Origin of the sequence: Idiomarina abyssalis (assembly GCF_019797805.1) — a bacterium.
GTDB classification, from domain to species: domain Bacteria; phylum Pseudomonadota; class Gammaproteobacteria; order Enterobacterales; family Alteromonadaceae; genus Idiomarina; species Idiomarina abyssalis.
The window spans coordinates 1,323,916-1,439,258 of the sequence record NZ_CP081832.1 but is presented as its reverse complement, the minus strand read 5'-3'; the positions used below and the strand labels follow the sequence as shown (position 1 = coordinate 1,439,258).

Sequence of the window (115,343 nt, the reverse complement as noted above, 5' to 3'; positions counted from 1 at the left end):
GCAGCGGCTGGCGATATTAATGACTTTACCGACGAGATCAGAGTTCACTCGTTGAGTGAAATCCGTCAGGTTTAAATCCAAATCATCAATACGACTGGTTAATTTTGCGGCGAAGTAATAACGCAGATATTCCGGGTCAAGATGCTCTAGGTAAGTACGAGCCTTAATAAAAGTGCCCTTAGACTTGGACATCTTAGTGCCGTTAACTGTGATAAAACCATGCGCCCACACATTGGTTGGCTGGCGGAAGTTTGCGCCTTTAAGCATGGCAGGCCAGAATAAGCTGTGGAAGTAGATAATATCCTTACCAATAAAATGATAAAGCTCTGCTTCACTGTCAGCTTGCCAATAGGTATCCCAGTCGGCTTTGCCTGTGGTTGTGCAGTAGTTTTTAAAGCTGCTCATGTAACCTATTGGAGCGTCTAGCCAGACGTAGAAGTATTTGTTTTCTGTGCCCGGAATTTTGAAACCGAAGTAGGGAGCATCGCGGGAAATATCCCAGCGCTGTAAGCCTTGCTCGAACCACTCGTTCAGCTTGTTCGCCATTTCATTTTGCAGTGAGCCTGAACGGGTCCAGCTTTTTAACATGTCACCAAATGCCGGCAGGTCAAAAAAGTAGTGTTCTGATTCACGCAGTTGCGGCTCAGCACCAGAGACGACTGACTTTGGATTCTTCAGGTCGGTCGGCGCATAAGTTGCTCCACAGACATCACAGTTGTCTCCGTATTGGTCTTCGGCACCACAGTCGGGACATTCACCTTTAACGAAACGATCGGGAAGAAACATTTCTTTTTGCGGGTCATACAGCTGTTCAATGACTTCTGTTTTGATATGACCGGCTTTATCAAGGCGCGTATAAATGGTTTCAGCCAGCTCACGGTTCTCATCACTGTGTGTGCTGTAATAGTGATCGAAGCCGACCAAAAAGTCGCTAAAGTCTGATTCATGCGAGCGTTGCATGTCGCCAATCATTTGCTCCGGCGTTATTCCAAGCTGTTGAGCTTTCAGCATTATTGGGGTGCCGTGTGCATCGTCTGCACAGACGAAGTGGCACTCGTTACCGCGTAGCTTTTGAAAGCGTACCCAGATATCGGCCTGAATATAACCTAACATGTGACCAATATGGATAGGTCCGTTAGCGTATGGTAGTGCGTTAGTAACCAGTATTTTACGTGCGGATTGGCTCATGCGAAAATCTGCTTCCGTTTCGTTGATTAATCGAATCTAAACCCAAAGTTTTATGCCGCTCATGTTAGCATAGCTCTTGCCTGATACACAGATCCTTGAGGTTGATGATGACAGATTTTACTCACCCCTTATTGCCGAATGGTATTCCTGAGAACTGGGTGACCGGTTCAGGTAAAGAGCGGGTCCTGAACTTACCTTTTGTTGCCGGCGAAAGTTTACTTCAGGCTATTCAGAATGATGCCGAGTTGGGGGAGTTTGAATGGCAACTTAACTGTCACATCAAAAAGTTAAAAAATTCTCAACCAGAGTTACCGCTAACGACTGGAAATGTCATTGTCGTCTCTTCCGGTAAGGGCGGCGTTGGTAAGTCATCGGTAAGTGTTAACCTGGCTTTGGCCTTATCTGAGCTTGGTGCTAGTGTTGGCCTGCTTGATGCCGACATTTATGGCCCGTCGATTCCTACCATGTTAGGTGGAAGGCACGGCGATATGGAGCTGACAAAAAACAATAAAATGCAGCCACTGCAACGACACGGCCTCCATGTGCATTCGCTGGGTTACTTAGTCGATGATAAAGACGCGACAATTTGGCGTGGGCCAATGGCCAGTGGTGCGTTGCAGCAACTCTACAAAGATACTGCCTGGCCGGCATTGGACTATCTTATTGTCGATATGCCACCCGGCACTGGCGATATTCAACTGACCATGGCTCAGAAACTGCCGGTTACCGGGGCGGTTGTGGTGACAACACCGCAAACGGTAGCGTTGAAAGACGCAGAAAAAGGTGTGGCCATGTTTAAAAAACTGAATATTCCATTAGTGGGTATATTGGAAAACATGAGCTATTACCAATGTCCGGCCTGCGGGCATGAAGATCCGGTTTTTGGCAAAAATGGGGGAGCGGACATGGCAACAGAGCATCACTTGCCGCTACTCGGCCAGTGGCCTTTAAATAGTGAGCTAAGAGAAAGTCTTGATGGTGATACACCCTTGTTAATAGCACAGCCACAACACCCGTTAAGTCAGTTAATTTTTAATTCTGCACAACAAGTTGCGGCAAACCTCTATTATCAACAGGAAAATTCGTTATAGTACTGGCCTTAAGGTCTTAAACGACAACACGGAGATAGATCAACCATGCGCCTAAACGACACTGAAATAGAACAACATTTGAAAGACGGAATTATAGGTGTCGAACCTGCACCCCAAGCCAGTAATATTTCAGGCGTGACACTGGATATTCATTTAGGCAACGATTTTCGTGTATTGCAGGATCATGCCGCACCTTTTATCGATATCAGTGGCTCACGTGAAGCCATTGAAGCGGCGATTCGTGAAGTCATGAGTGATGAAATTGTGCTAAAAGATGATCAGGCTTTCTTCATTCACCCGGGCGAGTTTGCCCTGGCCGTAACGCATGAATCAATTACATTACCCGCAGATATGGTTGGCTGGCTGGACGGACGTTCGTCGTTAGCACGCTTAGGTTTAATGGTTCACGTAACGGCGCACCGTATTGACCCGGGTTGGTCAGGGCAAATAGTGCTGGAATTTTACAATAGTGGAAAGTTACCTCTGGCTCTGAGAGCCGGTATGAAAATTGGTGCCATCAGCTTTGAGAAATTGAGCAGTCCCTGCGCAAGACCTTATAACAAACGAGACGATGCTAAATATAAAGACCAGCATGGAGCGGTGGCTTCGCGGATTTCAGCTGACGGCGGTTAAGCACTTTCTGTTAAAAGCTGCTTGCTGGCCTCTTGCAGTTTAGCCAATAAATTACTGGTGTTATGGCGGTAATGGACATCTTTATCACTTTCCAGGCCGCCAATAACCGGTAACTTCAGGTCTTTCTCTTTTTTATTGCTTAGCGCTAAATCGATAATTTGCTGACCGAGCTGTTTTTCAATAAATGAAACTTTATCGGCGAGACTCATTGCGCCAGCGGGTCCGCTCTCATCCGCCAGGTTATCAATAAAGACGACTTTCGCATTTGTTGTCAGCAGCGCGTCGCGTATACCAGAAACCAATAGCGGAGGCATAACTGACGTCATGAAGCTGCCTGGTCCCAGCAATATTAACTGGCTATTCTGTATATGGCGAATGGCTTCAGGAGTGGCTTTAACTGTGCCTGATAGAGACAGCTTTCGAGGCATGGCAGGAAGCTTATCAATACGAATTTCGCCATGGCACTGAATGCCGTCCGCCGTTGTCGCTATAAGATCTGTCGGGCATTCCGACATAGGTAAAATTCGGTTGTCGATATTCAATAGACGACTTAAAAGCTGAATACCGTCTAAAGGGCGGGCACTGAGCTGATCCAGTGTATAGAGCAGCAAATTGCCGAAGTTATGACCATGAAGAGAGGAGGTACAGTCAAAACGGTAATTGAGTACTTCAGCCGCAAGGGGTTGCTCTACCAGTTGGGACAGGCAATTACGAATATCACCCCAGGCAATGCAATGCTGCGATTCACGCAATAAACCAGTAGCTCCGCCGTTGTCTGTAGTCGCGACAATACCTACGAGTTTATGTTTCATAAAGGACAGAGTCGATAAAACTCGACCGAGTCCATGACCACCACCTATTGCGGTAATACGTCTTAATGAGTGCAGTTGCATCCGGCTTCCTTTGCTGCCTTTGGTCGAACGCTGCGACCTTAGCTGATTTATTATGAATTATGCAAGCCTCGCTGACTGTGTAACAATCTAATGAGCAGGAGGATGTATGCCAATAGTTTTTGATAACCGTTATGCTCGTAAGTTCCCCGAAATAACAACAAGTCAACCGATAAAGCCAGATGGTAAGGCTAACTTATTGTGGTTGAACGAACCGTTATGGGCTGAACTATCAGCAGGGGATAAGCCGCCGGCTAAACTTGCCGATTGGCTGGGCGGCCTTGAGCCATGGCCGGGCGTAGAGCCTGTGGCTCAGAAGTATGCCGGGCATCAGTTTGGCCATTTTAATCCTTATTTAGGAGACGGGCGGGGGCTACTGTTGGGTCAGGTTGTTGTTGGTGAAAAGCTGCAGGACATTCATGTAAAAGGAGCAGGACCAACGCCATACAGCAGAGGGGCGGACGGCAGAGCTGTTTTACGCTCTTCTGTGCGTGAGTTATTGGCAAGTGAGGCCTTTTACGCACTGGGCGTGCCGACAACTCGGGCACTGGCGTTAGTATCAACTGAAGGAAAGATACAGCGGGAACGTCTGGAGCCAGGCGCGATTTTGGCCCGCACTGCGGCAACTCACGTGCGTTTCGGGCATTTTGAGCACTGTTTTCATCGTAACCTTGAAGATACTATGAAACGCCTGTGGCAGGACACTATTGAAACGGTCTGGCCACAGTTAGCCAATGCCAGCGTTGCTGAAGGTTTTGCTCAGGTGGTCAAAAGAACAGCGGAGATGATAGCAGGGTGGCAGGCCTATGGGTTTATTCATGGTGTAATGAACACCGACAATATGAGTATAGCCGGGGAAACCTTTGACTTTGGCCCTTATGCATTTTTAGATACTTATAAACCTGAAAAGATTTTCAATCATACCGATGCCGGCGGGCGCTACGGATTCTTTCAGCAACCGGGCATTGGGTTATGGAATTTAAAGCGGCTGGCTCAGGCATTGAGTACCATGGTAGAGCCTGACGAGTTACAGAGCGCACTTGATAATTATGAAACTCAGTTGCGCCAGGCGTATCTTAATCTTATGACCAAGCGGCTGGGCTTATCCGCTGTTCCGGATGAACAGAAAATGGCGTTAATAGGGGGGTGGTTGAGTTTGCTTGAAGTCAATAACGCGGATTACCAGCTCTCGTTCAGAGATTTAATTGATTCGCTTGAATCCGGCGCACCGAAAGGACTGCTTAAGCAAAGTGGAGAAAGCTGGTGGAAGGAGTATCAATCAGCAATTAATGGTTATACTGACATTGATGTCATGAAGCAGGTAAACCCCTGGGTTATTGTCAGAACGCATCATGCTCAGCGTGTAATAGAGGCGTCAGAGGCTGGTGATAATTCATTATTGGAAGAGTATACGCAGGCGTTAATGAATCCGTTTGACGATGCTTTAAGTGACAGTGTCTGGGCCAGGCCCCCGAAGCCCAATGAACAGGTATCTCAATTGTCGTGTTCCAGCTGAGGTTTGAATTGCGATCTCCCGTTGGATAGGACAGAATCGAAGGAATGAATAATGACAGGGGTAATGGAATGAATTACCGAGTGTTTTTCGCTTTAATTTTTATGCTGCCATTTTGCGTTCAGGCGCAGCAGTGGCAAGTTCCTGAGCCTCAGGAATTTGATACGACTCAAGTTTGCCTGGGTGACTTGTCTCAACCTTTAACGGTAGAGCTTGCCGATACTCAAGAGCAGCATGCTCGTGGATTGATGCAACGGGAGTCGCTGGGCAAATATAATGGCATGTGGTTTCGTTATGGGCAGGAGAGGCCTGGTTATAGCGGTTTCTGGATGTACCAGACTTTGATTCCACTGGATATCGCATACCTTGATAAAAATCGTCGTATTGTAAAAACTTTTACGATGCGACCTTGTGGCAGTAACGATCCGAATAACTGTCGAAGCTATTCTCCGGGTAAACGTTACTGGAGTGTGCTTGAAGTGAATGCGGGATTTTTTGCTGAGCACGATATACGTACGGGTGATCAATTAAATAAAAGCCCGGACGGTAATTGCGAGTCGGCAAAAGAAAATAACAATAACGAAAAGTAAATAATAGGAGAGACCATGAAGTACGTCATAATGGGGGCGCTGAGTTTGACTGTATTAGCAGCCTGTGGACCGGCCACTCAGTCAGATAATGACACCGATAAAGCTGTTGCAGATATTCAGGACTCAGCCTTTAACCCTAACTACAGAGATTATTTGAAAACCTTATCTTCTGATGAGTTCGAAGGGCGTGCTCCTGCATCTGCTGGCGGCGAAAAAACGGTGAGTTTTATCGAAAGCCACTTTCGTGAATGGGGACTGAAACCTTATGACGAAGAAAATGATAGCTACCGTCAGCCGGTTCCACTTGTAAAGCTTATGCCGTACAAAGTCACTTCTTTAAACTTCAGTGGTGAGTCAGCTCCTGAGTCTATGGAATACCGCACCGAGATGATGGCCTGGACGCCTCGCGTTGTGGATGAAGTGAAAGTTGAAGACAGCGATGTTGTTTTTGTCGGATACGGTATTGTTGCTCCTGAATATGACTGGAACGACTATGAGGGACTGGACGTTGAAGGTAAGACCGTTGTCATGTTGGTTAATGACCCGGGCTACGCAACCGGTGACCCAGAGCTATTTAATGGTAACGCAATGACCTACTATGGCCGTTGGACCTATAAGTTTGAAGAAGCGGCTCGGCAGGGGGCTGAAGCCGCCTTTGTAATACACGAAACAGGACCTGCTGGTTATGGTTGGGGCGTTGTGGCTGGTGGCTCACCAGTGCGTTTTGACTTAAAACGTGAAAACAAAAATATGGATCGTTCGGCGATTGAAGGCTGGGTAACTGAGGAAAGCGCAAATGCACTTTTTGCCAGCGTCGGTAAAGATCTGGAACAAATGCGGGAGCTGGCGCTGAGTGGTGAATTTAAGCCAGAACCACTGGATATTGAAGCATCGCTAACCGTTAATAATAAATTTGAGTACTTAGATACCAACAATGTGATTGGTTATATTGAGGGCTCTGAATACCCGGAAGAGCACGTTATTTATATGGCTCACCACGATCACCTGGGAACGGATCCTGTCCGTGAAGATGATCCTATCTATAACGGAGCGCAGGATAATGCTTCAGGTACTGCCGCGCTAATGGCCATGGCCGAGCAGTTTGCAAAAGGACCTCAGCCTGAACGCTCAATTGTTTTTGCTGCTGTTGGTGCTGAAGAAAGCGGTTTGCTAGGTTCTGATTGGTATGCGACTCACCCAATGATGCCTCTGGGCAAAGCGGTTGGTGGTATTAACATGGACGTTATGAACGTCTATGGCCCGATGAAAGACATGGTTGTGGTGGGTTATGGTAATTCTTCTATGGAAGACTACTTGAAACGCTACGTAAAGGCCCAAGATCGTTATGTAGCACCTGAACCAACTCCGGAAGTTGGCTCTTTCTATCGTTCAGATCATTTCAATTTGGCGAAACGAGGTGTGCCTATGCTGTATGCGAAAGGCGGAAACGATCACGTCGAGAAAGGCCGTGAATGGACCGAAGAGCAACGTGCTATCTTTAATCGCGACGCTTATCACAAACCAGCAGATGAGTATAATGAAGATTGGGACCTGCGCGGTGTTCAACAGGATATGTCTATCTTCTACTCAATAGGTAACGAACTGGCAAATTCACGCGAGTGGCCTCAGTGGGCACCCGGAAATGAATTTGAGGCAGCGCGTAAAGCAACAGAAGATATGCGAAAATAAGCGTTAAGATAACCTTGTAGGAACGGTCACTGCCGTAAGTTGTCTTAACTTTGCAGTCATTTTTTAGGAGCAGTTATGACTCATAAACGAGATAAAGTTTATGTCCGTTTCAACCAAGGTTCACGTACCGGAGGAAGTTCCTCCGGCAACTGGCTCAGTCGTTTGCTGGGCCTTTTTTTATTGCTGGTTTTAGTGGGTCTTGGGCTGGCGTTTGGTATGGTCATTGCGGTAGTTTTATTGCTGCTAGCGATTCCTGTAATGTGGCGTCAGCGCCACACAATTAAACAGGTTTGGCGAATGCGTAAACAAGCCAAAGAGCACTACCAGGAACAACAACGCCAACATCAAAAACAACAAGAACATTATGAGAATAGGCGAGAGGATGGCGGATCGGTTATCGACGGGGAATACGAAGTTAAAGACGATCAGGACAAAAAATCTTAAAAAACAGGGTCCAGTGCTCGAATGAAAAAACCTTATATAGTTATTCCTGCGCTGGACCCTGACCATCACTTGCTGACGCTTGTTGATGAGGTCACAGCGAAAGACCCGGACTGGAGCCACTTTCTGGGAATTGTCATTGTTGATGATGGTAGTCAGTCCAAATCCGTTTTCCAGGAACTTGCCAACCGACACCGCATTCACATTTTAGAGCATGAGGAAAACCAGGGAAAAGGTGCTGCATTACGGACCGCTTTTCGATGGATTTTGTCGCAGCAAGAGGAACGTTGTTCAGGAGCGGTTACTGCTGACGCTGACGGACAACATCTTGCTGAAGACATACTTGCTGTTTGCACACGCCTAAAGGGGTATCCGGATAAGTTATGGCTGGGTAGCCGAACTTTTGATGAAAATGACATTCCTTTGCGTTCTAAAGTGGGTAATAAGTTAACCCGTGTTATTTTCAGGCTTGTAACAGGGCAGGATATTAAAGACACACAAACTGGACTGCGGGGAGTTCCTGTCGGCTTTTTGGAAAAGCTTGTTGACTTCAACAGCTGCGGTTATGAGTTTGAATTAGAGATGCTTTTATCCGCTAAACGTTATGGTTACCGGATAAAGTCTCAGGAAATTACCACGGTCTATGAGGAAGGCAATGAAACCAGTCATTATCGGCCCATTGTCGACTCCATAAAAATTTATCGAAAGTTTTTAAAATTTGCCAGTATTGGTATTTTGTCTGCCGGACTTGATTACTCGGTTTTTGCGACGGCTTACTTTTTTTCAGGACAAGTGCTTGAGTCGATTATTTTAGCCAGAGTGATTTCCGGAGTGTTTAATTTTTCTTTAAACCGTCAGTGGGTATTCAAGCAAGGTTCTCATATTGCGTGGGATGCGACAAAATACGGATGTTTAGCGGTAGTTCTGGTCGCTGCTAACTATGGGCTAACAGAGGCGTTTAGATACATAGGGCTGACACCATTTATTGGCAAACCGCTAGCGGAAGGGTTGGTCTTTTTATTGAGTTACAGAGGTCAAAAGTTGTTGGTCTTTAAAAAGGCTGTTTAAAAATAGCTTTCAGCTTTCAAAAAAAAACCGGAGTTCAAACTCCGGTTTTTTTGTTTCTGTTACTCTTCAGGTTGTTTGGGCGGGAAAATTCGTCGTACCACATAAAAGAACAGTGGAACAAAGAAGATTGCCAGCACAGTACCGCCTATCATACCGCCGATAACACTGGTTCCGATGGCATTACGGCTTGCAGCACCGGCACCATCACTTAGTGCCAGAGGCATAACACCGAATACGAAGGCCAGAGATGTCATAAGAATAGGGCGCAGACGTAAACGCACGGCTTCAAGAGTAGCTTCTAACAGCTCCTTGCCCTGTTCCTGTAAGTCTTTGGCAAACTCCACGATGAGTATCGCGTTCCGTGCCGATACACCAACAGTGGTTAGCAGACCAACCTGGAAATAGACATCGTTAGAAATACCCCGCAGCATGACGGCGATAACAGCGCCTAAAATTCCCAAAGGTACAACGAGCATGACAGAGAAAGGTATCGACCAACTCTCGTAAAGCGCCGCAAGGAAAAGGAATACGACAATCAGGGATACGCTATAAAGAATTGGGGCGAAATCACCGGATTGACGTTCTTGCAGTGAAATACCTGTCCACTCAAAGCCTATTCCCGGCGGCAGTTGCTCGATCATTCGCTCCATTTCAAGCATCGCTTCACCGGTGCTAACGCCCGGAGCAGCTTGCCCCTGGATCTCCATTGCAGAAACGCCGTTATAGCTCTCCACTCGCTGTGGACCATAAGTCCATTCCCAACTGGAGAAGGAGCTGAATGGCACCATGTCGCCCTGGTTATTTCGTACGTACCAGTCGTTAATATCCTGCGGCAGCATACGAGATTCAGCTTCGCCCTGAAGGTACACTTTTTTGACCCTTCCCCGGTCAATAAAGTCATTCACATAGGATGAGCCCCAGGCAGTGCTCAAGGTGTCGTTGATACTTGCGATAGTTAGCCCCTGTGCCTGAGCTTTTTCAAAATCGATATCAATTCTCAGCTGTGGAGCGTCTTCAAGTCCGTTCGGGCGTACCTGAACCAGTTTATCGTTTTGTCCGGCCATACCCAGTAATTGGTTACGGGCTTCGAGCAAACCGGCATGACCCAGGTTCCCCCGGTCTTGCAAGAACAAGTTAAAACCGCTGGAAACGCCGAGTTCCGGAATTGGTGGCAGGTTAAAGGCAAAGACCATGGCTTCTTTAATGGTCGCAAAGAAACCAAAAGCTCGTCCAATAACAGCTTCAACGCTCTGGCTTTCGTCACGCTCATCCCAGTCTTTTAAGCGAACAAAAGCGATACCGTTAGCCTGACTGCGTCCTGAGAAACTAAACCCAACAACGGAGAAGACGGACTGCACTGCATCTTCCTGGTTCAGGTAGTAGTCTTCAATTTTGTCCATAGTGTTGACCGATTGTTCTATGGTAGAACCAACCGGTAACTGCATTTGGGTCAGAAATACGCCACGGTCTTCGTCTGGTAAGAAAGATGATGGCAGTTGAGTAAAGAGGTAGGCAAGCACGCCAATAATACCCAAATACAGCAAGCCAAAGCGAATGGTGCGGCGTAAAATTGAATGAATGGAGTTTGTATACTTGACGGTCCATTTCTCAAGGGTACGGTTGAACCATCCAAGCGGTCCCCAGCCACTGTTTTTGTCATGCTTAACCGGTTTAAGCAAAGTAGCGCACAGTGCCGGTGAGAAAATTATCGCCACAAGAACCGATAGACCCATAGAGGTAATAATGGTCAATGAGAACTGTCGGTAAACAGCACCCGTGGATCCCGGGAAGAAGGCCATGGGGGCGAATACCGCTGCCATTACCACACCGATGGCAACCAGTGCGCCGGTAATTTGCCCCATCGATTTTATTGTTGCCTGTTTGGGTGATAAACCTTCTTCAGACATTAAACGTTCAACGTTTTCAACAACGACGATGGCATCATCAACCAATAAACCGATGGAAAGTACCATACCGAACATGGTCAGGGTGTTAATTGAGAAGCCAGCCAAAGACATGACACCCATAGTGCCCAGAATAACAACTGGAATTGCCAGCGTCGGAATTAGGGTTGCCCGTAAATTCTGCAGGAAAACGAACATTAACAGGAAGACCAGAATGATCGCTTCTATTAGTACCTGCGCAACTTCTGAAATTGAAATCTTAATAAAGGGTGTAGTGTCATAAGCCGTGACTAATTCCATTCCATCCGGGAAAAACTGTTCAAGTTCGTCCATGCGGGCTTTAACAGCATCGGCAGTTTCTAACGCGTTAGCACCAGTCTGCAAGTTTATAGCGAGACCCGTGGCAGGCTTTCCGTTGTAATTTGCTTTAATGGAGTAGTTTTCAGCACCTTTTTCGACCTCTGCAACATCTTTTAGACGTACCTGAGAACCGTCAGGTAAAACCTTTAAGGTGATGTTTTCAAATTGATCTGCGTCAGACATTCTGGTTTGGGCAATAATTGTCGAATTAAGACGTTGGCCGTCAACAGCCGGGGTTCCGCCTAATTCACCTGCCGCAACCTGAGCATTTTGTGCTCGGATAGCGTCTTTTATATCGGCCATGGTCATGCCGTAATTAACTAACGCAGAAGGGTCGACCCAAATACGCATAGCATAAGGCGCACCAAATAACTGAACATTGCCAACGCCGGTTGTACGGGCTATAGGGTCCTGAATATTCGAGGCAATATAGTCACTTAAGTCGGTTTGTGTGTAGCGGTCATCGGTCGCAACAAGCGCCGCAACCATCAGGAACGAACTGCTGGATTTACTGACAGTAATGCCCTGAGCTTGTACTTCCTGAGGTAGTTGTGGAGTTGCCTGTGACAGCTTATTCTGAACCTGAACCTGAGCAATATCCGGATCTGTTCCTGACGCAAAAGTCAGGCTGATACTTGCATTACCAAAGTTGCTTTGTGAAGAGAAGTAAAGCAGGTTATCGATACCTGTCATGTTCTGTTCGATCACTTTGGTAACTGTGTTAGACACCGTTTCAGCGTTAGCACCAGGGTAGCTCACCTGAATCTCGACAGCAGGCGGAGCAATGGTTGGATACTGAGCTATAGGCAGCTGTATCATAGCGATGGCACCGGCCATCATTGTCAGCAGTGCGATAACCCATGCAAATATCGGGCGATTAATAAAAAACTTGGCCATTACTGACTTCCCTTACTGCTGCTGTTCAGAGTTGGACGAATCGATAGTGACTTCATCGCCAGGACGAATCTTTTGTAAGCCTGAGATGACCACAGTGTCTCCTTCTTTCAGGCCATCAGAGATCAGCCATTTGTTGTCGATGGCACGTTCCGTTGTAATCATTCGCTGTTCGACAGTATTGTCGTCATTAACCAGCATGACATAAGGGCGTCCACGTGGGTCTCGGGTAACGGCTTTTTGCGGTACCTGAATGGCGTCACTTATGCTGCCTTCGCTGACTTCAGCGCGCACGAACATACCAGGGTAGAGCGTCTTATCCGGGTTAGGGAATACCGCACGAAGTAAAATGGCACCGGTGTCTTCGTCAACGCTAACTTCTGAGAAGAGTAATTCGCCTTTTTGGTCGTAATCGAGACCATTCAATTTTAACCGAACTGGAGCGTTTCCTTTGTCGTTGGCCTGAATACGACCCGACTTAATGTCAGCCTGTAATTTCATAAACTGTTTACTGGACTGATTAATATCGACGTAGATTGGGTCTAGTTGGTTAATAGTAACCAGAGGGTCGGCTTGTGAGGCGGTTAACAATGCCCCTTCAGTAAAGTTTGAACGACCGATAATCCCACTGATAGGGGCGTTTACTTTCGTGTATTCAAGATTAATACGGGCATTCTTCAACTGAGCTTCAGCTAAAGAAACCGCCGCTTTATTTTGATAGAAAGTGGCTTCTGCACTATCAAATTCATCTCTGCTAACGGCGTTTTCATTGAGGAGTTCCTGAAAACGTTTATAACGTAGCTCAGAGCTGCGTAATACGGCTTTAGCACTCTCAATCTCGGCTTCAGCACTGGCTAATTCTGCTTCGTAAACGGCGGGATCAATTTGATAGAGCTGTTGTCCTTTTTCGACAAAAGTACCTTCCTCAAAGGTTCGATCAAGCAAGACACCACTGACCTGAGGCCGAACCTGTGCTACGCGGTAGGCGGCAGTCCTACCCGGTAGATCAACGCTTAGATTCAATGATTCAGGGGTTATTGTAACCACTTCTACTTGGGCCGCTTGCTGTTGGCCTTGTTGCTGTTGCTGCTGTTGGTCACTGCAAGCGGCTAGTGCTCCTGTTAACAGGATACCCGTTGCTAAAACTGGGACAAACCTAAAACGCGTGTTCATTAAACCTACCTCTGGCCTATAAATTTATTAGCATTCCGGAATTATACATACATTCATGTATGTTTGTAAAACTATTCGGCAACAGTTAATGCAATTTTTCCTATGGTTTTCTGACTTTCAACTGCTTCATGTGCTTTGCGAAGGTTCTCTGCATTCATTTCGCCAAAGGTTTTACCAAGTGTTGATCGTATTTGACCTTTTTCGACCATTTCAGAAATACGGTTAAGTAACTCCTGTTGCTTTATCATGTCGTCAGTATTGAACATAGACCGGGTAAACATAAACTCCCAGTGAAGACTGATGCTCTTTTGCTTCATTAATGTAATATCAATATTTTCAGCAGGATCATCTATTAAGCAAAAGCGTCCTTGAGGCGCCATAAACTTCATGCACTGAGTAAAATATTGCTCGCTATGCGTCAGGCAGGCAACATCCGTTACCGGATCTGAACCCGTGCTTTCAATTTGTTCGGCTAAATCGTCGTAATGATTAATAACATGGTCTGCGCCTAAGGCTTTCACCCATTGCTGAGACTCGGCGCGTGAGGCTGTGGCAATAATCGTAGCATCGGTCAATTGAGCGGCCAGTTGAATTAAGATGGAGCCAACACCACCTGCACCGCCAATGACCAATAAAGTCCTCTTTGCGTGAGTAGAGGGTTTATCAATTTGCAACCGATCGAAAAGTACTTCCCAAGCGGTAATGCTGGTTAAAGGCAGGGCTGCTGCCTGACAGTCGTCGAGGTTTTCAGGTGCCTTTCCGACAATTCTGTGATCAACAACCTGCATTTGAGCATTGCAACCTGGACGGGTTAAATCACCTGCGTACCAGACTCTGTCTCCTGGTTCAAAACCTGTCACTTTATTACCCATTGATATAACTTCACCAACAGCGTCCCAGCCTATAATTTTATGGCCGGATTCAGGTGCCATTCGCATTCGAATTTTTGTATCGACGGGGTTAACTGCAATAGCTTTTACTTTAACGAGTAAGTCGTTTTCCTCTGGCTTTGGGTCATCAACCGTAATGTCCAGTAATGAGTTTGAGTCTTCTACAGGAAGTGATTTTTTATATCCTACAGCGCGCATAGTGCTCTCCTTAGTAACAATGATGACACTGTATACGTATTATAAGAGAAAGCGATGACAAAAAAGTGGCAGTTAAGAAGAAAAGCCGGCTTGTTCCAGGTTATCTGCAAACGCTTCCAGAGCAGCGACTCCCTGAATGTCTTCCTCTAATAAATAAAGAGAGTAACTTGGCCAGGCGTTAAAACGCTTTGCTATGTCTTCTAAATAAGACTTTTCTTGTGTGCGTCGTTTTGCAAGAAAGCTTCCGTCAGCTTGTTCAGGCAAAATGCGGTTAATGATAACGCCGCCAACAGGCAACTTCTCAGTGGTTAGAGACTGCAGCGCCCGGTCCGTTTCCTGAATAGGAAGCCGCTCGGGAGTTAAAACAAAGAAAATAGAGGTGTAATTTTCATCTTGTAATAATCGGCGGGTTCGCTGGAACAAGCGTTGCCGATTTAACAACTGTTCGGTAATTGCACGAGTGCGGTCGGTCATACCATCGCTGGCGTTGTCTTTAGGATCGGACATGGGGTTATTAATGTCTTTACCCGCTTTAGGGGATAAATGATCCAATACCGAATCTAAGTTTTCAGAGCGCTTTTGTGAACGCAGCATGCCCTGAGTCCAGGCTGCCATTGCTTCGGGTAAAGTTAGCAAGCGTAATGTATGGCCAGTGGGGGCTGTGTCGAAAATGAGTAAGTCGTAATCTTTTTCTGCCTCATCAATAACGGCACAAATTCTCTCCAGCAAAGCGGCTTCCTGTGCTCCGGGCGACTGCTGTGTTAAGCGCATCTGCCGTTCAATTTCAGGAAAAAGATCAGGGTTAGTAAAGCGCTTCATCTGTGAACTGACACGCTCGATATGTGCCTTTACTTCGTGGTCAGGATCGATTTCTAATGCGGTTAAATTTTCGCGTACAACCGTTTTGTGATCACCGATTTGCTGATCAAAAACATCAGCCAGACTGTGGGCGGGGTCAGTTGAGACCAGCAAAACCTTTTTGCCATGACGAGCCGCCAGCACCGCCAGCGCAGAAGAAACCGTTGTTTTACCAACGCCGCCTTTACCGCCAATCAACAAAACTTTTTTATCGCTTAACAACATGAGAAATGAACCCTGTATCTGGTCGGGTTATAAATTAGCAGCAACGGAAGTGATCAAGAGGTGAGTGTTCCATCCCCATGCGTTGATGCCACTCGTGGAAGCGTTCCAACATTAGTGGTTGTAGCTCCAGCGTATAATAGGCGGCCGGGTTCGGCACGCCCATCATTTCAGAAAAAACCAGTAGCATGAACAAGTCGTCTTCATCACGCTTTGCACGGGCAATAGCAGAGCGATAGGGCGCATTATAAAACTCGTTTGCTAAGTCGCTTGCACGACTAAACCAACGGCGCACGGACTGAATGTTCATGCTACTTACTCCTGTTTATTCTTGTTTCTGAGCCTTTTGTTCTTTACGGATTTTAGATAATCCGGCACTGGCCTCAAGGGCAATCCAGATAGCCGCAACCAGTACCACTAAATCCAGACCCATTAAGAACCAGTCGCCACTATCGTAGAAGCCTTTAAGCTGAACGATAAGCGCGAATACGGTCATGATCAGTAAGAAAATTAAGGGTAACAGGGTGTAGTACATAGGACGACCCAAGCGTACCAGCATGACAGTAATGACCAATAAAGTTAAACCGGCCAGTAACTGGTTTGTGGTACCGAACAGAGGCCAGATGACTAACCCCCCTGTACCGTCCGCTCCACCGGCACCAAATGCCAGTAATAAGCAGCTACCTGCAGCTAACAGAGTTGCCGGAAGGGCTTTCTGCATCCAGTTGATGTTATACAGGTTGCCCCATTCCTGAAAAATATAACGTTGTAAGCGCAGACCGGTATCCATGGTCGTACCGGCGAACAGCACCGCCATGACAGTCAGTAAAGTCTCGGAAATACCTACGTCCAGACCCAGACCCTGACTAATGATATTGGCACCACCTTCAACGAAAGCTGCTACACCGCCCTGACCGAAGGAAGAATAGACGGCTTCCCAGTCGGCTAACGTAGCAAAACCTGCTGTCGCAGCAATAATGGTTGCCAACGAAAGAGAACCCTCACCAATAGCACCAAAGTAACCAACAAAGCGGGCATCGGTTTCTTTATCGAGCTGTTTGGACGTTGTTCCTGAAGCTACCAGCCCGTGGAAACCAGAAATAGCACCACAGGCTATGGTGACGAACAACAATGGCACCATGGAAGGAGTGCCTTCCGGGGTGTTGCTGTTAAAGGCCGGAGCTGATATTTCCGGGGCGAGCAGTAAAGTTGCACCGTAAAGCAGAATAAGACCAATAAATAACTGCAGGCCATTAATATAATCACGAGGCTGCAATAATACCCAAACAGGTAACAATGAGGCGATAGCAGCGTAACCAAACAGGATAAGTACCCATTGGGCGTTATCACTGATTCCCATAACGGTTTCAGGTAACTGAAGTGGGAAAGATGGACCGGCCCAAATAAGTGCATATAGTGCCAAAACACCAATGATCGATATGGCACCAAGACCCATCCATTTACGGAAGATTATCTGACCGATAATAAGTGCAACGAAAATCGCTCCCCAAACAGGAACTACAGAACTCGAGAACTTGATGAGCAGACCTGATATTGCTGTGGCGAAAACGGCATTAACCATCAACAACACGAGGAATATCACGATCATAAATAAGGTTTGAGAGCGTTTTCCGACAACGTCGCCGGTTAAATTACCAATAGACTTTGCTTTATTACGGTTGCTTGCCCAAATAGCACCTGCATCATGTACGCCAGCAAAAAATATGGTTCCGAAAATGACCCATAGGAAGGCGGGAACCCAGCCCCAAATAACGGCGATAGCAGGGCCGATAATAGGCGCTGCGCCGGCTACAGATGTAAAGTGGTGACCCCAAAGAACATATTTATTGGTAGGGACGAAGTCAACGCCGTCTTCTAATTCATGAGCTGGTGTTCTGAAGTTTGGATCAAGCTTAAAGATTTTCTCAGCAATGAATTTTGAGTAAAAAACATAACCGAGAAACATAGCGCCTAAACCCAGAACCATCATTACGATTGCGTTCATGGCAAAGCCTCATTGTTGTGGTGTTAGACAGATAACGTAAAGTACCATCGGTTATTGTAGCGTAGATTCAATAACCGATGGCATACGACCAATGTCTAATATCTATAGAAGCTTAAAGCGTTTAGAGCCTTTTGTTCCCCTGAAGCAGGCGCACAACCAATGAAATTACGAATAGAACGACGAAGATAAAGAAGATAATTTTAGCGATTTCAGCGGCTGCTCCAGCAATACCACCGAATCCTAAAATGGCTGCGATAACTGCAACGACGAAAAAGATAAGAACCCAACGTAACATAGTGACCTCACTAATTATTTGAGAAGTTTCAATTAGTAAGGTAGACCATGATTATGAGAATAACTAGTATTCAGAAATGTAAAAAACTGCTAAGGCGTATAAACCTTAGCAGTTTTCAGTTTTTCAGGAGTGATGATTAGTGAGCTTCTGCTGCTGCGTCCGCTGCTGCTTTATCATCTAGCTTATCGGCGTAAACCTGAATGCGGGGCGCTAAGTAAATAGCGTTACTCAGCAATTTCGCTGTTCCCCAGAAGTAGGCGCGGAAATTGATGTTGTCGGCAAAACCAATAACCTGTCCACTACCATAGCGATGAGCGGCAATGTTGGTTTTTCCTTTCAGAATTTCCCGGTTCCGTTCATCAGTGTAGCCACTCATTAATGGTTGTTCTGAATAACGAGCTACTGAGACAAAAGGAGACTCAGGCTCTTCCATGGCAGCAACCGAGTTCTTAAATACCGGCATTTGCTCACGTGGGAAGCCAAAGAAGAGTGGGTGAGACGTGTCGACTTCCATGGAGAATATCGCACCGGCAATTCGTTGTTCCGAATAGAAGCTATCGCGATCGTCATAACTCATACGATCTTTAGCGAAGGCATCCTGAAAGACGGAGTCTTCGATGAAGCGTGTATGCAGAAGGTTATTTTCTGCCAGCCATTCAGCACCACCACGTTGACCAATTATTGTGCCGCCCTGACTAACCCATTGCTTGAGCTTTTTGCGTAACGCTTTGTCGAGGTTACCGTAGCGCCCATCAACCATAATGATATGGCTATAGCGAGTTAGGTCGGCGCGTGAAAGTCGCTCTGTATCGATCATAGAAAGCGGAATGCCCACATGACGGTCCAGGTAGTACCAGGTTTCGCCAGCTTCGTAGAGGTTTACACCAGCACCAGTCAGCATCATGACGCTGGGCTCTTCTACTGGCTGAATATTGCGGCTACCTAAATCAATACCTTCTGGGGTCAACCCGGTTTCTATAGAAGTGACGTGAACGCCTTTTTCTTTTGCTGCAGTTGCCAGGCGACGCTGAACATCTCGCCAGTCACGCTCCTGGTAAGCCTTAGGCACAATGACAGAGCCGGGAGAAAACTCCTGACGACCTTGTTGAGCCTCGACAGTAAATGGCTTGGTGCTTTGACGTACGTGAATATTCTGCTCTAACAACTCCTGGAGCAAACCCGGAGCGTGGTAGTCATCCCAGTTAAACGCGTAGGCGTAAGCGTCGGTAAGCGCCGAGGACTTACGCTCAGGAGCATCCCAGGCTGCGTCAGCAATTTGGATGCGACCACGGTGTGTTTCAAATGGCACATTAAAGGCTAACGGAAGCGTCCAGCCAGATACATCATAGAAGGTATTGTCAGGGAAGCTCTTACGAGTGCTGAAAATACCCTGAATTAAACCGTACTGCGCTTGTGCCAGTGGTATGTAGTAACTGCTTCCGGCTTTAAACTCTTTACCGTTTTGTTCAATGTCTTTTTCGACACGGTAAGCTTTAATATCGTGTTGCTTAAAAATTTCCAGCAAGCCTTCAACGCGTGAAGGGTCACTTGAGTCACCAATTAAGTAACCATCAAAGTTCGCTTTTTTAGCGGCTTCAAGGCCTTCATCGTAAGCCCGTTCCTGAAACTCTATAAAACGACTTTTGTTCTTGTGCGTGCCATAAATGGTGCTAAGCGAAGCTACGAACTGGTTTCGGATAGTAAACGGGAAGCTGACTTCACCGTTAACCGAATCCTGCAAATGACCTCGGCTGGAGGCCTGCTCAAATAAAATGCCGACTGATCCCTGAATGTCCGGATAGGTTGAACCTTTGCCGTAATAAAAGTCGTCGAACGATTCTTCGGTGTAATAAAGGCTGCCAATATCGTCTAAAGAGTCAGCGTGTTCTGCGGCTAGAATCTCTGTTAAACGAACGTTTTCATCCGGCGTTAGCGGGTTTTTGCGCGACGGAATACCAGGCTGGAAGAAATAGGTGCTGTTGGTGCCCATTTCGTGGTAATCGGTCAGAACGTTCGGTTTCCACTTTTGAAAGTTAGCCACTCGTGCACGTGACTCTGGGTGTTGTAATAACAACCAGTCACGGTTCATATCAAACCAATAGTGGTTAACCCGGCCACGAGTGAACGGCTGTACGTGTTCACGGTGCTGTGGATCGGCAACCAGGTTTTGGCTACGGTGCTGGTTTGCCCACTGTGCAAAACGCGCCAATCCATCAGGATTGAATGCGGGGTCAAGCAGAATCACAGAATCATTCAGAAGCTCGTCAACGGCTTCTCCTTCAGCAGCGGCAAGGTAGTAGGCGAATAATATCGCTGCGTTACTGCCACTGGATTCATCGCCGTGAATACTGTAACCCATATACATGACTACTGGTGTATTGTCCGGATCAGCATCACGGTCAGGGTCGGCTGCCGCTAAATGGCGTTCGCGAACATTGTCAATATTGGCGTGGTTGTCTTCTGAGGTGACCGTAAGCAGCAATAACGGACGTTGCTCATGCGTACGACCGGTAACTTCCAGTGTAATACGGTCTGACTCTTCGGCCAGAACTTCCATATACTTAACGATTTGTTCGGGACGTGCATGCCACTCACCAACCTGGTAACCAAGAACATCTTTTGGCTTAGTAATTTCCGGGTTGTAACTGACATCCTGTGGTAGGTAATACGAAAGGTCTTTTGTTGCTGCCATAGAGGGCAGGGCAACGATGACCAATGCGGCCGCTGTTAAACGGCTTAACATTCGCTTCAACATAGATAGATCCCCTTGGTGTTATTATTTTTCCACCATAACAAAAGCGTTGGAGATTAACTGCTGTTTTCGGTAGGTCGCAGATTTTTAGCGATGCTTATCTCTTTTTCATTTGATAGTCGTACATGGGATCGTAATAGTCGACCAGTAGTCCTTTTATCCATTGCTTGTGCAGCTCTTTACTGTTGCTGCCCAGAGCCTGCTGCAACGTATCGCTAAGTTGACGAAACCTGAGATCGCCCAATCGCTTGCGAGTGCGGGCCAAACTGTCCAGCAGGTAGTTTTCAAACTGCGCTCTTGCTGAGTAACGTTTTTCCGCCTCAACAACGTATTCCTGGTAAATAACTTCCACACGTTGCTCAACGGTGGATTCAATACGATAGCGCTCTGCTTTTTGAGTTGCCAGACGCAGGCACTCGGGAACAGAAACCGAGCCTATATGGCTGCCTTCGTCTTCAATGAAAAGGGTCGTTGCACCTTGTGCTTTTAACTTAATAAGCTCAATAGCTAACTGGTTCTCAAAGTCTATCTGGGTCGGCTGAGGTTCAGGAAAACGGCCGAACGCTGAACCTCGGTGATGCGCTAAACCTTCTAAGTCAATGGAGTGGGCTTTTTCTTTAATAAACTCGGTTTTCTGGCACCCGGTGCGACCACTGACTACAATCCAGTGAAACTGCGAGACAAGCTCCTCGGTACGTTGTATCAAATGCTGTCTTAAAGCTTTGTAACCACCTTTTACACGAGGGCGTTGTATGTTTTCATCAATTAGCCATTGTTGCACTATTTCAGAGCGCAAACCGCCGCGAAAGCAATAGATAACACCCTTAGGTTGAGCACTGAAAAAATCTTTCCAGACATTCACTCTACGTTTTTTAGTCTCGCCGCTGACCAGCGCATGGCCGAGTTCAATTGCTGCTTTCTGGCCATGGTGTTTATAACAAGTGCCAACTTTCGCCCGTTCGTCATCCGTCATCAGCGGGTAATTAACGGCTTTGCTAAAAGCGCCTTTTTTAAATTCTGAAGGCGCCCTTAAATCAAGCAACGGCGTATCGTTAATAAACAGCTCGTCGAATTGTGAGTGAGTTATCCATTTACCGGTCATTTATTCGACGACCACCCGGTATGTTTTTGACTGCGCAGAATAAAGCTCACCAATAACCTGTATTAGCTGATTATGCTCGCGACAAGTTTGATAAACGACTTCAACGTCTTCCTTTGCCACGCTGATGAGTAAGCCACCAGACGTTTGTGGGTCACATAAGAGGTTACGCTGGTGCTCCGGCACCGGGCTTATATGTTGACCGTAGCTATCAAAATTTCGCGAGCTACCGCCGGGGACACATCCCTGACTCAGGTAGTCGTGTACGTGAGGCAGTGTCGGGATCTTGTCGAACTGAATTTTTGCATAGAGGTCTGCACCTTCGGACATCTCGATTAAATGTCCGGCCAAACCAAAGCCGGTAACATCAGTGATTGCGTTCACGCCCTTAATATCGGCCAAAACAGGACCAATTTTGTTCATTTGGCACATGGTTTCAATCGCAATTCCGCTATGTTCGGGTAACAGTTTTTTCTGTTTTTGCGCGGTCGTCAAAATGCCAACCCCTAAAGGCTTAGTCAGCATTAATACATCTCCCTCGCGAGCCGTATCGTTTTGCTTGAGTTTCGGTTTCTCAACCTGACCCGTTACCGCTAACCCAAAAATGGGTTCTGGCGCATCAATGCTGTGACCGCCGGCCAGCATAATACCCGCGTCAGCGCAGGCTTGTCTCCCACCGTCAATAACCTGTTGAGCGACTTCCGCTGACAGTTTGTTGATTGGCCAGCCGAAAATAGCGATAGCCATCAAGGGCTGACCGCCCATGGCATAGATGTCGCTAATGGCATTGGTGGCAGCTATGCGGCCGAAGTCGAAAGGGTCATCACAGATAGGCATAAAGAAGTCGGTGGTACTTAATACAACCTGGCCATTGCCCATGTCATAAGCTGCGGCATCGTCACGGGTGCTGTTTCCCACCAACAGTTTAGGGTCGGGTGCTATATCGAGCTTACTTTGTAATATGGTCGATAGCACTTGTGGGGATATTTTGCAGCCACAACCGGCGCCGTGACTGTACTCAGTTAATTTAACGTCCTGACTCATGGCTGTATGTCTCTGTTGATAGGTTGCTGTAACGATATGAGCGTTTCTGTTGATTGTATTTCATCAATAGCCTGAATTCGATTGATAAGCGTGTGCTGCAGCTGGTTAATTGACGGTGTCATGATCTTAATAAAAACATTGTACTGTCCGGTGGTGTAGTAAGCCTCAATAACTTCTTCGAGTTTTTCCAGTTTCTCTATTGCTGCCGGGTAGTCACCTGCGCTTTTTAAGGTTATACCGATGAAACAACAGACATCGTAGCCTAAGCGTTTGGCATTAACCTGTAAACGCGTGCCTTCAATAATCTTGGCTCGTTTCATCTTTTCAACGCGAACATGGATAGTGGCCGGACTGACGTTGTAACGTTTGGCCAGCTCAGCATAAGGAGTGCGCGCATCCTCCATTAAGGCGTTAAGTATTGAGCGGTCCAGATCATCGATTTGATAATTTTCAGCTGATTTTTTCATCGTTTATTAATGCTTCAATAATTAATGTGTCTTTAAATTAACGGAAATTATTAGGTAAAGCTATTTCTGTTAAACAATATTGAATAAAAAAGTAAAAAAGGTATTAATTGAATCGTTTTTGGTTCTTTTGTTTAACGATTCGGAGTGTTTATGAAATCAAAGTACAGGTTACAGCAGGAGAAAATCCAATTTGTAAAAAGCGGCTTTACCCAGCAACTACAAAGTCAACTGGGGCTTATTGAGGTGCAGTCGCCATTACTGAGTGAGCATGGTAGTGGTATTCAGGATGATCTTTCAGGTTGGGAGCAAGCCGTTTCGGTCAAGGTTAAAGCCGTGCCGGACAAAAGCTACGAAGTGGTTCACTCCTTAGCAAAATGGAAACGTTACACTTTAGGTCGCTATGGCTTTAGTGCTGGCGAAGGCATCGTTACACAGATGAAGGCACTGCGGCCTGATGAGGAAGCTTTGAGTTCAGTGCATTCGGTGTATGTTGATCAATGGGACTGGGAAAAAGTCATTACAGAGGAGCAGCGTTCATTGAACTTTTTAACCCAGACAGTTGAGAAAATTTACTCGGCTTTGCGTGAAACGGAGCGTCTGTATGCTGAGAACTATGACGCTAAAAATGTTCTGCCTGAAACTATCCATGTGGTTCATACGGAAGAGTTAATGAAAGCCTATCCGGAGCTCACGGCTAAACAGAGAGAACGCAAAATTGTAAAACAATACGGCGCTGTGTTTTTGGTCGGTATTGGTGGTGAACTGAGTCATGGTCATGCTCATGATGCGCGCGCGCCAGACTACGATGACTGGAGCTCTGTTAATGAGCAGGGCAGTACGGGGTTAAATGGCGATATTATTGTCTGGCATCCGGGGTTGAATGACGCATTGGAGTTGTCCTCTATGGGAATACGCGTTGATCAGCAGGCGTTAAAACGACAGTTACGTTTAAGACGCCAGGAGGAAAAGCTTCAGTTAGCCTGGCACCAGTCACTTTTGGCTGGCGAGCTGCCTTTAACTATTGGTGGGGGAATAGGTCAGTCTCGCGTGGTGATGCAAATACTGCAAAGCGATCATATTGCCAAAGTTCAGTGTGGGGTATGGCCAGAGCCTATAGCTGAAGCTCTATGAGGGCTTATTTATGACTTGCCTTGAAAGTTCTAGACGACTGGTCTAATATTAAAAGCATGAAAAAAAACGATACACGACAACACATCATCACCATAGGTGCTGACCTGATTTCAATTCATGGTTTCGGCAGCACCGGTTTGAACAAAATTTTGAGTGAAGCGCAGGTACCAAAAGGCTCGTTCTATCATTACTTTAAAAGTAAGAACGACTTTGGTCTGGCGGTCATTGAAACATACGCAGAAGAGTACGAAGCGCGTATGAATGAAACTCTGGGCAACGAAAGTTTACAGTCGGTCGATCGGTTACGTTCGTACTTGCGTTGTTCAGTTGAAGATATGAAGTCGTGTGATTTTTCCAAGGGTTGTCTGATAGGCAATCTGGGGCAGGAATTGGCCTCGCAGAGCCCGCTCTTCCGTGAACGGTTAGACGATATTTTTTCTGACTGGGAGTTGCGTATTGCGCATTGTTTAAAAGCGGCGCAAGAAACACAGCAAATTAAGCAGGATGTCGACACTGAACAGATGGGCGCTTTTATCCTGTCTGGTTGGCAGGGGGCATTGCTGCGGGCCAAAGTACAACGTTCTATGCTGCCGCTGCTGCGCTTTGAAAACATGATTTTAAAGCAGTTAGGGGCAGTGGACCAATAGCGTCAACCGGAGGTAAAGCTATGTCAGAAGTACAAGATAAAGTTGTGATTATTACAGGGGCAAGCAGTGGTTTAGGTGAAGAAACAGCTCGTATGCTTGCTAAAAAAGGCGCAAAACTGATGTTAGCGGCGCGCCGCGAAGATCGCTTAAAAGAATTGACTGAGTCAATTAAAAAGGACGGTGGTCAGGCAGCTTACCGAGTAGTTGATGTGACTGACAAAGTCGCAGTTCAAAAACTGGCAGATGACACTAAAGCTGAATTTGGTCGTATTGATGTATTGATTAATAACGCTGGACTAATGCCGCTGGCGCCTCTCGATGCACTGAAAGTGGACGAGTGGGACACTATGATAGATGTGAATATTAAAGGTGTTCTATACGGTGTTGCCGCTGTGTTACCGGTCATGCGTGAACAGCACGTGGGTCATATCATCAATTTATCATCGGTTGCTGGTCAGAAAGTTTTTGCTGGCGGAACGGTATATTGTGCAACTAAGTTTGCAGTAAAAGCGATTTCTGAAGGCATTCGCCAGGAATCTAATGGTGAAATTCGTGCAACGAATATTTCGCCCGGCGCTGTAGCAACAGAACTGACGGACCACATTAGCGACAAAGACGCGAAAGCAATGGCTGACGATTTATATTCAGATGCAATTGATTCAGCTGCTATTGCTCGTGCCATTACTTTTGCTATTGAACAACCTCAGCAAGTTGATGTGAATGAAATGATCATTCGTCCAACCAAGCAAGAACTGTAAATTGTTATGAAATATTCAGTTCTTGATTTAGCGCCTGTCACGGAAGGTGGGTCAGTGGCTGAATCATTGCGTAACTCTGCTGATTTAGCCCAGCATGCAGAGCGGTGGGGATACCACCGCTTCTGGATGGCTGAGCATCACAATATGACCGGAATCGCTTCGGCCGCAACCGCGGTTGCTTTAGGTTATGTCGCTGGTAAAACCGACAAAATTCGAATTGGCTCGGGTGGTGTGATGTTGCCTAACCATGCACCTTTTGTGGTGGCTGAACAGTTTGGTACGCTGGATGCGTTGTACCCTGGCCGTGTGGATATTGGTCTGGGCAGAGCACCTGGAACAGACGGTCGTACTTTACGAGCGCTAAGGCGTAAGCCGGACGATGCCGAGCAGTTCCCGAACGATGTCCAGGAGCTATTGGGGTATTTGGAAGAAGCCCAGGAAAGCGATGCGATTAAAGCGGTTCCCGGGTTTCAACAGAAAATTCCGGTATGGTTGTTAGGTTCAAGCACATTTGGTGCTCAGCTCGCGGCGCATTTAGGTCTGCCATACGCCTTTGCATCGCATTTTGCACCAGATTATCTACAACATGCATTAAAAGCTTACCGTGATAATTTCCGACCGTCACGTTACCTCAGTAAACCTTACGTGGCTGCGGCAATGAATGTCTTTGCGGCAGATGATGAAAGTGAAGCACGTAAAATGATGAGTTCTATGCAACAGCAGTTTATTGCGTTACGTCGTGGTATGCCGGGTCCTCTAAAAGCCCCCGTGGATGATATAAGAGCGGTCGCGGCTCCGCATGAGCTGGCAGGCGCGAACCATGCGTTAACTTATACAGCAGTAGGTACCAAGGAAACGGTTCAGCGACACCTGCAACAGTTTATTGACGATACCGGAATAGATGAAATTATTCTTACCAGTCATGTGTTTGATCATGACGCCCGGTTACGCTCCTTTGAAATTGCCGCTGATGCTTTAAACGCGTTAGAATAGAGCCATCTTAAACAAGCTATTTGGTTGTATTTATGAGAATTATTATTCGTTACTTTTTCCGGGGTTTGCGACTTGTTTTGACACCCATAGTGTTATTGGTTGAAAAATTAACAACGCCAAAGGGAAAAGAACGCTCAGAACAAGAGCAAAAGCAAGTTGACGAAGCGTGCAAGTCACTTGCCTTGTATCAGTTTGCTGCGTGTCCGTTTTGTGTGAAAGTTCGCAAAGAAATAGCCCGTCTTAATTTGAACATTGAGTTACGAGACGCAAAGAATAACGATGAGTATCGCAATGCGTTATTGAATGGTGGCGGACGCGTTAAAGTGCCATGCCTGCGAATTGAAGAGGGTGATAAAGTACAGTGGATGTACGAATCTGACGATATTAACCAGTATTTAGAAAACCGTTTCGCTTAGTTTGTTCTGGGGCGGTTACTTCCCATCCACTTATCCAGAGCGCGTTGGAAGTCCGGGTCGGTTTTTATCTGAGGAATAACTCGATTGAGTTGGTTGACAGCCTTGCGGCCCCATTCATTATTGCTGCAACCAACTGCACCTTCTATGAATTCATTGTCGTACTCGGCGATTGGCAAGAATACTAATTCACTTCGTTTACTTTGAGTTTCATTGTAGTAGGTCATAATGCTGCTGTAATCGATGGTGTAGTCGATTCGCTCGTTCACGATCATCGTTAATAGGTTAACATTTGCATTATCGCCGCTAATGAAACTAAAGTTATCTGAATCAATCAGGTGCTCTTCAAGAACAGCCTGTAATCGGCCGTATCGCCTTTCAGTGGGCTGTGCAAAGCGTAAATCCGGATCTTTCACTAACTGTGAAAATACAACGGGCTGGCCATAGTTTTTTATAATTCGAGAAGCGATGGATGCACGAGTAATAATGCCATGAGGCTGATAGAGATGAGTTGTTTCGGTGTAACTAAACTCCGAGTTGTAGTTTGTTTTTTTAATTAGGCAGGGAAAGCACAGGTTTTTATTCTTTCTCATGAGCATGGTAATTCGACGGGATGGTAACTTACGTATTTTGTGGGACAGCTCAGGGAGTTGACGCTGAAACGCTGTAACTAAGGCGTCACAAAAGCCAAGGTCTTTATATTCGCCATAAAAAATATGAAAAGGAGGCGATGAATTTACTCCCCATATAATATCTTCTTCATACGCAGCGTGACTGTTTTGACAAAGCAACAGGGTAAAAAAAAGAGCAGTTACTAGCTTTTGAAAACTCATAGAGTCTACCCTCATTTGGTTGTTAGCTCGTTTAACTTAGGCCTGTCCGTACCCAACCAGTAATCAAGGCTTTGTTGAAAATCCTTATTACGACGGATGTCATTAATGGCCTTATCAATCAATTGAGTTGCGTTCTTACCCCATTTGTTATTACTGCAACCGACAGCTCCTCTAATGACTTTGCCTTCATATTCTTTTATTGGAATAAAGCTAAGAGCTTCCTTACTCTTTTGAGCTCCCGCGTTCCGTTGGTATGACTGAATCATCATTTCGTAGTCGATGGTAAAATCAACTCTGTTAATAAGGATCATGGCAAGTAAATTGTATAACGCAAGTTCGCCATATACTTGTTTATGGTGTTTGGTACCCACCAAATGCTCATCAATAAGGTGTTGAATATCACCGTAACGGCGGCCAACAGGTTGAGCGAAACGCAATTCAGACTCGGCTAGTAGCTTTTCAAGTGACACAGGGTTGCCGTATCTCTCTGTAATGTCTTTAGCCAGAGAAGCGCGGGTAATAATGCCGTGAGGAGCGTACAAATGTGTGGTTTTGCTAAAGTAGTAGTTAGGGTTGTAGCTGGTACGGTTTATCATGCAGGGAAAGCACATGCTGCCTTCGCGTTTCATAATGGTTCGGATTCGACCATGTGGCATTTTACGAATAACCTGATCAGTATCGGGCAGTTCGGCCTTGATGGTTTCAACCAAAACATCACAAAAACCGCTATTCACTTGGTCTCCCTGCGTAATATGAAAGGGGGGAGACTCATTGACGCCAAAAATCAAGGGCGCGGACAGCTCATCTTCTTGAGCAATTGCACTGCCGCTCAATAATAAGAAACAAATTAACAGTTTCACGCTGTCTAATTTTACTGTCATGATATGGGTTAACTTTGTTACCAAATAATTAACGTTCATTCCAATTTATCTAAGCATCGAAAAATAGGCAATTGTTAAATGCAGGTTATTTTTAATCACGGTAAAGAAAGCGGTCCCTGGGGGACTAAGATCAAAGTATTAGCAAAAACAGCTGAAACTTTGGGAATGGAAGTGAGCAGTATTGATTATCAGGGCATTGATAATCCAGACCAACGTGTGGACACTTTGAAGCAAGCTATTCGCTCTATACCAGAGCCTTTTGTGCTCGTTGGTTCGAGTATGGGAGGCTATGTCGCGACTGTTGCAGCAGAAGCACCTGATTGCAAAGGCTTGTTTTTAATGGCGCCGGCCTTTTATTTAGGTGGTGAAGCCGACTTTGACAAAATAACGCCAACTTGCGTAACGGAAATTGTCCACGGCTGGAACGATGATATTGTCCCGGTAGAAAACAGTTGGCGCTACGCTAAAAGAACTCACTCGCAGTTGCACGTCGTTGATGACGACCATCGTTTAGTTGACAGCCTGCAGCAGACTAACGCACTGTTTAAACGGTTTCTTCAAACACTTTAAAAAATAAGGGTGGTTTTATGTCATTCACAATAGCTCCGGAATTAGCCAGAGACAGTTACCATTTAGCTGACTGGCCATTATGTGAAGTCAGGGTAATGGATGACGGACAGTTTCCCTGGTTTTTGCTAGTGCCGAAAGTGGCCGATGTGCGCGAAGTAATTGATTTAAGTGAAGACGACCAACTGCAATTGTTAAGAGAAAGTCGTTTTTTGTGCCATTGGTTAAAAGCAGAATACCAACCGGACAAGCTGAATGTTGCGGCGCTAGGCAATGTGGTTCCGCAGTTGCATGTGCACCACATTGCACGTTTTCAAACGGATGTTGCCTGGCCGGCTCCGATATGGGGGAAGCAGCCAATGCAACCTCTGAATGATGGGGAGGTAGCACGGCTGCAATCGGTATTTGCTGATATTACGTTTTAAACTGCTCCAGTTGGTTGCGCAGGCTATCTGCGAGTGCAGACATTTGATCACACTCGTTGTGACTGCCTTTAACCGCCGTTGAAACCTGACTGGAGAAATCGGCAATTGCCTGAATGTTCTTAGCGACGTCCTGACTGACCGATGCCTGCTCTTCCGTTGCGGTGGCAATCTGTGTGCTCATATCTGCGGTTTCCTGTATGAGCACAACTAACTCATTAAGTTTTTGATTCGCGTTCAGAATACGCTCGCTGGTGCTATCTGCCTGGGTTCGGTTGGTTTCCATAGCTGAAACGGCGGACTTAGACCCTTTTTGCAGTCGTGAAATTTTTTCCCGTATTTCTTCGGTTGACTGGCTGGTGCGTTGAGACAGGGTACGAACCTCGTCAGCGACGACAGCAAAGCCTCGTCCCGCCTCACCAGCGCGCGCTGATTCAATGGCTGCATTTAATGCCAGCAAATTGGTCTGTTCGGAAATACCCTGAATTGTATCAATCACTGTAACAATGCTGGCTACTTCATCGGCGAGCTGCTCAACTGAGCTTGCGGCACTTTGCATGGAAGTTGATAGTTCCTGCATGGTCTCCACGGCCAGTTGCAACTGCTCCTGATTCTGCGAGGTGGTCGTTCGCGACTCACTGGCATGATTGGCCGTCTGGTTTGCGTTTTCAGCTATTTCCCTGACAGTGGTTTCCATTTCGTTCATAGCCACCGCAACTTGGTCGGTTTTGTTTTCCTGTTCAGAAGACAAACCATCAATTTGCAGCATGGACTTATCAATAGTTTGTACTTTTTCATTAACTTCGTAGGCTGTATTTCGAACGTGGGTAATAATACTGCCTAAGTTGGCTATAAAAGCATTAAAGCCTTTCGCCAGGTCACCGACCTCGTCATTACTCTCTATATCTAAACGCTGAGTCAAGTCACCGCCTTCATTGGACATTCTGTTGAGGCTATTAGCGACATATTTAATAGGACGAACAATACGGCGGGCATAAAACCAACTGGCAATTACAAAGCCCAGTCCAATGACTAAACTGATAAAAACAATTGCCGTAATGGTATTGTTCAGGCCTGAATAAAGTTCATCTTCCGGCAGTTCAATGACAATTCGCCAGTCACTGTTAGGCAGGTTGGTACTGGCTACAATGAGGTCATCGCCGCTTTGGCTGGTGTAATCAATTTCTACTTCATTATTACTCATTAATTTATTCGCGACTTTATTGCCGACTTCCGATGACAGCTGTCGAAAATCACTAATGCTAGGGTGAATTTGAATACGTCCCTCAGCATCTACCAGGTAAGCAATACCGTTTTCTCCCACATTAAAATCGGCAATGGCATTTTGCAGTGCTTCGAGGCTTTGCCCTATACCACCGACGCCAAGAGTGCGCCCGTTATCCTGAATACGAACGTTGACAAAAACAGTGGGAATTCCAGACTGTTCATCAACATCAAAATTAAGTTCTTGCTCGGTATTACTTTCTACAAAGTCGAAAAACCACTGGTCTCTTTCTTCGTTAGCTGAAACGGTTTTAAATAGACCTTCTGCGGTGTAATAGTTGTTACTTTCGGCGCTGACTGTAAATGCTGCCACGGCATTTCTCTGCTGGTAAATGCGGTTAAGGTAGCTAACAATTTCGTTTTGATCGGTTTGCGACTCACCATTCTTTAATGCGTCAATTAAATACTGGTTATTAGCCAGTTCCTGGGAAATTAACATTGGAGTCGCTATTAATTGGCCAACTTCCCCTCTAATTTCACCCAGTGTGGCCGGGAGTTCTTGTTTGGTTACGCGCTCTTCAATTAAAGAGCGCATCATGAAGGTTGATATTCCCAGAGCGATGACAAGTAACGTGGTTAACGCAATTGCCATGCTGAGAGTGAGTTTATTCTGTAAATTCATGAGAACCTCAAATAGTTACCCGACCGCAATTATATGCGTTAAGCTGATAGATGTTGTATCGACCAGAATAATACAAATATTAGAACAAATAACGGAGAGTAACCTCTTGGGTTACTAAAAGAATAATGGCAACACCAGATTATTTGATTACCAGTCGATGCGTTAACCTAGTGGCGCAAATTAGTACTGAATTTGGACGATGGCTGGCTTTGTTAGAGTCAGAGGGTAGCGACTTAGCAGAGTTTCAGTCTCAACAAATGCCGTTGAAAGTATTTGCTTCGGTCGGCATTGAAGAACAATCACAATTGTTGCAGAACATTCGTTTAAATGAAGCTTATACGCAGTTGGCGCAGTGGAGCTTTTCTTCAGAGGCTGACTTAAAGAATGCTCATCAGTTAGTTTGTGCAGGTGTCACTCCAAGTGCTGGTAGCTATCGTGCTACCGGAATGGGCGTTTATCAGAATAATAAACTTGTACATATGACTGCGCCGGCCGGGCAAGCCCGAAAGTCGGTCAGAGATCTGCTTAACTGGCTGCAGCAAAGCGACGAACATCCATTGCTTAAAGCGGCGATATTTTTGCAGCAATTTGAGTTTATCCAGCCTTTTTCTGTGGCAAATGGTTGTATCGGGAGGCTCTGGTTTAGCCTTATTCTTGCGGACTGGCATCCGGCCGTTGCATGGCTGAGTTTTGAAGAGACATTTAAAGCCAATAAAGATGAGTACCTTGACTGCTTAAGACGATCAATTGCAGAGAATGACAAGGTGCCGATGGTTGAATTCGTTCTGAGCTGTATGCAGCAGACAATTTCCCGCACAGTTAAATCCGAGACAGCTAAAGCGACTGCTAAAAAAGAGAGTAATGCCGCTAATGCTTTAACTCTCCAGCAAGCCGAAGGTTCGGTTAAAAGTTCGTTGTTTTGTTCGGTTAATGGTTCGGAGAAGCGAGCTTATTCTGGTGTAAATACAAGAAATATGGTTCTTAGACTACTTAATGAACAACCTGACTGGAGCGCGGCCAGAGTGGCAGAGGTGTTGAATATTTCTTCGCGGGCGGTGGAAAAACACATTTCAAAACTGAAAGATCAGGGCCTGTTAGTTCGAAAAGGTTCTGCCAGAGGAGGTTACTGGAGAGTAACAACCGAAATAGAAGAGCAATTGAGCTTGCCTGCCGACTGGAATTAAAAAGAGTTTGATAAAAGTAGGAAGAATTGGTCGGCGTGAGAGGATTTGAACCTCCGACCCCTGACACCCCATGACAGTGCGCTACCAGGCTGCGCTACACGCCGACCGAGGAGTGCTATGTTACTGTATTGGTCTGAATTAGCAAGCACGAACGCGGTTTAGGGCAGTCAACTGCTGCTATTTTCATCAATTAATTGGTTTCTTCCGTTTTGCTAAAGCGCTTCAAGTCTTTAAGTGCGTCAATCAGCACAGGAACTGGTGGCTCGGCTTGTTTTTTCAATTCAAATTTGTCGCTGCTGTATACGCTAAACTGACCGCTGTTATCCAGAATCGTAATCTCTTTTTCATCGTAGATAACAATGTAAGGGCTGTAGGTTTCAACTAAAGGCCAGCGGCGTTTAAGTGTTTGCAGGCTTTCGCCGTTTGTATAGTTTTTATGAGAGCCGGCGCAGGAAATTCGGTTTTCCAGCATGGTTGGTACAATGTCCATTAGCCCGGCAATCGGTTGATCAGCCAGTTGATAGTCACGCTGCCAAAGCGGTACTTGCATATTCTCAAGTGCAAACTGCTTATTCCCTAACAACTCTTCACTTTGTGCGGGTGATAAGGATGTTATCAGCAACTGATGGCCTGCCGTTTGCTGAAGTACTTTGTCTAGTGCTGAAATATCGCTTTCGGTCATTAGAACAACATTCAGTTGATTTTGACTACGGGCCGAAAACTCTGTGAGATTTTGGCTGTGCCAATCACTGTTGAACTGGCTCAGGCTAAGCGAATCTTCCCAGTTCTGACTATGATACCAGCGAATATCAAAGTTAAAGTCATTCAGCGGCTTGAGATACGCCGGAGTGAGTTGCTGACGCTCAATAGATTCCTGATAAAAGTCCGGTAGACCATACAGAACCTGAAACAGACCACCTTCGCGGTTAGGGTGTGCCAGCAATTGCAGCTTGGGTTTCTCCAGCCGGTGTTTAGCTGCCAGAGTCTCTAATACCTGCTGTATGTCGGAACTTGCCCGGTCGAAGAGTACAAGAGTGGTTGACTGCTGTGTGTCGGTTTTTGAACACAGCAGGGGCTGCTGAGGGTATTTTAGTTTGATCTGATCAGTCGCCATGAGCATTTGCTGTCTGGCCTGATAACTTTCAACGTCTATTACCCCGTGTTTCGCCATTAAGGTTTTTGCCGTTGTCGGGTAGGACAAGGGGAACATGTCGTCTTGTTGCGTAATGGGGTCGTAAAGCACCGCATCAGCCCACACATGAACGCTGTGACTAACAAAAAAGCATAGAACAAAAACCGCTGTAACCGGTGCACCAATTTTACGGTTTTGCAGATCATCGAGACGCTTCCAGGCTAAATTAGCGAGCAGAAGCTGAATACCGACAATAAGCAGGAAGCCAAGTAAAATGGCAGAAATGATAACGAAACTGGCTCCGGTGAACACGGCCTCGGCGTCCCGGGTCATTTGCGCCAGAGAATAGGTATTTAAATGATAACCGTATTGACGGAAAAATAATGCATCGGCGATAAGTGCTATCAGGCCGAACGAGGTGATTAAAGCGGCAAAACCTCTAAGTATCTTTGAGTATGGGACAACCAGACAGAATGGAAATATCAGAATGATAAAGAAAACGAAGGGCAAAAATGCAAAGTGGCCAACCCAGCTAACCAGCATATAGAGGTTGCCAATAGCACTGGATGGCTTGGGAGCCGCCTCAATATATAAAAGGCCAATAAATAAGCAAAGAATGATATTGGCAAAGGTAAACCAATGTCCCCAGCTTATTAATCGGGCAATTTTATCTCTACGTTGGTACTTTCCCATCGTTCGTCAGTCCCGTGTTACAATGTCGGTATAGTAACACAGCAAAACAGCAAGGATAGTCCCCGTTATGCAATTGCGGATAGAAGAAAGCATTATTCACCAGTTTTACCAAAATGACGGGCAGGTCGGCTTGCGACTGGCTCCCTCAGCGTTAACGGAAGATGACCAGTTACATGACTTATTAGTTGAGTTAACGGATGTCTATACCAGCAAACCTGCAAAAGGTTATGCCAGTTTTATAAAAGAAGGCGAAGAGGGCGAGCCGGGGCCTTTCCCCGAGCAGTTAACCTCCTGGTATGACGGGCAACTGGACTTTGTTGAATTCAGTCAGCAGTCTGCCAAGTTACTTTTAGAAGAGCTGCAAAACTATAACTTATTGGAAGCGGGTTTCCTGTTGGTTACTCGTTACCAGCACATTAGTACTGAATATTTATTGGTGTGTTTCTTACCGGTAAAGGAAGGGGTCACAATTAACCCTGACTTAGCTGTTGACCGCTCGTCTCAACTTGATATTACAAAGGTACAGTTAGCGGCACGAATTGATTTAACCGAATGGAAAACGGCGCCTGAAAGCGAAAGATACATTTCTTTTATTAAAGGTCGTGCCGGACGTAAGGTTTCCGATTTCTTTTTAGACTTTTTAGGCTGTACCGAGCGCTTAAATTCAAAAGCTCATACACAACAACTGGTTGATTCTGTGCAAGAGTATGCCAAGCAGTCTGAGCTGGAGAATGAGCAACGGCAAGCATTAAGCAAAGCCGCTTATGAATACTGTGACGACCAATGGAAGCAAGGCGATACGGTAAAAATTAAAGATCTCTCAGAGCAGTTTGCAGAAGCCTATCCTGCAGAAAAAAGCTTTGAAAGCTTCTCTAAAGATTTTGCAGAACAGAATTCACGCGAATTAGTTGATGATTTTCCGGCGGATAAGTCGACATTGCGTAAGCTGGTGAAGTTTCAGGGGCAGGGGGGCGGTGTTAGTGTCGGCTTTGACCACACAGCCTTAGGTGAGAGAGTGCATTACGATGCAGCCACTGATACGTTGACAATAAACGGGACGCCACCGAATTTACGTGATCAATTACGGCGTTATTTTGGTATAGATAGTTAGAAGATGTTTTAGTGAATTAAAACGCCGGACAAGCCGGCGTTTTAAAGGCACTTAATTGTTTGGTTAAGCCGGTATTATTTATCGGCAGGACCGGGAACAATGTTGTTGGCGTGCAAACCTTTGGGACCTTCCTCGAGTTCGAACTCTACGGGTTGTCCCGCTTTCAGTGTGCGATAGCCTTCCATCTCAATGGTTGAATAGTGAGCGAAAATATCACCTTCGCGGTCCTCGCTTTCGATAAAGCCGAAGCCTTTCGAATTATTGAACCATTTGACTTTTCCGGTAGCCATACTTCTACATCCTTCTTCTGCAACAGATAGTTTATTATTATTAGGTGCGGTGGCTTGAAAAATCGCCGATTTAGCACCATGTTTAACTCTAGGTGACGTGAGTGATTAGTCAAGCCCTAAAGTTTAAAAAATAACCTACGTTGTTAATATTTTGGTTGTTTTTTTATCATTTTGGGTAAATTTAAAACTATTATTATGGCAGGTTGTTAATAAATGAGTCAGTTTGACCACCAGCACCTTAGCGATACAGAGGAAAAGCAGGAGCTCAAGCCACCATCCATGTACAAAGTCATCATTAATAACGATGACTACACGCCCATGGATTTTGTGATTGAAGTGTTGATGAGATTTTTTAAGATGGATCAGGAGCGCGCCACGGACACCATGTTACAGGTGCATTATAAAGGGAAGGCCGTTTGCGGTGTATATTCTGCGGAAATCGCCGAAACTAAAGTCGTACAGGTAAACCAATACGCTCGGGAAAATCAGCATCCGTTATTGTGTACTATGGAGCAGGAATGAGCCGAGTTGTCTGGGAAGGAGTGGTCTATGTTGAATAAAGCCCTTGAATTAACGCTAAACGATGCGTTTCGGCTAGCGCGCGAACGTAATCATGAACTGATGACAGTTGAGCACTTATTGGTTGCATTGCTGGATAACCCAGATGCATCTGAAGCGCTTCGTGCTTGTGGGGCAAACTTTCAACAATTGAAAGAAGAACTGCTGAGTTACATTGACCGCAGTACACCATTGTTCGGTCCTGACGAGGAAAGTCCTGATACACAGCCAACATTAGGCTTCCAACGTGTGCTGCAGCGCGCTGTGTTTCATGTGCAGTCTTCTGGCAACGCTGAGGTTACCGGAGCGAACGTTCTTGTCGCTATTTTTAGTGAGCAAGAATCCCAAGCTGTTTATTTATTGAATAAGAACGACATTACCCGACTGGATATTGTTAACTTCATTTCACACGGAATATCTCGTATTGATGACGAGCCGATAGATGAAGAAATGGTCGAAGAAGAGGCCATGAAAGGTAATGACGAGCAGCAGAGTTATTTACAACGCTTCTGCTCTAACCTTAATGTGCAGGCTAAAGAAGGCAAAATAGACCCACTGATAGGCCGCGATTACGAGCTTGAGCGTTGCGCTCAAATTCTCTGCCGTCGGCGCAAAAACAACCCGCTTTTAGTGGGGGAAGCCGGTGTGGGTAAAACAGCCATAGCCGAAGGCCTGGCTTACCGAATTATTAAGGGCGAAGTGCCTGAAATTCTCTCCGATGCAACCATCTATTCACTGGATATGGGTGACCTGCTGGCGGGAACAAAATACCGGGGTGATTTTGAGAAGCGTTTTAAAATGCTTTTGAAAGAGCTTCAGGAAAAAGAGCATGCCATTTTATTTATCGATGAAATTCATACCATTATTGGGGCCGGTGCGGCCAGCGGTGGTGTATTGGATGCGTCTAACCTGATAAAACCTTTGCTTTCCAGTGGTCAGTTAAAATGCATTGGCTCGACGACGTATAATGAGTTTAAGAACGTTTTTGAAAAAGACAGAGCATTAGTTCGCCGCTTCCAAAAAGTGGATGTGGTTGAGCCCTCAGTGGAAGACACCACAAAAATATTAATGGGTCTAAAAGAGAGATACGAAAGCCACCATGGTATTCGTTACACGCAGCCAGCTATTAAAGCAGCGGCTGAGCTCTCTGCTAAATACATTAATGAACGGCATTTACCGGATAAAGCCATCGATGTCATGGATGAAGCCGGTGCTTCACAGCGTTTACTGCCGCCATCGAAACGTCGTAAAACGGTCGGTGTATCGGATATTGAAACCATTATTGCGAAAATAGCCCGTATTCCAGAGCAGTCGATCTCTCAGTCCGATCAAGACTTGTTGAAACAGCTTGATCGCAATCTGAAAATGGTTGTCTTTGGTCAGGATGAAGCGATTGATAAGCTGACAGCGGCTATTCGGTTGTCACGCTCAGGCCTTGCTAACGAAAACCAGCCAATAGGTTCTTTCATTTTTGCCGGGCCAACGGGTGTTGGTAAAACGGAAGTTACTCAGCAACTGGCTAAAGCTATGGGCATTGAGCTGGTACGCTTTGATATGTCGGAATACATGGAACGCCATGCGGTAAGTCGCTTAATCGGTGCACCTCCCGGCTATGTCGGCTATGAGCAGGGTGGTTTGTTAACCGATGCGGTTATCAAGCAGCCACACTGTGTGTTGTTGCTGGATGAGCTTGAAAAGGCTCACAGCGATGTATTCAACATACTGCTGCAGGTAATGGATAACGGTACTTTAACGGATAATAATGGCCGTAAGGCTGATTTCCGCAACGTCATTATTGTTATGACAACAAACGCAGGTGTTCGTGAAACTGTTCGTAAATCCATTGGCTTTAAGCAGCAGGATCACAGTTTTGATGCGCTTGCTGAAATTAACAACATTTTCACGCCGGAATTTCGTAACCGCCTGGACGGTATTGTTTGGTTTAACCAGCTGACGCCGGAAGTGCTTGAACAAGTCGTTGATAAGTTTATTTGCGAGTTGCAGGCTCAGTTGGATAAGAAAGGCGTTTCGCTTGAGGTTGATCCCTCAGCTCATGCCTGGATAGCAGAGAAGGGCTATGACAAGGAAATGGGTGCCCGTCCAATGAGCCGGGTTATCCAGGAACACCTGAAAAAGACGTTAGCCAATGAAATTCTGTTCGGTAAGCTTGCCCGTGGCGGAAGCGTGAAGGTCAGCGCGAACGACAAAGACGGATTAACCTTTGACTACGACAGTAAGAACGAAACTGTCGAAGGCTAATTAAAGACGTCAGTCAGAAATGAAAAAACCGGCCCGTTAACCAGGCCGGTTTTTTTAATCCTCAGTGCGGATTAACGTGCGCGGAAGACGATGCGGCCTTTAGTCAGGTCGTACGGAGTTAACTGTACAGTCACGGTATCGCCTGTCAGGATGCGGATATAGTGCTTGCGCATTTTTCCTGAAATATGGGCAGTAACCACATGACCATTTTCCAACTCTACTCGGAACATAGTGTTAGGAAGGGTTTCAAGAACCGTTCCTTGCATCTCAATACTGTCTTCTTTCGCCATTAAAATCCTCTAATATTTGTTTGAAGCCTAAAGTGTGTGCGATTTTAGCTCTTTTTTCCAATGATTGCCAACCAGTCGTTCATATGGCGCAAATCGAGTCTTATAATTCATCTTCTTGCAGTCATCAATTTGGTACCCAAGATACAGTCTCGATACCTGTCTTTGCTGCGCTAAGCGAAGCATTTCCAGTACGGCGTATGTTCCCGGTGAGCGTTTGTCGTGATCAGGATTAAAAAAGGTATAAACTGCTGACATGGCGTCCGCGGTTCTGTCGACAATCGAAACAATAATGAGCTCTTCCTGGTCATTACGCCATTCTAATAATTCCGGTGTTAACCAGTCACAGGAAACCCAGTTCCAAAACTTATCAGGGTCAGGCGGGTACATCTCGCCGTCAGAGTGACGTTCATTAATAAAGCGCGAGAATAGCTCATCATAGTCAGCCTCCGGTGCTTGTTTAATGCTAAGAGTTAAATCGCTGTTTTTGTTTAACAGTCGCTTTTGATTCTTACTAAAGCGAAACTCGGGCACAACTACCCGGAGAGACTGGCAGGCGCTGCATAAACGACAATGAGGGCGGTAAACGTCGTTGTGACTTCTTCGAAAGCCGTGTTGCATTAATTGCTGATAAAGATCGGCGTTAAGTGGTTCGAGCTCATTGGGGAGGGCGACAACGAGACGTTCGTCTTCTGCCGTTAAGTAGTGACACTGACTTTCTTTCGTCACTCCAAACTGCACTATAACTCTCCGAAATTAGAAAGCTCGCGAGTTTGCCAGAAAGTTTCCGGCATGGACTGTTGTTGAGCTATATTCAATTTCATTAAAAAGCGTTCCCGATGCAGATTAACCGCACCCAATGAAAATAGATGAGGGTTACCGACCTGGCAATCGATAAGTTGTCCGCCACAGTTATTAAAATGCTGGGCAAAGCGCACTAATGCAATTTTAGAGGCATCAGTTTTATAATGAAACATGCTTTCTCCACAAAATGCACGACCAACAGAAATACCATATAAACCGCCGGCGAGTTCGTTATCGAACCAAACCTCGACCGAGTGTGCATGACCTAACTGATGAAGTTTGCAATAAGCCTCAATCATTTCTTCGGTTATCCAGGTACCTTCGTTCTCTGAACGCTGATCGGCACAGGCACGAACAACATCAACGAAACAACGGTTAATACTGATTTGCCAGTTTGGTTTCCGGTTTGCCTTGGCAAGAGAGCGGCTGACGTGAATTTTGTCAGGAAAAAAGACGGCTCTGGGGTTGGGAGACCACCAAAGAATAGGGTCGTTATCAGAAAACCAGGGAAATATACCTTGTTGATAAGCGTGTATTAGCCGACCCGGCGATAAATCACCACCGACAGCGAGTAGACCATTGGGTTCGTGCAAAGCTGTCGCTGTTGGTGGGAAACTGATCGATGCCGGATCGAGCTGGACAATCACTGTAGACGACTAAGACTTAGTCAGTGCGTCAAGGTAACGCTCGGCATCCAATGCAGCCATACAGCCTGTGCCTGCAGAAGTAATAGCCTGACGGTAGATATGATCCATGACATCACCTGCAGCGAAAACACCCGGTACACTGGTTGCCGTTGCATTGCCCTGAAGACCGCTCTGCACCTGAATGTAACCATCCTGCATTTCCAGTTCGCCGTCAAAAATACCGGTATTTGGCTGGTGTCCAATAGCAATGAAGCAACCTGCGACTTCCAGCTCTTCTGTGTTGCCGTCTTTGGTGTCTTTAATACGAACACCGGTAACGCCTGCATCATCACCCAGAACTTCATCTAAGGTTTTGTTGAGGTGGAAGGTAACGTTCCCGTTTTGCTCTTTTTCATGCAGCCGGTCAACCAGGATTTTCTCCGCACGGAAAGTGTCGCGGCGATGAATAACGTGTACTTCGCTGGCAATGTTCGACAGGTACAGGGCTTCCTCAACGGCTGTATTACCACCGCCGACAACGCAGACCTTTTGCTTTTTGTAGAAAAAGCCGTCACACGTTGCGCAAGCTGAAACGCCTTTACCCATGAAGGCTTCTTCTGAGTCTAAGCCTAAGTACTTAGCTGAAGCGCCTGTGCTGATAATAACTGAGTCCGCAGTATACTCGCCAACGTCACCTTTTAACTGGAAAGGGCGCTTAGAAAAATCGACGCTGCTGATATGATCAAACACAATTTCTGTATCAAAACGTTCCGCATGCTGTTGCATACGCACCATAAGATCAGGACCGGTCAGACCTTCTGCATCCCCGGGCCAGTTCTCTACATCGGTCGTGGTGGTTAACTGCCCACCTTGTTGCATACCTGTGACCATAACAGGGTTTAAATTAGCGCGTGCAGCATAGACAGCAGCTGTATAGCCAGCAGGTCCTGATCCCAGAATAAGTAACTTACAGTGTTTGGCTTCAGCCATTAGAAAAACTCCATTAATGCGTTTTTGATTATTTATTATTTAGCTATGGGGATTGATTGTAGGGTTTACAAGCTTGACCGACAAGAACCGCAACAAAAAAGCCCGCAAACTTTTGTTCACGGGCTTGTTTCTATTAGAGTCAGTATTAACCCTGCAGAGCTTCGCGTGGGTCCTGGTAGTCCAGACCTAGCTGCTGACCCAGATCGTCGTGAATAGCTTTGTAGGTAATTTTACCCTTGTGCATATTCAGGCCGCGTAACAGGTGCTCGTTTTCCAACATGGCTTTAACGCCTTTGTTCGCAAGTGCAATGCCGTAAGGCAAAGTTGCATTGTTAAGAGCGATAGTAGAGGTACGTGCAACGCCACCTGGCATATTAGCGACGCAGTAGTGAACAACGTCATCAATGATGTAAACAGGATCCTGGTGCGTTGTCGCTTTTGATGTTTCAAAACAACCGCCCTGGTCAATAGCTACGTCAACCAGTACTGAACCGGGTTTCATCTTACTGATGTTTTCACGCGTAAGCAGTTTAGGTGCTGCAGCGCCGGGAATAAGAACCGCGCCAACGACTAAATCGGCTTCCTGAGAATATTTATCGATGGCATCAACGGTAGAGTAAACCGTTTGTACACGGCCAGCGAAAATATCATCCAGTTCACGTAAGCGAGGCAGAGAGCGATCTAGAATAGTGACTTCAGCACCCAGGCCAATAGCCATTTTTGCAGCGTTAGTTCCAACAACACCACCACCGATGATCAGTACTTTGCCCGGCGCTACGCCAGGAACGCCACCTAATAAGGTACCACTGCCACCGTGTGCTTTTTCTAAGTAGTGTGCACCTGCCTGAATTGACATACGACCGGCAACTTCACTCATCGGTGCTAAAAGAGGCAAACCGTTGCGGTTATCTGTGACCGTTTCGTAAGCAATAGCAGTACAACCTGCTTTACCCAGTAACTCCGTTTGAGTTGGGTCTGGGGCTAAATGCAGGAAAGTATAAAGAATTTGGCCTTCACGAAGCATTTTGCATTCGTTTGGCTGAGGTTCTTTTACTTTTACAATCATGTCGGCACGCTGGAAAATCTCTTCTGGTGTATCAATAATAGTCGCGCCGGCTTCCATGTATTGTTCGTTCGTGAAGCCAATAGCAGCACCACCGTTGTTTTCAACGATAACGTCGTGGCCATTCTCCACATACTCGCGCACAGCAGCAGGTGTTAAGCCGATGCGGTATTCGTGGTTTTTAATTTCTTTTGGTACACCAATTAGCATTGTCTGCCTCTTAAAATTTTCGTGTTTAAGGGAAATTATTTGGCGCAAATTATAGACGTAAACCCTAGTGTATTACTTACTTTTTTTAAGTTATTTTTTGGTGTGATACACTATTTAAAGTTAATTATTTAGAGAATTATAATGTTTAATGCCGAGCAGCCCGTAGAAGTCACTATTGATAAAACTGACAGGAAGATCCTTCGTCTATTGCAAGACGATGGACGCATGTCAAACGTGGAGCTGGCAAGGCGTGTAGGCCTTAGCCAGACAGCCTGCCTGGAGCGTGTTCGCAAGCTGGAGCGCGAACAGGTTATAGAAAGTTACCATGCTAAAATTAATCCTGCTAAATTAGGTGCTAACCTGATGGTTTTCGTTGAAATAACGTTGACGCGAACTTCCGCAGACGCTTTTGCGGAGTTTAGTGAGGCAGCACGAAAAACGGATGAAATTCTAGAGTGCCATTTAGTGGCGGGTGATTTCGATTTTCTGATAAAGGCACGAGTTCCCGATATGCGTGCATATCGTAAATTACTGGGTGAAACTTTGTTAATGATGCCCGGGGTTGATGAGTCACGAACTTATGTGGTCATGGAAGAGGTAAAACAGGAAAATAAAGTATTAGTAAAGGGGTAACATTAGGGCTGACATCCGCTACAATCATGCGGATACTAATGAATACCAATAATAATATTAACGAAGGCGCTGCAATAAGATAATGACAGGTGTACAAAGAGTTTTAGAAGCAGGGTTGCTAATAAGTGGTGCGCTAGCCATTTTCATTTTTTTGTCATTGGTGAGCTTTAACCCGGCTGATCCCAGTTGGTCACAAACAGGTTATGAAGGAAGCATACATAATGCGGGTGGAGCCGTAGGCGCGTGGGTGGCCGATGTCCTTCTATTTGCTTTTGGCTTTGTGGCCTATCTTATTCCTTTTGGCTTTGTCGGTGTAGGCTACTTATTATTCCGAAAAACCTACCAACTGCTGGAAATGGATTACCTGGCAGTTAGTTTACGTATGATTGGCGCAATGCTCGCGCTGATTGGCGCTTCTGCGCTGTCTTCCATTAACTTCGATGATATTTATTACTTTTCAGCCGGTGGCGTCATTGGCGACGTTATCGCCGCTTCATTACTGCCGTATTTGAATTTTGTGGGTACCACCTTACTGCTACTGACTTTCTTTTTTACCGGAGTAACCTTAGTTACCGGAATAAGCTGGTTACAGGTTGCAGACAAATTAGGTGAGTGGGTTATCGACGGTGTTTTATGGCTGATAGAAAAGGCAAAAGTTCTATGGAATAGCCGAGGTAGCACAGAAGCATCAGATAGTGAAAATGACGAAACCTACAATGAAAAGCGAGAGCAAGCGCTGGAAGAAAAAAGCGCTTCGAGCTTAACCAGCGACTTATTTGGCGCGGATAAACAAGAGCCGGTATTGAGCCTGCCGTCGATAAACTCTGTCGATGATGAGCATGATGAGAGTGGTGCACCACGGTTCAGCAAACAGGCTGCGAAGAAGAAAACAAACAGTAGCGAACCGGCAACACCAAAAACAAAAGAGCCGGAAAGCGATGATGCAGACGAAGGCGAATTACTTCCTCCTTTACCGTCGATAGAGCTTCTGGACCGGCCAAACAAAAAAGACAACCCCATTACCCAGGAAGAACTTGATCAAGTTTCACGTACGGTTGAAACCGTATTAAAAGAGTTTGGCGTTGATGTTCGTGTAGCCCACGTTCAGCCGGGACCTGTTATCACCCGGTTTGAGCTTGACTTAGCGCCGGGGGTTAAGGTTTCGAAAATATCGAATTTAGCAAAAGATATTGCTCGTACGTTGTCCGCTGTTGCGGTGCGGGTAGTCGAGGTTATACCCGGTAAGTCTTATGTGGGGCTGGAGCTTCCGAATAAGCATCGCGAAATCGTACAGCTGAGTGAGGTGATCAACAGCGACCAATTCACGAACAGCGACTCGCCACTGACAATGATTTTAGGTAAAGACATTGCGGGTAAGCCTGTGGTTGTGGACTTAGCTAAAATGCCGCACCTCCTGGTCGCAGGTACGACAGGTTCAGGCAAGTCCGTTGGTGTCAACGTGATGATTCTGAGCTTGCTTTATAAGAGCACACCGGAAGATGTCCGACTCATTATGATTGACCCGAAAATGCTCGAGTTGTCTGTCTACGAGGGTATTCCACACTTGCTGACAGAAGTTGTGACCGACATGAAAGATGCGGCAAACTCTTTACGCTGGTGTGTCGGCGAAATGGAGCGTCGTTATAAGTTAATGTCAGCATTAGGTGTGCGTAACTTAAAAGGCTATAACGCCAAAGTTAAAGCGGCAGAAAAAGCCGGCGAACCGCTGCGGGATCCTATCTGGAAACCGGGTGACTCTATGGATGAGTTGCCACCGGTGTTAGAGAAGTTGCCAAACATAGTTGTTGTCATTGATGAATTCGCCGACATGATGATGATTGTTGGCAAAAAAGTAGAAGAGCTTATTGCTCGCATAGCTCAAAAGGCCCGAGCCGCTGGTATCCATCTTATTTTGGCAACACAGCGCCCGTCAGTGGATGTTATTACTGGTTTGATAAAAGCTAACATCCCAACCCGTATTGCGTTTCAGGTGTCCTCCAAAGTGGACTCTCGTACTATCCTTGACCAACCGGGGGCAGATCAGCTTTTAGGTCAGGGTGACATGCTCTATTTACCGCCGGGAAGCGGTTCTCCGGTTCGTGTTCACGGAGCCTTTGTTGATGATCACGAAGTGCATGCCGTGGTTAAAGACTGGAAGAAACGCGGTCGACCAAATTATTTGGAAGAAATACTGTCCGGCGACCAGGGTGAAGAGGGTTTACTGCCGGGTGAGCAACAAGAAATGGATGACGCAGAGTCCGATCCGCTTTATGACGAAGCTGTTGCTTTCGTGACCGAAACTCAACGAGTATCTGTGTCCAGTGTACAGCGGAAATTCCGTATTGGTTATAATCGCGCTGCACGCATTGTCGAACAAATGGAAATGTCCGGTGTCGTAACCAGTGCCGGTAACAATGGCCAGCGCGAAGTGTTGGCCCCAAGAGCTCCAAGGGATTAAATTCATGAAAGCAGTTGTATTTACCATGATTATGGCCGTTTCTTTTAGCGCATTTGCTTTAGAGTCTGAGTCAGATAAGCATGAGTTACAGAAACTCCTCAAACAAACGCAAAGCCTATCTGCCGACTTTCAGCAAAGGGTGAGAGACGAGCAGGGCAGTGTATTGCAAAACCTTAGTGGCACATTAAAACTAAAGCGTCCGGCAAGCCTTTACTGGCATACTAAAGAGCCGGATGAGAGTGTAATGATCGCTAATGGTACTAAGGTTTGGTACTACAACCCATTTGTCGAGCAAGTCACTGTCTATGCACAGCAGGACATGGTGGATGACAGTCCGTTATTGTTGGTGCTGGACAGCAATGGCAAGCAATGGGAAAACTATAGCGTGAGTTCAGAAGCAGGACGTTATTTCGTTGAGCATGAAACCAATGGTCGGAAGCTTGAGCTTCTTTTCTCCGATGAAAAGTTAAAAGAGATAACGATGGTTCAGGCACAAGGTGAACGCACCGAGTTGATGTTAAGTGACGTTGTTTTAAACGAAAGTATTGATGATGAGCAATTCGTTTTTGACGTGCCTGACGGCGTTGATGTTGACGACCAAAGTTAACTGTTGTGGCCAGCCTTGATTTAGACTTTCAGCCTGATTTCAAACCTCTTGCGGCGCGCATGCGTCCGCAAACTATTGAAGAGTATGTCGGGCAACAGCATTTATTAGCCCCCGGAAAGCCGCTGCGAGTGGCGGTTGAACAAGGTCATTTGCATTCAATGATTCTCTGGGGGCCTCCGGGTACCGGTAAAACCACCTTAGCTGAGCTCATCGCCACTACCGCCAATGCTACTGTCAGTCGTATCAGTGCGGTTACCTCCGGTGTAAAAGACATAAGACAAGCCATTGAAGAAGCAAAGCAGGTTGCCCAACAGCAGGGACGCCGAACTATTTTGTTTGTCGACGAGGTGCACCGTTTTAATAAAAGCCAGCAGGACGCATTTTTACCGCATATTGAAGACGGTACTATTGTGTTTGTTGGCGCGACGACAGAGAACCCAGGGTTCGAATTAAACAATGCGTTGTTATCACGTGCACGGGTTTATCGGTTGCAAACCCTGTCAAAAAACGATCTTGAAGTTGCTTTGGAGCGCGCGTTAAAAGATTCTGAAAGAGGGCTGGGGGACAGACAGCTTCAACTTGAAGGAGAGGCCAGAGCAAAGTTACTGGACTTAGCCGGTGGCGACGCTCGACGGTTGCTGAATTACCTTGAAGTAGTGGCCGACTTTGTTGAAAGCAGCAGCCAGCCTATAACACCTGAGCTAATTACCGCCGCTATTGGCGAAAAGGCAACCGCATTCGACCATCAGGGTGACCATTATTACGATATTCTATCGGCATTTCATAAATCGGTACGAGGCTCTTCGCCAGACGGTGCCTTATATTGGTACGCGCGCTTATTAACAGGCGGCGGTGACGCATTGGTTATTGCTCGCAGGTTACTGGCTATTGCCTCTGAAGATATTGGTAATGCTGACCCAAGAGCCCTGCAGTTAGCGTTAAACGCCTGGGATACGTATCACAGAGTAGGGCCGGCAGAGGGCGAAAGAGCCATAGCTCAGGCCGTTATTTATTGTGCTTGTGCCGCTAAGAGTAATGCGGTGTACAATGCGTTTAAAGGGGCACTCAGGGCGGCCAAAGAGCACAGCGACGCGCCGGTACCGGAACACCTACGCAATGCACCCACCAAAGTGCATAAAGAGCAGGGCTACGGTGCTGATTACCAATATGCGCACAACTACCCAAATGCTTATGTGCCCGGTGAACGTTATTTACCGTCAGAACTGGCTGAAACGCAATTTTATCAGCCCGAGCCGCGCGGCTTAGAAATTAAGTTGCAGGAAAAGCTGCGCTGGCTACAAGATATGGATGCTAAGTCAGACTGGAAAAGGGAGCCCGATGAATAACCTACTGCTGCATTTTTTCTGCGTTGCTGCCGGCGGAGCCATTGGCGCCTCGGGACGTTACGCTATTGGCCTTGCGATGCAATCATTTGGACTGCGGGCATTCCCTTTTGCGACGCTGACCGTTAACATATTAGGCTCTTTTTTATTGGGGCTGTTACTGGCGTACGGGCAACAACAATCCGTGTCAGAGACAACCCGCTTATTCCTTGGTGTAGGTGTATTAGGCGCATTTACAACCTTCTCAACGTTCTCGGTTGAGGTTGTAACGCTTGTCAGCCAGGGCGAAATGCTAAAAGCCGCCTTGCACGTCGGCTTAAACGTAATTATCTGTATTGCTGCTGTTGTTGCAGCAATGATGTTGTACTCAACAACGGTTAAATAGGACACTCATGCTAGACGCTAAATACTTCCGTGAGGAATTAGACAATACCGCAAAAGCACTTGCTAAAAGAGGCTTCGACTTAGACGTTGCTAAACTCAGCAAGCTTGAAGAACAACGTAAAGAGGTACAGGTACGTACTGAACAACTTCAGGCTGAACGTAACAGTCGCTCCAAAGCGATTGGTAAAGCGAAAGCAGCGGGTGAAGATATACAGCCGTTACTCGATGCGGTGAGTGATTTAGGTGACCAGCTGGATAGCGCGAAAGAAGAACTTAAAGCGATTCAGGAAGAGCTTAACGACATTATTATGGGTGTGCCGAACTTACCGGCAGAAGAAGTACCACAAGGTAAAGATGAGAGTGAAAACCAGGAAGTATTAACCTGGGGTGAACCTAAGTCGTTCGACTTTGAAGTAAAAGATCACGTTGATCTTGGCGAAGCGTTAGCCAAAGGTATGGACTTTGAAGCCGCCGCGAAATTAACCGGGGCGCGCTTCGTTGTTATGCGTGGTGGTATTGCTCGTCTGCATCGTGCGCTGACTCAGTTCATGCTGGATTTACACACACAAGAGCACGGTTACCTGGAAACCTACGTGCCTTATATGGTGAATCAGGATTCTTTGCTGGGAACAGGGCAGTTACCTAAATTTGGTAAAGATTTATTCCACATTGAAGGCGAGTCACAAGACCAAATACCAATGTCATTGATTCCAACGGCCGAAGTACCGTTAACGAACCTATACCGTGACGAAATAGCCGACGAAGAAGAATTACCGCTTAAATTTACGGCGCATACACCGTGTTTCCGCAGTGAAGCCGGCTCTCATGGTCGTGACACCCGAGGCCTTATTCGTCAGCATCAGTTTGATAAAGTCGAGCTTGTCTGGTTAGTGAAACCTGAAGAATCAATGGACGCTTTAGAGCAACTGACTGGTCATGCTGAAACCGTGTTGCAAAAGCTTGGGCTGCCTTACCGTAAGGTACTGCTTTGCACAGGTGACATGGGCTTTGGCGCCGCTAAAACTTACGATTTAGAAGTATGGTTACCAGCGCAACAGGCGTACCGTGAAATCAGCTCTTGCTCAAATATGCAGGACTTTCAGGCACGTCGTATGCAGGCTCGTTTTCGCCGCAAGGGTGCGAAAAAACCAGAGCTTATGCACACACTAAATGGCTCTGGACTGGCAGTAGGCCGGGCGTTAGTCGCTGTACTGGAGAACTACCAACAGGAAGACGGCTCAATAGTTGTGCCTGAAGCCCTGCGGCCTTATATGGGTGGCCTTGAAGTTATTAAGGGCTAAGGTTAACCCTAAATGCATTTAGCCGGTTTCGGCAGGCCCGCAATTCGTGTGGCCTGCTTAGCCGGGCCTTTCGGGAACAATTTGTAAAGGTAACGACTGTTGCCTTTATCTTCTCCCAACTGCTTTTTCATGGCTTTCACCAAAACACGCATAGCCGGACTGGTATCGAATTCTCGGTAAAAGTCTTGTACAAAATTGACAACTTCCCAGTGTGCCGGTGTCATATCAATGTTTTCAAGCTCCGCAATATGCAGGGCCAGCTCTTCATTCCAGTCATCAATATTGGCTAAATACTCGTGCTTGTCGGTTTCGTATGTTTTACCGTTAAATTCAATCATGCGGACTACCAGGTAATTTGCTGCCGAAAACTGAGAACCAGTTCAACCCACTCTTCGTCAGATTTTAACATGACATAAGTTGGTAAGGTATTTCCTAAACACTCAGCGTCATTTTTTCTGGCATATATTGACTGCTTTACAGGCTGCTTATCAGGTAACTGACCCAGTTGTTCCCCGGAAATAAGCAGAGCGTCCCTATTGCCGAGTAAATGACTGTACTGTGCTAACCATTGAGTTAGTGTCGTATTTCTTAACCAGTGCAGGGTAGATGTCATGAGAACTGTAGAACCTCGTCAAATTGATCCAGGTGCTGCTTTAGTTCATTTGCAGAAATAATTACTGTGTCTAACGAATCCGGCAGAGCGTCTATGTTAATTGTAGACTCTGAGCTTATAGCGATAGGTTCTGCATCGAGTAGCTCCAGCATGCCGTAACGCTTTGAAGGGCTATTGAGTAGGCAGTTAACTGCTTCGCCTGCCAGTATGAGTTGAACAGGGTGATCAAAGCTTGCCAGCGATAAAGCGACATCTAATGCTTCGGTTGCTGCGTTAGTGTCTGAACTGCATTGTAAAATAGCGATTTTCTTCATAATGGTTAAAATTGTAAAGTCCGGTCACTGTTGGCAATAGCTGTTGCCAGAGCGGTCAAGCCCGAAGCTTGAAAACTTGGGTGGAACTCTTCAATTCCTTTACGCTCTGCTACCGTGTGACACACCACTAAGGGGACATTATGCTGACGGCTCATTGCTTCCCATTGATTTATTAAAGCTTTATTTTCAACCGGTGTTGTCAGTAGTGCATGATTCACGGCTTCCCGGTAGAAAAAGATACAAGCAATCTCATGGCCGCCGTTAATTGCAGCGAGAGCAAAGGATAAAGCTTCCTGAGACTTTAGCTGTTCTTCAGCACTGTTTTGAACTATGAGCGTTATTTTGGCCATAAATACTCACTTTAAACAAAAACGCCCCGCATGGCGGGGCGTTTATTGTAACCCTGTAGGCAGTCGCTTTTATTCGTCGCCGCCAAACGCCATTAGCAGCTGTAGCATGCTAAGGAATAAGTTATAAATTGAGACATACAAAGTCACTGTTGCGAGGATGTAGTTGCGCTCGCCACCGTTAATGATGTCGCTGGTCTGCCACATAATCAACATAGCCATTAATGGAATCATGATAGCAGAGATTGCAAGCTGTAATGCTGGCAACTGGAAGAACAGGTTAGCTATTATCGCTACAAAGACCATGATAATACCGGCAGTAACCAGGCCACCTAATTTAGACATGTCCTTTTTAGTGGTTAAGACATAGGCTGAAGTTGCAAAGAACGTCAGGGCTGTACCACCTAGCGCAGTAGCAACCATCTCGCCGCCTCCAGGCATTGACAGTGCCATATTAAGGATAGGGCCAAGGGTGTAACCTAAAAAGCCAGTTAGAGCGAAGGTTAATACAATACCCATGCCGCTATCTTTGGTCTTGTGAATACCAAAAAGCAAACCAAAGTAGGCAACTAAAGTAATGATGAGGCCCGGATAAGGTAAGTTCATCATAGTGCTGATAGTTGCAACAACAGCACTGAAAGCCAGTGTCATTGCCAATAATGTATAAGTGTTGCGTAGTACCTTATTAACGGCCAGCGTCGATTCGTTCTGACCGACATAAGTCTGACTGCGATTGTTCATAGATTTCTCCGTGTTGAACTTACTGTCTGTTAAGACGGTTTTTTATTTAAAAAGTTTCCTAAATACTACAGCATTAATGGGGGCCTTGGGTAGGAAATTAAAGGGTAATTTCTAGCGAAAAACGTTCAGTTTGTCTAATAAACGCCCAAACGGACACTTTGTTCAAATTTTTCCTTTACAAGCGTAATTTAGGTCTTTAATATTCGCTTCGTTCTCAACGACGCAGTTGAAGAGAACAAACAATACGGAGAGGTGGCAGAGCTCGGTTGAATGCACCTGACTTGAAATCAGGCGTGGGTTCATTCCCACCGGGGGTTCGAATCCCTCCCTCTCCGCCAAATTTAGCAAAAAAGCCCAGCTCCTTGAGTTGGGCTTTTTTGCTTTTTACGCACCTCCAGAGTTATTCGACAATTCCCTCATTGCTGATATATTCATAAAAAAGGAATTTGTCATGACCACACCCGATGCAAACCTTTGCAAAAACTGCAATACAAAACTTCAAGGTGATTACTGCCATCGCTGCGGGCAGCAAGATAAGCAATATATGCGAAGTATCTTTGCGGTGGTGGGCGATCTATTTGGTGAAATAGGGCACTGGGATTCGCGTTTTTATAGAACACTTCGGGGGTTATTTCTAACTCCAGGTTTTTTGTCGCTCGAGTTTATTCGAGGACGTCATGCGTCTTATGTCCCACCGCTGCGGCTTTATTTCTTCATATCGCTGATAGCCTTTATGGTATTAACGTGGCTTATTGATATTGATATCAATAAGCCCTCACCAGAAGAATTGAAGCAAGCACAGCAAACTCAACAAGACGCTAGAGAATCGCTACCTGATGAATTGAAGCCTTTTATTGCAAATGAACGGGACGCCTCTGAACCGCTTCACATATCCCTTGAAGGAACTGATATACCGTTAATGACGCCCGGGGAAGAGCTGGAACTCGAAGCAAAGCTGAAGCACTTGGCGGAAAATCCAGGCCAGTTCGCTCAAAAGCTGGTATCGATGACTCCTCAAATGATGTTGCTTATGCTTCCGTTCTGGGCGTTATTTCTTAAAATTATCTATTTATTTGGGCATCGGTTTTATTTAGAGCATCTTACCGTAGCGCTGCACACTCACGCGTTTATGTTGTTGACATTAATGCTGGTAACCATTGTTAGCAAGTTAACAGGCTCATTAGCAAGCTCCCCAGTTTGGAGTTGGCTTACAGTAATAGGTAACTGGGTAGAGAACCTTCTTTTAATTTGGTTACTCGTCTATTTACTGCTAACTCAAAAAAAGTTTTATCAACAGCGTTGGTTTTTAACCACCATCAAATTTTTCGTATCAGGCTTGGTTTATTTGGTTTTGTTAATAACATCCTTTGTCATCATGGTGATAATTGGTATTCTTAATAGCTAATTCAAACAACTGTTTAACAGGGAAGCGTCATGCTGTTTCACGAGACTTTAGCGTTAATAGAAAATGACAAAAATAATCAAACCATTAAGCTACCGGAAGGCTGGGCACAGGGTAGGGCATTTTTTGGTGGTTTTAGTGCGGCTTTAGCTGCACAGTTTCTATTGCGACAGTTCCCGGGAGATTACCATTTGCGTAGCTTAGCTATTTCTTTTGTCGCGCCGGCGACACCAGGGGATGCAACGTTAAGTTATCGGGTATTAAGACAGGGATCTTCTGTGTTGCAGGTGTCGGTTGAAATAACACAAAATGACGAAGTCATGCTAGCTGGATTAGCCAGCTTAGGTAAAGGGCGCTCATCCTCTGTATCGGTTAGCGGTGAAACACCGCCTGACTTAAAAACAATTAATGACGGTCCTGGTTTACCTGAAGCCGATATTGTTCCTGAATTTGCAAAAAACTTTGATTACCGTATTACTTCCGGTGGTATGCCATTTAGTGGGCAGCCGGGTCGAACCTTTGGTGGCTGGATACGCTTTCGTAAAGAGCAGCAAGAACTGACCACTGCAGCAGTTTTGGCGTTAGTTGATGCCTGGCCACCTGCGGTACTCCCTCACCTGGATAGCCCCGCACCGGCTTCGTCACTTACCTGGACTATCGAATTTCCGGATCTCCCCCTGGACGAATTTAACACCAACGACTGGTTTCAGTACGAAGCTTTTATTGAGCATGCGGAACATGGCTATGGCCACAGCAGAGCGGGCTTATGGAGTGAGGAAGGGAAATTGTTAGCTATTAGTCGACAGAGCTTCACTGTGTTCGCATAATAGGTTTATGGAAACAACACCTGAAATAATCCGACAGCACCTTATCGATACTCAACCGGGTATCGATTTGCTGTTGTTACAGTTACCGTCACGAGAGTTGCTTGCTCCTTCACATATGCCGGTAATTGAGGCATTACCCCGGATTATTATCCGTCAAATGCTGTCATTGAAAGCGTCGGCGACCATCATTGAAAGAGCTGAGCAAAAGGCTAAATCACTTGGTGCCGGAGGTATCGCTTATCTTCCGGTCGAAGAACTTATGAGTTGCGGCGTTAGTCGCACCAAAGCTGCCGCTATTAGTAGTGTTGCGCAATGTCAGCAAAAAGAACCGGATAGGGTAGAGTCGTGGTCTGGCATGGGGTCGAAAGAGTTAATTGCCGATGTCACCCGGCTTAAGGGGGTTGGTCCGTGGACTGCCTCTATTTTAGCGATGTTTCACTTTGCCCATCAGGATCTTTTCCCAATTCAGGACAGCTCGCTTCGTAAAGCTATGAGTCTTTTAAAAGATCAGGATATCCTAATTATTCCGAAAAGGGCTCAACCCTACAGAAGCTACCTGGCTTGTTATTTGTGGGATATGTTGGACCAGGCCCGCCTGTAACCTCTACTCAAAAACTCCACCTTTCGCTTGTCTTCAATAGCTATTGGCAAACCCTGAAACTGGCTTTTCCCGAGCTTTTGTAAAATTCTGTAAAAGCAACTTGTTATCGTCGTTAAAAGCTCAGAATATGCGACGCGAATTCGGGCAGGGCGGTACGGATTTAAACTAATAAGGATGACCAACAAGGTATACAAATAAGGAATGTAACCTATGAACCGTATTATATTAGCTATTCCCAATCCAATTATAAGTGCCGGTATGGCCTCTGTTTTACAGCAGCATTTTAGCGACAAGGTGCTGACTGTTACGGGAATAGCTGACTTGCGTCGCACGTGTTATGAATATGAAGATGCTGTGGTGGTACTTTGCAGTCAACTTGGCGGGGCCGCTACAGTTGAGCACTGGCGGCGTCTAAAAAGGCGTCATTGCGACTTAAAGCTCATTGTGTGGGGAAGAAACCAGCAGGATATACTGGATTTTCAGTGTGGTATCAGTGTTGTCGATGGCTACTTGCTTGACTCATGTGACAGCTCCGATTTAGTTCAGGCAATTCGGTCATTAAAACAGGGCAATGTTTATGTCGCGGCGCCGGTAGCGGCATATTTGGCGCAAAACCCACGTTCTCAGAAACAGAAAAGCATGGTTGATATGCTCAGTGAACGCGAGTTGCAAGTTGCGCAAATGCTCAGTCGTGGTATTCGTGTCAGAGAAATAGCCCGGCATCTGTGTATAAGTAGTAAAACAATTAATACTTTCCGTTATCGTATTTTCTCTAAACTCGGTATCGATGGTGATGTACAATTGTCCCATCTTGCAATTCAGCACGGTCTTGTCGACCTAATTCAGTTTGAAGGTAGATGACGGAAGGTAATACACAGAAACATTTTGATAGCGACAGCTTTCTTCGTCACTTGACTCATCAACCCGGTGTATACCGCATGTACGATGAGTCGGGTGACGTAATTTATGTTGGTAAAGCAAAAGACTTAAAAAAACGCGTATCCAGCTATTTTCGCGATAAAGTTGATCGTGTAAAGACTCAGGTCATGGTTAAGCAAATTGCTTCTATGGATGTCACCGTAACCAACACCGAAGCTGAAGCTTTAATACTCGAAAACTCCTTTATTAAAAAGTATCGCCCACGTTACAACGTGTTACTGCGGGACGATAAGTCTTACCCGTACATTATTCTGACAGCGCACCAACATCCCAGGCTGGGTTTTCACCGCGGAGCCCGTCGCACCAAGGGCGAATACTTCGGGCCTTTTCCAAATGGCTCAGCAGTGCGTGAAAGCTTAAACCTGCTACAAAAGCTGTTTCCGATTCGCCAATGTGACGATACCTATTATCGGGCACGTACCAGGCCTTGCCTGCAGCATCAGCTGAAACGCTGCCTTGCGCCTTGCGTTAATGTCTGCACTGATGAGGAATACAGTGAGCAAGTGGCTCTGGCGCGGCAATTCCTGCAAGGGAAAAACCAGCAGGTTATTGACGAGCTTATGAGCAAGATGGAGCAGGCGAGTGAAAACCTGGACTTTGAAAGGGCTGCAAGGTTTCGTGATCAGATTGCCGCATTAAGAAAAACGCAGGAGCGTAACTCGGTGACCGGTAGCCAGCAGGAACTGGACGTTATTGGTTTAGCGCGTGGTAATGGAATGACCACAGTACAGATGCTTTTTATCCGAGATAACCACTTACAGGGCAGTCGTAGCTATTTTCCTAAGGTGCCAACCGATACGCCTGACGATGAAGTGCTCAGAGCCTTTTTGTTGCAGTTTTATTTGTCGGATACGGCTGGACGCAAAATTCCAAAGGAAGTGGTTCTTCCCGTCGATATTCAGCCGGACAACGTATTAGCCGAAGTGATGAGTGATGCGTTGTCACAACCCGTCAAACTGCAAAGCAAAGTGAGAGGGGATAAACGTCAGTATCAGTCGCTGGCTCAGAAAAATGCCGTTAATGCGCTGGAAAGCCGGTTAAATCAACAAAGTACAATGAACCGTCGTACTCAGGCATTACAACAAGTGTTGGATTTCGGCGTGCCCATACAGCGCATGGAATGTTTTGATATTAGCCATACTATGGGGCAACAAACGGTAGCCTCCTGCGTGGTGTTTGATCAAAACGGACCTAAAAAGTCTGACTACCGTCGCTATAATATTACCGGCATTACTCCGGGAGATGATTACGCAGCAATGTCAAAAGCTCTGGCTAAGCGTTATGATAACGCCAAAGAACAAGGCAACATACCCGATATATTGTTTATTGACGGCGGTAAGGGACAGTTGGCCCAGGCAGAGAATTACTTTAGTGACTGGGGCAAAGAGGCGCCGGTTTTAATTGGTGTTGCGAAGGGAGAGTCGCGTAAACCCGGACTGGAAACTTTAATTATGGCCGGTAGTCACGAGACTATTCCGTTAAGTAAAGACGCCAGCGCGCTACATTTGATTCAACACATACGTGATGAATCGCATCGTTTTGCTATAACGGGACACAGACAGAAAAGAGCGAAAGTTAAGAAAACCTCAACCTTAGAGCAAATTGAAGGGGTAGGGGCAAAGCGCAGACAAACAATCTTGAAAAATCTAGGTGGATTACAAGAGGTAAAAAACGCTAGTATTGAGAAACTTGCCAGCGTACCTGGTATTAGCCGAGCATTGGCGGAAAAAATTTATTACTCATTTCGTGATGAGTAAAAACAATAAGGAATGAGCGGATAATGAAGTGGAATATCCCTAATATTTTGACCAGCTTTCGGATAGTACTGATACCGGTGTTTCTGGTGGTTTTCTATTTGCCAATGGAAGATGCGCGCTTTTGGGCTGCATTTATTTTTTGGTTAGCTGCAATTACCGATGCGTTAGACGGTTATATCGCTCGGCGCTTTAATCAATTCACGAAGTTTGGTGAGTTTCTTGATCCGGTAGCAGATAAAGCGATGGTAGTTGCTGCTCTGGTGGTAATTGTCGAAGATTACAACTCCGCGTTTATTACTATTCCTGCTTTAACAATGATTTGCCGTGAGCTTATTGTGAGCGCCCTGCGGGAGTGGATGGCACAAAGTGGCAATAGAGCAAAAGTCGCGGTTTCCAATTTAGGAAAGTGGAAGACGGTGGCACAAATGATTGCCTTAATTGGATTGCTCTGGAACGCTAATATTTATATTTATTGGTTATCGATGTTTTTATTCTACGCATCCTTTGTATTAACGGTTTGGTCAATGTGGGAATATTTACGCGGAGCCAAGGGTGAATTGACCAGAAAATAACAGCTTTGCCGTAAATTTGCGCAAACAGTCACTAAATTGATAAAAAGTCATTGACTGAAAATGATTAAACAGTAGAATGCCACGGCAGATGACGGTGCGGGAATAGCTCAGCTGGTAGAGCACAACCTTGCCAAGGTTGGGGTCGCGAGTTCGAATCTCGTTTCCCGCTCCAAATTCTGGCGGGTTGGCAGAATGGCTATGCAGCGGATTGCAAATCCGTGGATCTCGGTTCGACTCCGGGACCCGCCTCCATTATTCGAGAACACTTCTATGTAGTGCCCGGGTGGTGGAATTGGTAGACACAAGGGATTTAAAATCCCTCGAAGGTAACTTCGTGCCGGTTCAAGTCCGGCCCCGGGCACCAATTCCGATTAGATTAAACTTCAGTTCCCTTTGAACTATTTTAGTGTTTTCCCCAGCTAACTTTAACTAGTATTGCTGGTCTTACAATCATTCCTCTCGCATTTTTTACGAGCCTTGCAGAGCAAGGACGTGCAGCACCGTCAAAACCGTTAGAACTGCCGTCATACCCAGCACAAGACTGGGAGTCGCTCTAAGACATCTGGAGGGTAGCGTTTAGAAGCCGCTTAAGGCTTCTTCCGCCACTCTCCATCGACATTGATGTAAAGGCCTGATTTAGTCAGCTCAATGGCACGCTTTCCGGCTACTAACTCAACATCGGCAACAGCAATGTCGTTCTCGTTAGCAATTCGGGTGTATTCTTTACGGCGAGCCTCGTTAATTTTCTTAACGATTTGCTCAGTAACTTCTGTCGATTCTACTACTCCCAGGTAACCGTCAGCTTTTTCGCCCACCAGGCCTTGTTCCTTCGCTTCACTTAATTGTGCCTTTGCCTGTTGCAAATCTAACTGTTGTGCTTGCGCCAGCGGGCTTGATAAACCAATAAAAGTAACTAATAGCAGCGTCAGTAAATATTTCATAGTTGCATTCCTTTGTCGTTAAAATAAGCCACTGGATTCAGAAATTACATCGTCGAGCGCTTTATCAACTTTGACGTAAATTTGGTGTTCAATCTTAACATTTAGGTTGATAGTAATGGGCTCTTTAGGCGCAGCTACCTGAACCGTTGGGGTACACCCCAAAACGAAAAAAGGTACGCTTACTAGTAAAAACAATTGTCTCATATCATCCCCTGATTAATTGATTTTCTGTTGTACTCGCTTACGAATGGCTTCGTTCAAGCTGTTACTAAGTGTTAGTCCTTTCATCAATGCAGGTAAGTCCTCTTCTAAATTTACGTTAAGTTCTACCGGGCGTCCATTTTCTACCTCAGGGTTTGAGCCCTTTAATTTCACCGCTAAGGTCAACTTACCGTTTTTATCATAGTCGATCACCGTGGACAGCTGCTGATAATAGAAGTTACTAAGAACGCCGGCCAGAGTCTGTAAACTCGGATTATTGCCGGCTACCGACACTAACGCCGATGAATCTACCTGCAAGTGACCACCGGGAGCCAGGGCATTTAAATAACCTCGGTCAACTGTAAACTGGTTAGAGTCCCAGTGCACTGGTATGGTTCCGGAGACATTACCGTCTATCGCCACTTTATTACTTGGGTATTGGCGCATAAGCTCGCCCAGAGAAATTTCTTCGAAAACAACGGGCAGTGCAAACTTGTTGGCCATAGAATAGCTTTGGTTAGGAATACTGATACTTCCGCCAAGGCCTTTTATGCTGTGGCTGGTTAAGTTAAGCGTGGACTGTTTGGGGTTATCAAAGGGTATTTGAGCCCCAAACTCAGCCGTTACAGGGCCTAGCGTAAATCCCTGTTGCACACTACTGATGTAAAGTTGAGCGTTATTAACATGGAGCTGTTCGTTATTGGCATTAAACTGAAAGTTGAGGCTACTATCAACCGCCGATAAAGTATCCGCAACCCAGTCGCTTTGCTGAATATCGACCTGACCATTATCGAGCTGCCAGCGATTATCATTCCAGTCGAAGTTTACGTCTGCGTGACCATTAATCGTCGCTTTACTGATAACAACCTGAGGCGCGAAGTGCTTGAGTAGCGCATCGAGTTGTGGTGTTTGCTTCCAGTTAAAGTCGTGAATTTTAACCTTACTTTGTAAGCGGTTGGTTGTAATTTCGCTGTGATGTTGTACACGAATGTGCTCGCCAAGTCTAAGTTCTCCGTTACCGATAAGCTTTTGCTGTCGATATTTAAAGTCACTGTTAAAAGCCGCCTTTATTTGAGGTAGCTGATCAAAACTAAGCGCGTCGGCATGAATACTGAGACCAAGCTCAGCGGTAATGTCGTCAGGCTCTGAGTATGGATAAAAAACATGTGAGAAATTGACGACTGCAGTGGCATCGTTATTTAAGTGCGAGAACTCAATGTGCGTCGACTCAGTGCTTTGGAGCGTGGCAGCCTCATTTGAAATCTGACCGGAAAACGCTGCTGTAAGCTTATTAATAATCAATGATTGCTCTGCAACGGGTAAGGCTACGTTGTGGAGCTGAAGGTTTAAATGATCGAAATTAACTGAGTTAAACTGCCACTGTTTTTGCTCAACGGACAGCTCTGATGAGAGGTTGAGTGTCTCGTTTTTCTTGCCCTTAGCAACGGCTTTGGCACTAACAGGCCAGTGAGTTTTATTTACTGCCTGCTGAATTTTAAGCAGCGGCAATGCAAGCTGATCATTGCTACTTAACTGCCAGATTACTGATTCTAATTGTACCGGCAACTCAGGCACGTTTAAGGACATTAGATTGTTGGTTTCACCATTCAATTCAAGTGTATAGAAGTTAATAACGCCTTTACTTAAATTAAGCTGAAGCTTACCCGATGCTGCGGTGGCGCTATCAGCCGCGACTATTTCAACGCTATTTTTAACCGACAGCAATAATTCACCGGACAGGGCGGATGTAATGCTTTCAAGGCTTGTGAATTCAGTATCAGGTGAAAAGTTACCTTGCCATTGTGCACTCATTGGAATTTGCCCGGTGCTTAGGCTATCTGCAACGTTCTGTGCTGCGAGTAAGTAGCTCGCATCGGCGGTGAGCTGGCCTGAGCTATAGTTGTAATTTGCCTGCAAAGTTGCACTGTCGTGTTGAGCGGAGAGATCAAGACTGCCATTTTCTCGGGTCAGTTGCAGAGAGGCTGTAACAGGCTCCCGGCTGTTAACTTTTAGCTGGAGCGGTTCTCGGTTTAATAACTTAAAAGTCGCTGAAATTGGCTCTGGTAATAATGTTCCTTTTACGCGCAGAGATTTGATATCAAAGCGTTCCGGAACTATGGCCGGCACTTCGGCGGAGAGTATCTGTGTTAGGTTTAGTACGGTTGATGACTGACTTGCGGAGGACTCTGGTAATGAGTCTATTGTTAACTCCAGCCGCTCAATAATAATGTGATTAATTGATAAGCGTTCAAACTCTATGCTCCAGTCGCTGATACCAAGCGATTTTAGTTGTTGATTCAAATAGGAATAACCTAATAGACCTATAGCGAATGCAATAACTAATATTGTAAGCAGTACGCGCCATAGCTTCATTCCGATATCATTCCCTTTGATAAACGCTAAGTCCCAATTGTAGTCTAATCAATATAACCAGCACTTGGGTTCTCTACAAGTTAGCGTTCTGTATAAAAATTGACCAACTCATAAAGAGGGTATACTCTATTGTTATAGAAATAGTTGACCCACTTATTCTTAAGTGCCAATTATCATAAGTTTATATAATTAATTGCGCTGACTTCAGGTCTACCCGTTATTTTCTTTGGCTTCTAGTCAGAAATTGCTAGCAAAGGTTAAAGTTCTGTAAAGGCTCTTTTATAGGCTGAGTGACAAAGATAGTCTGAGAGCTGTCTAATAATTCACCTGTAATGGCTTTGATTAACTTGTGACAGGAGCTGACCGTGAGCACGATAACCAATACAGCAGTCAATGTGACGCCGGATAGCCCAGCGTTTCTGGGAAGTAGTAATCCGCTGGAAAATGATGCTCAGTACAGTTATTTCTTTAATGGCTGTTTCATCTATTCGTACAACCATACGACAGGTCGTTGTGCCTGCCTTACTGAGCTCGATGTTGCTACTACCACAGTTAAGCCTTACGGATTGGTCGATAAGCATTACGTTGTTATCGGTGATAAGGCATTTCGTTCTGTCACACAAGCTCAAAAAGCCAGAAGTAAAGTGTCTGTCGCAAATGCTTCCAATGATAATAGCCCGGGTAAACATCCGGCACTTCCTGCCATCGAGCAATTGTCTCCGATAAAATCGTTAGCCAGGATAGAGGAATGGTTTAATACGGACTTTGAAGCTAAATGGGAAGCCTATAGAGAAACCTCTGAATTTTACAATCTTATTCAATACTACCTGGCACTTAGCTGCGACGCTTATAAACAAAAAGCGGACACAGCATTTTTGGATGCAGGAATTGAGTTCTATTTAAGTATGGCCCATTACAGTTGGTTAAACCCATCTATTCTGCATAATGCGGCCTGTGTTTACTGGTTAGCCGGTGAGAAGGAGAATGCTCTCGATTGCATAGAGTTAGCTCTTAACTTCCGTTACTCAGGTATGGACAGTTTATTAGGAGATGAAGATCTTCAGGGACTTAGAAAAACCCGAAGGTTTCGTCAGCTTGCACGGAAGTACGAAGCCCTTAAGCCTCGGTTTAATTATGTAACACTTGAATTATTTGAAGTGTTTGAAAATTTCTCAGTGCAACAGCCCGAACCTTTTGTCCGGTTCATGCGCAGTCATCTTTTAACCAATTTCCGGTTTTACGATATATCGGATTTAAGCGCACGCATTGACGCTAGCGAAGATGAAGATGAGCGTGAGTACTGGCAACACCTTGCAGCGTTCAATAATAGCTACCTTTATAGGTATATGTTGGTTGATGAGCCTATGGATCTTTTAACGGAGAAGGGCAAGACTAACTATCAACATTTTCAACAGTATCGGCATTATCGAGTACTGAACCCTATTGTATTTGCCCGAGTTTCAGAGCAACTCTTTCATCATGCTCATTACTGGGCCAGCAGACATCAGGGTGCTTTTAATGAAAGAGATCAAGCTTTGCTGTCACAGAGCTTTCAACTGCTTGAAGAGTTTAATGTTGCGACAGAAGGCCTGTGCTTTGAAAAAAGAAGTGAGCTTATGGAGAAGGCTAAAAGCTATGACATCCATCACTATATGCAGAACTTAAAACGCTTCTAATTATTCTGCCTGACGAATGGTCAGGTTAACTCTGCAGCGCCCTGTAACGGGGTGAACTCCGTCCTTAAGTTGCTGTACCCCGTGATACCGGAGTCTGTCACTCCCACCCCAAACTAAAGCATCCGTGTGTTGAAGCTGAAACTTCTGGTATTTCTCCGAACGCTTAAAACCACCCCATAAAAAGTTAACCGGTAAACCAAAGGAAAAAGAAACGATAGGCTTTGTAAAGTCCCTCTCATCTTTATCCTGATGCAAACCCATTTTTGCTCCGGGTAAATAAACGTTAATAAGACAGGAGTCTGGTTTGAAATTTTCAAACCCTGCAAGTGTTGCCACTTCTATTGCTTTGGTTGCAATGAGAGGGGGCATTTGGGGCCAGGGTGCTTTGGTGACTGGGTCAATCCTTTGGTATCGATAGCCCTGGCTATCACTCATCCAGCCATACTCGCCACAATTACTACTTTTGACTGACATTTTATGCCCGGCGGGCGTTTGTAAGTGACGTAAGGGAGCGCTCTTTAATACACCGCGAACGTCGGTTAACAAGGCCTCGTCATTTTTAGCCAAAAACTGATGAAACAGTGTTGCCTGTTCACTAATATTTGAACGCAGTGGTTCAGAACCCAGGTTGCCGAATAAATCCAGAGAGGTCATGTTATGTCTTTGCTAAAGGTAAGCTCATTAGAATGCGATCTTCACCAGGCCCTAAGTAATCTTTAATAGAATCAGTCGTCTGAAAGCCAAACCTTTCATATAAACAAACGGCGGATTTATTTTTCGGGGAAACGCTCAATTCAAGGCGTTTATAATGAAGTGACTGGGCAAGCAAAATAGACTGATGCAGTAATTCCTTACCCAATCCCTGTCCCTGAAAGCTTTTTCCAATAAGCAAGGACATAAGTGCTAAAGCGTTGTCAGCCAGAGGGACCATAAGGCTGTAGCCAGCCACTTTGTTATCAACTTTTAGTGATAAAAATGTGTCGCGCCACTGTTGCAAAGCCTGATAAAAAAATAGAGGAGGGTAGGCCTGGTTTGAGTAGAGCTGCTTTTCCAGAAACGCCATTCTGGCAATGTCATCATAAACCGTTTTGGCGATGGAGAACTCATTCTCATTGTGATCAGTTGCTGCTAGCGAACCGACACACAAACGACAGTCTTCCTCGATGGGGGCTGAGGCTTCGACATAACGCAATTTATGAGATGCTCGTTCACGGTTACTGGAAACCTGATATATACGTTCTCTGGAAGCTTTTTCCTCAGTCATGGCGCTTTACCCGGCGTTTGCCGTTAATCATAGGTCGGATAAGCTCTATTTTACCCAAATAAGCGGTAATAAATACGGCAATAATGTGAATAATCACGAGCGTAAAAATGATGTTGGCGGATATGCCGTGCAATGAGGTTAAAAAGCTGTCTCCATATAGTGCATCCACTTCTTCACGAAGAAAGCCAGTAACAGCCTGAACTAAAAACAAAGCAAGTATAGAAAACACCATAAGGCCACCGAGTGAATTATGGCCCTGAGTCTGCTTCACCTCTCTCTCTTTCAGTTCATGAAGATGTTTTTTTATACCAGAAAAGGAGGGGAGAAAACTTTTAAAGCGCGCATTAGGAGGCCCAATAAAGCCCCAGACAACACGACTCATAACCAAAGCTGCGGCAGTATAACCTACTGCCTGATGGATGCTGCTGCCATGTTCGAGGAAAAAATAGTTCAGACAAAAGCACAGTACCAATAACCAATGAAAGGTTCTTATAAACTTATCCCAAATGATCATTGGCACTGCCTTTACCGTTATTATTCAGTTTCTTGCTTAACAATACTGCCATCTACTGGGTTAAAGTAAATTTCAACTTTCTGCTTATTCTGGTTAAACCCGTAAATTTCATAACAGTTTCCATCGGTTACTTTAAACTCGTTTATTTCATAACCTTGCTCTTTCAACGAGCTCTGAAATTGCTCCTGATCCAACCAGTTTTCTTTAGGCTCCATAGTGCACTGTGTCATTCCTGATTCAGGACTGCCGCAAGCTGAAACAAAGAGTCCCGTAGCCGCAATAGCTGATAGTTTAAGAAGTTGTTTTCTCATTTGACCTCCAGTTGAATAGAACTTAAGACTAAATGTAGCAACTTCAGACAGATAACGCTAATTCATCCGGAGGTTAAAATGGTAGGGCCCAACTTAACCAAAAGAAATCGAGTCCGTCGTTAGGCCGTTTGATATCAGCGTTTGAATAGTGGGTATACCCCAAGGCGATACGAGCACTAGAGCTGCGGTTGTATTGCCAGGAGAGTGATATTCTGTCCTCAAATTGAAATTGGGTTGATAAGCGGCGATTACTTATTTGTGTTTTGTCGAAATAACTACCACCTATACCAGCCTCTAAAAATAACGGTCGCTGAGCTCCTGCTATGTGCCAGGAAAGAATCGGGCTGATAGTAAAAGCCGTTATATTATCTTCTGTATTGTTTGAGTCCTGCCAGTGGTTTAAAGCCGCCTCGACATGAAGTTTTGGTGAGCCAATCCATGTCGGCAATTCGACCGGTAAGTTTGTTACCCTGTAACCAGCCCTGACGCCCCTTAGCTGATCCGTAGAATAAGCTCCGGTAAAGTGAACCTCATCAGCAAAAGATGGGAAGTTTAAGATTATCAGTACAACCAGTGATGCTATACGCCACATATCACTCTCCAATAATAAAAAGGAGCAATATTTTACATACAAACACGAATGTATGTAAACAAGGGCGTCACCGTTAATTTATGAAATGATTAGCTGTAACCATTTTATAAAAGCAACAAGGGCGACTGGCTGCCTTTGTCGCTTACGATAGTAAACACTTAACGGATACTGACAGGGTCGTGCGAAATCATTATAAACTTTTAAGTTAGACAGACCGGGCGTGATAAGGCTGCTGTCGATAAGTGCAATTGCCTGTTCTGCCGCAGATAAGTCGAGAGACATTTGTACATCGTTACAGTGGATCATGCGTGTAGAGGCTAACTCCTGGCTGTAAGCTTTTAACATAGCCTGATGATCCGGGTTATCCGGGTTGATTAACCAGGGTAAATGAAACGGGCTTTCATTTGTCTGAATAGCAGAAACCGGTACCAGTTGGTTCTTCTGTAATGGAACAGACTGAATGTTTTTGTCCGTCGTCTTGCCATAACCAATAGCGAGATCCCAGCTTTGGTGTTGTATTGCTGATGCCATTTCCGCGGCACTTTCATTAACAAAGTGCTCATTACAACGACTAAAACTCAATTGTATGTGAGGATACAGAGAATGAAAGTCTGCAAGCTTTCCGGCCAGCCAGAAACGTAAACGCTCGGAACTGATTGCGACGGTTAGCTGTGTTGTTGTATTGTCACTTAGGTTTCGGGTGCGTTCTATTGTCCGTTCCAGCTGCTCGAATATTTGTTCAATTTGAGGAGCTAGCTCAAGACCTACCGGGGTGAGCGAATGAACTCGGTTGTCGCGTTGAAACAAGCGAACTTCGAGCTGCTCTTCCAGAGTTTGTATTTGCCGGGTTACGGCGGACTGAGTGACTCCAAGCTCTTGTGAGGCTTGCTTAAACGATCCGCTTCTGGCAGCAACATCAAACACTCTCAGTGCATTTAATGAGGGGAGTTTCGAGTTTTTCATATTGATTAATAGTAATCTGTAATTAATAAAAAGTAACTTTGATTCTGGCAGTTAAAGTGTAAATACGCAATAAGGAGTTTGTGTTGTCTTACTGGAGTGAGTTTTTAACCATTGCCTTGATTCATCTGTTCGCGGTTGCAAGCCCTGGCCCTGATTTTGCAGTCGTATCACGTTATAGCTTAAGTTTTGGGCGTAAGGCAGGTTACTGGGTGAGTCTTGGAATAGCCGCAGGAATTGTCATTCATGTGACTTATTCACTTGTTGGCGTTGCGCTCATCATTCACCAGACAGACTGGTTATATCAAACCCTGCTTTGTGCAGGTGCATTGTACTTAGGTTTTATCGGAACTCAGGCAATTAAAGCCAAGCCAAGAAAAGATATGTCGGACAGCGAGCTTGCCTCTACTCAACCACGTAAACGTAAAGCCTTTATTGTTGGTTTTATTACCAATGGTCTCAATGTTAAGGCAACAATTTTCTTTTTAACCCTATTTACTACTATTATTGCGCCGGAAACACCTTTTAGTATCCAATTTGGGTACGGCGTGTACCTTATTGTTGCAACTGGGCTGTGGTTTTTGTTTTTAACCTGGTTGCTTACTCAGCCCCGTATTTTTAAAACACTCTGGCACTACAGTCACTGGGTAGATCGCACCATGGGCGCTGCATTAATTTTACTTTCGCTGAAATTATTGTGGGAATGGGCCAACCTGATTGAGCTTATCGGATAAGACGTTTCAGGTTATACTGGTTGCAGTTCTTAAAGAAGAGATGAGAAAAGCTCACTATGCAGTTATTTGTGAATGATTTGACCGTTATTGATTGCTCTTACCTATGCCCTGAGAGGGGAATAGTCGGTGAGAGCTGGATTGTTGATATTGTGCTGGATGGCGCTCTAAATGAGCAATCTATGGTGCTGGATTTTGGTCGTGTGAAGAAGCAAGTTAAAGCCATTATCGATAATTCGGTTGATCATAAGTTGGTTGTGCCGGCGGAACATCCATACACAAAAGTCACGCATAACTCCGATGACAGTGCTAACTGGGTTGACTTTGTGCGCCCGGAACAGCGCTCTATCCATTTGTTCTGTCCTGCGGATGCCTTTGCTTTTATCGATGCGGAAGTTGTCTCCATTGAAACGGTTACTGACTACCTTAAAGCCGTCATAAAAAGAGAGTTGCCGGTTAACGTTGAAGGGCTTAGCTTGTTTTTACGACCTGAGAATATTGATGGTTTTTATTACCACTACACTCATGGTCTGAAAAAGCACGATGGAAATTGCCAACGTATAGCCCATGGCCATCGCTCAAAAATCCAGATTAAGCTGGATAACATACGACAGCCGGTACTTGAAAAAGAGTGGTCAGATAAATGGCAGGATATTTATTTAGGTACAACGGAAGATGTCTGCACTCGCAGCAATCTTCAATTATCTGACGCTGCCAGTGATTTGAGCTCTGATTCCAGCCACACCTTTTATAGCTATACTGCTGATCAGGGCCTGTTTGAACTTGCGGTTCCTAATGCAGAAAACTTCGTTATTGATACCGACTCAACCGTTGAATGTATCGCGGATTATTTAGTTGCAGAAATAAAATCACAAAACCCCGATAAAAAAGTCGAAGTTCGTGCGTTTGAAGGGGTTGGGAAGGGAGCCATTGCCTATGCGTAGAACAATTATCGCTTTTATTTTGTCGCTTTGCTCAATAAACGGTGCATTGGCGGACGAACCTATTGAACTGGAGATAAAAGGGCCATTGACTCAGGGAGCGCTTATTTTAGCTAAATCTGAACCCGGAGTTACTGCCACTTTGAATGACGAACTTCTGCAAGTTACCGAGCAGGGTTATATTGTTTTTGGTTTCGCACGAAAAGCTCCGCTTAAAAACACCTTAGTAATTCAGAAAGGTGACAGCAGAATAACCAAAGAGCTCACGTTAACGCCTCGTGAATATAAAATTGACCGTGTAGACGGAGTGCCTCAAAAGACGGTAACACCAGATCCCGCACAGGTTAAAAGGGCAAGAAAAGAAGCAGAGAAAGTTTGGGTAGCGCGGCAAAAAGAAACGCAGAGAACGGACTTTCTAACCCCAGTCGTTAAACCTGCAAAGGGGCGTATTAGTGGTGTTTACGGAAGTCAGAGAGTTTTTAACGGAGAACCTCGTAACCCGCATTATGGTGAAGATATCGCAGGGCCGACGGGTACTCCGGTAAAAGCCCCTTGGCCGGGTGAGGTGGTGTTAGCTGAACCCGACTTATTCTATTCGGGCGGCACAATTATTATTGAGCATGGCTATAAAGTCACGACCACATACTTGCACTTGAGCGAACTTAACGTGGACGTTGGCGACAAGGTTAAGCAGGGCGAGTTAATCGGTGCTATTGGTGCTACCGGTCGTGCAACCGGGCCTCATCTTGACTGGCGGGTTAACTGGGGAAATGAACGACTCGATCCAGCGTTACTTCCCCAGCTTTATCAGGACTAACCGGAAGGCGTTAGCCAGCCTTTCAACTTATCTGGTTGTTTCACGCTTAACAGGTAACTGCTTTTCGCGGGCTCCAGCCAGGTAAGCTCCAGGGTCATCAATTCATCTCTTCGGAATGCATGAACCGTTACTGTATCCCCTGGAACGTAGCGTTCAAGAATGGTTTTTATGGACTGCTCATTTACCTGCAAGTGATCAACCGCAATAATTCGGTCTCCGGCTGACAACCCTGCATGATAGGCGCTTTCGTCGTGGTAAACATTGATGATCTCCAGCCCTTGTGCAGAAGCTTTATATTTTGCGCCGAAGTTTACTCTGGCTGGCTGATCGGCTGCTTTGCCTCCACTGTTGTTGTCATCTACTGGTACTTGCCGTTGAACGTCGATACCGAAGTTTTGCAGCAACTCGATAAGTGGTATGGAGTCCTTGTTGTATAACGCGTCCTTTAAGAAGTCGGAAACATCAATGCCAGGATAATGATTTAGCCAACTCAGAACGGTATCATCGGCTGTGCCAATTGAGGTTTTACCGAATTCTTGCCACAGGTCTTTCATGACGTTGCCCAGAGTTAACTTATGCTCAGATTGCAGGCGTAACATTAAATCCAGGCTTAACGCAATTAATGCACCTTTAGCGTAATAACTGACAATGCTGTTAGGCGCATTTTCGTTCTGTTGATAAAACTTAGTCCACGCCAGAAAACTCGACTCGGTAACACTTTGTTGATACTGACCCGCGCCTCGTTCAACTCGTGAGAGCGTATCACCAAGCACTTTTAAATAGCGCTTTTCATCAATGATACCGCTGGCATGAAGCAGATAGTCATCAAAATACGACGTCATTCCTTCGTAGAACCAGAGCTGCTCGGTATAGGACTCTTTGTCCAGTTGATACGGCAGAAACGCTCGTGGCTTTAGGGTTTTAATGTTCCAACTGTGAAAATACTCGTGGCAACAAAGGCTCAGAAAAGTTTGATAGTTGTCATTCATTTCATATTGATGAGCACTGATAAGATCTTTACGGCTGCATAGTAGGGCAGTTGAGTTTCTATGCTCGAGTCCACCGAAGCCGTTACCGACAACCATGGTCAAAAATGTATAAGACTGGAAGGGGGCTTCGTCGAACATTTGCAATTGGGTTTCACAAATACGAGCAAGGTCAGCGGTTATTCTTGAGGTATCCGCAAAGTGCCTGCCACTTAAAACAAAGGAATGTTTTATCCCATGAGCGATAAATTCCTCAATGGTCAAGTCACCGATTAAAAACGGATAATCAATTAAAGCGTCGTAGTTTTCCGCCTGAAATGTTCCCCATGAGTGTGCTTGTCCATTTTTTCTTGGCATACCGGTTGCCACTTTCCACTGAGGTGCTTCAGGTGGCGCGTGAAGATGCAGTTCACAGGGAAGATCGGTCTGTCCTTCAACTGCCAGACATAAACTTGTGTTGTTAAAGAACCCCTGGAACTGATCAAGGTATGCGGAGCGAACAGACAAGTCCCAGGCGTAGACTTGATAATAGACGGTAATGGGATGGTTTGATTTGTCGAGACGCCAACGATTCTTTGCTATTTGCTCAATCGTTAACTCTTGTCCGTTACTTTCAGCATGTAGCCCTATGATGTGCTTACTAAAGTCTCGTATTAAGTAACTGCCCGGGATCCAGTTCGGTAACCAAAGTTCTTGTTCGTCAACCGCTCGTTCAATAGTGAGCGAGACATTAAATAAATGCCCGTGTAAATCGATGGGGGTTATATCGTAAGCGACCAAGGGACTCTCCTTTGCTTGACACAGCCAGACAACTAGCGATCATAGTAACATATCGATTCATCTCAAAGAGACCCCTATGACAAGCAAAATTTCGGAGCTCGTAACCGGTCAAAGAATAGAAGTTCAATTAGCCAGCTCAAATGTCCCGGCTCGTTTTTTCTCAGAGTTTATAGGTGCAGTTAATGACCGCTGGGTCATTATTAATATGCCGGACGTACGCAAATACAAGGATGTTCGAGATTTTTTGCAAGAGAAAACGCCAGTTATTGTTCGTTTTGTACTCGAAAATGAAAATGGGGAGATCTGTGCTTTTCGTAGCGAGGTAAGTTACGTCATCTCACATCCAACAAAAATGCTTTTCATTTTGTGGCCTAACCAGATAGAGCACAGAGTCATTAGAAAAGGGCGTCGGTTTGACGCTTTTTTGCCTGCCGAAGTAGCCGGAAAGTCGGTGAGCGGTGACGAAGTATCTTTTAAAGGCCACGTGTTGGATGTTTCAGAAAGTGGCTGTCGGTTAAAGCATGAAAAACCGGACGGTAAGCTGGAAGAACTATGGGAAAATGGCAGTAAAATTGTTCTGAATATAGAACAAAAAAGAAATGGTGATCTCACCCTTAATGCAATAGTCCGACAAATAAAAGTGCTTGAGGAGCAGGTTGAGTTAGGCGTGCAGTTTATGGGAAATCAGAAGGAGCAAGTCAATTCACTTTTCTCAGGAAGCTTAGTTGATATTGATGAGCTATCGAGACTAGAGTCTTCAGCGCGATGAATAAACCGATAAAAACGCAGTGGCAGTTACTGATGGACAATCGTAACCGCTTTTTTTGGTTATTGCAGGCGGGTGGCTGGATAGGCTACGCATTAGTGAATTATATTGGCTCACTAATGCATGAAATGCGAGACATATACACCTTGATCATCATTCTTGGTGCCTATGCTGGTTTTTTGATAACAATCCCTTTGCGGTATTTGTATCGCAGAATATGGGAGCTGCCGCCACCTTTGATGGTCCTTATCGCAATTGGTGTCTCATACATTACAGCGGTAGTCTGGGCCATTGTTGATAACGCAACCTATTGGGAAATTTACAAATTTGGGTTTCGGCCGGACAGTCCTTTTTTCTATTTAAAAAACAGTTTGGCTAAGTTCTACATTGTTCTTAGCTGGAGTGGATTGTACTTTGGCATTAAGTACTATCAGATGCTGCAAGAAGAGAAGCAAAAAGCGTTGCTTGCCTCGTCTATGGCGCATCAGGCACAGTTAAAAATGCTGAGATATCAGTTAAACCCGCACTTTTTGTTCAACACTTTAAATGCGATATCGACACTGATTCTGCTAAAAGACAACGAAAAAGCCAATTTAATGGTAAACAAACTTAGCCGCTTTTTGCGTTTTTCGTTAGATAATGAGCCGATTAAAAAAGTGACGCTAGAGAAAGAAATTGACGCGCTGTTGCTGTATCTGGATATCGAGAAAGTTCGTTTTGACGAGCAACTTGAAATTGATATTCATTTGTCCGATGAGACAAAACACGCGTTGGTTCCAAGTTTGATTTGCCAGCCTTTGATTGAGAATTCAATAAAGTACGCTATTTCTAACGTTGAAGGGGTCGGGCTAATAAAAGTGCGCTCGTGGGCTGATAATGGCAATTTGATACTGGAAGTTTGTGACAACGGTCCCGAAATACAAACAGACCCTGAAAAGCTTTTCCGTAAAGATGGTGTGGGACTCAATAACACTCGACAACGATTAAAATCTTTATACGGCAAGCATTATCGTTTTGAGATGCTCAAAGGTGAAGAAAGTGGTCTTTGTGTTCGCATTACTATTCCGATCGAAACGGTGGAGAATCAATAATGAATCGATTGAAAACCTTGGTTGTTGACGATGAGTCACTTGCCAGAAAAGGTTTGGCTATTCGTTTAAAAGAATTTGAGCAACTGGAGCTGATGCCCGAGTGTAAAACCAGTCGAGAGGCTGTGGAAATTATTGTAAAAGAAAAGCCCGATTTGATTTTTCTTGATATTCAAATGCCTGGCCTTAATGGATTTGAAGTGTTGAAAGCGGTTAAGGAGCAAGGGCAGGACTTGCCTATTGTGGTTTTTGTAACCGCTTATGATGAATATGCGATAAAGGCATTTGAAGTCAGGGCACTGGATTACTTGTTAAAGCCCGTGGATGATGCTCGCTTAGCGGAATGCGTTAAACGTGTGATAAGTGAGCATCAAAATGTCAATGACGAACAGCAGAGTAAATTAATCAGCCTTGTAGCTGAGGTGACCGGGCAGGACGCTGACACCTTGCTGGAAAGGTTGTCAGCAGGAGAGAACATTACTGCTGATGAATATCCGGATTACATTGCAATAAAAGATAGTGGCGAAATTACTCGGGTGGCGGTTAAAGATATCAAGTGGGTTGATGCCGCAGGTGACTACATGTGCATACATGCCGGAGACGAGACCCACATACTGCGTCGTACCATGAAAGAGCTGGAACAGGACTTAAACCCTAAGTTATTTCAACGGGTTCACCGCTCAGCTATCGTCAATATAAAACAGGTGGAGAAGTTGTGTAACCAGCAAAATGGTGAGTATCATTTACAATTAAAAAATGGTCAAAAACTGAAAGTCAGCCGTAGTTATAAAGACCGTATTAAACAACTTATTCTGAGCTGAACATGTATCGACTGACAGGCGTGCTTACCGTTCTTATTTTTATTGCTGGTTGTACAGCTAATATAGGCTATCAGTTTGCTGATACTCTGGTGGAGTGGAAGGTAAAGGACTACGTTGACTTGAACGGTGAACAACAAGAGCTGCTATCAGAAAAAGTCGATGAACTTCATCAGTGGCATGCTCAGACACAGCTTCCTTTGTACCGCAAGGAACTAAAAGCATTGCGCGATAAGGTTGAGGAAAAGTCGTTAACACAAAACGATATTGGTGATTTTGAAGATACTTTATGGGCTTTTTGGGAAAACGTACTCATAAAAATTGAGTCCGAAGCCGACTTACTCGCAACACTTTCTGTAAAACAGCGCCAGCAACTGGTAAGCCGACTAGAGGAAGCTCAGGAAGAACGCTATCAGCGTTTGAAAGAAGATAAAGAACAGAGTGACATACTACGACGTCTTGATCGCATTTCCGAAGTTGAGGAAGATTTAGAGGATATCCTCGGCGACTTAACAACAGAGCAAGATAAGTTATTGCGTAGTTGGGTAAGTGATTCACCCCAGCTACGGGAGCCTTGGTTAAGTTACCGTGCAAGCTGGATAACCGAATTTGAAAAAGCGCTACTGAAACAGCCTGTTGATGAAGAAAAGATGTCGTCTTTAATCCTTGATCCTAAACAACTCAGAAGTGAGTCTTTTCAACAGAAATCAGAAGAAAGCAGTGAACTGCGAAATAAATTTCTTTGGGATATGTATCAAAGTCTGACTCAGGAACAGCGTAAGAATGTGATTAAAAAGGCCGATGAATATATCGACCTTCTCGATTCGTTAATTAAAGATTTTAGTAACTAGCGCACTTCAATAATTTTACAAGTGTTACTTGAGCCTACGGTTTCCATAACGTCACCATGAGTGAGTATGACTAAATCACCCGCTTTAATGTGACCACTCTTTTTAACCACTTCGATAGCTTCAGTGATTGGGTTTTCTACACTGGTGGAATCAAAGTTTATAGGATAGACACCACGATAAAGCGCTGACTTATCGCGGCTGTGAGAATGGCGCGATAACGAGAATATTGGCAGGTGCGAGGTAATACGAGACATTAACTTGGCAGTAAAGCCCGATTCTGTCAGAGCAATAATAGCGGTCACACCATTGAGATGTGTGGCAGCGTACATTGCAGACATTGCAGTAGCCTCGGTAATACTGGAAAACATTTCTTCCAGGTCCTGATGGCGCAGTTGAGCTGAAGGGTGAGTTTCAGCGCCAAGACAAATATCCGCCATTGCTTTAACTGTCGCTATCGGGTGTTTTCCTGCAGCGGTTTCAGCTGACAACATAACGGCATCTGTGCCATCTAATACAGCGTTGGCAACATCCATTACCTCAGCACGAGTTGGCATAGGGTTTTCGATCATCGACTCCATCATTTGAGTCGCTGTGATAACAACACGATTTAATTGACGAGCACGAGAAATAATCTGTTTTTGCTTGCCAACTAATTGTGCATCGCCAATTTCAACACCTAAGTCACCACGGGCAACCATAACAGCGTCAGAAGCTCTGATGATATCGTCTAAAGCATGCTCGCTGGCGACAGCTTCTGCGCGTTCTATTTTTGCGCACAACACGCCTTGCCCGCCAGCTTCTCGCAGTAGGTGACGTGCCTGATTTATGTCGTCTCCGGAGCGGGGGAAAGAAACTGCGAGGTAATCGACACCAATTTCTGCGGCCAACTTTATATCGGCATAATCTTTTTCAGTTAATGCTGCGGCTGATAAACCACCGCCCTGACGGTTAATCCCTTTATTGTTGGAGAGGAGACCTCCAACGGTTACTTCAGTCATTACCTGACTGCCGTTAATTTCTTCAACTTTTAATTGAATACGGCCGTCGTCAAGTAACAGAATATCGCCGGGGTTAACGTCATTAGGTAAATCTTTATAGTCCAGCCCGACTCTGTTCTGGTCACCACTGTCTTTTTCAAGCTCAGCATCTAAAATGAACTTATCGCCAACGGATAACATAATTTTATTTTGTTGAAAGCGCGCTACGCGAATTTTAGGGCCTTGTAGATCACCTAAAATAGCAACATGCGCTTCTAGTTCGCGGGCTATTTTTCTGACCATTGAAGCTCGGTGTTTGTGATCGTCTGCATTACCGTGAGAGAAGTTAAGGCGAACGACATTGGCGCCAGCTCTGATAAGTTCTCTGAGAGTTTCCTCAGAGTCTGTGGCCGGTCCAAGAGTGGTCACAATTTTGGTACGACGAAGCATGCAAAACCTCAGCAAAAATTAGCCATGAATGTTAGCTTAAGTTTAGCATACGCAGTATGACAGTAGTACGAAATTTAATTGAAAGATAAAGAGGTTAGTCCTTTATGAGTGAGCATAACTGGGAAGATAAAAGCGAGCAGGAGTGGCGTGAATTGCTAGGTGATGAAGCCTATTATGTCTTAAGGGAAAAAGGCACGGAAAGGCCTTTTTCAGGTAAGTATCTAAGTTGTGATAAAGAGGGCATATACCGTTGTGCGGGCTGTGGGCAAAAACTTTTCGACGCTAACCATCAATTCGATGCACACTGTGGTTGGCCAAGCTTCGATAAGGCAATACAAGGTTCAGTTGACTACGTAAAAGATGCAAGCCATGGGATGATAAGGACGGAAATACTCTGCAGTCGCTGTGGTGGTCATCTGGGCCACGTGTTTGATGACGGGCCCACCGAGACCGGACAGCGTTATTGTGTTAACTCGCTAGCTATGCGTCACGAAGACGATGAGTAATAACCGCGAAAGTTTCCTTCTTCGATTTTCTCAACTATGTCTTCGGCTTGTTCGTCCCACTGTTCGTATTGTTCTTCGCTGGCATTAACAATGTTCTTCATACTGTTTTTCTCCAGGTTGTCCTGACCAAGCTGCCAGGCAACCTGAGACCATATATAGGCTTGAGACCCATTACCTTCTTTGAGGTACATGGAGACTAAGGTTGACGGTATTTCAGGGTTAATACGATCACCGGGCTTATATAACCGTAATGCATTGTAGAGAAGCTCGAATGTTTTTTGTGAGTCCTGCTTTGCATAATAGGTGGCCAGGGCCAACTTCAGTTCAGGCGTCTCCATTTGCGGAGTCCCTTCTAAGGACAGCAGTTTTTGTAAAGCCTGGTCGTTTCCCCGGTTTGACCAATGCCAATATAACCAAAGCGGGTGGTCGGAACCGGCCGTTTTATCGGCTAACTTTTTAATGTTTTTTTGCGAGTTGATATAGGCTTCAATACGGTTTGACTGTTTTTGCTTGAGCTTTTTGTGCTCAATAGTTGAAGCTAATTCCATACATTGGGCGTACTCTTGCAGGTCACGCATTAAAAAGTATTGGTTTTCACTGGTATCTTTCTGGTGTCGCTCGTAACGACTGAATATAAGCTGCCTGCGCTCAGAGTTACACCAGTTATCGTCATTTAAGTCACTGCACATTGCGGGGTTGGACTGGCAAATTTCACGTACAGTTGGTTTTCCTTCAACACAACCGACGAGGGCAACGACAGCACTTGTAATGGCGATTCTTTTTAACATAGGCTTCAACATTTAATTAGTGAAATACGATTGTTTCTTAAAATTGGCTTCATGCCAAGCTTTTCAGTACAATATCGCGGTTTTTAAAGCGTAGCATTTTAATTAGCTCACTGACATTAGCATAGAGGACAGGGCTCACTATGAACTCTAACCAGCAAGATCCAACCTTATCAAGTTGGCAGGAACGCCAGGAATTCGCCGAGCAAATGCAACCGTTGCTTGGTAAGTTGTACCGCAACTTCGGTGTCGAAATTTTAGTTTACGGACGTTCATTATTGAATGTATCAACTATCAATATCATTAAGGCACATCGTCTTATTCTTCGTCACGAAGGGCAGAAAGTTCGCTTACGTGAAAGCTTTCCTTTCCTGCAGGCTATGGCAGAACTGAAGCTGTCACCAGCCCGAGTTGATTTGGGTAAACTTGCCTATGGTTATTTGTTTGGTGGCAAAGGCGATAACTTGTCGGTTACTGAGTATGTTCAGCGTGAATTAGCGGACATCATCGACTCGGAAGATAACATTGAGCCGCGCGATGTCGTTCTATATGGTTTTGGCCGTATCGGTCGTTTGCTGGCGCGTTTACTTATTGAGCGTAACGGTGCAAACAATAAAATGCGTTTGCGTGCAATTGTTGTTCGTGGTGGCCGTGACGGAGATTTAGAGAAACGGGCAAGTTTATTACGTCGTGACTCTATCCATGGTCTGTTTAACGGTTCAATCACCGTCGATCACGAAAACCAGAGCATAAAAGCCAACGGCACTAATATTAAAGTTATTTACTCTGATGGACCAGATCAAGTTGACTACACCCAATACGGTATTGATAACGCAATCGTTATCGATAACACAGGTATTTGGAAGGATGAAGCCGGGTTAGGTCTGCACCTTAAGTCAAAAGGTGTGAATAAAGTTCTTCTGACTGCACCATCAAAAGGTGACATTAAGAATATCGTATTCGGTGTTAACGACAATATGATTGAAGACAGCGATAGCATCGTTTCAGCTGCAAGTTGTACAACGAATGCGATTACACCTGTTCTTAAAGCCTTGAATGATGAGTATGGTATTCGTAACGGTCACGTTGAAACTGTGCATTCGTATACAAACGATCAAAACTTGATTGATAACTATCATAAAGCCGACCGTCGCGGTCGCTCTGCGCCATTAAACATGGTTATTACTTCTACAGGTGCTGCTAAGGCCGTTGCAAAAGCACTTCCTGAAATGGAAGGAAAGCTGACAGGAAACGCTATTCGTGTGCCGACACCGAACGTTTCAATGGCTATCATGAATTTGAACTTTGAAAAATCGACTAACCGTGATGAGTTAAATGATTATCTGCGTCAGGTAGCGTTGCATTCAGAGTTGGTTAATCAGATAGACTATACCGCCTCAACTGAAATTGTTTCGTCGGACTTAGTGGGCTCGCGTCATGCCGGCGTTGTCGACTCTCAGGCGACCATCGTAGAGGATGACAGGGCTGTACTGTATGTTTGGTATGACAACGAATTTGGTTACAGTTGTCAGGTTGTACGTGTAGCAGAAGCTATGGCTGGGCTAAAAGTACCTAATTTACCTAAATAATTGAAAAAGCGCCTTTAAGGCGCTTTTTTTCTAGTATTTCTTATTTAACAAAGCAAAGGGTGACGTATGCATATCACTGCAAACTTTGACAGTGGCAATATTCAGGTTATCAGCGCAAATAATGCAGATGATATCCGCCTGGCAATCAGAAAAGATCACCAATCCGACTTTTACCAATGGTTCCATTTTAAGCTGTTTGCCGAAGCCGGCGAAGAGCATGTAATGATAATAGAGAACGCATCTGGGTCAGCTTATCCAGACGGTTGGAAAGGTTATCAGACGTTAGCTTCTTATGATCGTGAAACCTGGTTCCGTGTGCCGACTGAATATAATGGTAAAGAGCTGGTTATTCGTCATACACCGGAACAAGAAAGTGTTTATTACGCTTACTTTATTCCTTATTCGTATGAGCGTCATCAGGATCTTATCCAATCTGCTCAACAGTCTATCGATTGCTACCATGAGCTACTGGGTGAAACCATTGACGGGCGTGAGTTGAACTTGCTGGTGATTGGCGAGCCGGATGAGAGTAAAAATACCATTTGGGTAACGGCTCGTCAGCATCCGGGTGAGTCAATGGCCGAATGGTTTATGGAAGGCTTTATTACTCGCTTATTGGACGACGAAGACGGCGTAGCTCGCAAATTGCTTGATGAAAACGTATTTTATGTCGTGCCGAATATGAACCCGGACGGCAGCGTTCGTGGCCATCTGAGAACCAACGCCGTAGGTACTAACCTGAACCGTGAATGGGCTGAGCCGAGTCTGGAAAAAAGTCCGGAAGTTTTCTACGTGCTAAAACGCATGCAGGAAACGGGCGTTGACATGTTCCTTGATGTTCATGGTGACGAAGACTTACCTTATAACTTCGTAGCAGGTTGTGAAGGCATTCCATCTTACGATGATCGCCATAAAGAGCTGGAAGATACCTTTAAAGCAGCGTTCTTGGCAGCAACACCTGAATTCCAGACGGAATATGGCTACGAACGAGATGAGCCGGGTAAAGCTAACATGACGGTTGCCAATTCGGCAGTTGGCGAGCGCTTCAAGTGTTTGTCTTACACGCTTGAAATGCCGTTTAAAGATAACGCGAATTTACCAGACGAAGATTTCGGTTGGTCTGTCGCCCGTTGTCAGCGTTTAGGGGAAGATGTTTTAACGGCAATGTTGGCAGTCTCACCTAAATTACGTTAAAACTAGAGTTGTATCACAAAATAATAACAACAAAGGGGGTCTTCCTTGGAAGTGCTCAACAATTTTTTGCTTTGGATTGATGGGTTCTTAGGTTCTGCAGCCTATTTCCCATTTATTTTGCTCGGTGTCGGTTTATTTTTCACCTTATATCTTGGCTTTCCTCAAGTGCGCTATTTTCGGCATGCCTGGAGAGTACTAGCGGGCAAGTTTGATAAAAAAGACTCGCAAGGTGATACCAGCCACTTTGAAGCGTTATCTACCGCTTTATCCGGTACCGTCGGTACCGGTAATATCGGCGGCGTCGCACTAGCCATTTTTTTAGGTGGTCCGGCGGCTATTTTCTGGATGTGGATGACAGCATTCCTTGGTATGACCACGAAATTTGTCGAAGTTACTCTGTCGCATAAATATCGTGTTAAAACCGAAGACGGAACGATGGCAGGCGGTCCAATGTATTACATGGATCGTCGTCTGAATATGAAATGGCTGGCTGTAATTTTTGCCATTGCAACAATCATCAGTTCGTTTGGCACCGGGAATATGCCGCAAATTAATAATATCGCCCAGTCGATGGAACAGACCTTTGAGATTGATCCGATCTGGACTGGCGCCATTTTATCGATTTTGCTGGCGATGGTTATTATTGGCGGTATTAAACGAATCGCGGCGGTTACCTCGAAAATCGTACCGATAATGGGGATTCTTTATGTTATCGGTTCTTTGAGCGTTATTTTCTTCAATATCGATAACATTGGTGAGTCGTTTGTTTCTATCTTTCGTGATGCCTTCACTGGTTCAGCTGCGGCTGGCGGGTTCCTTGGTGCAAGCTTTGCTTATGCCTTTAACCGTGGTGTAAACCGTGGTTTATTCTCGAACGAAGCCGGTCAGGGTTCTGCTCCTATTGCACACGCATCGGCAAAAGCGAAAGACCCTGTAGCTGAAGGTTTGGTTTCGATTCTTGAGCCGTTCCTGGATACCATTTTAATTTGTACTTTAACCGGTTTGGTTATTTTATCTTCGGGTGTTTGGACTGAGAAGTTTGAGAACAATTTTGCCCGAAGTGATCTGGATTTTGTTGTCGGTGAATACAACGACGTTGACAGCGAAGACAGACAAGAACTGTATAAGTACTTAAATGGTATTAGCGATACTGAAATAAAACGTTACTCGGGCACTTTACAAGTTGTAGATGGCCAGGCTCAGACGAATGGTGAAATCACGATTTTACACGCGCGTTCTGTTGCTGAAGATGTACGTTTTGTTATCGCAGGAGAAGATGCCTACAACGGTCAGGTTAGAATTGAAAATGGTAATCTGATCAAAGAGGATATTCAGGTTGTTGGTAAGTCATTAGTGCACTCAGCGGCTCTTACCTCACTGGCTTTTGCAAACGGTTACTTTGGTGATTACGGTCAGTATATTATTCCAATTACCTTATTAATGTTTGCATTTTCAACTGCCATTGCCTGGTCTTATTATGGCGACAGGGCGGTTGTCTACCTGGTTGGGCAGAAAGGTGTGATGCCTTATCGCATACTGTATGTGGCAGGCTTCTTCTGGGCGTCTTTTGCCGATACAACGTTGGTTTGGACAGCCTCTGCCGTTGCCATTGTCTTAATGACATTACCCAACTTATTGGGCATGATTTTACTTCACCGCGAAATGAAATCGACCGTTAAGTCGTACTGGAAAGACTTTGGTGATGCCGATAAGAAGAAGTGATTTATGGCAATAAACTGAAGCTAAGCGGCCAACGAAAAGTTGGCCGTTTTACTTTTATTCCCGGGTAACGCTTGAAATTAAGAGCAAAAGCCTTATATTGCAAGGACTGCATAAGAGATAGGTTGTATATGGCGTTAACACAATGTCCTTCGTGTAATAAACGAATTTCAAGCAAAGTAAAAGAATGTCCGCATTGTCAGTTTGTGCTGGCCGGTCAGTCAAAGGAAGATATGGAACGTGAGTGGCTAAGACTTAAACAAGAAAAGTCTGACAAGCTGGTGTCTCGTTCAATGCTCGCCTTACTTATTGCTATCGCTGCTTTTACTTATTTGTTCATGCAACAGCCTATGCCTAACACCTGGCAGTATGGTATCGCTGTTGGGGCGATGGTTGGTGGAGTCGTCTGGTTTTTAATCAACCGTGTGCAACTTCTCTTTTTAAAAAAGAAAAAGCGGTAACCCCTATGCAATTCGACGATTTAATTAAAAGTATGAACCAGGAGGTCTATGAACGCCTGGTACAAGCTGTTGAAACGGGGAAATGGCCTGACGGCAACCGTTTATCTGACGAGCAACGTGAAAACTCCATTCAATTAGTTATGGCTTATCAGGCGCGCTATGCAAGCTCTGATGAGGCCTTTACTATTGGTGCTAATGGAGAGATGGTGACAAAAACAAAACGCGAGCTTAAAGAGCAGTTTAAAGACACTCCCGAAGAATCAATCGCGCGTTTTAAACTCGATGGACAAGAAGGCGGACTATGAGCTCTCAGCTGTATTCAGATTTGTTAGCCCAAAGCAGGGCATTAACAGAGGCCGAGCCCGATTTAATTGCAAACCTCGCGAATATTTCTGCGCTACTTTACGAACATATTGATGACGTTAACTGGTTAGGTTTTTATTTAACCCGCTCAGACGATGAATTAGTGCTTGGCCCTTTTCAGGGGCGAGTTGCCTGTGTCCGAATACCTTTTGGCAAAGGCGTTTGCGGAGTAGCGGCACAGTCACAAGAGTGTCAGAGAGTCGAAGATGTTCATCAGTTTGCCGGACATATTGCGTGCGACTCAGCATCAAACAGTGAAGTGGTGGCTCCTATCGTTGTAAACGGCAAAACGGTTGCGGTACTGGATATCGATAGCCCATCAATTGGCCGTTTTAGCGAAGAAGATGAAAAAGGTATTAAAGCGATTGCTGAATATTGCCAGTCATTAGATTGGTCAGGGTTGCAGCGCTGATATGTTTGTTGAATTCGATATTCATAGCTATTTGGTGACGAAGCAGGACGTTGTTTTTTTCGAAGAGCAGGAAGAAGAAGCCGCTGACCGAATCAATGAAATGCTTCATCACATTAATGCATTACGAGAGGATGACGATACAACAGAGCAGCTTGAAGAAATGGTTCGTCGTACGCTGTACGACTGGATCGAAGAGCCTGCCTTATTAGATTTGTCATTTGATGAAATGGACGACTATGTTCGAAACTTAATGAAAGTTGTCCGCGAACAGGAAGAAGAATGGAATGAGTGAACCTGAAAAGCTGACGAAGAGCAAAGATGTTATTGCCTACTTAACTGAGCAATTTCCTGAGTGTTTTAGTATTAAAGGCGATGCTAAGCCATTAAAAATTGGTATTTTTGAAGACTTAGCGAAACGTCTGGAAAATGATGACAAAGTGAGTAAAACGCGCTTGAGAACAGCGTTACGTCATTATACGAACAGTTGGCGTTACCTTCACAGTATTAAAGCTGGTAGTCAGCGCGTGGATCTTGATGGTAAGTCAGTTGAAGCGGTTACTGAAGAGCATCAGCAACACGCTCAGGAGACATTAAAAGAGTCAAAGGCGAAAGTTGCCGAAAAGAATAAGGCTTCTGCTAAGGCTAATGCAAAGAAGGCGCCGGCTAAGAAGAAAGCGGAAGGTGCAGGTAAACCTAAGTCTAAGCCCACCAAAAAAGCTAACAAACCTGAAGTTAAATTGGCCGATGTGGAACTCAATAACCTTTCCGTTGGTCAACAGGTACAGGTAAAAGCAGGGAATACCCCAATGTCAGCAACAATTTTGGAACTGGACAAAGATGATGTTCAGGTTCAGTTGCAAAACGGGTTAACCATGAAAGTTAAAGCAGACAAGATTTTTCTGCGCGCGTAGGAGTAGTCGATGAAACACTGGGCTGTAAAAAAATGTGCATTGGCACTGATGTGTGTTGTTCCTGCCGCGGTTGCAATACCGCCAGAGCACAAAGTCAGTGAGTTACCAGAATTAGAGCAAGAAGCTCAACACGATACAGCCAGTGAGCGTATTACCTCTTATTTTACCCGCTATCATTTCAGTAGTCTGACGCTTGATAATGAACTGTCTGAAAAGATTCATGAACGCTATTTCGAGCTGCTTGATTACAGCAAGATGTTTTTGCTTAAAGAAGATGTAGAAGCGGCAGATGAATATCGCCATTTATTCGATGACATGCTGAAGCGTGGTGAGTTGGATGTCGCTTTCGATATCTATCAGAAAAGCCTGGAACGCCGTTTCCAGCGTTATGAGTACGCCTTGTCTTTGCTTGATGAAGAGGAGCCTATGGACTTCTCAGCAAAAGATGACAAGTACTACTACGACCGGGAAGACGCAGAATGGGCATCGTCTCTGGAAGAGCTCAATGAACTTTGGCAAAGCCGGGTTAAATACGACGCTCTTAACTTGAAGCTTGCCGGTAAAGAATGGCCGGAAATTGTTGAAACCTTAGGCAAGCGTTATAACAGCGCATTAAACCGATTGACCAAATCTAAAAGTGAAGACGTTTTTCAAACCTTGATGAATGCATTTGCTCGCTCGGTTGAGGCGCATACCAGTTATTTATCTCCTTCTAATTCAGAACGTTTTCAGCAGAATATGAACCTTGAACTTGAAGGTATCGGTGCCGTTTTGCAGTCAGAATATGACTACACCGTAATCCGCAGCCTGGTTCCGGGTGGTCCGGCGGACAAAACTGGAGAGCTCTCACCTGAAGATAAGATTATCGCTGTTGGCCAGGGTAAAGGTGAAGATGAAGAAGACTTCGTTGATATTATTGGCATGCGGTTGGATGACGTTGTTGAACTCATTAAAGGGCCAAAAGGAACCACGGTTCGCTTACAGGTCTTAAAGGCTAGCCAGGGCGCTGGCGGTACGCCAAGCGAAGTTGAGATTGTCCGTGACAAAGTTAAGCTGGAAGATCGCGCGGCCAAAGCTGAAGTAAAAGAATTTGAAGAAGGCCCTTATAAAGGCCGACGCTTGGGAGTTATTGAAATCCCGGGGTTCTACAATAATTTAACTGCTGATGTTAAAAAGCTAATAGAAGACTTAGAAAGCAAAGATGTCGAAGGCCTTATCGTAGATTTACGTGGTAACGGCGGCGGAGCGTTAACCGAGGCTATTAGCTTAAGTGGTTTATTCATTGATAAGGGGCCCGTTGTACAGGTGAGTGATGGGCGTGGCCGAATTGACGTCAGTGAAGATAAAGACGGAAAGACATATTATGAAGGACCATTGTTCGTTATGGTCGACCGTTACAGTGCATCAGCCTCTGAAATTTTTGCTGCAGCTATGCAAGATTATGAACGGGCACTTATTATTGGTGAAAACACCTTTGGGAAGGGCACTGTACAGCAGCATCGTGGTCTGGCTCGTCGCTTTGACTTTTACGATAATCCGTTAGGAAGCGTACAGTATACAATTGCAAAGTTTTATCGTATTGACGGTGGAAGCACCCAACTGAAAGGTGTTCAGCCTGACGTTGTTTTCCCTTCTTTTGTTGAAGCTTCTGAGTGGGGTGAAAGTAAAGAAGACAACGCTTTGCCCTGGGATAAAATTGATAAAGCCACACATAGCACAGTTGGCAACATCAATAGTGCAGAGGTACAAGAGTTGCAACAACAGCTGAATCAGCGAATAGAGGATGATCCTGAATTTTCTTATGTATTTGAGGAAATCGAAAGATTCAGAAAGGAACGTGATAAAACCTGGGTTAGCCTGGTTTTAGCTGAGCGTGAAGAGAAACAGGAAAAGCAGAAAGCAATACAGCTAGAGCGCGTTAATGAACGTTTAAAGCGTGCGGGTAAAAAGCCTGTTGAAGATATTGAAGAAGCGCCGGAAGACTTTGTTGAGGTGGATCCTTACCTTGACCAGGCCGCTCTGGTTGCATTCGATTTTATTGATGATAAGCAACTTGCTTCGAATTAAGAGTGTAATTTTTAAAGTACCGCCTTTACGGCGGTATTTTTTTGTGAACTTGTCATAGACCCTGTTTTTGTGGTCATATAGCGCGTTAATAAACACAAACGATTAATAATAATGACAACAAATAATCAAGCTATCTCGAGCCGGTGGTCAAGCCGGCTAAGTTTTATATTGGCTTCTTCTGCCGCTGCTGTTGGCTTAGGTAACATTTGGAAGTTTCCTTATGTAATGGGCGAAAACGGGGGCGGTGCTTTTGTCCTTGTTTATCTGCTTTGTATTTTGGCTATTGGCATACCCATTATGATGGCTGAGGTCATTATAGGACGGCGTGGGCGCCACTCTCCAGGGTATGCCGCAAAATCAGTTGCGTTAGAATCCGGTAAGCACTCTGCCTGGCAATCGGCCGGATGGCTGGGCATGCTTACCGGCTACTTAGTTCTGAGTTTCTATGCGGTAATAGCAGGCTGGGCATTAGCTTACGTATTCAAAGCAGGACAGGGTGCATTTACCCAGGCTTCAGCTGAAGAGATAGGAAAAACCTTTGAAGGGTTATTGGCATCTCCTGGTGAGCTAATGCTTTGGCACAGCCTGGTGATCATAGCCACGGTTTTGGTTGTTGGTAATGGTGTAAAAAATGGCCTTGAAAGGTCTGTTAGATTATTACTGCCCTGCATGATTGTTCTGTTGGTGGTCATTGCGGTCTACTCCGGCAGTATTGGCGATTTCTCTGCTGCAATAGGCTTTATGTTTGAGCCTGACTTTAGCAAGCTCAGTGTTAATGGTGTCATGATAGCACTCGGCCATTCATTCTTTACTTTAGGCCTGGCCTCTGGCGTTGTCATTATGTATGGTGCCTACCTTCCCCGTGAAACCTCAATTGTGCAAACCAGCCTCTGGATTGCTGTTATAGATACTTTTGTAGCATTGCTTGCCGGCCTGGCCATATTTCCGCTGGTTTTTGGTTATGGTTTAACCCCAAGTGAAGGCCCCGGGCTTATTTTCACAACCTTGCCTTTAGCTTTTAGTGAGATGCCGGCGGGTGGTTTTGTCGGAACGGTATTTTTTATCATGCTGGTTATTGCTGCATTTACATCGGCCATAGCAATGATTGAGTCGTCGGTGGCTTTTGTTGCTGAAAAATTTTCTTTAAGTCGCTGGCCGGCAACAATCGTATCGGCCGGAGTACTGTGGCTTCTTGGGCAATTAACGATTCATTCCTTTGCCGGGTCTGAATGGGCGCAGTTAAGCGGTGAATGGTTTGGTAAGCCAATTAATTCACTCTTTGATATCATAGATGTTTTAACATCGAGCTTGTTACTACCACTAGGCGGTTTACTGTTGGCGGTATTAGCAGGTTGGGTGATGCGTTCTGAGTTCACAAAAGACGAACTGGATACCAAAAAAGGCATTTTCGATGTCTGGTTACTTTGTGTTAAATACATTTCTCCAGTCGCCATCATTATTATTTTTTTACAGCTGATTGGCTTTATAAAACTTTAGGTTGAATAATTAATGAGTCATAAAACAAAAGCACCCAGTTTATTACAAGCGCTGATCCCTTTATTTGCGCTAATTGCCATGTTGTCTTCGTCGGTTTATTTGTTTGGCGAAGACTCTTCTTATGGACCGAACCAGATAGCATTGTTAGTTGCTGCAGGCATTGCCGTTATTATCGGTTTCCGAAATGGTTTTAGCTGGCAGCAAATTGAAGAGGGTATTACCGAGGGGATCTCCGTCGCCCTGGGTGCGATGCTTATCATTCTTGCGGTTGGCTCATTGATTGGCACCTGGCTCTTATCGGGTACCGTCCCTACACTCATTTATTTTGGCCTTGAGCTATTAAATCCAAGTTTATTCTATGCAGCTAGCTGTGTTATCTGTGGCGTTGTTGCCCTGTCTATCGGTAGTTCCTGGACTACCGCCGCGACTATTGGTGTGGCTTTAATGGGCGTAGCATCCGGAATGGGGTTAGAGCCTGGTATCGCGGCGGGCGCTATTGTTTCAGGTGCTTATTTTGGCGATAAAATGTCACCATTATCTGATACCACAAACCTGGCCCCTGCCGTTTCGGGTACTGAGCTGTTCGCGCACATCCGTTACATGGGCTACACCGCAGGGCCTGCGTTTGTTATTTCCGTTGTGCTGTTTTTAATTCTTGGCCTTAATGCCGATACCAACGTGAGTTTACAGCGGCTTGAGCTAATGCAAGAGCAGTTGCAGGGCACCTTTAATATCGGTTGGCCGATGCTAGTGCCATTAGCTGTATTGCTTTATTTGGCTGCGACCCGTAAGCCAGCCTTACCTACGGTATTTTTTGGCGCATTACTGGGCGGTGTCTGGGCGCTTATTTTTCAGCCTGAAATGATCAGTTTTATTGCCGGAGAAGAAGGCTGGGTACCTGCTATTAAAGTTGTTTGGTTAGCATTATCAGACGGTGTAGAGGTTAGCACCGGTAGTGCAAATTTAGATTCCCTGCTAAGTGGCGGTGGAATGGTGTCAATGCTGAATACGGTTTGGCTTATCTTAAGTGCTATGACATTCGGCGCTATCATGGAAAAGGTCGGCCTGTTAGAACGCTTTATCCGCGGCATGCTGAAGTCGGCTAAAAGTGTTGGCTCGCTAATTACAGGCACCATTTTTACTTGCTTTGGGGCAAACGTGTTAACGGCTGATCAGTATATGGCCATTGTATTGCCTGGGCGTATGTTTAAAGAAGAATATGAACGCCGTAATCTTGATCCTCGAGTTCTGTCCCGAACACTGGAAGACAGCGGTACGATTACCTCGGCTCTTATCCCATGGAACACCTGTGGTGCTTATATGTTCTCAGTACTTGCGGTGAGCCCGTTTGAATATGGTATTTATGCGTTCTTTAACTATCTGACACCGCTTATTGCCATTGTATTTGCTTACACGGGTTGGACGATATTGTATCTAAACCCTAAAGAAGAGACAGCTAAAGCTTAATCAATACAGAAGGAAGCTATGACACAATTACCAAAGGCTAAATATCGTAAAGATTATCAAGAACCTGAATTCACAATAACGGATGTCGATTTAACGTTTGATCTTCATCCGACTGAAACTCGGGTAAAGAGCGTCTTAAAAGTTGTACGACAAGGCGAACATGAAAAGCCTTTGGTACTTGATGGAGAACAGTTAACTTTGCTGAGTATCAAAGTTGATGGGGAAGAGGTTTCGGAAGACTTATACCAGCATGATGAGCATAGTCTGACCCTCAAAACGCCTCTCAACTCTTTTACTTTAGAAATTGAGAACCGTGTTAATCCGACGGCTAATGAAGCTCTCGAAGGTTTATACCTGGCAGAAAATACGTTCTGCACACAGTGTGAAGCGGAAGGTTTTCGGAGAATAACCTTCTACCTTGACCGCCCGGATGTTTTAGCTAAATTCACCACGACTGTTATTGCCGATAAGAGTGACTTTCCGTACTTGCTATCAAATGGTAACCGGATCAAACATCTTGAGCTTGAAAACGGTAAGCATTTGGCCACCTGGCAAGACCCTTTTCCTAAGCCTTGTTACTTGTTCGCTCTGGTTGCCGGCGACTTTGATATTTTACGTGATGAGTTTACCACCCGGGAAGGGCGAACTGTTGATTTAGAACTCTTTGTCGATAAAGGCAATCTTGATCGCGCTGATCATGCCATGCTGTCGCTTAAAAATGCGATGAAGTGGGATGAAGAGCGTTTTGACCTGGTTTACGATCTTGATATCTACATGGTCGTCGCTGTGGACTTCTTCAATATGGGGGCGATGGAAAACAAAGGTCTGAATGTTTTTAACGCAAAGTATGTATTAGCGAACCCAAAAACCGCAACCGATCAGGATTTTCTCAATGTTGAGTCGGTTATAGGTCACGAGTATTTTCACAACTGGACCGGCAACCGAGTCACTTGTCGTGACTGGTTTCAACTGAGCTTAAAAGAAGGCTTAACGGTGTTTCGTGATCAAGAATTCAGTTCAGATTTAGGCTCTCGCGCAGTTAACCGAATTCAGGATGTTCGGGTTATTCGTAGCCACCAGTTTGCTGAAGATTCAGGTCCAATGGCGCACCCAATTAGACCGGATAAAGTGGTTCAAATGAACAACTTCTACACGGTAACGGTCTATAATAAGGGTGCTGAAGTTATTCGTATGATCCACACTCTGCTTGGCGAAGCAGGTTTCCAAAAAGGCATGAAGCTTTATTTTGAGCGTCATGACGGCAACGCAGTTACCTGCGAAGACTTTGTCAAAGCCATGGAAGATGCTAACGGTAAAGATTTCACCACTTTCCGTAACTGGTACTCGCAGGCTGGCACACCGGTTGTGACCGTTGAGGAAGTTTACGACGAAAACGAAAAACGTCTTACGTTGGTATTAAAACAGTCAACAGCTTCAACTCCCGGCCAAGAGGAAAAGGCCCCGTTCCATATTCCCGTTAAATGGTCCGCCTATAGCGAACAAGGTCAACGTTTGTCATTAAGCGATGATGACGTCTTGCATTTGAAAGATGCCGAGGCAACTTTTGCTTTTGACAATGTTGCAGAGAAACCGATTTTGTCCTTATTTGACAACTTTTCGGCCCCGGTAAAAGTAAAACGGTCGTTAACCGATGGCGAGCTTAGAGTCTTACTTGCTCATAGCGAAGACGATTTCAGCCGCTGGGATGCTGCCCAGTCTCTGTTTACGCGTATTGTGGAAAAGGGCATTGCTACTAAAAGCAGCGCCGAACTGTCCGAACAAACCATTCAGGCGTGCCGGAACTTACTTCAGGCGAATACGGATCCGGCTTTAAAAGCTCTCGCCTTAACTCTGCCAACGGCATCAACTATCGCTGATGGTTATAAAACCATTCCGGTTGAAGCCATTAATGCTCAGTTGAAGTCGCTAAAACTGCAGTTGGCCGAAGCATTAGAGGATGACTTCAAAGAGCTTCTGGATGTTTGTGTCTCTGAAAAAGCTTACCAGTTAAATGGCGAGGATATTGCTAAGCGTCAATTGAAGCAGGTTTGCTTAAGCTACTTAGCTGAACTTGGTGACAAAACTTCTAATCGCTTAAAGCAACAATTTAACCAGGCTGATAATTTGACCGACCAGCTTGGCGCTTTACAGGCGGCTGTCTGGGCGAATAACGTCGTTGCGGAACCTTTGTTAAATCAGTTTGAAGAACAGTGGTGTGGTGAAAAACTGGTTATGGATAAATGGTTCAGCACCCAGGCACTCGCTAACAATGAAAAAACGGTTGAACGAGTTAAAAGTTTAATGACGCATCCCGACTTTTCACTGAAAAATCCTAACCGTATATATTCTTTATTAGCAGCATTTACGCAAAACCAGCCGCAATTTCATAGAGATGATGGAGCAGGGTACGAGTTAATTGGCTCAGTCATTCAGCAATTAAATACCAGCAACCCTCAGGTTGCTTCGCGTTTGCTTTCCGCTTTTGTTAGCTGGCGACGTTATGACAGTAGCCGGCAGCAACTTATGCGTAAAGAGCTTGAGACATTACGAGAACTGCCAAACTTGGCGAGTGATTTGTTTGAAAAGATAGAAAGTTGTCTAAGTGAATAATTATCTAAAGGTATAACGCGACGGTGATCATTGAATATGTTTTTAACCTGGGAATGAGCTATCAAGAGTTCTGCGATGTTTATTACAGTAAAGGTTATCAACAAGTCGTTGTTACAACGGTTAACGGCACGCGGGTTGCACTTCCCGCGGGTCGTTTAATTCCTTTTATTGACACCCAGGGAATACACGGACGCTTCCTTTTACAGGTTGGCGAGCAACAAAAGTTTGTAGGTTTAAAGCGACTGACCTAGAGTCCATTCAGTTAAACTAAATACTTATATTAGTTTCCCCGTCATATCTGGTCTAAACACCTGTTTTTAGCGCGAATAAGCGTTGAAACCCCAGCGTAAATGTTCGACAATAACATCAATCATATATTCTCTGGCCGTGGGCCGCATTTGGGCTTGCCTACGACGTTTCACCAACAACCTCAAGGACTCTGTAATTATGTCGTTGGTCGATAGTCAATCTCCGGTTTTACTGGAAAAAGTCGTTGAATTGATAAATAAGAAAGTTCCTTCCTCTCAGGCGCACTTAGTAGCAGATTTTGCCAAGCGTCTATATCGTAATATTGCCAGTGATGACTTAACTAACCGCCACGACAGCGATATGTATGGTGCGGTTTTAGGCCTGTGGCACAGTTTTAATGAATATAAGTCCGGTGATAAAGCGCTGATTAAAGTATACAACCCTGAAGTTCCAACCGATGGCTGGGAGTCACCGCATACCATTATTGAAATCATTCAGAGTGACATGCCTTTTATGGTCGACTCTGTGCGGATGGCGTTGGCTAGGCTAGGGATCACCTCTCATTTGTTGTTGCATATGCCTTTAAGCCATAAACGCGACAATAATGGCCAGGTTACAGAGCTGCAAAAGCCGGGCACCCGTAGCAATGACAACTATGTAGATACGGTATTTTTGATTGAAATAGACCGTCAGACAAGCCAGAAAGAAATTAAGACTTTAAAAAGTGAACTGGTTTCTGTCATGGAAGAGATCAGTCTTGCGGTGCAAGATTGGCAGTCGATGCGCAGCCGTCTGCAGGTTGTTTCGGAACAATTGAGTAATGATTATTACCCAGGCTCAAAAAAAGAGAAAAAAGAAATTCAGCGTTTTTTACAGTGGCTGGCAAACGATAATTTCACGTTAACAGGTTATCGCTCGTATGAATTAACCCCGGTAAAAGGGGACTACGAACTTAAACAAGTAAAAGATTCCAGCCTGGGTCTGATGAAAAATTCCGTCAGCGACAAAGGCCGTATGGTTTCAAGTTTACCGGAAGATGCCCGCGAAATTACCCAAAATGATCGTTTGTTGTTGTTAACAAAAACGAACTCTAAATCGCGGGTGCATCGCCCGGCATATTCTGACTATATCGGTGTTAAGCGATTTAACGAGAAAGGCGAAGTGGTAGGTGAGGATCGTTTCATCGGTCTTTATTCAGCAAACTTCTACAATAACAGCGCGCGTGATATTCCGCTTGTCAGCGAAAAAATCTCTCGTGTGTTAGAGATGTCAGGCTTTGCTCCACAGTCCCACGCCGCAAAAGCGTTATTGAACATTTTAGAAACGTATCCGCGAGATGAAATCGTTCAGGCTGAAGAAGATGACTTGCTGACTGTTGGCCTGGGCGTCTTACAAATGCAAGAGCGTGACATGACCCGCGCTTTTCTGCGTCGTGATATCTTCGGCCGCTTTATGTCCTGCATGGTTTACGTACCAAAAGAGCGTTATAACACGCTGTTGCGCCAGAGAACTCAAAGCGTTTTAGCCCGTACATTAAAAACTGAATATGACGTGGACTTTACCACTTACTTCTCCGAGTCTTCATTAGCGAGAACACATTACACTGTGCGTTTGAGCCAAGATCATCAGGATGTGAACGTGAAAGAATTAGAACAGAATTTAATTGAAGCGGCCCGCACATGGGAAGATAATTTCGAACGTATTTTGCAGTCGACATTTGGGGAAGCCAATGCAACGCGTTTAAACAAACGTTACGCCACAGCGTTCCCACGAGCTTATAAAGAAGACGTACTTCCCTCAGTTGCTATATCAGACATTAAGCAGCTTGAGTCGCTAAATGATGAACATAAGTTGGGTATGGTTTTATACCGTGCGCAGGAAGAAAAAGACGACAGCAAACATTTACACCTGAAATTGTTCCATAAAGATGAACCGATTCATCTGTCAGATGTGTTGCCGATGTTGGAAAACTTTGGTTTGCGCGTCATTGGTGAGAGTCCGTACCAGATAAAAACAGCCGACGGCGATGTGTACTGGGTACTGGACTTTCATATGTTGCATACCGCAGGTTCACTGAACCTGGAAGAAAGTCGTGAAACTTTCCAGGAAGCGTTTGCACTCGTCTGGAATGGTAAATTAGAAGATGATGGGTTCAACCGTCTGGTGCTAGGTGCAGGCATGAATGGTCGCCAGGCAACTATTTTGCGCATGTTTGCCAAATATATGCGTCAAATTGGAACGACATTCAGTCAGAGTTACATAGAGAGCACATTCAGTAAGTATCCGCTGTTGGCCAAGCTGGTTGTGAAAATGTTCTACAGCAAGTTTGAGCCGGGAACAAAAGGCGCAGAGAAAAAAATCGAAGCGCTTCATACTCGTATAAATACGGAACTGGATAACGTAGCAAACCTTGATGACGATCGTATTATTCGTCGCTATGTTGAGCTCATTGATGCCGCGTTACGCACTAACTTCTTCCAACAGGATGAACAAGGTAACGATAAACCCTATATTTCGGTTAAGTTCTTACCTGAACTTGTTCCGGAAATGCCATTGCCGTTGCCTAAGTTTGAAATCTTTGTTTACTCTCCGAGAGTGGAAGGTGTGCACCTTCGTGGTGGAAAAGTAGCGCGTGGTGGTTTGCGTTGGTCTGACCGTCGGGAAGACTTCCGTACTGAAGTGCTTGGATTGGTTAAAGCGCAGCAGGTTAAAAACACAGTTATCGTTCCTGTTGGTGCTAAAGGTGGCTTTATTTGCAAAGCGTTACCAGAAGACCGTGAAGGTATGATGACCGAAGGCAAAGAGTGCTATAAAACCTTTATCCGTGCTTTGCTGGATATCACAGATAACATTGTTGAAGGTGAGATTGTTCCACCTAAAGATGTGGTTCGTCACGACGAAGATGACTCTTATTTAGTGGTTGCTGCTGATAAAGGTACCGCCACTTTCTCTGACATTGCTAACGGCATTTCTGCTGAGTACAACTTTTGGCTCGGTGATGCTTTCGCATCAGGCGGTTCCGTTGGCTATGACCACAAGAAAATGGGTATCACCGCTCGCGGCGCCTGGGAGTCTGTAAAACGTCACTTCCGGGAAATGGGTATCGATTGTCAAACAACCGACTTTACCTGCGTCGCTGTCGGCGATATGGGAGGGGATGTTTTCGGTAACGGTATGCTGCTGTCCAAACACACTCGCTTGCAGGCGGCATTTAACCATTTACACATTTTCATTGACCCTGAACCGAATGCGGCGAAGTCATGGGAAGAACGAGATCGCTTGTTTAAAATGCCTCGTTCAAGCTGGGACGACTATAATCGCGACTTAATTTCAAAAGGTGGTGGCATATTCTCAAGAAGCGCGAAAGCTATTGAGCTAACGCCTGAAATTAAGAAAATGCTGGGCACCCAGAAGAAGTCCATGACGCCTAACGAGTTAATAAAAGCCTGCTTAACAATGGAAGTCGATCTTATCTGGAACGGCGGCATTGGTACCTATGTTAAAGGTAAGGCCGAAACGGACAGTGATGTTGGCGACCGCGCTAACGACGCATTACGCGTAAATGGCCGGGATCTAAACGCTAAAATTATTGGAGAAGGCGGTAATTTAGGCTTTACTCAGTTAGGACGTATTGAATTTGCCCAGAAGGGCGGTCGAGTCAATACGGACTTCGTCGACAACGTTGGTGGTGTCGACTGTTCGGATAACGAAGTTAATATCAAAATATTGCTAAACGGTTTGGTCAATAATGGCGACCTTACTAAGAAGCAACGCGATAAGCTGCTTTATGATATGACCGATGACGTTGCAAAGATTGTGCTTGATGACTGTAACAGACAAACACAATCTATCTCTGTAACGGCATTGCGCGGTACCGATCAGGTTAAAGAATACCAGCGCTTCATTCATCATCTCGAGCGGGAACATGCATTAAACCGTCAGCTTGAGTTTTTACCCGATGATGACGAACTGGTCGAGCGTCAGGCTGCTAACCAAGGCCTGACACGCCCAGAATTAGCCACTATAACGGCTTATGGGAAGATGGTTCTGAAAGAGCAACTGATTACGGATGAAATTACTGAAGATCCGTATCACATGCGCGAGTTATTTGATTCTTTCCCGGAAGCATTGCGTGAAAGCTTTGCGGATAGCATGACATCACATCCGCTAAAAGGTCAGATTATTGCTACTAAGTTGGCTAATAATATCGTTAACGATATGGGACCGAACTTCGTATTCCGTAAGCAAGAAGCTACCGGCGCATCGTATGCGGAAATTGCATCAGCTTATGTGGTTGCGCGTGAATGTTTTAAAGTTGAAGAACTTTGGGAACAAATTGAAGCTTTGAATAACAAAGTTCCGGCTGAAGTTCAGAATGATGTTCTATTCCAGCTTCGTCGTATGGTGCGTCGGGCAACGCGTTGGTTCTTGCGCCATCGTAACCCGGCATTGAGTGGCGTGCAGGAACACCTGGACTTCTACATGGGCGCCTTCGATGACTTGCGCAAAAATAGCCTTAAGTACATGGTTGAAGAGGAAGCGAAAGTCATTGAGCAAAGTATTGAGAGGTATAAAGAACATGGCTTCCCGGCTAACCTTGCTAAACAGGTCGCCAGCCTGAGTACTGTGTTCTCTGCTATGGACTTAGCGGAAGTGGCTAACGAAACAGGTCAATCGTTTAAGACTGTCGGCACATTGTATTTCCGTTTGGGCGCAGAAATAAATCTGCACTGGTTCTTAACTCAAATTAATAATCAACCTGTTGCAAATCACTGGCAGGCACTGGCACGAGCTGCGTTCCGGGAAGAGCTGGATTGGCAGCAACGGTCTTTGACTCAGGTTGTGCTGCGTTCCACACCGGATGTTAGCGATCCTGAGAAAATGATCAGTGAGTGGATAGAGCAGAATGAAGTCTTGCTTTCCCGTTGGCAGCAGATGTTATCGGATTTCCGTACAACGAAAAGCCATGAGTTTGCTAAGTTCTCCGTTGCTCTGAGAGAACTGATGCTGTTAAGCCACAACTGTGCACCGAAAGTTGTCAGTTAATGTATAAGCTGATTCGACCATGGTTGTTTAAACAAGATCCCGAGAAAACGCACGAGCTTACGCTCGGGATCTTAAGTAAATGGCATCGTACTCCGTTGTCTTTGCTTTGGAAGCAAAACTTACCAAGTAAACCTGTCCGGGTTATGGGAATAGACTTTCCTAACCCGGTAGGCTTAGCGGCGGGGCTTGATAAAAATGCTGAGTGTATCGATGCGTTTGCACAAATGGGCTTTGGATTTATTGAAGTTGGTACAGTTACGCCTTTAGCACAGCCAGGAAATGATAAACCGCGTTTATTTCGACTGGTAGAAGATGAAGCAATTATCAACCGCATGGGGTTCAACAACCACGGTGTGGATGTATTGCTTGAAAACGTAAAGGCCTCATCTTATAAAGGTGTGCTGGGTATCAATATCGGTAAGAATAAAAACACCCCGGAAGAGCGAGCCCTTGATGATTATCTTGCGTGCCTGGAAAAGGTTTACCCTTACGCCGGTTACGTGACAATTAATATTTCATCACCCAATACACCTGGTTTAAGAGACCTTCAACATGGCTCAAGTCTTGATGCTTTGCTTTCCGGGCTTAAGGAGTCACAACTTGAACTGGCGAATAAGTATGATCGCTACGTTCCGTTGGTTGTGAAAATAGCTCCGGATCTTGAAGAAAGCGAAGTTGAAGTCATGGCTCAATCTTTACTGCGAAATAAAATGGATGGTGTGATTGCCACAAACACGACGCTTTCGCGAGATGGTTTGCGTGATGATAAAGCTAAAGAAGCAGGGGGGCTAAGTGGTAAGCCATTACAAAATAAAAGTACTCGGATTATAGAGCTCTTATGTAAAACTTTGCAAAGACAGATACCAGTAATTGGTGTTGGGGGCATAGATTCACCCGAGGCCGCGCAGGCCAAATTCAGGGCTGGAGCTAGCCTGGTGCAAATTTATACAGGGTTTATCTACCAGGGGCCGGGGCTTATTCGTTCAATTGTTAACCACTTGTAATAGCCGGGCGAGTTTAGTATCTTATCGCAAGGCTTAAATTCTTCTAATTATAAAGGCTAACACTGTGGAATCGGAATCCCATTGGCTATGGTTGTTCAATGCAGAAACTGGCAAGCTCAGCATTAAGCTGAACGAAGACAGCGTCTTTGAAACACCTTACAAACCGAGTCAATTAGTCAATATCCACTTTAGTGAACAACTAATGGATATTGAGGATGCGACAACCTTCCAAAAGGTTAGTGAGGTTTTAGAGTCTTATCCTTCAGATAAAGTCCCCTGTACCCCATGTAGTGCGGCACTCAATGCAACTGCATGGAGTCGTTTTGGTCGTCCTCAAATGCCTCAAAGCTGGCATTTCCAAAAGTCCGACATTAATGAATGGCCGGCAGAGCGTACCTTATGCGAATTAAACTCAGGCTTTGATCAAGGGTTATTTCTAATTCTTGATGCAGATGATGAATTTGCAACCTGCTTATTATTAAGTGATGGAATGCAGCTTTCGGCAATTAAGTCTTTGAAACAGTTTTACGTTATAAAAGTCACATTAAATCGACTTTTACCTGCGACAGTCGACTTGGCAATGTCGGCTCAATCTAGCTGGAGCCAACAACTGGCTTAGTAAGTTTATTCATTAATTTTTTCAGGGAAGTACAGATGTGTTCTGGGGAATTAATATGAAGATATTTCTGTCCGGACGTTGGTTGCGGGGGCAGGATTTGAACCTACGACCTTCGGGTTATGAGCCCGACGAGCTACCAGACTGCTCCACCCCGCGTCCGATTGAGAGCGCATAGTATAGCCATAATTCGTGTCGCGCAAGCTTTATTTAAACCAACCGCATAGTATTTATACAAATACGGTTTAACTGTTGCTTTATTAGTCATTCTCTCTGTAATTCCCTTATTTCAGCTGGAATTACAGACAGCCACTGAGCTCTCCGTTATAATTGTCCCCTTAATTTTTTAGGCGAAGTTTCTATGTATCGTTTTTTTATTGCGTGCTCCAAAGGTCTTGAAGGGCTTTTGTTTGATGAGTTGCAAGAATTCAATTTAAGTCATGTTAAGCAAACCCTTGCGGGTTGCTATATCGAGACTGATTTGAAGCAGGCTTATACCGTGGCTATGTGGTCCAGGTTAGCAAGCCGTATGCTATTACAACTGGGTGAAAAGGAAGTTTCCAGCCTGGATGAGATTAAACTGGCATTGACTCAATTCTCGTGGAGCAACGTTTTCGATGCGAACAGAACTTTCGTGGTTGATTTTTCCGGCGGTAATGACGACATTCGCCATACCCAGTTTGGCGCACAGTTAGTTAAAGACTGCATTGTCGACAACTTTCGCAATAATGGGTTTGAACGCCCCAGTATTGATAAGCAGGATCCGGACATTCGTATTGCGGTACGAGTGCATAAAGACAAGCTAACCTGGTCTTTAGACTTTACCGGCGATGGTATGCACAAAAGGGGATACCGCCTGCAGCAGGGGGAAGCGCCGTTGCGGGAAACCTTAGCCGCCGCCATATTAGTTCGTGCAGGCATCAAAAATGAATTAGAAAAAGATGAACCTGTTATTTTTGACCCGTTTTGTGGTTCAGGCACCTTAGTAATAGAAGCAGCCATGATGGCTATGGATCACGCACCAGGCTTGAGCCGCGCGCATTGGGGCTTTTTGTATTGGCATGAGCATTCGCCGCAATTATGGCATGACGTACTCGAGCAGGCAGAACAGCGCTTTAAAGAAGGGAAGAAGAGCTTTAAAGGCCAGCTAAAAGGCTCTGACAGCAACCCACACCTGGTCGCTAAAGCTAAAGATAACGCGAAGCGTGTGCTATTACATGAAGTGATAGAGTTTGAAGTTGCAGATGCGACAAACTGTGAAGCACCGGCGGAAAGTGGCCTGTTAGTCTGTAATCCTCCCTACGGGGAACGTCTGGGTGAGGCCGTTGAGACCTTACTATTGTACCGCCGTTTTGGCCGCCAATTAAAAGACACTTTCCATAATTGGCATATAGCCGTATTGGCTGGAGACGAGCAGTTATTGAAACGTCTGAAACTGCGTAGTCATAAGAAATACCCGCTATTAAACGGTGCAATTCCGGTTAATCTGGCGCTTTACGACTTAACTAAAGAGCAACCTGACTTCGCAGAGAGTCAAGCAGGTGACTTGGTTAATAGGGTTAGGAAGAACTACGCGAAATTAAGTAAATGGGCAGACAAGGAAGGACTGGATTGCTGGCGTGTTTATGATGCCGACATTCCTGAGTACAACGCCGCTATCGATATCTATCAGGATTACGTGGTTGTGCAGGAATATGCAGCTCCAAAGGATATTCCGGAAGGCGTTGCCAATGACCGTTTGTGGTTCATGCTCGAGTCCTTGAGTTCAGCTTTGCCTGTATCTGAAGACAAAATTATTCTAAAACGCCGTCAGCGCCAAAGCGGTAAGCAGCAATACGAAAAGCAGTCGCAGGAAAGCACGGTGTTAACGGTTAATGAATACGGCGCCAAGTTTGAGGTGAATTTAACCGACTACCTGGATACCGGTTTATTTATGGACCACAGATTAGTGCGTAAAGAGCTACTGGATAAATGCGAAGAATTGGATGTGCTGAATTTATTTGCCTATACCTGCACAGCCTCTGTTCAGGCCGCCAGAGCCGGAGCCGCACGAGTCGTTTCTGTTGATATGTCGAAAACTTACCTGAAGTGGGGCGAGCGTAACTTTGCCTTAAACCGCTTACGAGGCGACTACCAGTTTATTCAGGCTGACTGCTTTAGCTGGATGCGGGAACAAAGGGGCAAGCAACTGTTTGACGTTATTTTCCTTGATCCGCCCACCTTTAGTAACTCAAAACGTATGAGCGGAACCTTAGACATACAGCGTGACCACGTCGGTTTGATAAAAACCGCCACGGGAATGTTGAAAGAGGATGGCGTGATTCTATTCTCTAACAATAGAAAGAAATTCCGCATCGACACCGAAGGCCTGGATAAAGCCGGTCTTGAAGTAAATGATCAGACCCAGGCCTCAATACCCGAGGACTTCAAACGCCATAAAGGTATTCATCATTATTATATTATTTCACGGGCTTAATTAATGTCTGCGTTTTATTTGCTTACGAAACCAAACTGTCCGCTTTGTACTCAGGCTATTCAGTTATTGCATTCGCTTGACCTGGAAGAGCCGGTTGAACTTGGAGTAGTCGACATTGCCGAACAGCTGGAGCTGCAAGAAGAATACGGCTGGTTAGTACCAGTATTTATTCGGGGAAAAGACGACGCCGAGCTGCGTTGGCCTTTCGATGCTAATCAATTGCTGGAGTTTGTAGAGCAATGAGTTTATTACGTGTACAGGATGCGCACCTGGCCTTTGGCGCCGATGCCATTTTAGACGGTGTTGATTTTACTATTGAAGCGGGTGAAAGGGTTTGTTTAGTTGGCCGAAATGGTGCGGGCAAATCAACCTTACTGAAAGCTATCGACAGTGAAGTGGTTCTGGACTCTGGGCAAATACAGTGGGTTGGAGATACTAAGGTGACACGCTTACCTCAGGATCCGCCCAAACAGTCTGAGCAGAGAGTATTTGACTATGTTGCCGAAGCTCTGGCGGAATCGGGTAAAGCGTTGGCTCGTTATCATGAACTCTCAGCCAGCCTTACTGACTCGCCAAGCAGTGCCACACTTGATGAAATGGATAAATTGCAGAATCAATTGGACGCCATTAACGGGTGGCAGGTGAATACGCGAATAGAGCAGGTCTTAACGAAACTGCAATTGCCGGCCGATGAAACCATGGCTTCACTTTCTGGTGGTTGGCTACGTCGTGTGGCTTTGGCTCGTGCCTTGGTTGTTGATCCCGACATTTTGTTGCTGGACGAACCGACCAACCATTTGGATATTGAAATGGTGCGTTGGCTGGAAGAGCAAATCGTTAATTTTTCTGGTGCTGTGCTATTTATTAGCCACGACAGGGCATTTATTCGTCGTCTGGCCACCCGAATTATCGATCTTGATCGTGGGCATTTGACCAGTTACCCCGGAAATTACGATACCTATTTGCAAAAGAAGCAAGAAGCGCTGGAAGTCGAAGCAACTCACAATGCCGAGTTTGATAAAAAGTTAGCTGCTGAGGAAACCTGGATCCGACAAGGAATAAAGGCACGACGAACTCGTAACGAAGGTCGGGTGCGTGCACTCCAGGATTTGCGCAAACAACGACAGCAACGTCGAGAACTTCAGGGCAAAGCGAACCTGTCTGTTAATGAGTCATCTCGTTCAGGCAAAAAAGTTTTTGAAGGGGAAGATCTGTCCTTACGTTTTGGTGAAAAACCGATTATTAATGATTTGGACTTATTGCTAATGCGCGGCGACAAAGTCGCTTTTGTCGGTCCGAATGGTTGCGGCAAAAGTACCTTAATCAAGGTTATTCTGGGCATGCAGGACGTTGACAGCGGAAAAGTTCAACTGGGTACAAACCTTGAAGTTGCTTATTTTGATCAACATCGATCGCAACTTGATCCTGAACAAACCGTGATGGATAACGTCGGTGATGGTAAGCAGGATATCGAATTTCAGGGACGTAGCCGTCATATTCTTAGTTACTTACAGGACTTTCTGTTTAGCCCTAAACAATCCCGGACTCCCGTTCGTGCCTTATCTGGTGGTGAGAGAAACCGAGCTCTGTTAGCTAAGATCTTGCTGAAACCCAGCAATATTTTGGTACTGGATGAGCCGACCAACGACCTTGATATCGAAACTTTAGAGTTACTGGAGCAAATTGTTGCAAATTATCAGGGGACTGTTCTGTTAGTCAGCCACGATAGGGAGTTTGTCGATAACACCGCCACTAGCGTTTTGTATTTTGAAGGCGAGGGCGTTATTACTGAAATAATTGGTGGTTTTACTGAGCTAAACCATTATTTAGCTGCTAAGGCTGAAAATTCATTTTCAAATAGCGGAACCAAAGCATCGTCAAAAGAGTCAGACAGCAACAAAAGTTCGCAAAATAAGCAGAAAACGGCCGACAAAGGTTCAGACAAGCCTAAGAAGAAGTTATCCTATAAACTGCAGCGCGAACTAGAACAGTTACCAAAGGTTATTGCTGACAAAGAAGCAAAACTTGAAGAATTACAAAAAATAATGAATGAACCGGGGTTCTTTGAACAGCCACTAGATAAAACGGAACCAGTGATGACTGAAATTGCCAGTATTGAAGAGCAATTGATGCAGGATCTGGAGCGCTGGGAAGAACTGGAAAACTTATCAGAACAGAGTAGTTAGTTAATAATGAAATCATTTACGCTGAAAACACTCACAGTCGCGATAGTGTCGACAATATCTTTCTCTGCTGTAGCAGATAAATATGAAATTGAAGAGATTCCAACCGCTGATAATTTTCGCCACAGTTTTGCGAAGGATATCAATGCTCAGGAGTTTGTTGTCGGTGTTTCGCGCCTACCGACCGATGTTGAACTTGATCTGACTAAGATATCTCCAGCTATTTTGCAGAATGCGGGAATCGCCGACATAGAGGAGGTTGATACCTTAACGCCGGAACAACGAGAATACATTATTCAGCAAATAGCCAATGAGCGAAACTCTGAACCTCAGCAGCAAAGGGTCGGCATTAACCGTTCTTATTATTTTGATACGACTGTTCAGTCCATTGTTCCCTTTCCTGCAAACGAAGATCAGTTAGAAGACAGCACGGACAGCTTTTTTTATTCAATAAATAACCAGAATTCGGCAGTGGGTTACAGCAGCGCTCCGTTTGGTTTAATTGAATACACATATACAGATGGTGAAGGTGAGGAGCAAACTTCTGAATTTTTTGTTTCAGACTTCATTACTCGGGGCGTTTGGTATAACAACGGTGAAACGACTTCAATAACGCCTCCAGCAACGGATTATCTTGGTGGTGAAAGTGCTCTTTTCGATATTAACGATAGCGGACTAGCGGCGGGATACGCCAGTGTAGGTGTAAGCCCAAGATCCGAAGAGCGCATAGCTAACTGCGAACCAGAAGATGATATCGTTTCTGCTCCACTTCAGGTTTGCGCCTGGAACATCTGGTTTGAGACAAAAAGCACCGGCGCGTCAAATATAGAGCCTTTTTATAATCCTCGCTTTGGCGGAGGCAGATCTAGCTTTTCTGCACGACGTTCAATTTATGATGTTAGAGGCTTCTTATGGCAGCTTGATGCTAGTGGCGAAGTTATTAGCCAGCAAGAGCTTGGGACATTAGTTCCAAGAAACGAGGAAGATGATCGAGATTTCTCAAGTTATGCTTTTGCTGTCAACAATAACGGTATCGCTGTCGGCCAGAGTTGGACTTACCATCCTCAGCGCGGCGCTATTCGTATGCCAGCCATTTTTGTCGACGGTGAAGCAGTACCTGTAACAGAAGATGAAAAATATTTCTGGGGGTCAGCAAAAGACATCAATGATAATAACCAGGCGGCTGGTTATTTAGTTGAAAACTTGTCTGGTACCTTAAGAAACACAGCTTTCATTTATGATGTTGATCTCGATGAATTGACGATGGTACCCGGGTTCTTCACTGGATCCTCAACCATTATTCATTCAATTAACAATAATGGCATGGCAGTAGGTACAGGCGAGATTGAAGCAACGTTGTCTAACGTTCGGCAACGCGTTGGTTTTGCTTATGACAGTACCGATGATGCTGCAGAGTTTATTAACTTAAACGACGCGATTAGCTGTGATAGTCCTTACGATATAGTAGAAGCCAATAGCATAAATGATAACGGTGTTATCCTTGCTACAGCCCTAAAGCAGGAAGAGTATCAGGACGAATCGGGTGAGACTCAAACGCGGGAAGTCGCAGTAACAATCAAACTTGATCCTGTTGATGGTGAACTGAATAACTGCCGCCAGGAAGAGAATCAAATTGAGCGTGAAGGTGCGTCAACCGGCCTGTTTTCACTGCTTACTTTAGGCTCACTTGGTTTGCTTATTACCGCAATACGCAGAAGAGCCTTCCTTAAGACCAAAAAATCATAATCGTTTAGAAAATAAAAAGTAGCACAGTTTCAATCCGTTAAAAAAAGTCAATGGATACTGTGCTGCTTTTACGATTGAACTCTCCTGAAATAAGTCTATCAATAGTAATGAGGCAACAAAAAAACGCCTCAACTCTCTAAATAATAATCTGTGAATAACAGGCGAGGGATAGATTTATGAAAAGACAAAAGCGTGATCGCTTTGAAAGAGCACATACTCAAGGCTTTAAAGCTGGTTTGCATGGCCGCTCAAAAGACCACTGTCCTTATCAAACTCAAGATGATTTTAGATCCCACTGGCTGGGAGGTTGGCGAGATGCAATGGAGGCCAGAAATACCGGCTTATTCCGCTAAGTGTCAGAAGTAAATAGATAGATAATTTAAACGCCGATGCTTAAATATAAAAAAGCATCGGCGTTTTTTCGTTTAAGACGAGTTTTAGAAAGTAGAAGTATCTGTAAATAGACCCACTTTTAAGTCTTTGGCGGTATAGATCTCGCGGCCGTCTACTTCCACGCGTCCATTGCCCACACCCATGAACAATTTGCGCTTAATGACTCGCGTCATATCAATGTAGTAGCTTACTTTTTTATGTTCAGGAAGTATTTGCCCGGTGAATTTCACTTCACCAACACCTAATGCGCGTCCGCGGCCCGGTCCACCAGACCATGCCAGGTGAAAACCAAGTAATTGCCACATAGCATCAAGACCAAGACAACCAGGCATGACAGGGTCACCCTTAAAGTGACAATCAAAAAACCAAAGGTCAGGGTGGATATCGAGCTCAGCATGGATAAAACCTTTGCCGGCCGAACCGCCGTCTTCATTAATTTCAATGATGCGATCCATCATTAGCATATTGGGGGCTGGCAGCTTGCTGTTGCCAGGACCAAACATTTCCCCGCGACTGCAGGCCAGAAGTTCTTCGCGAGTAAAGCTCGACTGATTCATAAATACCCTAATTTAGTTATTCAAAAACTAGGGCGCAGTTTAGCGTACAACTGTACGCCAAACAAATCCGACAAGTTCTTTCTTAGCTAAAAATACGGCGCCAAAAGCTGCGAGGTTGATCATTGTCAGAACTATCCAATGTACGGTCTCGCACGTGCTGGAAAAGGGTTTTAATCGGTATTTCGGTTAATAGCTCTAAGGCTTCCTCGACATGTTCAACAGTATAAACGTGAAACTGCCCATTTTTTACGGCTTCAACGATTTCGTCATTAAGGTTGAGTTGATGTTTGTTTGACTGCGGAATAATGACACCTTGCTCACCGTTAAGTCCCCGGTGTGCACAAAGCGCATAGTAACCCTCAATTTTTTCATTGACCGCACCAATTGACTGAACATTGCCAAATTGGTCAACCGCGCCGGTAATGGCAAGAGATTGTTTAACGGGCTGTTCTGCCAAGGCTGAAATTAAGCAGCAAAGCTCGCCAAGTGACGCGCTGTCTCCATCAACTTCGTAGTAAGACTGTTCAAACACAACGGTTGCTGAGACTGACAAAGGTTCATGGCGGGCAAATTGATTAGCCAAATAAGCACTTAGAATCATGACGCCTTTGGTATGAATATTACCGGAGAGATCTGATTTACGCTCTATATCAATAATGTCGCCGTCACCGTAGTGAATGGTCGCGGTAATTCGGGAAGGTTCGCCGAACTCACTGCCGCCCATAGTCACGACGGTCAAACCGTTCAATTGACCAACGGCGGTGCCGTGCGTATCAATTCGAACCTGCTGCTCAAGAATGCTGCGTCGACTGAGTTCGGCAAGGTTACCTTCGCGATCGCGTTGTTGCTGAAGCGCTAAATCTATCGCTGCTTTATCAATTTTTGCGTGTTGATTCTGCAACGCGCAATCATTGGCTTCCCGAAGAAGCTGGAGCAGACTGACTGTATTAAGTGTCAATTCTTGCTGGTAATCGGTATATCTGGCACAAACGCGCAGCAAGGCAGAATAACCGTCGGTGCTCAAGGGCAATACGTCAGCCAGTTGCCATACATACTGTAAATAATTGAAGTAGGGCGCTACTGGCTCGTTTTGTGTCGCGTAATGACCATGAAAGTCCGCAAGAAACGGGAAAAAATGGTCGAAGTCTTCGTCGTATTCGCGCAGTTGCGCGTACTCGTTGCGAGAGCCGAGTAAAACAATTTTTATGCTCACAGGGACTGACTCAGGCCGATAGAAAAAAGCAGCACCTGAATCAGGAGACTGTCTTGGCCATTCAAATTCACCGCCTTCTATAACGTCCTTTAAACGTTTCCAGAGCTTGATATTTTCCAGCAATTGCGCAACTTCAATGGCCAATACACCGCCATTTGCTTTGTGCAGTAAGCCCGCTTCAATAAGGTGAAGCTCTGAGCTAACCGTGCCTTCAATGGATTGAACCCCAATATGTCCGAACAAACGCTCTTCGGTTACGCGGTCGCAATAATAATAAGGGGCAGGGTGTTCATGTCCTACAAGAACAGAAGCCAGACTTTCACCCTGAATTTCCTCGGCTTTTTTATCTCTAATCTGCTGCATATAATCACGCAACTTATGGGTATCAAACTGCTCAATTATCGCTTTGTAGGCCTCGTCGCGCTGGTCTAGTGGACGTTGCAGAAACCCCCAGATAGCTTTGATAGCGGCATCAGCGCTACCTGAGGGTAAATTCACACATAATGGCCTTAGTGGATCTGTTGGGTTTGCCAGGTAAATCCAGTCATACCACTGCGTAAATTCCCAATGGTTGTCGTTAAAATATGAGTCGAGAATGTCTCGTTTCAAAAGCCCTGTAGGAAACAACGCATAGATATTTGAATAAGTGCCTTGTTGGCGCAAGGCGTTGTTCAATGCATTAACAGCTCGTCTTTGTCCAACTAATGCATCTTCTTTAAGTTCGGCCGGCAGCTCATTCAGCCATTCATTTGTTTGTGGCTGCAATGCGAAATTATCTAATTTCATTGAATTGTTCTTCTCTTAACTAGCAATAAAGACATGATAACAGAAATGGCTAATTGAGAGCGTTTTGCTGTCGTAATAAAAAACGGAGAAGAATACAGCCTGCAAGTCGACAACAGGCTTTAGACAGATTAAGAGCTAAATGTACAACTTAGGCGGTAACGTTGTCGTTTTGTCATCTTGTCACGACACCAGAAATAACCAATGCCAGAATTCAATTTTTTGTATTGGTGGTGCGTACTTTATTCCTTGGCAACGCCAACCGGGGAACCATCGAAGAACCTTTTGAAAAAAAACGCCAGTAAGAAGCTTCTTTTGCGATTAATGTTTTTTATTTCACTCTCGCCTGTGGCGATCGTGAAATTGGTCTGGCAAGGCGGGCAGGAGTGCCGAAGAGGATCCTTTCTGATTAGTTTCGGTAAGTTATGACTTTTTGTCAGCGATCAGGCCAGCTGAGTCTGGCAATAGAGCGTAACAGCTAGCTGGCAAACGGCTATCTGTCAGCGTCGTTCTTATCGTAGACATCATCGTTTAATGACTCGAAGCCAAAAACGTCACGACAAACCAATAGTTAAGCAAAAATAACATCAAGTATCGCTGTACGGTCCTCACTGCCGGCAACTTGAAGTAGTTCGGGATATTTACGCGTTGCATTAATCCATACTTGAATAACTAATGTGGCTCTATGCACAGATAAGAGCGTTAACACGAACAAGCCCTGGGAATTTTCAGGGGCTTTTTATGGTCACTTCACACAGGCCTGGAAAGCACCTGAATTTCGATATTACATGATTGCGTATAATGTATATTATGTTAAATCATAACTATATCAGTATAATAGCCCTACGAAGTGCTTACTTTTTAAAACTGCTGCTGAGCTAGATCTGGAAGCTTTTCGGCAAGAAAGTCGATAAAAACACGTACAGCGGGAAGAATTCCCCGTCGGTGTGAGTACGTCATATGCATAATTCCGATTGGCAAATGCCAGTCGGTTAATACCGGAACTAAGTCGCCATTATTGACCGCTTCGTTACAGAGGTAATTAGGTAAAGCGGCAATCCCTAATTGTTTGATTGCGGCTTCTCTTAACACAATCATGTCGTCGGTAATAAGCCGTGGTTTTATTCTGATATTCTTTTGCTGGCCCGAACTGTGAATCAGTTCATAGCCATAGCGGCCGTTTGTGTAGTGCATACTGAGATGCTCGAATTTTAGTAAATCTTCGGGTTTCAGAATGGCTTTGTCCTGAATTAAGCCGGGCGCAATGTAAAGTGTCTGAGGTGCCTGGCTAATTGGTCTGGCAATCAGGCTGGAGTCTTCTATGGTGGGTCTAACCCGCAAGGCAACATCAATGCCCTCTTCAACCAGATTCACTGGACGGTTAGTAACCACGAGCTGGATTTCGACCTCCGGGTACAAACTCATGAATTCTGGTAACACCTGAACTAACAAACTCTGACTGATTGCATAAGGCGCGCTAACTTCAACTTTTCCTCGCGGCTTATCCAGTAGACGCTGAGTGACTTGTTGAGCTGACTCCGCAGCACTGACAAGGCGTTCACAATGCACCAGAAACTCACGGCCAACATCAGTTAGTTTAAGGCCGCTTCGACTTCTGTGAAAAAGTCTTGTGCCCTGTTCCTCCTCCAATTGAGTCATTTTCCGGCTTATGGTTGATTTTGGCAGACTTAAATCCCTTGAGGCAGCGCTAATACTGCCGGAGGCGATAACTTGGGCAAATAGATAGTAATTTGTGACATCGGGAAAAGACATAAAAACCTCAAGGTTCCGTTAATGGAACGTAAGTTCTCATTTTAGCTTCTTATTAAAGTATTTGGAACGAATTATACTGTGACTATCTTAAAAAAGAGAATAATGAGGTTTGTATGAAAGTCTTACATTTAGATTCGGGTATCTTTATTGATCAGTCAGTTAGTCGCCAATTAACTCGCGACATTCTCTCTCAGCTTAAAAATAACCAAGAAACAACGGTTGTGTACCGCGACTTGGTTGCCAACCCGGTTGATCACCTTACGGCTGAAGAGCTTTTAGCCGAAGATAAACCTTTGATTAATGAGTTGGTACAAGAACTTTTTGATGCAGATACCATTATTATTGGTGCGCCCATGTACAACTTTACTATCCCTACGCAGTTGAAAGCCTGGATTGATCGGGTGCTGCAGGCCGGAGTAACTTTCAAATATACGGAACAAGGTCCACAGGGCTTAGTTAAGGACAAGAAAGTTTATATCGCTTCAGGCCGTGGGGGCATTTATTCTGAGGGTGATATGCAGGCATTGGATCATCAGGAAAGTTATTTAAAGCAGGCACTTTCTTTTATCGGAATTACTGACGTTACTGTAGTTCGGGCGGAAGGAATGAATATGGGCGATGAACCCCGTCAACAAGGGTTCGAGCAAGCGTCTAAAGAAATCGCTGCTATATAACTTCATAAAGCGCACCCTATTCGTCATCGCGGTGCGCTTTTATTTGTATCTCATCGCCTAATTGTATTACTTCTATTTCTATTGGCTGACAGCAGACCTGGCAATCGACAATCTGCTGTTGCCCAATATCATTTAACCAGTCCACTTCAATATCGTTAATTGTCATGCAATAAGGACACTCAAATGTTTTTGGATCGGTAAGACTCATAGCAGGCACCTTAAATTAAAGCTCTGGTCTACAATAGTAATCGAATCTTTGAACTTTTGCGTAGCTTATAAAATATTCAATTTAAATAACCGGCTGAGTGCGAATGATGACATCGTGGTTAAAACAATCCTTAATAGTAACGTCGTTATTGGTCGCTAGTACAACGCAGGCTCAAACACCCGTTGAGTATATCGAGGCGAATAAAAAATCGATAGTAAACACAGTTAAAGTACCAACCACCCTTTCAGCCATGAATAACTCGCAGCTTGGTTTTGCGGTTGAAGGGAAACTATTAGAGCTTCAAAAGGATACCGGCGACTCGGTCAGTAAGGGAGATGTTTTGGCCACGTTAGATGTGCGTCAGATAAACTCCCGGATAGAGTCTTTGCAAGCGCAGGTACAAAGTGCTCAGGCGACTCTGGAAGATGAAAAACAACAACTGAATGAATTAGACACACTTGCTGAAACGGACTTTGTACCAGCAAGTGACTTACGACGTTCGCGTACCAGGGTTCAGGTGGCAGAGTCACAACTGGCTGAAAGCAGAGCTTTGTTAAAAGAAACCGAAGTAAACCAAGAATATCATGAACTTAAAGCGCCTTATGATGGTGTTATCACAACCCGAAGCGCTGACCTTGGTGAATGGCTGGGTGTTGATCAGAATGTTTTTCAGTTAGTTGCCGACAAAGACCGCTACGCCGATGTTTTTCTGTCGCAGTCTTATTACCCTTCTATTGACTCTGACACATTGGTGAAACTCAGTCACAAAGAAACTTCTATTAGCGCTAGTATTAAAAGAGTTGTGCCCTATGTGGACGGAAATGATCGCTCTTTTCGGGTTCGCATTACGGGCGACTATCCGGACAATTGGATTTCAGGCATACCTTTAACTGCAACCTTTGAAATTGATACAAAACGCAGACAAACCGCCGTGCCGCAAGACGCTATAGTGCGTTACAGTGATGGCCGTACATCGGTTTGGGTCGCAAAAAAAGAGAATGATAATTGGCAGGCAATTGAAAGACCGGTGGAACTTGGCCTGAGGTTTAACGGCTATGTGGAAATAGAAAACGGCCTGGATAATGGTGAGCGCGTGATAGTCCGGGGGAATGAGGCCCTGACCGATGGGCAGGCTTTGGAGCTGACGGAGTCTGCGGATTATGATTGAAGCGGTTATTAAGCATAAGCACGTAACTATAGTCTCTATCTTGATCCTTTGCCTGCTGGGCATTACTGCGGCACTCCGTATTCCCGTACAAATGATACCGGATTTAGAAGTTCGAACCATTTCTGTTCAGACACAATGGCCCGGTGCTACGCCTCAGGACATAGAGAAAGAAATACTCATCGAGCAGGAAGAGTTTCTTCGTACGGTACCTAACTTACAGCGCATGGAAAGCAGTGCAAGTAATGGCGAAGCGAGTATAGAACTGGACTTTCCTTTTGGTGTTGATGTTACTGAAACATTAATCCTGGTTAACAATGCGTTAAGTCAGGTGCCGGATTACCCAGCGAATGTCGACGAACCTCGAATTTTTTCCGCGTCTTTTTCAAGTAATGCTTTCATGTACTTTCGCGTCGCTCCTATTGAGGATAATCCGAAGAATATCGATATGGTTATGATGCGAGATTACATTGAGGATAATGTACGGCCGCGAATGTCATCGGTTGCCGGAGTGTCTCAGGTAAACGTTAGCGGCGGTGCTCAGCGACAAGTTCGTATTCTGATGGACAAAGACGCCCTCATTCAATACAACGTGTCGGTTAATGAGGTTCGCTCTGCAATTAGCAGTCGTAACCGCGACACCTCGGCAGGTGAACTGGAGCAAGGTAAACGCCGTTTTTTGATACGAACCGTTGGTCGGTTCGAGTCACTTGAAGAAATTGAAAACACAATTATCCGTAGGACCGGTGACAGCCTGGTTAGACTTAAAGACGTGGCTGACATCGATTTTAATCACTTTGAGCTTAACAGCGAGTCCTGGTTCAAAGGCCAGCAGGTACTTAGCTTGCAGGTTCAACGTGAACTTGGTTCTAATGTCATTGATATCAAGTATGCCATGATGGACGAAGTCGAACGCATCAATGAAGAGTTACTTCGCCCTGCCGGAATGGAAATTACGTTAAACTCGGACGATGTTCGCTATGTGGAAAGTTCCGTCCAAAATGTGCTCTTTAACCTATTACTGGGCGCCCTATTTGCAACCTTAGTCATGTACGGATTGATGCGCTCCGGGCGCGCAACGCTTATTGCCGTAATTGGCATCCCCATTTGTACTCTGGCCGGCTTTTTAGGGCTGCTGTTACTCGACAGAACCATTAATGTTATTTCTTTAGCCGGTATTGCCTTTGCCATTGGCATGACACTGGATAACACGATTGTTGTGCTGGAAAGTATCGAGCTGGAGCGACGTAAAGGGTTGACCCCAAAAGACGCCGCAATTGAAGGAGTAAAACGAGTCTGGACTGCGGTACTCACGTCAACACTCACGACCGTGATGGTTTTTCTTCCTATACTCTTTATCGTTCAGGAAGCCGGGCAGCTCTATTCTGATATTGCAATTGCCATTTCTGCATCGATTATTGCCTCGATGTTTGTCGCCGTAACTTTAGTACCTTTGTTAGCGGCCTACTTCCCTGCTGAAGCCAAAACAACGGTCACCGACAAATTAACTAACCGTATTGATTCTGCGAGTCAAAAGTTACTGGCTTCAAAGAACTCCAAGTTAACCACTGTGGGCGTTACTTTTGTTGCGGTCGTAGGTATTTGGTGGTTTCTAACGCCGCCAGCGGAATATCTGCCAGAGGGTGAAGAAGCAAAAACCTTCGCCACAATGAGTGCACCGCCGGGCTACAACTTAAAAACCATGTCATCTATTGGTGACGAAATTAGAGCTATTTTTGATCCGGCTTTAATGACGGAAGAGGCAGAAGTAAAACGCTCAGGCGTTACCATTCCTGCGCTTCAGACAATGAGCCTTAGTGTTGCACCCTCAAACATTCGTATTATTGCTGAGACTCGTGATAAAAACCGAATTGACGAATTAATGGGTGTGATAACAGAGGTTTACGAACGTTACCCGGGTATGAGGGCTTTTGCCGCTAAAGGATCAATTATTAGCAGTAATGACGGCGGCACCCGCAGCATTAATGTTGATGTTGGTGGTCGGGAGCTTAATGAAGTTTATGCTGCTGCGCGTGCAATATATAACCGGTCGCAGGAGGTTTTCGATAACCCAAGAATACAGTCAACGCCTAATTCACTCACATTGGCACAGCCTTTATTAGAAATACGACCCGACTGGGAGCGTATGAGTGAGTTAGGTTTAGATGCAGACAGTTTTGGTTATGCGGTTTCTGCGCTGACAGACGGTGCCTTTGTCGGTGAGTATTTCCAGGGCGACGATAAAATTGATATGTATCTTTATAGCGAAAAAGGTACCGAAGTAACCCCGGAAATGCTGGATGACTTACCCGTTCTTAACGTAAATGGCCGCCCGGTATCACTAAACGCCATTAGCGAAGTGCGCCAAATAGTTGATACCAGTACGGTTCGCCGGGTAGACAGTAGACGTACCGTAACCTTGAATATTATACCTCCAGAATCGGTGGCTCTTGAGTCCGGTGTTGAAATGGTGCGAACCCAAGTGCTGCAGCACTTAAGAGAGCAAGGCGTTATAGCGGCAGACATCTCCACTCAGTTATCGGGAGCTGCCGATCAACTGGCAGAAACGCAGGCAGCATTAAGTGAAAACTACGTTATCTCAATAGCTATTATTTATCTGCTGATGGTGGCTATTTTCGCCCACTGGGGTTACCCCCTGCTTATTATGGCGACTATTCCCATGGGGATCAGTGCAGGTATTGCCGGCTTGGCTCTGATGAATGGTGTTGGTCAGCTATTGCCAGTCTTTGGGTTACAACCGCTAAATCAACCGTTCGATATGATCACTATGCTGGGCTTTCTTATTCTTATGGGAACGGTAATCAACAACCCCATTTTGGTTGTGGAGCGTGCAATCTACCTACGTGATAAAGAAAACTACCCTATCAAGAGAGCCGTTCAGGAAGGCCTATTGTCGCGGGTCAGACCTATTACTATTACCACTTTAACAACACTGTGTGGTATTGCTCCCCTGGTCTTTATTCCTGGCGCTGGTACAGAACTTTACCGCGGGGTTGGGGCTATTGTGATGTTTGGTCTAATAGGTGCTGCGCTTGTTACTATTTTCACTTTACCTGCACTATCTGCACTCGTACTGAAAAAACGCGGGGTGAATTCTTAGACAAAATATTGATCTTTGCGCTACTTTTTTACTGTAAATATTTTGTAAACTGCCGATAGTCTATTAAGTAAGCTTTCCGTCGGTTGACTAAGGATCATCAATGAAGATCATACAGCAGTTAAGTATTACGCAGAGACTGGTTTCACTACTGGGAATTGCCGCTTTAGGAACAGCTCTGATGGTGGCGTTTATGATGTTCATTTTGAATAACCTGTTGGTTGAGGAAGAAAAACGTAAACTCAACGCCGTACTTGACGCAGCTCATACCATAGTCAGCCATTATCACCAGGAATATCAGGATGGTAACCTCAGCGAATCTGAAGCCAGAGCGGAAGCTTATGCTCGCCTTGATAACATTCGCTACGAAGGCGTGGAGTACATATTTACGCTAAGTCGTGACGGCGTTTTAGTACAACACCCTTTCTCTAAACAATTAGTCGGCAAAGATGTAACCAGCTACGAAGATCCTGAAGGCACTCGACTGTTTCAGGAAATGGTCCAGAAAGCACGTTCAGCTGACCGCGCTACCGTAGAATACATATGGCAAAAAGGCAGTGATGCCAACAACCTGGTTCCTAAAATTAGCAGAATAAGAGTATTTGAACCCTGGAACCTTATTATGGGGACAGGTCAGTACACCGATAATATTACCAGCAT

The 115,343-nt window shown here is 45.2% G+C and carries 108 protein-coding genes and 6 tRNA genes (2 of these 114 only partly in view); 68 read left to right on the top strand and 46 right to left on the bottom strand.

Annotated elements, in window-relative coordinates; genetic code table 11:
- Nucleotides 1-1,188, bottom strand: partial view of a methionine--tRNA ligase gene (gene metG / locus K5X84_RS06795; protein ID WP_199493757.1) — the 5' portion only. It extends 846 nt beyond the left edge of the window; the window shows 1,188 of its 2,034 coding nt (coding positions 1-1,188); its start codon is at nucleotides 1,186-1,188; the stop codon falls past the left edge of the window.
- 104 nt (nucleotides 1,189-1,292) lie between these two features.
- On the opposite strand from metG, the gene apbC reads away from it, so the two are divergent.
- Both apbC and dcd read left to right on the top strand, forming a co-directional pair.
- Nucleotides 1,293-2,279, top strand: coding sequence for an iron-sulfur cluster carrier protein ApbC (gene apbC, locus K5X84_RS06790; protein WP_224797362.1), 987 nt, complete (start codon nucleotides 1,293-1,295; stop codon nucleotides 2,277-2,279).
- 45 nt (nucleotides 2,280-2,324) lie between these two features.
- Complete coding sequence (gene dcd / locus K5X84_RS06785) at nucleotides 2,325-2,912, top strand: dCTP deaminase (protein ID WP_054487937.1); 588 nt, start codon at nucleotides 2,325-2,327, stop codon at nucleotides 2,910-2,912.
- On the opposite strand, the gene K5X84_RS06780 is transcribed toward dcd, so the two are convergent.
- Nucleotides 2,909-3,805 (bottom strand): gluconeogenesis factor YvcK family protein, encoded by an 897-nt coding sequence (locus tag K5X84_RS06780; RefSeq protein WP_054487936.1) that lies wholly within the window; start codon nucleotides 3,803-3,805, stop codon nucleotides 2,909-2,911. The genes dcd and K5X84_RS06780 overlap by 4 nt on opposite strands.
- Nucleotides 3,806-3,911: 106 nt before the next feature.
- Between K5X84_RS06780 and K5X84_RS06775 the strand changes: the two genes are divergently transcribed.
- The 5 genes from K5X84_RS06775 to K5X84_RS06755 all read left to right on the top strand — a co-directional run bounded on the left by K5X84_RS06775 (nucleotide 3,912) and on the right by K5X84_RS06755 (nucleotide 9,103).
- Nucleotides 3,912-5,318, top strand: a complete 1,407-nt coding sequence (locus K5X84_RS06775; protein WP_222235406.1) for a protein adenylyltransferase SelO — start codon at nucleotides 3,912-3,914, stop codon at nucleotides 5,316-5,318.
- A 68-nt stretch (nucleotides 5,319-5,386) separates the two neighbouring features.
- Nucleotides 5,387-5,905 carry a DUF192 domain-containing protein gene (locus tag K5X84_RS06770; protein WP_199493720.1) on the top strand — a complete coding sequence of 173 codons (519 nt, stop codon included), beginning with the start codon at nucleotides 5,387-5,389 and terminating at the stop codon, nucleotides 5,903-5,905.
- 15 nt (nucleotides 5,906-5,920) lie between these two features.
- Nucleotides 5,921-7,594 (top strand): M28 family metallopeptidase, encoded by a 1,674-nt coding sequence (locus K5X84_RS06765; protein ID WP_222235405.1) that lies wholly within the window; start codon nucleotides 5,921-5,923, stop codon nucleotides 7,592-7,594.
- A 75-nt stretch (nucleotides 7,595-7,669) separates the two neighbouring features.
- Nucleotides 7,670-8,038 (top strand): hypothetical protein, encoded by a 369-nt coding sequence (locus K5X84_RS06760; RefSeq protein ID WP_054487928.1) that lies wholly within the window; start codon nucleotides 7,670-7,672, stop codon nucleotides 8,036-8,038.
- Nucleotides 8,039-8,059: 21 nt separating this feature from the next.
- Nucleotides 8,060-9,103 (top strand): bifunctional glycosyltransferase family 2/GtrA family protein, encoded by a 1,044-nt coding sequence (locus tag K5X84_RS06755; RefSeq protein ID WP_222235404.1) that lies wholly within the window; start codon nucleotides 8,060-8,062, stop codon nucleotides 9,101-9,103.
- Nucleotides 9,104-9,162: 59 nt separating this feature from the next.
- On the opposite strand, the gene K5X84_RS06750 is transcribed toward K5X84_RS06755, so the two are convergent.
- The 11 genes from K5X84_RS06750 to asnC all read right to left on the bottom strand — a co-directional run bounded on the left by K5X84_RS06750 (nucleotide 9,163) and on the right by asnC (nucleotide 23,264).
- Nucleotides 9,163-12,264 carry an efflux RND transporter permease subunit gene (locus tag K5X84_RS06750; protein WP_199493723.1) on the bottom strand — a complete coding sequence of 1,034 codons (3,102 nt, stop codon included), beginning with the start codon at nucleotides 12,262-12,264 and terminating at the stop codon, nucleotides 9,163-9,165.
- Nucleotides 12,265-12,276: 12 nt separating this feature from the next.
- Nucleotides 12,277-13,434, bottom strand: coding sequence for an efflux RND transporter periplasmic adaptor subunit (locus K5X84_RS06745; protein WP_222235403.1), 1,158 nt, complete (start codon nucleotides 13,432-13,434; stop codon nucleotides 12,277-12,279).
- Nucleotides 13,435-13,505: 71 nt separating this feature from the next.
- Nucleotides 13,506-14,522, bottom strand: coding sequence for a zinc-binding alcohol dehydrogenase family protein (locus K5X84_RS06740; RefSeq protein ID WP_199493725.1), 1,017 nt, complete (start codon nucleotides 14,520-14,522; stop codon nucleotides 13,506-13,508).
- 72 nt (nucleotides 14,523-14,594) lie between these two features.
- A complete protein-coding gene (locus K5X84_RS06735) occupies nucleotides 14,595-15,605 on the bottom strand; it encodes an ArsA family ATPase (RefSeq protein WP_199493726.1) in 1,011 nt (336 codons plus the stop codon).
- A 34-nt stretch (nucleotides 15,606-15,639) separates the two neighbouring features.
- The gene (locus K5X84_RS06730; RefSeq protein WP_011233950.1) at nucleotides 15,640-15,912 is read right to left on the bottom strand and encodes a cory-CC-star protein; all 273 of its coding nucleotides are present in this window, start codon (nucleotides 15,910-15,912) and stop codon (nucleotides 15,640-15,642) included.
- Nucleotides 15,913-15,927: 15 nt separating this feature from the next.
- Nucleotides 15,928-17,607, bottom strand: a complete 1,680-nt coding sequence (locus tag K5X84_RS06725) for a carbon starvation CstA family protein (RefSeq protein ID WP_199493727.1) — start codon at nucleotides 17,605-17,607, stop codon at nucleotides 15,928-15,930.
- A 121-nt stretch (nucleotides 17,608-17,728) separates the two neighbouring features.
- Nucleotides 17,729-17,902: a DUF1328 domain-containing protein gene (locus K5X84_RS06720; protein ID WP_074930764.1), complete on the bottom strand. Its 174-nt coding sequence runs from the start codon at nucleotides 17,900-17,902 to the stop codon at nucleotides 17,729-17,731.
- 136 nt (nucleotides 17,903-18,038) lie between these two features.
- On the bottom strand, nucleotides 18,039-20,657 hold the full coding sequence (locus K5X84_RS06715; protein WP_222235402.1) for a M14 metallopeptidase family protein: 2,619 nt from the start codon (nucleotides 20,655-20,657) through the stop codon (nucleotides 18,039-18,041).
- A gap of 94 nt (nucleotides 20,658-20,751) precedes the next feature.
- Nucleotides 20,752-21,756: a tRNA 2-selenouridine(34) synthase MnmH gene (gene mnmH, locus K5X84_RS06710; protein ID WP_222235401.1), complete on the bottom strand. Its 1,005-nt coding sequence runs from the start codon at nucleotides 21,754-21,756 to the stop codon at nucleotides 20,752-20,754.
- Nucleotides 21,757-22,797, bottom strand: coding sequence for a selenide, water dikinase SelD (gene selD / locus K5X84_RS06705; RefSeq protein ID WP_222235400.1), 1,041 nt, complete (start codon nucleotides 22,795-22,797; stop codon nucleotides 21,757-21,759). It abuts the gene before it with no gap.
- Nucleotides 22,794-23,264 (bottom strand): transcriptional regulator AsnC, encoded by a 471-nt coding sequence (gene asnC / locus K5X84_RS06700; RefSeq protein WP_222235399.1) that lies wholly within the window; start codon nucleotides 23,262-23,264, stop codon nucleotides 22,794-22,796. Before asnC ends, selD begins: the two co-directional genes overlap by 4 nt.
- A gap of 150 nt (nucleotides 23,265-23,414) precedes the next feature.
- Here asnC and asnA point away from each other — a divergent pair, with 150 nt between their 5' ends.
- Genes asnA through K5X84_RS06675 form a run of 5 tightly spaced genes read left to right on the top strand, consistent with a single transcriptional unit; the run spans nucleotide 23,415 to nucleotide 27,209 of the window.
- Nucleotides 23,415-24,395, top strand: a complete 981-nt coding sequence (gene asnA / locus K5X84_RS06695; RefSeq protein ID WP_222235398.1) for an aspartate--ammonia ligase — start codon at nucleotides 23,415-23,417, stop codon at nucleotides 24,393-24,395.
- A gap of 56 nt (nucleotides 24,396-24,451) precedes the next feature.
- Nucleotides 24,452-25,042: a TetR/AcrR family transcriptional regulator gene (locus K5X84_RS06690; protein WP_222235397.1), complete on the top strand. Its 591-nt coding sequence runs from the start codon at nucleotides 24,452-24,454 to the stop codon at nucleotides 25,040-25,042.
- Between the two features lie 20 nt (nucleotides 25,043-25,062).
- Entirely contained in the window at nucleotides 25,063-25,800 is a 738-nt protein-coding gene (locus K5X84_RS06685) for an SDR family oxidoreductase (protein ID WP_222235396.1), read from the top strand.
- Nucleotides 25,801-25,806: 6 nt separating this feature from the next.
- Complete coding sequence (locus K5X84_RS06680; RefSeq protein ID WP_222235395.1) at nucleotides 25,807-26,793, top strand: LLM class flavin-dependent oxidoreductase; 987 nt, start codon at nucleotides 25,807-25,809, stop codon at nucleotides 26,791-26,793.
- A 32-nt stretch (nucleotides 26,794-26,825) separates the two neighbouring features.
- On the top strand, nucleotides 26,826-27,209 hold the full coding sequence (locus K5X84_RS06675; protein WP_222235394.1) for a glutaredoxin family protein: 384 nt from the start codon (nucleotides 26,826-26,828) through the stop codon (nucleotides 27,207-27,209).
- Here the strand turns inward: K5X84_RS06675 and K5X84_RS06670 are convergent.
- Complete coding sequence (locus K5X84_RS06670) at nucleotides 27,206-28,039, bottom strand: TIGR02285 family protein (protein WP_054487900.1); 834 nt, start codon at nucleotides 28,037-28,039, stop codon at nucleotides 27,206-27,208. The genes K5X84_RS06675 and K5X84_RS06670 overlap by 4 nt on opposite strands.
- 11 nt (nucleotides 28,040-28,050) lie before the next feature.
- Nucleotides 28,051-28,920 carry a hypothetical protein gene (locus tag K5X84_RS06665; protein ID WP_222235393.1) on the bottom strand — a complete coding sequence of 290 codons (870 nt, stop codon included), beginning with the start codon at nucleotides 28,918-28,920 and terminating at the stop codon, nucleotides 28,051-28,053.
- Nucleotides 28,921-28,998: 78 nt separating this feature from the next.
- On the opposite strand from K5X84_RS06665, the gene K5X84_RS06660 reads away from it, so the two are divergent.
- Nucleotides 28,999-29,490 (top strand): alpha/beta fold hydrolase, encoded by a 492-nt coding sequence (locus K5X84_RS06660; protein WP_054487896.1) that lies wholly within the window; start codon nucleotides 28,999-29,001, stop codon nucleotides 29,488-29,490.
- Between the two features lie 17 nt (nucleotides 29,491-29,507).
- Nucleotides 29,508-29,912 (top strand): HIT domain-containing protein, encoded by a 405-nt coding sequence (locus K5X84_RS06655; protein ID WP_222235392.1) that lies wholly within the window; start codon nucleotides 29,508-29,510, stop codon nucleotides 29,910-29,912.
- Here the strand turns inward: K5X84_RS06655 and K5X84_RS06650 are convergent.
- On the bottom strand, nucleotides 29,902-31,815 hold the full coding sequence (locus K5X84_RS06650; RefSeq protein WP_222235391.1) for a methyl-accepting chemotaxis protein: 1,914 nt from the start codon (nucleotides 31,813-31,815) through the stop codon (nucleotides 29,902-29,904). The two genes, K5X84_RS06655 and K5X84_RS06650, sit on opposite strands and share 11 nt — an antisense overlap.
- Nucleotides 31,816-31,940: 125 nt before the next feature.
- On the opposite strand from K5X84_RS06650, the gene K5X84_RS06645 reads away from it, so the two are divergent.
- A complete protein-coding gene (locus K5X84_RS06645) occupies nucleotides 31,941-32,999 on the top strand; it encodes a Fic family protein (RefSeq protein ID WP_222235390.1) in 1,059 nt (352 codons plus the stop codon).
- Nucleotides 33,000-33,026: 27 nt separating this feature from the next.
- Here the strand turns inward: K5X84_RS06645 and K5X84_RS06640 are convergent.
- Nucleotides 33,027-33,103, bottom strand: a tRNA-Pro gene (locus tag K5X84_RS06640).
- An 86-nt stretch (nucleotides 33,104-33,189) separates the two neighbouring features.
- Nucleotides 33,190-34,824: a DUF3413 domain-containing protein gene (locus K5X84_RS06635; RefSeq protein ID WP_222235389.1), complete on the bottom strand. Its 1,635-nt coding sequence runs from the start codon at nucleotides 34,822-34,824 to the stop codon at nucleotides 33,190-33,192.
- Nucleotides 34,825-34,891: 67 nt separating this feature from the next.
- On the opposite strand from K5X84_RS06635, the gene yejK reads away from it, so the two are divergent.
- Entirely contained in the window at nucleotides 34,892-35,935 is a 1,044-nt protein-coding gene (yejK, locus tag K5X84_RS06630) for a nucleoid-associated protein YejK (RefSeq protein ID WP_054487883.1), read from the top strand.
- A 74-nt stretch (nucleotides 35,936-36,009) separates the two neighbouring features.
- Here the strand turns inward: yejK and cspD are convergent, their stop codons facing one another.
- The gene (cspD, locus tag K5X84_RS06625) at nucleotides 36,010-36,225 is read right to left on the bottom strand and encodes a cold shock domain-containing protein CspD (protein WP_054487879.1); all 216 of its coding nucleotides are present in this window, start codon (nucleotides 36,223-36,225) and stop codon (nucleotides 36,010-36,012) included.
- A gap of 213 nt (nucleotides 36,226-36,438) precedes the next feature.
- Between cspD and clpS the strand changes: the two genes are divergently transcribed.
- Nucleotides 36,439-36,747, top strand: coding sequence for an ATP-dependent Clp protease adapter ClpS (clpS, locus tag K5X84_RS06620; protein ID WP_011233927.1), 309 nt, complete (start codon nucleotides 36,439-36,441; stop codon nucleotides 36,745-36,747).
- A 27-nt stretch (nucleotides 36,748-36,774) separates the two neighbouring features.
- Nucleotides 36,775-39,042, top strand: a complete 2,268-nt coding sequence (gene clpA / locus K5X84_RS06615; RefSeq protein WP_222235388.1) for an ATP-dependent Clp protease ATP-binding subunit ClpA — start codon at nucleotides 36,775-36,777, stop codon at nucleotides 39,040-39,042.
- A 71-nt stretch (nucleotides 39,043-39,113) separates the two neighbouring features.
- On the opposite strand, the gene infA is transcribed toward clpA, so the two are convergent.
- The 5 genes from infA to ald form a co-directional block, all read right to left on the bottom strand.
- A complete protein-coding gene (gene infA / locus K5X84_RS06610) occupies nucleotides 39,114-39,332 on the bottom strand; it encodes a translation initiation factor IF-1 (RefSeq protein ID WP_054487875.1) in 219 nt (72 codons plus the stop codon).
- Nucleotides 39,333-39,359: 27 nt separating this feature from the next.
- Entirely contained in the window at nucleotides 39,360-40,070 is a 711-nt protein-coding gene (locus K5X84_RS06605; protein ID WP_222235387.1) for an arginyltransferase, read from the bottom strand.
- Nucleotides 40,070-40,780, bottom strand: a complete 711-nt coding sequence (gene aat, locus K5X84_RS06600; protein WP_222235386.1) for a leucyl/phenylalanyl-tRNA--protein transferase — start codon at nucleotides 40,778-40,780, stop codon at nucleotides 40,070-40,072. Before aat ends, K5X84_RS06605 begins: the two co-directional genes overlap by 1 nt.
- A 9-nt stretch (nucleotides 40,781-40,789) precedes the next feature.
- Nucleotides 40,790-41,749: a thioredoxin-disulfide reductase gene (gene trxB, locus K5X84_RS06595; RefSeq protein WP_222235385.1), complete on the bottom strand. Its 960-nt coding sequence runs from the start codon at nucleotides 41,747-41,749 to the stop codon at nucleotides 40,790-40,792.
- A gap of 145 nt (nucleotides 41,750-41,894) precedes the next feature.
- A complete protein-coding gene (ald, locus tag K5X84_RS06590; RefSeq protein ID WP_054487867.1) occupies nucleotides 41,895-43,022 on the bottom strand; it encodes an alanine dehydrogenase in 1,128 nt (375 codons plus the stop codon).
- 141 nt (nucleotides 43,023-43,163) lie between these two features.
- Here ald and lrp point away from each other — a divergent pair, with 141 nt between their 5' ends.
- The 6 genes from lrp (at nucleotide 43,164) to serS (ending at nucleotide 49,748) form a co-directional block, all read left to right on the top strand.
- Nucleotides 43,164-43,655: a leucine-responsive transcriptional regulator Lrp gene (gene lrp / locus K5X84_RS06585; RefSeq protein ID WP_054487866.1), complete on the top strand. Its 492-nt coding sequence runs from the start codon at nucleotides 43,164-43,166 to the stop codon at nucleotides 43,653-43,655.
- Between the two features lie 82 nt (nucleotides 43,656-43,737).
- Nucleotides 43,738-46,113 carry a DNA translocase FtsK gene (locus K5X84_RS06580; RefSeq protein WP_222235384.1) on the top strand — a complete coding sequence of 792 codons (2,376 nt, stop codon included), beginning with the start codon at nucleotides 43,738-43,740 and terminating at the stop codon, nucleotides 46,111-46,113.
- Between the two features lie 4 nt (nucleotides 46,114-46,117).
- Nucleotides 46,118-46,720 (top strand): outer membrane lipoprotein periplasmic chaperone LolA, encoded by a 603-nt coding sequence (gene lolA, locus K5X84_RS06575; protein ID WP_222235383.1) that lies wholly within the window; start codon nucleotides 46,118-46,120, stop codon nucleotides 46,718-46,720.
- A gap of 5 nt (nucleotides 46,721-46,725) precedes the next feature.
- Nucleotides 46,726-48,066 carry a replication-associated recombination protein A gene (locus K5X84_RS06570; protein WP_222235382.1) on the top strand — a complete coding sequence of 447 codons (1,341 nt, stop codon included), beginning with the start codon at nucleotides 46,726-46,728 and terminating at the stop codon, nucleotides 48,064-48,066.
- Nucleotides 48,059-48,448: a fluoride efflux transporter CrcB gene (gene crcB / locus K5X84_RS06565; protein ID WP_222235381.1), complete on the top strand. Its 390-nt coding sequence runs from the start codon at nucleotides 48,059-48,061 to the stop codon at nucleotides 48,446-48,448. The genes K5X84_RS06570 and crcB overlap by 8 nt, the downstream gene beginning before the upstream one ends.
- Before the next feature lie 7 nt (nucleotides 48,449-48,455).
- Nucleotides 48,456-49,748, top strand: a complete 1,293-nt coding sequence (gene serS, locus K5X84_RS06560) for a serine--tRNA ligase (protein ID WP_222235380.1) — start codon at nucleotides 48,456-48,458, stop codon at nucleotides 49,746-49,748.
- A gap of 8 nt (nucleotides 49,749-49,756) precedes the next feature.
- Here serS and K5X84_RS06555 read toward each other — a convergent pair whose 3' ends face one another.
- From K5X84_RS06555 to K5X84_RS06535, 5 genes are all read right to left on the bottom strand, one after another.
- A complete protein-coding gene (locus K5X84_RS06555) occupies nucleotides 49,757-50,086 on the bottom strand; it encodes a TusE/DsrC/DsvC family sulfur relay protein (RefSeq protein WP_054487854.1) in 330 nt (109 codons plus the stop codon).
- Nucleotides 50,087-50,091: 5 nt separating this feature from the next.
- On the bottom strand, nucleotides 50,092-50,361 hold the full coding sequence (locus K5X84_RS06550) for a hypothetical protein (RefSeq protein WP_222235379.1): 270 nt from the start codon (nucleotides 50,359-50,361) through the stop codon (nucleotides 50,092-50,094).
- On the bottom strand, nucleotides 50,358-50,675 hold the full coding sequence (locus K5X84_RS06545; RefSeq protein WP_222235378.1) for a DsrE family protein: 318 nt from the start codon (nucleotides 50,673-50,675) through the stop codon (nucleotides 50,358-50,360). The genes K5X84_RS06550 and K5X84_RS06545 overlap by 4 nt, the downstream gene beginning before the upstream one ends.
- 5 nt (nucleotides 50,676-50,680) lie before the next feature.
- Nucleotides 50,681-51,025: a sulfurtransferase complex subunit TusD gene (gene tusD, locus K5X84_RS06540; protein WP_054487849.1), complete on the bottom strand. Its 345-nt coding sequence runs from the start codon at nucleotides 51,023-51,025 to the stop codon at nucleotides 50,681-50,683.
- Nucleotides 51,026-51,094: 69 nt separating this feature from the next.
- Complete coding sequence (locus K5X84_RS06535) at nucleotides 51,095-51,763, bottom strand: Bax inhibitor-1/YccA family protein (protein WP_054487847.1); 669 nt, start codon at nucleotides 51,761-51,763, stop codon at nucleotides 51,095-51,097.
- Between the two features lie 246 nt (nucleotides 51,764-52,009).
- Between K5X84_RS06535 and K5X84_RS06530 the strand changes: the two genes are divergently transcribed.
- The 10 genes from K5X84_RS06530 (at nucleotide 52,010) to K5X84_RS06485 (ending at nucleotide 58,225) form a co-directional block, all read left to right on the top strand.
- A tRNA-Ser gene (locus tag K5X84_RS06530) sits at nucleotides 52,010-52,101 on the top strand.
- A gap of 113 nt (nucleotides 52,102-52,214) precedes the next feature.
- Nucleotides 52,215-53,168 (top strand): DUF3667 domain-containing protein, encoded by a 954-nt coding sequence (locus K5X84_RS06525; RefSeq protein ID WP_222235377.1) that lies wholly within the window; start codon nucleotides 52,215-52,217, stop codon nucleotides 53,166-53,168.
- Between the two features lie 29 nt (nucleotides 53,169-53,197).
- A complete protein-coding gene (locus K5X84_RS06520) occupies nucleotides 53,198-53,992 on the top strand; it encodes a thioesterase family protein (RefSeq protein ID WP_222235376.1) in 795 nt (264 codons plus the stop codon).
- Between the two features lie 7 nt (nucleotides 53,993-53,999).
- Nucleotides 54,000-54,593, top strand: a complete 594-nt coding sequence (locus K5X84_RS06515) for a DNA-3-methyladenine glycosylase family protein (RefSeq protein WP_222235375.1) — start codon at nucleotides 54,000-54,002, stop codon at nucleotides 54,591-54,593.
- Between the two features lie 210 nt (nucleotides 54,594-54,803).
- Nucleotides 54,804-55,454: a LuxR C-terminal-related transcriptional regulator gene (locus tag K5X84_RS06510; RefSeq protein WP_222235374.1), complete on the top strand. Its 651-nt coding sequence runs from the start codon at nucleotides 54,804-54,806 to the stop codon at nucleotides 55,452-55,454.
- A complete protein-coding gene (gene uvrC / locus K5X84_RS06505) occupies nucleotides 55,451-57,289 on the top strand; it encodes an excinuclease ABC subunit UvrC (RefSeq protein WP_222235373.1) in 1,839 nt (612 codons plus the stop codon). Before K5X84_RS06510 ends, uvrC begins: the two co-directional genes overlap by 4 nt.
- A 23-nt stretch (nucleotides 57,290-57,312) precedes the next feature.
- Nucleotides 57,313-57,861 carry a CDP-diacylglycerol--glycerol-3-phosphate 3-phosphatidyltransferase gene (gene pgsA, locus K5X84_RS06500; protein ID WP_222235372.1) on the top strand — a complete coding sequence of 183 codons (549 nt, stop codon included), beginning with the start codon at nucleotides 57,313-57,315 and terminating at the stop codon, nucleotides 57,859-57,861.
- A 96-nt stretch (nucleotides 57,862-57,957) separates the two neighbouring features.
- Nucleotides 57,958-58,033 (top strand) — tRNA-Gly (locus tag K5X84_RS06495).
- A gap of 6 nt (nucleotides 58,034-58,039) precedes the next feature.
- Nucleotides 58,040-58,113 (top strand) — tRNA-Cys (locus tag K5X84_RS06490).
- Between the two features lie 25 nt (nucleotides 58,114-58,138).
- A tRNA-Leu gene (locus K5X84_RS06485) sits at nucleotides 58,139-58,225 on the top strand.
- Nucleotides 58,226-58,448: 223 nt separating this feature from the next.
- Here K5X84_RS06485 and K5X84_RS06480 read toward each other — a convergent pair.
- From K5X84_RS06480 to K5X84_RS06470, 3 genes are read right to left on the bottom strand one after another with little or no spacing between them, the layout of a single operon-like run.
- Nucleotides 58,449-58,802, bottom strand: coding sequence for a YdbL family probable chaperone protein (locus K5X84_RS06480; RefSeq protein WP_054487835.1), 354 nt, complete (start codon nucleotides 58,800-58,802; stop codon nucleotides 58,449-58,451).
- A gap of 18 nt (nucleotides 58,803-58,820) precedes the next feature.
- Nucleotides 58,821-59,006, bottom strand: a complete 186-nt coding sequence (locus K5X84_RS06475; protein ID WP_199494555.1) for a YnbE family lipoprotein — start codon at nucleotides 59,004-59,006, stop codon at nucleotides 58,821-58,823.
- 12 nt (nucleotides 59,007-59,018) lie between these two features.
- The gene (locus K5X84_RS06470) at nucleotides 59,019-61,376 is read right to left on the bottom strand and encodes an intermembrane phospholipid transport YdbH family protein (protein WP_222235371.1); all 2,358 of its coding nucleotides are present in this window, start codon (nucleotides 61,374-61,376) and stop codon (nucleotides 59,019-59,021) included.
- A 365-nt stretch (nucleotides 61,377-61,741) separates the two neighbouring features.
- Here K5X84_RS06470 and K5X84_RS06465 point away from each other — a divergent pair, with 365 nt between their 5' ends.
- Nucleotides 61,742-63,052, top strand: a complete 1,311-nt coding sequence (locus K5X84_RS06465) for a TPR end-of-group domain-containing protein (protein WP_222235370.1) — start codon at nucleotides 61,742-61,744, stop codon at nucleotides 63,050-63,052.
- On the opposite strand, the gene alkB is transcribed toward K5X84_RS06465, so the two are convergent.
- From alkB to K5X84_RS06435, 6 genes are all read right to left on the bottom strand, one after another.
- Entirely contained in the window at nucleotides 63,053-63,706 is a 654-nt protein-coding gene (alkB, locus tag K5X84_RS06460; RefSeq protein ID WP_199494558.1) for a DNA oxidative demethylase AlkB, read from the bottom strand.
- Nucleotide 63,707: 1 nt separating this feature from the next.
- On the bottom strand, nucleotides 63,708-64,316 hold the full coding sequence (locus K5X84_RS06455) for a GNAT family N-acetyltransferase (RefSeq protein ID WP_199494559.1): 609 nt from the start codon (nucleotides 64,314-64,316) through the stop codon (nucleotides 63,708-63,710).
- Nucleotides 64,309-64,830, bottom strand: coding sequence for a cytochrome b/b6 domain-containing protein (locus tag K5X84_RS06450; protein ID WP_222235369.1), 522 nt, complete (start codon nucleotides 64,828-64,830; stop codon nucleotides 64,309-64,311). The genes K5X84_RS06455 and K5X84_RS06450 overlap by 8 nt, the downstream gene beginning before the upstream one ends.
- A gap of 20 nt (nucleotides 64,831-64,850) precedes the next feature.
- Complete coding sequence (locus tag K5X84_RS06445; protein ID WP_054487821.1) at nucleotides 64,851-65,141, bottom strand: PepSY domain-containing protein; 291 nt, start codon at nucleotides 65,139-65,141, stop codon at nucleotides 64,851-64,853.
- Nucleotides 65,142-65,214: 73 nt separating this feature from the next.
- Nucleotides 65,215-65,733, bottom strand: a complete 519-nt coding sequence (locus K5X84_RS06440) for an acyloxyacyl hydrolase (protein WP_222235368.1) — start codon at nucleotides 65,731-65,733, stop codon at nucleotides 65,215-65,217.
- Nucleotides 65,734-65,811: 78 nt separating this feature from the next.
- Entirely contained in the window at nucleotides 65,812-66,696 is an 885-nt protein-coding gene (locus tag K5X84_RS06435) for a LysR family transcriptional regulator (RefSeq protein WP_244994772.1), read from the bottom strand.
- Between the two features lie 80 nt (nucleotides 66,697-66,776).
- On the opposite strand from K5X84_RS06435, the gene K5X84_RS06430 reads away from it, so the two are divergent.
- Genes K5X84_RS06430 through K5X84_RS06420 form a run of 3 tightly spaced genes read left to right on the top strand, consistent with a single transcriptional unit; the run spans nucleotide 66,777 to nucleotide 69,182 of the window.
- Entirely contained in the window at nucleotides 66,777-67,427 is a 651-nt protein-coding gene (locus K5X84_RS06430; RefSeq protein WP_325082619.1) for a LysE family translocator, read from the top strand.
- A gap of 56 nt (nucleotides 67,428-67,483) precedes the next feature.
- Entirely contained in the window at nucleotides 67,484-68,368 is an 885-nt protein-coding gene (locus K5X84_RS06425) for a 6-carboxytetrahydropterin synthase (RefSeq protein WP_222235367.1), read from the top strand.
- Complete coding sequence (locus K5X84_RS06420; RefSeq protein WP_222235366.1) at nucleotides 68,361-69,182, top strand: M23 family metallopeptidase; 822 nt, start codon at nucleotides 68,361-68,363, stop codon at nucleotides 69,180-69,182. Before K5X84_RS06425 ends, K5X84_RS06420 begins: the two co-directional genes overlap by 8 nt.
- On the opposite strand, the gene K5X84_RS06415 is transcribed toward K5X84_RS06420, so the two are convergent.
- Entirely contained in the window at nucleotides 69,179-70,948 is a 1,770-nt protein-coding gene (locus tag K5X84_RS06415; RefSeq protein WP_222235365.1) for a M61 family metallopeptidase, read from the bottom strand. The genes K5X84_RS06420 and K5X84_RS06415 overlap by 4 nt on opposite strands.
- A 76-nt stretch (nucleotides 70,949-71,024) precedes the next feature.
- On the opposite strand from K5X84_RS06415, the gene K5X84_RS06410 reads away from it, so the two are divergent.
- Genes K5X84_RS06410 through K5X84_RS06395 form a run of 4 tightly spaced genes read left to right on the top strand, consistent with a single transcriptional unit; the run spans nucleotide 71,025 to nucleotide 74,471 of the window.
- Nucleotides 71,025-71,717, top strand: a complete 693-nt coding sequence (locus K5X84_RS06410) for a flagellar brake domain-containing protein (protein WP_199494566.1) — start codon at nucleotides 71,025-71,027, stop codon at nucleotides 71,715-71,717.
- A complete protein-coding gene (locus tag K5X84_RS06405; RefSeq protein WP_199496413.1) occupies nucleotides 71,714-72,805 on the top strand; it encodes a sensor histidine kinase in 1,092 nt (363 codons plus the stop codon). The genes K5X84_RS06410 and K5X84_RS06405 overlap by 4 nt, the downstream gene beginning before the upstream one ends.
- The gene (locus tag K5X84_RS06400) at nucleotides 72,805-73,623 is read left to right on the top strand and encodes a LytR/AlgR family response regulator transcription factor (protein ID WP_054487802.1); all 819 of its coding nucleotides are present in this window, start codon (nucleotides 72,805-72,807) and stop codon (nucleotides 73,621-73,623) included. The genes K5X84_RS06405 and K5X84_RS06400 overlap by 1 nt, the downstream gene beginning before the upstream one ends.
- Before the next feature lie 2 nt (nucleotides 73,624-73,625).
- A complete protein-coding gene (locus K5X84_RS06395; RefSeq protein ID WP_222235364.1) occupies nucleotides 73,626-74,471 on the top strand; it encodes a DUF6279 family lipoprotein in 846 nt (281 codons plus the stop codon).
- On the opposite strand, the gene pyk is transcribed toward K5X84_RS06395, so the two are convergent.
- A complete protein-coding gene (gene pyk / locus K5X84_RS06390; protein ID WP_222235363.1) occupies nucleotides 74,468-75,898 on the bottom strand; it encodes a pyruvate kinase in 1,431 nt (476 codons plus the stop codon). The two genes, K5X84_RS06395 and pyk, sit on opposite strands and share 4 nt — an antisense overlap.
- A 104-nt stretch (nucleotides 75,899-76,002) precedes the next feature.
- Here pyk and msrB point away from each other — a divergent pair, with 104 nt between their 5' ends.
- Nucleotides 76,003-76,404 (top strand): peptide-methionine (R)-S-oxide reductase MsrB, encoded by a 402-nt coding sequence (gene msrB, locus K5X84_RS06385; RefSeq protein WP_054487796.1) that lies wholly within the window; start codon nucleotides 76,003-76,005, stop codon nucleotides 76,402-76,404.
- On the opposite strand, the gene K5X84_RS06380 is transcribed toward msrB, so the two are convergent.
- Nucleotides 76,386-77,192, bottom strand: a complete 807-nt coding sequence (locus K5X84_RS06380) for a DUF2989 domain-containing protein (protein ID WP_244994771.1) — start codon at nucleotides 77,190-77,192, stop codon at nucleotides 76,386-76,388. The two genes, msrB and K5X84_RS06380, sit on opposite strands and share 19 nt — an antisense overlap.
- Nucleotides 77,193-77,332: 140 nt before the next feature.
- Here K5X84_RS06380 and K5X84_RS06375 point away from each other — a divergent pair, with 140 nt between their 5' ends.
- The 16 genes from K5X84_RS06375 (at nucleotide 77,333) to K5X84_RS06300 (ending at nucleotide 98,397) form a co-directional block, all read left to right on the top strand.
- Nucleotides 77,333-78,778, top strand: a complete 1,446-nt coding sequence (locus tag K5X84_RS06375) for a glyceraldehyde-3-phosphate dehydrogenase (protein WP_054487791.1) — start codon at nucleotides 77,333-77,335, stop codon at nucleotides 78,776-78,778.
- Nucleotides 78,779-78,844: 66 nt separating this feature from the next.
- Nucleotides 78,845-79,972, top strand: a complete 1,128-nt coding sequence (locus K5X84_RS06370; protein WP_222235361.1) for a M14 family metallopeptidase — start codon at nucleotides 78,845-78,847, stop codon at nucleotides 79,970-79,972.
- A gap of 45 nt (nucleotides 79,973-80,017) precedes the next feature.
- Nucleotides 80,018-81,694: an alanine/glycine:cation symporter family protein gene (locus tag K5X84_RS06365; protein WP_199496412.1), complete on the top strand. Its 1,677-nt coding sequence runs from the start codon at nucleotides 80,018-80,020 to the stop codon at nucleotides 81,692-81,694.
- Between the two features lie 128 nt (nucleotides 81,695-81,822).
- Nucleotides 81,823-82,152, top strand: a complete 330-nt coding sequence (locus K5X84_RS06360) for an eL43 family ribosomal protein (RefSeq protein ID WP_054487785.1) — start codon at nucleotides 81,823-81,825, stop codon at nucleotides 82,150-82,152.
- Nucleotides 82,153-82,157: 5 nt separating this feature from the next.
- On the top strand, nucleotides 82,158-82,457 hold the full coding sequence (locus tag K5X84_RS06355; RefSeq protein ID WP_199494822.1) for a YeaC family protein: 300 nt from the start codon (nucleotides 82,158-82,160) through the stop codon (nucleotides 82,455-82,457).
- Complete coding sequence (locus K5X84_RS06350) at nucleotides 82,454-82,927, top strand: GAF domain-containing protein (RefSeq protein WP_222235360.1); 474 nt, start codon at nucleotides 82,454-82,456, stop codon at nucleotides 82,925-82,927. Before K5X84_RS06355 ends, K5X84_RS06350 begins: the two co-directional genes overlap by 4 nt.
- 1 nt (nucleotide 82,928) lies before the next feature.
- The gene (locus K5X84_RS06345; protein WP_054487779.1) at nucleotides 82,929-83,219 is read left to right on the top strand and encodes a hypothetical protein; all 291 of its coding nucleotides are present in this window, start codon (nucleotides 82,929-82,931) and stop codon (nucleotides 83,217-83,219) included.
- Nucleotides 83,212-83,838: an RNA chaperone ProQ gene (gene proQ / locus K5X84_RS06340; RefSeq protein WP_054487776.1), complete on the top strand. Its 627-nt coding sequence runs from the start codon at nucleotides 83,212-83,214 to the stop codon at nucleotides 83,836-83,838. Before K5X84_RS06345 ends, proQ begins: the two co-directional genes overlap by 8 nt.
- A 9-nt stretch (nucleotides 83,839-83,847) precedes the next feature.
- Complete coding sequence (gene prc / locus K5X84_RS06335) at nucleotides 83,848-85,905, top strand: carboxy terminal-processing peptidase (RefSeq protein ID WP_222235359.1); 2,058 nt, start codon at nucleotides 83,848-83,850, stop codon at nucleotides 85,903-85,905.
- A 111-nt stretch (nucleotides 85,906-86,016) separates the two neighbouring features.
- A complete protein-coding gene (locus K5X84_RS06330) occupies nucleotides 86,017-87,402 on the top strand; it encodes a sodium-dependent transporter (protein WP_054487772.1) in 1,386 nt (461 codons plus the stop codon).
- A gap of 12 nt (nucleotides 87,403-87,414) precedes the next feature.
- Entirely contained in the window at nucleotides 87,415-88,869 is a 1,455-nt protein-coding gene (gene nhaC / locus K5X84_RS06325; protein WP_222235358.1) for a Na+/H+ antiporter NhaC, read from the top strand.
- Nucleotides 88,870-88,887: 18 nt separating this feature from the next.
- Nucleotides 88,888-91,479: an aminopeptidase N gene (gene pepN / locus K5X84_RS06320; protein ID WP_222235357.1), complete on the top strand. Its 2,592-nt coding sequence runs from the start codon at nucleotides 88,888-88,890 to the stop codon at nucleotides 91,477-91,479.
- 23 nt (nucleotides 91,480-91,502) lie between these two features.
- Nucleotides 91,503-91,730, top strand: a complete 228-nt coding sequence (locus tag K5X84_RS06315; RefSeq protein ID WP_222235356.1) for a DUF2835 family protein — start codon at nucleotides 91,503-91,505, stop codon at nucleotides 91,728-91,730.
- A gap of 196 nt (nucleotides 91,731-91,926) precedes the next feature.
- On the top strand, nucleotides 91,927-96,774 hold the full coding sequence (locus tag K5X84_RS06310) for an NAD-glutamate dehydrogenase (protein WP_222235355.1): 4,848 nt from the start codon (nucleotides 91,927-91,929) through the stop codon (nucleotides 96,772-96,774).
- A complete protein-coding gene (pyrD, locus tag K5X84_RS06305; protein ID WP_222235354.1) occupies nucleotides 96,774-97,778 on the top strand; it encodes a quinone-dependent dihydroorotate dehydrogenase in 1,005 nt (334 codons plus the stop codon). Before K5X84_RS06310 ends, pyrD begins: the two co-directional genes overlap by 1 nt.
- 64 nt (nucleotides 97,779-97,842) lie before the next feature.
- Nucleotides 97,843-98,397, top strand: coding sequence for a cell division protein ZapC domain-containing protein (locus tag K5X84_RS06300; RefSeq protein WP_222235353.1), 555 nt, complete (start codon nucleotides 97,843-97,845; stop codon nucleotides 98,395-98,397).
- Nucleotides 98,398-98,476: 79 nt separating this feature from the next.
- On the opposite strand, the gene K5X84_RS06295 is transcribed toward K5X84_RS06300, so the two are convergent.
- Nucleotides 98,477-98,553: transfer RNA gene (locus tag K5X84_RS06295), tRNA-Met, on the bottom strand.
- Nucleotides 98,554-98,755: 202 nt separating this feature from the next.
- Here K5X84_RS06295 and rlmKL point away from each other — a divergent pair.
- The 5 genes from rlmKL to rmf all read left to right on the top strand — a co-directional run bounded on the left by rlmKL (nucleotide 98,756) and on the right by rmf (nucleotide 105,152).
- The gene (rlmKL, locus tag K5X84_RS06290) at nucleotides 98,756-100,870 is read left to right on the top strand and encodes a bifunctional 23S rRNA (guanine(2069)-N(7))-methyltransferase RlmK/23S rRNA (guanine(2445)-N(2))-methyltransferase RlmL (protein ID WP_222235352.1); all 2,115 of its coding nucleotides are present in this window, start codon (nucleotides 98,756-98,758) and stop codon (nucleotides 100,868-100,870) included.
- A gap of 3 nt (nucleotides 100,871-100,873) precedes the next feature.
- Nucleotides 100,874-101,113 (top strand): glutaredoxin family protein, encoded by a 240-nt coding sequence (locus tag K5X84_RS06285; RefSeq protein ID WP_222235351.1) that lies wholly within the window; start codon nucleotides 100,874-100,876, stop codon nucleotides 101,111-101,113.
- Entirely contained in the window at nucleotides 101,110-103,056 is a 1,947-nt protein-coding gene (uup, locus tag K5X84_RS06280) for an ATP-binding cassette ATPase Uup (protein ID WP_054487755.1), read from the top strand. Before K5X84_RS06285 ends, uup begins: the two co-directional genes overlap by 4 nt.
- Nucleotides 103,057-103,062: 6 nt before the next feature.
- Nucleotides 103,063-104,799: a DUF3466 family protein gene (locus K5X84_RS06275; protein WP_222235350.1), complete on the top strand. Its 1,737-nt coding sequence runs from the start codon at nucleotides 103,063-103,065 to the stop codon at nucleotides 104,797-104,799.
- A 176-nt stretch (nucleotides 104,800-104,975) separates the two neighbouring features.
- Nucleotides 104,976-105,152 (top strand): ribosome modulation factor, encoded by a 177-nt coding sequence (rmf, locus tag K5X84_RS06270; RefSeq protein ID WP_074930759.1) that lies wholly within the window; start codon nucleotides 104,976-104,978, stop codon nucleotides 105,150-105,152.
- Nucleotides 105,153-105,236: 84 nt separating this feature from the next.
- Here the strand turns inward: rmf and fabA are convergent, their stop codons facing one another.
- The 3 genes from fabA to K5X84_RS06255 all read right to left on the bottom strand — a co-directional run bounded on the left by fabA (nucleotide 105,237) and on the right by K5X84_RS06255 (nucleotide 109,518).
- Complete coding sequence (gene fabA / locus K5X84_RS06265) at nucleotides 105,237-105,749, bottom strand: 3-hydroxyacyl-[acyl-carrier-protein] dehydratase FabA (RefSeq protein WP_054487751.1); 513 nt, start codon at nucleotides 105,747-105,749, stop codon at nucleotides 105,237-105,239.
- An 82-nt stretch (nucleotides 105,750-105,831) separates the two neighbouring features.
- Nucleotides 105,832-107,748: an AAA family ATPase gene (locus K5X84_RS06260; RefSeq protein WP_199494808.1), complete on the bottom strand. Its 1,917-nt coding sequence runs from the start codon at nucleotides 107,746-107,748 to the stop codon at nucleotides 105,832-105,834.
- 858 nt (nucleotides 107,749-108,606) lie between these two features.
- On the bottom strand, nucleotides 108,607-109,518 hold the full coding sequence (locus tag K5X84_RS06255; RefSeq protein WP_054487747.1) for a LysR substrate-binding domain-containing protein: 912 nt from the start codon (nucleotides 109,516-109,518) through the stop codon (nucleotides 108,607-108,609).
- 113 nt (nucleotides 109,519-109,631) lie between these two features.
- Here K5X84_RS06255 and K5X84_RS06250 point away from each other — a divergent pair, with 113 nt between their 5' ends.
- Nucleotides 109,632-110,192: an FMN-dependent NADH-azoreductase gene (locus tag K5X84_RS06250; RefSeq protein ID WP_199494807.1), complete on the top strand. Its 561-nt coding sequence runs from the start codon at nucleotides 109,632-109,634 to the stop codon at nucleotides 110,190-110,192.
- Between the two features lie 16 nt (nucleotides 110,193-110,208).
- Here the strand turns inward: K5X84_RS06250 and K5X84_RS06245 are convergent, their stop codons facing one another.
- Nucleotides 110,209-110,400: a zinc ribbon domain-containing protein gene (locus K5X84_RS06245; protein WP_054487742.1), complete on the bottom strand. Its 192-nt coding sequence runs from the start codon at nucleotides 110,398-110,400 to the stop codon at nucleotides 110,209-110,211.
- A 103-nt stretch (nucleotides 110,401-110,503) separates the two neighbouring features.
- Here K5X84_RS06245 and K5X84_RS06240 point away from each other — a divergent pair, with 103 nt between their 5' ends.
- The 3 genes from K5X84_RS06240 to K5X84_RS06230 form a co-directional block, all read left to right on the top strand.
- Complete coding sequence (locus K5X84_RS06240; RefSeq protein ID WP_222235349.1) at nucleotides 110,504-111,568, top strand: efflux RND transporter periplasmic adaptor subunit; 1,065 nt, start codon at nucleotides 110,504-110,506, stop codon at nucleotides 111,566-111,568.
- Nucleotides 111,561-114,686 carry an efflux RND transporter permease subunit gene (locus K5X84_RS06235; protein WP_222235348.1) on the top strand — a complete coding sequence of 1,042 codons (3,126 nt, stop codon included), beginning with the start codon at nucleotides 111,561-111,563 and terminating at the stop codon, nucleotides 114,684-114,686. Before K5X84_RS06240 ends, K5X84_RS06235 begins: the two co-directional genes overlap by 8 nt.
- A 100-nt stretch (nucleotides 114,687-114,786) precedes the next feature.
- A protein-coding gene (locus K5X84_RS06230; RefSeq protein WP_222235347.1) for a methyl-accepting chemotaxis protein crosses the window boundary here: on the top strand, nucleotides 114,787-115,343 show its start. It continues 1,084 nt past the right edge of the window; the window shows 557 of its 1,641 coding nt (coding positions 1-557); its start codon is at nucleotides 114,787-114,789; its stop codon lies beyond the right edge, outside the window.

Coding starts and splice junctions, on each gene's coding strand:
- K5X84_RS06445 (WP_054487821.1), bottom strand. CDS start 65,141: ATGAGAAAACAACTTCTTAAACTATCAGCTATTGCGGCTACGGGACTC.
- K5X84_RS06330 (WP_054487772.1), top strand. CDS start 86,017: ATGACAACAAATAATCAAGCTATCTCGAGCCGGTGGTCAAGCCGGCTA.
- K5X84_RS06535 (WP_054487847.1), bottom strand. CDS start 51,763: ATGAACAATCGCAGTCAGACTTATGTCGGTCAGAACGAATCGACGCTG.
- K5X84_RS06730 (WP_011233950.1), bottom strand. CDS start 15,912: ATGAACATTCAGTCCGTGCGCCGTTGGTTTAGTCGTGCAAGCGACTTA.
- dcd (WP_054487937.1), top strand. CDS start 2,325: ATGCGCCTAAACGACACTGAAATAGAACAACATTTGAAAGACGGAATT.
- uup (WP_054487755.1), top strand. CDS start 101,110: ATGAGTTTATTACGTGTACAGGATGCGCACCTGGCCTTTGGCGCCGAT.
- K5X84_RS06400 (WP_054487802.1), top strand. CDS start 72,805: ATGAATCGATTGAAAACCTTGGTTGTTGACGATGAGTCACTTGCCAGA.
- asnC (WP_222235399.1), bottom strand. CDS start 23,264: ATGAAAAAATCAGCTGAAAATTATCAAATCGATGATCTGGACCGCTCA.
- K5X84_RS06675 (WP_222235394.1), top strand. CDS start 26,826: ATGAGAATTATTATTCGTTACTTTTTCCGGGGTTTGCGACTTGTTTTG.
- K5X84_RS06275 (WP_222235350.1), top strand. CDS start 103,063: ATGAAATCATTTACGCTGAAAACACTCACAGTCGCGATAGTGTCGACA.
- K5X84_RS06355 (WP_199494822.1), top strand. CDS start 82,158: ATGCAATTCGACGATTTAATTAAAAGTATGAACCAGGAGGTCTATGAA.
- K5X84_RS06750 (WP_199493723.1), bottom strand. CDS start 12,264: ATGGCCAAGTTTTTTATTAATCGCCCGATATTTGCATGGGTTATCGCA.
- K5X84_RS06470 (WP_222235371.1), bottom strand. CDS start 61,376: ATGAAGCTATGGCGCGTACTGCTTACAATATTAGTTATTGCATTCGCT.
- K5X84_RS06655 (WP_222235392.1), top strand. CDS start 29,508: ATGTCATTCACAATAGCTCCGGAATTAGCCAGAGACAGTTACCATTTA.
- mnmH (WP_222235401.1), bottom strand. CDS start 21,756: ATGACCGGTAAATGGATAACTCACTCACAATTCGACGAGCTGTTTATT.
- ald (WP_054487867.1), bottom strand. CDS start 43,022: ATGCTAATTGGTGTACCAAAAGAAATTAAAAACCACGAATACCGCATC.
- K5X84_RS06405 (WP_199496413.1), top strand. CDS start 71,714: ATGAATAAACCGATAAAAACGCAGTGGCAGTTACTGATGGACAATCGT.
- prc (WP_222235359.1), top strand. CDS start 83,848: ATGAAACACTGGGCTGTAAAAAAATGTGCATTGGCACTGATGTGTGTT.
- clpS (WP_011233927.1), top strand. CDS start 36,439: ATGAGTCAGTTTGACCACCAGCACCTTAGCGATACAGAGGAAAAGCAG.
- proQ (WP_054487776.1), top strand. CDS start 83,212: ATGAGTGAACCTGAAAAGCTGACGAAGAGCAAAGATGTTATTGCCTAC.
- K5X84_RS06420 (WP_222235366.1), top strand. CDS start 68,361: ATGCGTAGAACAATTATCGCTTTTATTTTGTCGCTTTGCTCAATAAAC.
- K5X84_RS06690 (WP_222235397.1), top strand. CDS start 24,452: ATGAAAAAAAACGATACACGACAACACATCATCACCATAGGTGCTGAC.
- K5X84_RS06475 (WP_199494555.1), bottom strand. CDS start 59,006: ATGAGACAATTGTTTTTACTAGTAAGCGTACCTTTTTTCGTTTTGGGG.
- K5X84_RS06350 (WP_222235360.1), top strand. CDS start 82,454: ATGAGCTCTCAGCTGTATTCAGATTTGTTAGCCCAAAGCAGGGCATTA.
- tusD (WP_054487849.1), bottom strand. CDS start 51,025: ATGGCCAAAATAACGCTCATAGTTCAAAACAGTGCTGAAGAACAGCTA.
- apbC (WP_224797362.1), top strand. CDS start 1,293: ATGATGACAGATTTTACTCACCCCTTATTGCCGAATGGTATTCCTGAG.
- cspD (WP_054487879.1), bottom strand. CDS start 36,225: ATGGCTACCGGAAAAGTCAAATGGTTCAATAATTCGAAAGGCTTCGGC.
- K5X84_RS06650 (WP_222235391.1), bottom strand. CDS start 31,815: ATGAATTTACAGAATAAACTCACTCTCAGCATGGCAATTGCGTTAACC.
- trxB (WP_222235385.1), bottom strand. CDS start 41,749: ATGGCTGAAGCCAAACACTGTAAGTTACTTATTCTGGGATCAGGACCT.
- pyk (WP_222235363.1), bottom strand. CDS start 75,898: ATGCTTCGTCGTACCAAAATTGTGACCACTCTTGGACCGGCCACAGAC.
- K5X84_RS06685 (WP_222235396.1), top strand. CDS start 25,063: ATGTCAGAAGTACAAGATAAAGTTGTGATTATTACAGGGGCAAGCAGT.
- K5X84_RS06765 (WP_222235405.1), top strand. CDS start 5,921: ATGAAGTACGTCATAATGGGGGCGCTGAGTTTGACTGTATTAGCAGCC.
- K5X84_RS06775 (WP_222235406.1), top strand. CDS start 3,912: ATGCCAATAGTTTTTGATAACCGTTATGCTCGTAAGTTCCCCGAAATA.
- K5X84_RS06520 (WP_222235376.1), top strand. CDS start 53,198: ATGCTGTTTCACGAGACTTTAGCGTTAATAGAAAATGACAAAAATAAT.
- clpA (WP_222235388.1), top strand. CDS start 36,775: ATGTTGAATAAAGCCCTTGAATTAACGCTAAACGATGCGTTTCGGCTA.
- K5X84_RS06425 (WP_222235367.1), top strand. CDS start 67,484: ATGCAGTTATTTGTGAATGATTTGACCGTTATTGATTGCTCTTACCTA.
- fabA (WP_054487751.1), bottom strand. CDS start 105,749: ATGAATCAGTCGAGCTTTACTCGCGAAGAACTTCTGGCCTGCAGTCGC.
- K5X84_RS06345 (WP_054487779.1), top strand. CDS start 82,929: ATGTTTGTTGAATTCGATATTCATAGCTATTTGGTGACGAAGCAGGAC.
- K5X84_RS06440 (WP_222235368.1), bottom strand. CDS start 65,733: ATGTGGCGTATAGCATCACTGGTTGTACTGATAATCTTAAACTTCCCA.
- K5X84_RS06740 (WP_199493725.1), bottom strand. CDS start 14,522: ATGCGCGCTGTAGGATATAAAAAATCACTTCCTGTAGAAGACTCAAAC.
- K5X84_RS06310 (WP_222235355.1), top strand. CDS start 91,927: ATGTCGTTGGTCGATAGTCAATCTCCGGTTTTACTGGAAAAAGTCGTT.
- K5X84_RS06665 (WP_222235393.1), bottom strand. CDS start 28,920: ATGACAGTAAAATTAGACAGCGTGAAACTGTTAATTTGTTTCTTATTA.
- uvrC (WP_222235373.1), top strand. CDS start 55,451: ATGACGGAAGGTAATACACAGAAACATTTTGATAGCGACAGCTTTCTT.
- K5X84_RS06735 (WP_199493726.1), bottom strand. CDS start 15,605: ATGTTGTTAAGCGATAAAAAAGTTTTGTTGATTGGCGGTAAAGGCGGC.
- K5X84_RS06250 (WP_199494807.1), top strand. CDS start 109,632: ATGAAAGTCTTACATTTAGATTCGGGTATCTTTATTGATCAGTCAGTT.
- K5X84_RS06435 (WP_244994772.1), bottom strand. CDS start 66,696: ATGAAAAACTCGAAACTCCCCTCATTAAATGCACTGAGAGTGTTTGAT.
- K5X84_RS06245 (WP_054487742.1), bottom strand. CDS start 110,400: ATGAGTCTTACCGATCCAAAAACATTTGAGTGTCCTTATTGCATGACA.
- K5X84_RS06680 (WP_222235395.1), top strand. CDS start 25,807: ATGAAATATTCAGTTCTTGATTTAGCGCCTGTCACGGAAGGTGGGTCA.
- pepN (WP_222235357.1), top strand. CDS start 88,888: ATGACACAATTACCAAAGGCTAAATATCGTAAAGATTATCAAGAACCT.
- crcB (WP_222235381.1), top strand. CDS start 48,059: ATGAATAACCTACTGCTGCATTTTTTCTGCGTTGCTGCCGGCGGAGCC.
- serS (WP_222235380.1), top strand. CDS start 48,456: ATGCTAGACGCTAAATACTTCCGTGAGGAATTAGACAATACCGCAAAA.
- K5X84_RS06255 (WP_054487747.1), bottom strand. CDS start 109,518: ATGTCTTTTCCCGATGTCACAAATTACTATCTATTTGCCCAAGTTATC.
- K5X84_RS06770 (WP_199493720.1), top strand. CDS start 5,387: ATGAATTACCGAGTGTTTTTCGCTTTAATTTTTATGCTGCCATTTTGC.
- lrp (WP_054487866.1), top strand. CDS start 43,164: ATGTTTAATGCCGAGCAGCCCGTAGAAGTCACTATTGATAAAACTGAC.
- pgsA (WP_222235372.1), top strand. CDS start 57,313: ATGAAGTGGAATATCCCTAATATTTTGACCAGCTTTCGGATAGTACTG.
- K5X84_RS06360 (WP_054487785.1), top strand. CDS start 81,823: ATGGCGTTAACACAATGTCCTTCGTGTAATAAACGAATTTCAAGCAAA.
- nhaC (WP_222235358.1), top strand. CDS start 87,415: ATGAGTCATAAAACAAAAGCACCCAGTTTATTACAAGCGCTGATCCCT.
- K5X84_RS06720 (WP_074930764.1), bottom strand. CDS start 17,902: ATGTTACGTTGGGTTCTTATCTTTTTCGTCGTTGCAGTTATCGCAGCC.
- K5X84_RS06645 (WP_222235390.1), top strand. CDS start 31,941: ATGGCAACACCAGATTATTTGATTACCAGTCGATGCGTTAACCTAGTG.
- alkB (WP_199494558.1), bottom strand. CDS start 63,706: ATGACCTCTCTGGATTTATTCGGCAACCTGGGTTCTGAACCACTGCGT.
- K5X84_RS06515 (WP_222235375.1), top strand. CDS start 54,000: ATGGAAACAACACCTGAAATAATCCGACAGCACCTTATCGATACTCAA.
- K5X84_RS06580 (WP_222235384.1), top strand. CDS start 43,738: ATGACAGGTGTACAAAGAGTTTTAGAAGCAGGGTTGCTAATAAGTGGT.
- K5X84_RS06755 (WP_222235404.1), top strand. CDS start 8,060: ATGAAAAAACCTTATATAGTTATTCCTGCGCTGGACCCTGACCATCAC.
- msrB (WP_054487796.1), top strand. CDS start 76,003: ATGAGTGAGCATAACTGGGAAGATAAAAGCGAGCAGGAGTGGCGTGAA.
- pyrD (WP_222235354.1), top strand. CDS start 96,774: ATGTATAAGCTGATTCGACCATGGTTGTTTAAACAAGATCCCGAGAAA.
- K5X84_RS06760 (WP_054487928.1), top strand. CDS start 7,670: ATGACTCATAAACGAGATAAAGTTTATGTCCGTTTCAACCAAGGTTCA.
- K5X84_RS06375 (WP_054487791.1), top strand. CDS start 77,333: ATGAACTCTAACCAGCAAGATCCAACCTTATCAAGTTGGCAGGAACGC.
- K5X84_RS06660 (WP_054487896.1), top strand. CDS start 28,999: ATGCAGGTTATTTTTAATCACGGTAAAGAAAGCGGTCCCTGGGGGACT.
- K5X84_RS06715 (WP_222235402.1), bottom strand. CDS start 20,657: ATGTTGAAGCGAATGTTAAGCCGTTTAACAGCGGCCGCATTGGTCATC.
- K5X84_RS06525 (WP_222235377.1), top strand. CDS start 52,215: ATGACCACACCCGATGCAAACCTTTGCAAAAACTGCAATACAAAACTT.
- K5X84_RS06380 (WP_244994771.1), bottom strand. CDS start 77,192: ATGTTAAAAAGAATCGCCATTACAAGTGCTGTCGTTGCCCTCGTCGGT.
- K5X84_RS06455 (WP_199494559.1), bottom strand. CDS start 64,316: ATGACTGAGGAAAAAGCTTCCAGAGAACGTATATATCAGGTTTCCAGT.
- K5X84_RS06510 (WP_222235374.1), top strand. CDS start 54,804: ATGAACCGTATTATATTAGCTATTCCCAATCCAATTATAAGTGCCGGT.
- K5X84_RS06545 (WP_222235378.1), bottom strand. CDS start 50,675: ATGAAGAAAATCGCTATTTTACAATGCAGTTCAGACACTAACGCAGCA.
- K5X84_RS06235 (WP_222235348.1), top strand. CDS start 111,561: ATGATTGAAGCGGTTATTAAGCATAAGCACGTAACTATAGTCTCTATC.
- rmf (WP_074930759.1), top strand. CDS start 104,976: ATGAAAAGACAAAAGCGTGATCGCTTTGAAAGAGCACATACTCAAGGC.
- K5X84_RS06480 (WP_054487835.1), bottom strand. CDS start 58,802: ATGAAATATTTACTGACGCTGCTATTAGTTACTTTTATTGGTTTATCA.
- K5X84_RS06670 (WP_054487900.1), bottom strand. CDS start 28,039: ATGAGTTTTCAAAAGCTAGTAACTGCTCTTTTTTTTACCCTGTTGCTT.
- yejK (WP_054487883.1), top strand. CDS start 34,892: ATGCAATTGCGGATAGAAGAAAGCATTATTCACCAGTTTTACCAAAAT.
- K5X84_RS06240 (WP_222235349.1), top strand. CDS start 110,504: ATGATGACATCGTGGTTAAAACAATCCTTAATAGTAACGTCGTTATTG.
- rlmKL (WP_222235352.1), top strand. CDS start 98,756: ATGTATCGTTTTTTTATTGCGTGCTCCAAAGGTCTTGAAGGGCTTTTG.
- infA (WP_054487875.1), bottom strand. CDS start 39,332: ATGGCGAAAGAAGACAGTATTGAGATGCAAGGAACGGTTCTTGAAACC.
- selD (WP_222235400.1), bottom strand. CDS start 22,797: ATGAGTCAGGACGTTAAATTAACTGAGTACAGTCACGGCGCCGGTTGT.
- K5X84_RS06395 (WP_222235364.1), top strand. CDS start 73,626: ATGTATCGACTGACAGGCGTGCTTACCGTTCTTATTTTTATTGCTGGT.
- K5X84_RS06410 (WP_199494566.1), top strand. CDS start 71,025: ATGACAAGCAAAATTTCGGAGCTCGTAACCGGTCAAAGAATAGAAGTT.
- asnA (WP_222235398.1), top strand. CDS start 23,415: ATGAAATCAAAGTACAGGTTACAGCAGGAGAAAATCCAATTTGTAAAA.
- K5X84_RS06450 (WP_222235369.1), bottom strand. CDS start 64,830: ATGATCATTTGGGATAAGTTTATAAGAACCTTTCATTGGTTATTGGTA.
- lolA (WP_222235383.1), top strand. CDS start 46,118: ATGAAAGCAGTTGTATTTACCATGATTATGGCCGTTTCTTTTAGCGCA.
- K5X84_RS06555 (WP_054487854.1), bottom strand. CDS start 50,086: ATGATTGAATTTAACGGTAAAACATACGAAACCGACAAGCACGAGTAT.
- K5X84_RS06780 (WP_054487936.1), bottom strand. CDS start 3,805: ATGCAACTGCACTCATTAAGACGTATTACCGCAATAGGTGGTGGTCAT.
- K5X84_RS06550 (WP_222235379.1), bottom strand. CDS start 50,361: ATGACATCTACCCTGCACTGGTTAAGAAATACGACACTAACTCAATGG.
- K5X84_RS06635 (WP_222235389.1), bottom strand. CDS start 34,824: ATGGGAAAGTACCAACGTAGAGATAAAATTGCCCGATTAATAAGCTGG.
- K5X84_RS06260 (WP_199494808.1), bottom strand. CDS start 107,748: ATGAAATTAGATAATTTCGCATTGCAGCCACAAACAAATGAATGGCTG.
- K5X84_RS06285 (WP_222235351.1), top strand. CDS start 100,874: ATGTCTGCGTTTTATTTGCTTACGAAACCAAACTGTCCGCTTTGTACT.
- K5X84_RS06725 (WP_199493727.1), bottom strand. CDS start 17,607: ATGAACGCAATCGTAATGATGGTTCTGGGTTTAGGCGCTATGTTTCTC.
- K5X84_RS06745 (WP_222235403.1), bottom strand. CDS start 13,434: ATGAACACGCGTTTTAGGTTTGTCCCAGTTTTAGCAACGGGTATCCTG.
- K5X84_RS06370 (WP_222235361.1), top strand. CDS start 78,845: ATGCATATCACTGCAAACTTTGACAGTGGCAATATTCAGGTTATCAGC.